The sequence below is a fragment of the Roseomonas aerilata DSM 19363 genome (assembly GCF_000711725.1).
Classification (GTDB): domain Bacteria; phylum Pseudomonadota; class Alphaproteobacteria; order Acetobacterales; family Acetobacteraceae; genus Roseomonas; species Roseomonas aerilata.
In genome coordinates this window covers 55,383-169,218 of sequence record NZ_JONP01000012.1, presented here as the reverse complement: position 1 = coordinate 169,218, position 113,836 = coordinate 55,383, and the positions used below count along the sequence as shown (strand labels likewise).

Below are 113,836 nucleotides of genomic sequence, written 5' to 3'. Positions count from 1 at the left end.
GCCCGGCCAGTCCGCGAAATGCGCGTCGCCGCAATAAGGGGTGGCACCGTACTCCACGCAGTCGCCGGAGAAGAGCACCCGCTCCTTCGGCAGCCACACCACCGTATCACCGGCCGTGTGGGAGCGGCCGATATGGATGATCTGCACCTCCCGCTTGCCCATCCAGAGCGTCATGCGCTTCTGAAAGGTCACGTGAGGCCAGGTCAGGCCGGGGATGCTCTCCTTGCCGCGGAACAGGCGGGGGAAGCGGCCGATCTCGCTGTCCATGTCCTGCTGCCCGCGCTCCACGATCAGGTCGCGCGTGACCTCGGAGGCAATGATCTGCGCCCCCTCGTAGCCGGAGGCACCGAGGACGCGCACCGCGTGGTAGTGGGACAGCACCACATGCGTCACCGGCTTGTCTGTCACGGTGCGGATGCGCGCGATCACGTCCGCCGCCATGCGCGGCGTCGCCTGGGCATCGACGACCAGCACGCCCTCGTCCCCGATGACCACGCCCGAATTCGGATCGCCCTCGGCGGTGTAGCCGTAGAGGCCCGGGCCGAGCTCGTCGAAGGAGATCGTCTTGTCGGCGAGATCGGTGGTGCTGGCAAAGCCGGACATGGCAAATCCTCTCCTAGGCGCGGGCGGCAATCGTATTGTCGATGCCATCAGGCTCGATCCCCCGCCGCGCCCGCGCCATGGCCTCGCGCAGCACGGAGAGGTCCCCGATATGGTTGCAGAGCAGCAGGATCAGCCGCGCATCCACCTGCCGACTCCCCTCGGGCGAGAGACCCTGGTGGATGGACAGCAGCGCCTCATAGAAATCATCGGGCGAGGCGATGTTGGGCTCGGTGTTCAGCATCACGCCCTCCCCACCGCACGGTCGAGCGCCGCACGAACCGCCTCGGGGTCGAAGCGCCGCCAGCGGGCGCAGACATGCTGGTCCGGGCGGATGAGGTAGGTGGTGCCGGGCAACGCGTCGTAGCGGCGCGCTGCGAAACCCTCCGTATCCTCCTCGGCGGTCACGTTCACCACGCGCAGCGCCGGCATGGTCTCCGGTGCGGGCGGCAATGCCTCGCCGAAATGCAGCAGCACGAAGCCGCCGCCCAGTCGCCGCAGCAGCCAGTCCGAGGCGCCCCCCCGCATCAGCGGCGCATCCAGAGCCGGCGCGCCCGGCATCATCGCGCCCGCGAAATCGTCCGTGTCCGGAGTGTTGAGCGGCGACGCACGGTAGGTACTCGGCAGCGACAGCCTTCCGCTGTTCACCAGTCGCCGGGCGAAGGCGCAATCCCGTGCCAGGTCCAGCGTCGCGTCCCGGAAGGCGCGGCTCGCCTCGTTCTTCGGCGTGATGAAGTCGGTCGAGCGGGTGGAATTGAGGATGTTCTCATCCGCTGCCGCCACGCGCTCGTCGTCGTAGCTGTCGAGCAGGGTTTCGGGCGCCTCGCCCCTCAGCACCAGCGCCAGCTTCCAGGCGATGTTCTCCGCGTCCTGCACGCCGCTATTCGCGCCTCGCGCGCCAAAGGGCGAGACACCGTGCGCCGCATCCCCCGCGAAGATCACCCGGCCGTGCCGGAATCGTGCCATCCGGAGGCAGGAGAAGGTGTAGACGCTCACCCATTCGAGCTCGAACTCGGCATTCTCGCCCAGCAGGGCCCGCACGCGGGGGATCACCCGTTCGGGCGCGCGCTCCGCCTCCGGGTCCGCGTCCCAGCCGAGCTGAAAGTCGATGCGCCACACGCCATCTGGCTGGCTGTGCAGCAGCACGGACTGGTTTGGATGGAAGGGCGGATCGAACCAAAACCAGCGCTCCGCCGGGAAGTCGGCCTTCATGCGGACATCGGCGATGAGGAAGCGGTCGCGGAAGGTGCGGCCCTTGCTCTCCAGACCCAGTGCCCGCCGGATCGGGGAGCGCGCGCCGTCCGCGGCAATCAGGTAATCGGCGAGGATCCGGTACTCGCCCTCCGGCGTCTCTACCAGGAGGCCAAGGCCCTCCTCACCCGACTCGACCGCGGTGACCTTGTTGCGCCAGCGAATCTCGATGCCCGGCAGCGCCCGGGCGCGGTCCAGCAGGAAGCCCTCCACATAGTATTGCTGCAGGTTGACGAAGGCTGGCCGCTCGTGCCCGCCCTCGGGCAGCAAGTCGAAGTTGTAGACGGGGTGGTCGCGGTGGAAGACCCTCCCGCGGTTCCAGGTGACGCCCTTCTCCACCATTGCGTCGCCGCAACCCAGCCGGTCGAAAATCTCGAGCGTGCGCTTGGCGAAACAGATCGCGCGGGAGCCGTTGGAGAGGCTGCTGTCATCATCCAGCAGCAGCACACGCAGGCCGGATTGCGCGAGGTCGATCGCGGTCGCCAACCCCACGGGCCCCGCGCCCACCACCACAACGGCGTGCCGCGCGACCTGCGGCGAGGATTGGTCGGGGGAGCGCCGGTACTCGAAGCGGAGCGACTGGTAGTCGACGTGCATGGTCCGCAACCCTCCCCTTCTTCCCGGCCTTGGCGGCCCTCCTGAAAGGGGCAAATATCATCTCATTTGAGACGATACAAGGATTCCACGGTGCCGCGCTCCCCTCCCCCTGACCCGGCTCCGCTGCGGCTCGCGGAGTTCCTGCCCTACCGGCTCTCGGTCGTGGGGGAGACGGTCAGCCGCGCCTTCGCCGACCGTTACGAGGCCGAGTTCGGCCTTTCCATTCCCGAGTGGCGCGTCATGGCCATCCTGGGCGAAGGCGAGCCGCTCTCCACGCAGGAGGTGATCGTCCGCAGCGGGATGGACCGCGTGAAGGTCAGCCGCGCGGCCATCCGCCTCGCCACCAAGTCGCTCGTCGCCCGGACCCCGCGCCCGGGGGACCAGCGCGCCCATATCCTGCGGCTGGCGCCGAAGGGTCTCGCGCTCTACCGCCTGATCGTTCCCCGCGCCCGCACCCTCCAGGCCGCGCTGGCCGAGGCCCTGACCGTGGAAGAGCAGCGCGCGCTGGACGTTATCCTCGGCAAGCTGCACCGTCGTGCCGCCAGCCTGCGCGGCCGGGAGGATGAGGCGTCAGACCCAGGCCTCGAGTAGCTCCTCTGTCCGCACCGTCTCCACCTGCTGACCGAAGCGCTCGCGGTAGAGGGTCAGCAACGCGTCATGCGTCCGGTCGGAGGATGAGCAGACCGCATCCGTCGGCACCACCACGCGGAAGCCGCGGTCAACCGCGCCGAGCACCGCCGCCAGGACGCAGACATCCGTTTCCGCGCCTGTCACGATCAGCGTGTCGGTGCCCCATTCCTTCAGCAGTGCCTCCAGCTCCGGCTGCAGCCAAGGAGAATAGACCTTCTTGTCCACCACCTGCGCAGGCGGCACCAGCCGCGCCAGGGCGGGCAGCAGTTCCACCGCTTCGGGTGGCAGCGCCTCCAGCGTCACGCTGTCCCATCGCTCATAGTAGCGACGCCAGGTCCCCTCCCCCTCCCCCGGCCGATCCGCGGGGATGAAGCGGGTGAAGACGGTTCGCTCCGGGTGGGCGGCCGCGATCCGCTCCACCACGGGCAACGTCTTGATCATCCAGGGCGCATGCCAATCCGTCCGCTCGGCGAAGAGGCGCTGCATATCCACGCAAAGATGCGCGCAGCGATCTGAAAGGGGTCCATAACGAAACCCGTTTTCCTCCTTCATGACACCTCCCTGTCGTTCTCTTGAATGGAACGGCCCCAGCCAGCCGGGGATGCAGCACGATCGCCAGGCACGGCCCTGTGATCACGTCCCCGTAGGCCCGACACGGCGCATGAACCAAGCGCCCTCCGTCCCGTTGCCCCTGCTCGATACCCCGCGGACGTGCGCGAGCTGGCCGGATGACCGGCCGGCGCCCCGTCCCCTGCTACGAACGGAGCCGCCTTTGTCAGAGGTCATCAAGTCCCGCATCAAGGAGGGCACGCCGAACGCCCTGGGCGCCAGCTGGGACGGCAAGGGCACTAATTTCGCGCTCTTCACCGCCAACGCAACGAAGGTCGAGGTTTGCCTCTTCGACAGCACCGGCGGCAAGGAGATCGATCGCGTCGAGTTGCCGGAATACACGAACCAGATCTTCCACGGCTACCTGCCGGACGTGGCGCCCGGCACCTTCTACGGCTACCGCGTCCACGGTCCCTATGAGCCCGAGGCCGGCCATCGCTTCAACCCCAACAAGCTGCTCCTGGACCCCTATGCCCGCGCCCATGCCGGCGAGCTGACCTGGGATCCCTCCGTCTTCGGCTACAAGATGGAAACCGGCGACGATCTGACCTTCGACGAGCGCGACAGCGCCGCCTTCATGCCGAAATGCGTGGTGGTGGACCCGAACTTCGACTGGCAGGGCGAGCCCGGGCGGCAGTCGGTGCCTTGGGACCACACCATCACTTACGAAACCCATGTGAAGGGCTTCACCCGCCTGCACCCGAAGGTTCGCCAGGACCTGCGCGGCACCTATGCCGGCCTCGGGCAGAAGCCGGTAGTGGACTACATCAAGTCGCTCGGCGTGACCTCGGTGGAGCTGCTGCCGATCCACACCTTCATCAACGACGACTTCCTGCTCAACCGCAACCTGGTGAACTACTGGGGCTACAACACCATCGGCTTCTTCGCGCCCGACCCGCGCTACGCCGCGGACGTGCCGAACTCGCTGCGCGAGTTCAAGGAGATGGTCTCCCGCTTCCATGACGCCGGCCTCGAGGTGATCCTGGACGTGGTGTACAACCACACCGCCGAGGGCAACGAGAAGGGCGCGACGCTCTCCTTCAAGGGCATCGACAACGCCAGCTACTACCGCCTGCTGCCGGACCAGAAGCGCTACTACATCAACGACACCGGCACCGGGAATACGGTGAACCTCTCGCACCCCCGCGTCATCCAGATGGTGGCGGACAGCCTGCGCTACTGGGTGCAGGAGATGCATATCGACGGCTTCCGCTTCGACCTCGGCACCATCCTCGCGCGCGAGCCGCACGGCTTCGACGAGCAGAGCGGCTTCCTCAAGGTCTGCGGCCAGGATCCGGTGCTACAGCAGGTGAAGCTCATCGCCGAGCCCTGGGATTGCGGCCCTGGCGGCTACCAGGTCGGCGGCTTCCCCGCGGGCTGGGCCGAGTGGAATGACACCTTCCGCGACACCGTGCGCGACTTCTGGCGCGGCGAGGCCCCGGCCACCGCCCTTGCCCCGCGCCTCTGCGCCTCCGGCGACAAGTTCAACCACAGCGGGCGCCGCGCCTGGGCCTCGGTGAACTTCATCACCGCGCATGACGGCTTCACGCTCAACGACACCGTCACCTACAACGAGAAGCACAACGAGGCGAACGGCGAGGACAACAAGGACGGCCACTCCGACAACCGCTCCTGGAACTGCGGCGTCGAGGGGGAGACGGAGGACGAGGCGATCAACGAGCTTCGCGCCCGCCAGATCCGCAACATGCTCTCGACGCTCATCCTCTCCCAGGGCACGCCCATGATCCTGGCGGGGGACGAGTTTGGCCGCACGCAGGAGGGCAACAACAACGCCTACTGCCAGGACAGCGAGATCAGCTGGCTGAACTGGGACATCCAGGAGAAGGGCCAGTCCCTCATCCGCTTTACGCAGAAGCTGACGGGGCTGCGCCACAAGTACCCCATTCTCCGCCGCACCCGATTCCTCACCGGCGAGTACAACGAGGAGCTGGGCGTCAAGGACGTCACCTGGATCAACGCCAACGGGTCCGAGATGCAGCAGGGCGACTGGGAGGATGCCAGCATGAAGTGCTTCGGTATGCTCATGGACGGCCGGGCCCAGGTCACGGGCATCCGCAAGCGCGGCCAGGACGCGACGCTGCTGATGGTCATCAACGGCCACCACGACGTCGTGGACTTCACGCTGCCGGAGTCGCCGGGCGGCAAGTGCTGGTCCCTGCTGGTGGACAGCAACCTTCCGGACGAGGCGGAGGAGCCGAGCTTCGACGTCGGGCACGCCTATCAGACCACCGCCCGCTCCGTGCTGCTCTTCCTCTTGATGCCGGAGGAGGCGCCCGCCAGCGCCTGATCAACCCGCCGTCGCGGTGGCAATCCCACCGCGACGGAACTTCAGCCGCCTCAGGACCGGATAGACAAAGGAAGAAAAGCCGTCGTCAGTCCGCCCCGCCGCCCCTTGCCGCTGCCTCTGCAGACCGTCCCTCGGGTGCCGCGTCCCGCTGGAAGGCCCAGCGCAGCGTCCGCGCGATCCCGAGTGTTCCCGCCCGCACCAGCGGCCGGCTCAGCGCCGGGCCGGGGAGCCCGTGCATACGCCGCGCCCATGGCGGCAACAGGTCCACCCCGGCCTGGAGAGTTAATTGCTGCAACGGCTCGGCCATCCGATTCGGCGCGGGCTGGCTGAGAACGAGCCGGGCAACCTCCCGCGTCCGGAAGTCGCTCCGCAGGACAGGCCGGGTTGCCGTGATTAGCGCCATCGCCTCGGCACGGCTCTGCGGCACCGGATCGGCTCCCAGCGCCCGGCCTATCAGCGCCATCTCCTTGAAGTAGTTGTCCTGGTCCTCCGCCGGCATGGCCGGGTCGGCGTAGCGAATCCAGGCGTCGAGGAAACTGACCGCTTCCGTGACATGCACCCAGGCCAGCAGCGCCGGATCATTCGCCTCATAGGGCGTACCGTCCGGCAGGGTTCCCCGGATGTGGCCGTGAATGCCCCTCACCCTGGCAATAGCCGCCTCCGCCTCCGCCTGGGCGCCATAGGTGGTTACGGCAATGAACCGCGCCGTGCGACGCAGCCGCCCGTGCATGTCCGCCCGGAAGTTGGAGTGGTCCCAAACCCCCGCCAGCACCGCTGGGTGCAGCATCTGAAGAAGGAGCGAGGCCACCCCGCCCACCATCATGGACGTGACGTCTCCATGCACCCGCCACGCAACCGAGGCCGGACCGAAGAGCCCGTCTGGCTGCCGGATGACCGGCTTCTCGCCGCGCTTCCGGTCATTGAACAGCGCTGCCACCTGCGCGGCGATCGCCCCTTTGAGCGGCCTCGCGACGAGGGTACCGAAGGAATCGGCAGGCATCAGCAGCGCCCCCAGGCGGCCGGCAGGAAACCGAACGGCGCCGGGCAGCGGTTAGCCGGGGGAGAAAGCATCATCCAGGTCCAACGGAGAAGGGGCAACGGCGTTGCCGCACTCACCGCCCCTGCCCTTCGCTGACCGTGCTCCAGGCGCGCCAGGACTCACGAAGCCGGCACTATTGTGATGAGTTAACAGTGTGCTTTCAGGGCACGTCGCACTGTGACGTAACATGATCAACCGATCAGTTCTAGGATTTTTTTCCTTCTCTTCACGGAATTGAGAGGATGCGATCAGCAATTCATCGTCCGAGCAGGAACCGTTTTGGTTTCATGCCTGTGTGCTGCCCGGCCCCTTTGATAGCGCTTCGCTCAGCCGCACGCCGTTCGGAGCGCTCACTCAGCGACGCGACGTGCCGGACAGCAACAACGGGAAAGAAGAGCAGCAATGAGCACCCTCTCGGTCGGCGCAGGCCAGCAGTTCTCGACCATCGCATCCGCCATCGCGGCCTCGCGCGACGGCGACGTCGTTGCCGTCCAGGCTGGCACCTATACGAACGACTTCGCTTCCGTGAACACGAAGATCACCATCGAAGGGGTCGGCGGACTGGCACACCTCAACGCCAGCGGGAACATCCCGAACGGGAAGGGCATTCTGATCACCAACACCGACGTGACGATCAAGGACCTTGCTTTCTCGGGCGCCACGGTCGCGGATGGCAACGGCGCCGGTATCCGCTACCAGGGCGGGAACCTGACGATCGAGGACTCGCTCTTCGAGAATAACCAGAACGGCCTACTCGCCAACCCGGTGTCGGACGGCACGATTACGATCAGGAGCAGCGAGTTCAACCACAACGGCGTCGGTGACGGCCGCACCCACAACCTCTATGTCGGTGAGATCGCCAAGCTCACCATCGACAACAGCTACTTCCACGACGCGGTCATCGGTCACGAGATCAAGAGCCGCGCGCACGAGACGACCGTCACCAACAGCCGAATCGCCGAGGGCACCGATGGTACGGGCAGCTACTCCATCGACGTGCCGGATGGCGGCAAGGTGGTCGTCGCCAACAACGTCATCCAGCAGGGCGCGCGTTCCGACAATCCGGGCATGATCCACTTCGGCGGCGAGAACGGCCCCTATGCGGGCTCCAGCATCTCCGTCACCGACAACACCGTCATCAACCACTTCGTCTCGCCCAGCGCCTCGCTGCTGCTGAACGATACGGGCGCCCCGGCGTATGTCTCCGGCAATTCGGTCTTCGGCCTTCCAAACCAGGTGGTCTCCGGCGTCGGGGATGTCCTCAACACGATCAAGCTGGCGGTGGCGCCCCTGCTGGACCTGTCGCACCCCTATAGCGGCCAGGCCACGCCTGCGCCGGTCGCGACACCTGCCCCCGCGCCGGTCGTCACGCCCGATCCTGTGCCCGCGGCCGACACGGACCATCCCGCCCCCGTGACGACGCCCGCGCCGGTGCTCGCACCCGCCCCGGTGCCTGTCGCCGACACGAACACGCCCGCCCCCGTGACGGCGCCGCCCCCGGTCGTGGCGCAGCCGGTGGCCGGCCCGGGCGACCTCGTCCTCCACGTTTCGGAGGATGCCTGGCAGGGCGACGCGCAGTTCATCGTGACGATCGACGGCCAGCAGTCCGGTGGTATCCGCACTGCCACCGCCTCCCACGCCGCGGGCCAGCACAATGACGTGGTGATCTCCGGCCTTGCCGAAGGCCAGCACACGGTGGGGATCACCTTCCTGAACGATGCCTGGGGAGGCACGGACTCCACTGACCGCAACCTGTATCTCGACAGCATCAGCTACGCCGGGAAGGAAACCGCGGTGAACGCCGCCCTCAACAGCGCGGGCACCGCAACGGCTACGGTTGGCGACGCGCCCGCCCCGGCCGGCAACGCGCCTGCCCAGGCCGGCCACAGCTTCACCCTGCACCTCTCGGAGGATGCCTGGCAGGGCGACGCGCAGTTCGTCGCGATCGCCGATGGGAGGCAGGTGGGCAGCGGTGCGGTAACCGCCTCCCACGCCGCGGGGGCGACGCAGGACTTCACCTTCAACGTCGCGAACGCGCCCTCGAACATCACTGTCGCCTTCATAAACGACGCCTATGGCGGCACCGCGGCGACCGACCGCAACCTCTACGTGGACGGCATCAGCGTGGACGGGCACGACGTGGCCAGTGCGAACGCGGCGCTCCACAGCTCCTCGATCGTGAACTTCCACGTCGATCCCTGGGGCTGACAGCAAGGGGGGCGCCAATCGGCGCCCTCACAAGCCATCCCGGAGGGGTGGCGGCCCGGCGTCAGGCGCGCCCGGGCCGCTCCTCCGCATCCTCGGTGCCTTCCCCGGCCGGCCCGGCGGCCTCTTCGGCCGCAGCCGCCTTCTCCAGCTTCTTCTGCGCCTTCGCCTGCGCCTTCAGTTCCTTCGCCTTCTCGCGCTGGCTACGCTCGAAATCGTAGTTCGGCTTCCGCATGCACCACCTCATCCTTCCTGGGTCGCGATCACGCGGCCAGCGCAAGCTTAGCGTGCATGGCGCCCGCCCCTCAACGCCCCTGCCCCACCGCCGCTCCGCGGCGACGGTCCCGCAGCGGAGATTGGCCCTCGCCGCCCGCCCCCCGGCATCCTGCCGCCCGGCCAGCCCGGAAAGAGGGACGAGATGCGGACCAGCCACACCCACCCGCTTCAGATCGCAACCCCCCCCGCCCCGGCGGCGGTCTGGTCGGCCTCACCTTCTGCCCCGGAAAGTGGCAGCAAGCGGCCGCGACCGGCGCCTGGGGCCCCGATCTGACGATGGATGTGAAGGCGATCGCCGCCTGGGGCGCGACCCTCGTCCTGACCCTCGTCACAGGGCAGGAGCTGCAGGCCCTCCGCGTGGCCGGGCTCGGGGCGGCCGTCGCGGCGGAGGGCATGGCCTGGCTTCACCTGCCGATCGAGGACTTCTCCGTTCCCACCGCCGAATGGGAAGCCGCCTGGCGGGAGGAGCGCCACGCCGTCCACGCCGCGCTGGTCGGTGGGGAGGCGGTGCTCGTCCATTGCAAAGGCGGCCTCGGCCGCGCGGGCCTCGTGTCCTCCCGCATCCTCGTGGAGCGCGGCATGGCGCCACAGCAGGCCGTCGCCGCCGTGCGCGCCATCCGCCCCGGCGCCGTCGAGGCGCAGGAGCAGGAACACCACGTGCTCAGCCTGCGCTGAGTCCCTCCGGCTACCGGACGAATTCGTCCCTGTACTGCCGCACGACCCCGTCGAAGTCGCGGTCGCGCGTAAAGCCGAGCGCCACCGGCCGCGTGATGTCGAAGTCGCCAGGCCAGGAGCAGACGATATCGGCCACCCGCTTCTCCGGCTCCTGGCTGACCAGCGCGCGCGCGGCGCCGCCGCCCACCCGCTCCAGGCTTTCCAGCATCTCCCCCGCCGTGACGCAGATGCCCGGCAGGTTCAGCGTGCGCCACGGACCGATCCGCGCGCCGTCCACCGCCATGGCGTGCACGAGGTTTGTCACAACGGCGTCCGGCGAGGAAAGCCAGAGCCGCGTGTCCGGCGGCACCGGCAGGTTCGAGGCGACGCCCGCCAACGGCTCCCGGATGATCCCGCTCGCGAAGGAAGAGGCTGCCGAGTTCGGCTTGCCCGGCCGCACGACGATGGTCGGCAGCCGGCACACCCGTCCGTCCACGAACCCCCTGCGGGAGTAGTCGTTGACCAGCAGCTCCCCCATCGCCTTCGCCGCGCCGTAGGAGGAGGCGGGCATCGGCGCCAGACTCTCCGGCACCACGGCCGGCATCTCGCCGCCGAAGACCGCGACGGAGCTGGCGAAGACGAAGCGCGGCGCACGCCCGGTGGCTCGCGCCGCTTCCAGCAGGGCGCGGGTGCCGTCGAGGTTCACGCGCATTCCGACGTCGAACTCCGCCTCCGACTGGCCGCTCAGGACCGCGGCCAGGTGGAAGACGCCGACCGTTTCCGTATCGATCACACGCCTCGCCAGGGCGGGATCGGCGATATCGCCGACCACCGAGGAAACCCGCGCATCCTCCACCGGGCAGGGCGCGAGATCGACCGAAAGCACGCCCTCGAAATCCGGCAGCCCGTCCTTGCTCCCGCGTGCGGCCAGCAGCGCGCGGATGACCCGACTGCCGAGGAAGCCTGCACCACCCGTGACGACGATCCTCATGTCGGCCTCAGCGCGCCTTGTAGGGGGCGAACCAGCCGAGCCCGGCTGTCGTCTCGCCCCGCGGGTTGTACTCGCAGCCGATCCAGCCCTTGTAGCCCACGCGGTCCAGCACGCCGAAGAGGTGCGGGAAGTTGAGCTCCCCCTCGTCGGGCTCGTGGCGGTCGGGCACGGAGGCGACCTGCACATGCGCGAAGCGCCCGGCCAGCTTTTCAATCAGCTTGCTCAGGTCCCCGTCCATGATTTGCGCGTGGTAAAGGTCGAACTGCAGCGAGACGTTCGGCCTCCCCACGCGGTCGATCAGCGCGATGCCGTCCATCTGGTGGTTGACGAAGTAGCCGGGCATGTTGCGCGTGTTGATCGGCTCCACCACGAGCGTGACGCCCTCCGCCGCCGCGGCGTCAGCGGCGAAGCGGATGTTCTCGATGAAGGTCGCCTCGCAGGCCGCCCGGTCACGGTCGCCGGTGATGCCGGACATACAGTGCAGCAAGGGGCAGCCCAAGGCCTTCGCGTAGCGCAGCGCCACGGGAACCGTCTCCCGGAACTCCGCTTCACGCCCGGGGATGGCGGCCATGCCGCGCTCGCCCCCGGCCCAGTCCCCGGGCGGCATGTTGAACAGCACCTGCGACAGACCGGCCGCGCGCAGCTTCTCCGCCACGGCTTCCGGCGCGTGCTCGTAAGGGAAGAGGAACTCCACCGCCTCGAAGCCCGCCGCGGCCGCCGCGGCGAAGCGGTCGAGGAAGGGCAACTCCGTGAACATCATCGAGAGATTGGCGGCGAAGCGCGGCATATTCCTGTTCCTTCTCGGGCCCGACCGACCCAGTCCCGTGCCTCCGCACGGAAGCGCCTCCCCAGGTTACCCGACTTAGGCGCCGGCGGAACCCGCGGCCCGAAGCTCACGCACCATCGTCACCGGGCAGCTTGATTCCGGCGAAGGTCCGGATCACCGCGGCATCGGATTCGCGCCCATGCCCCGCGTTGCTCGCGTTCGCGAACATCCCATAGGCCGTGCTCGCCAGGGGCAGGGGGAAGTTCAGCGCCAGCGCCGTCTCCGTCACCAAGCGCAGGTCCTTCACGAAGATGTCCACGGCGGAGTGGGGCGTGTAGTCGCCTTCCACCACCTGCTTCATGCGGTTCTCGAACATCCAGCTGTTCCCCGCGGCGTGGGTGACCACCTCGTACATCGTGTCGAGCGGGATGCCGGCGCGCGCGGCCAGCGCCATCGCCTCCGCCCCCGCCGCGATGTGAACCCCGGCCAGCAGCTGGTGCACGATCTTCACCGTGGCCCCGAGCCCGATCTCTGCCCCGACCTCGTAGACCTTGCCCGCCACCGCATCGAGCACCGGCCGCAGCCGGTCGAAGGCGGCGCGCGACCCGGCGGCCATCACCGTCATCTCCCCCGCCGCTGCCTTCGCCGCTCCGCCCGAGACCGGCGCGTCGAGCATCAGCAGCCCCATCGCCTCCAGCCGCACCGCGATCTCCCGCGAATCGGCGGCTGAGATAGTGGCGGAAACCATCACCCCCGTTCCCGGCCGCAGCCGCGCGGCCAACCCACCCGGCTCGAACAGCACCGCCCGGCACTGCGCGGCGTTCACGACCAGCAGCAGCACCCCGTCCAGCTCGCCCGCGAAGGCTGCGGCATCGTCCCCGCTGGCCTCCGCCCCCGCCTCCCGCAGCGACGCGCAGGCGGCAGGGTTCACGTCCAGGCCATAGGTCGCCAGCCCGGCGGCAATGCAGGAGCGGGCTGCACCCATGCCCATGGAACCGAGTCCGGCCACGCAGACCCTGTACCGGTTGCCGCTCATGTGGACGTCCTCGGTTGATCTTGCATTTGTGAAACGTAAGCGGGCGACGCAGCGCAGCGGAACGCCCGGTCCGGAGCCGCCGGCAATACAGCCCGCTCCGCCTCGCCCCGCAAGCCATCGCGCAGGGGGTGCCCACCGGGATCCCTGTTGCATTGCCTCGCGCGCCCTGCGTAGGCTTGGGTCAACAAAGCTGGAGGATTGTCCCAATGGTAAATTTGTGGCCGTGCGCCCGCCTCATGTCCTAGCGGACCGCTGATGGCTTCGGTCGAGATACGCGGCGTCCGCAAGAACTTCGGCGCCACACCCATCCTGCACGGCGTGGACCTGAACATCGCGGACGGCGAGTTCTGTGTCCTGGTCGGCCCTTCGGGCTGCGGCAAGTCCACCCTGCTGCGGATGATCGCGGGGCTGGAGAACATCAGCGGCGGCGAGATCGTCATCGGCGGGCGCGTGGTGAACAATGTGCCGCCGAAGGACCGGGACATCGCCATGGTGTTCCAGAACTACGCCCTCTACCCGCATATGACGGTGCGGGAGAACATGGCCTTCTCGCTCCGCCTGGCGAAGGCGCCGAAGGAGGTGATGGAGGCCGAGACGGCGCGCGCCAGCCGCATCCTCGGCCTCGACCCGCTGCTCGACCGCTACCCGCGCCAGCTCTCGGGCGGCCAGCGCCAGCGCGTGGCCATGGGCCGCGCGATCGTGCGCCACCCGCAGGTCTTCCTCTTCGACGAGCCGCTTTCCAACCTCGACGCGAAGCTGCGGGTGCAGATGCGCGGCGAGATCAAGGACCTCCACCAGCGGCTCCGCACCACCACCGTCTACGTCACCCATGACCAGATCGAAGCCATGACCATGGCCGATAAGATCGTGGTGATGCAGGCCGGCCGGGTGGAGCAGATCGGCACGCCGCTCGAGCTCTACGACCGTCCCGCCAACCTCTTCGTCGCGGGCTTCATCGGCAGCCCCGCCATGAACTTCCTCCCCGGCCAAGTCGGCGACGGCGGCTTCCGCCCGGACGGCATCGACGGCGCGACGAGCCTTCCCCTGCCCGCCCGCGCCGAGGCGGGCCAGCCGGTCGTCTACGGCATCCGCCCGGAGCACCTTCGCCTCGACGAGAACGGCATTCCCGTCACCGTCCAGCTCGTGGAGCCCACCGGGTCGGAAACCATGGTCACCGCGCGGCTCGGCGAATCGACGCTCGTCGGCGCCTTCCGCGAGCGCGTCACGGCGCGCGTTGGCGACACGCTCCGCATCATGCCGGATCCCGCGCTCGCGCACCTGTTCAACAAGGGGACCGGCACGCGCCTCGGCGCCTGATCGCTTCCGCAACCAAGAAGAAAAGAGAGGGAGAAACCTAAGGATGAACCGGATCACCCGCCGCGGCACGCTGGCTCTCGGCGCCGGCGCCATGGCCGCCACCACCTTCGGCGCCCGCGCCGCCGTGCCGGTCAAGGACGCGACAGCGCCGCGGCAGCCGATCGAGAATGGCGCCACCCTCCGCGTCCTGCGCCCGACGAAGTTCGTGGACGCGGACGAGACGATCTTCCGCGAGAACACCGCCAAGTTCACCGCCCAGACTGGCGTGCAGGTGCGCGTGGACTTCGCGGGCTGGGAGGACCTCCGCCCGCAGACCGCGGTTGCCGCCAATACCGGTGCCGGCCCCGACGTGGTGGTGGGCTGGGCCGATGATCCGCACATCTACGCCGACAAGCTGCTCGATCTGACGGAGCTGGCCGGCTACCTCGGCCAGAAGTATGGCGGCTGGCTCGCCCTGCCCCAGCGCTTCGGCAAGAAGTGGGGCACGGAGCAGTGGATCTCCCTCCCCATGGGCGGCACGGGCGCGCCCTGCGTCTACCGCATCTCCTGGGCGAAGGAGGCGGGATATGACAGCATCCCGACCGACCACGAGGGCTTCCTCAAGCTCTGCCAGAACATGAAGCGCAACGGCCACCCCGCCGGCTTCGCGCTGGGCAACGCCGTCGGCGACGGCAATGCCTACTGCAACTGGCTGCTCTGGTCCCATGGCGGCATGGTGGTGGACGAGGCCGGCAAGGTCGCCATCAACAGCCCGCAGACCATCGCCGCGCTCCGCTACGCGAAGGAACTCTACCAGACCTTCATTCCCGGCACCCTCTCCTGGGGCGACGTGAACAACAACCGTGCCTATGCGGCGGGCGAGATCGGCGTCACCCAGAACGGCGTGTCGATGTACTTCTCCCTCAAGAACGACCCGCGCACGGCCGCCATCGCCGAGGACACGGGCATGATGCGCATGCCCACGGGACCCGCCGGCAAGATGGCGGAGAACGTGCTGCTGCTGAACGCCATGGTGTTCCGGCACAGCCGCTACCCGAACGCGGCCAAGGAATACCTCCGCTTCATGATGGAGCAGGAGCAGTACGACCCCTGGCTCATCGGCTGCGGCGGCTACTGGTCCCACCCGCTCGCGGCCTATGCCGAGAGCGAGGTGTGGAAGAGCGACCCCAAGCTCGCCGTCTACCGAGACACCAACACGGTGGAGTTCTGGTCCGGCTACAAGGGCCCTATCGGCGTCGCCTCCGGCTCGGTCGCGGCCGATTATGTGGTGGTGCAGATGTTCGCCGCCGCCTCCTCCGGCCAGTCCACGCCCGAGGAAGCCGTGCGCGAGGCCGAACGCCGCACCCGCCGCTACTACCGCTCCTAATCGGGCAGGAGCGCCGCGGGCCCGCCCGCGGCGCCACCCGATCCCACAGGGAGGCCCCAATGGCCGACACAACCGCCGCAGTGCCCTGGAACCCGAGGCGCTCCGCGCCCGGCGCCCTCGCCCGCCTCCTCGACAACAAGGCCTTCCTCGTTTTCCTCTGCCTGCTGCCGGCGGTGGGCCTGCTGCTCGTCTTCCTCACCTACCCGCTCGGCCTCGGCATCTGGCTCGCCTTCACGGACACCCATATTGGCCGCGGCGGGGAATTCGTTGGCCTCGAGAACTTCGAATCCCTCTGGTACGATCAGGTCTTCTGGAACGCCGTCTTCTATACGGTCTTCTACACGCTGGTTGCGACCGTCCTGAAGTTCGGCCTCGGCCTCTGGCTCGCCCTGCTGCTGAACGAGAACGTGCCCTTCAAGTCGCTCATCCGGGCCATCATCCTGATGCCCTGGATCGTACCGACCGTCCTCTCGGCCATCGCCTTCTGGTGGATGTTCGACGCGCAGTTCTCGATCATCTCCTACGTGCTGGTGGACGTGCTGGGCTGGCGCACCAGCTACATCGACTTCCTCGGCACGCCTTGGCACGCACGCTGGTCGCTCGTCTTCGCCAATGTCTGGCGCGGCATTCCCTTCGTCGCGATCTCGCTGCTGGCGGGGTTGCAGACCATCTCGCCCTCTCTCTACGAGGCCGCGCTGCTGGACGGCGCCTCCTCCTGGCAGCGCTTCACGAAGATCACGGCGCCCCTGCTGATGCCCATCCTCTCGGTGGTGCTCACCTTCTCCGTGCTCTTCACCTTTACGGACTTCCAGCTCGTCTATGCCATTACCCGCGGCGGGCCGATCAACTCCACCCACCTCATGGCCACGCTGGCCTTCCAGCGAGGCATTCCCGGCGGCCAGCTCGGCGAGGGGGCGGCCATCGCGGTCTCCATGATCCCCTTCCTCGTCCTGGCAACGCTGTTCAGCTACTTCGCCCTCTCCCGGCGCAAGTGGCAGCAAGGAGGCAACGATGAGTAATTCCACGGAGGAGGGCGCGATCCTCTCCTGGCAGTCGGCCCCGCGCCGGCTGGTCACGCTCTACCTGCCCCTGGCCCTCTTCGTGTTCATCCTCCTCTTTCCCTTCTACTGGATGACGATCACGACTTTCAAACCGAACGCGGAACTCTACGACTACAAGAACTTCAACCCCTTCTGGGTGGTCCATCCGACCCTCGCGAACATCAACAAGCTCCTGTTCGAGACCTCCTACCCGCGCTGGCTGATGACCACCATGCTGGTGGCCATCTGCTCGACCGTGCTCGCGATCTTCGCCTCGGTGCTGGCGGCCTATGCCATCCAGCGGCTGCGCTTCCGGGGCGCCAACGCGGTGGGGCTGGCGATCTACATCGCCTACCTCGTGCCGCCTTCGATCCTCTTTATCCCGCTGGCGACGATGGTCTTCCAGCTCGGCCTCTTCGACAGCCCGCTGGCGCTCATCCTCACCTATCCGACCTTCCTGATTCCGTTCTGCACCTGGCTGCTCATCGGCTACTTCAAGTCCATTCCCTATGAACTCGAGGAATGTGCCCTCATCGACGGCGCCTCCCGGCTTCAGATCCTTCGCCGGATTACGCTGCCACTGGCGGTGCCCGGCCTGATCAGCGCCGGCATCTTCTCCTTCACCCTCTCATGGAACGAGTTCATCTACGCGCTCGCCTTCATCTCTTCCTCGGAGAAGAAGACCGTTCCCGTCGCCATCCTGACGGAGCTCGTGCAGGGCGATGTGTATCAGTGGGGCTCGCTCATGGCGGGCTCCCTGCTCGGCTCGTTGCCGGTCGCGATCTTCTACTCGTTCTTCGTGGACTACTACGTCTCCTCCCTCACCGGTGCGGTGAAGGAGTAGCTAGCCTCCGCGGGAGCCCGCGCCCCGTCGGACGGTGCCGTCGCGCTGCGGCACCTCCACCGGCGAGATCTCCACCGGCGCGACCCCCTCCTCCAGCATGCCCAACTGCTGGGCCGTGCGGGGGCTGACATCGAGGATGCGGCCGCGGACATAGGGGCCGCGGTCCTCCACCTCCACCGTCGCGGTGCGTCCCGTCTCCAGGTTCTTCACCCGTGCCGTCGTACCCAGCGGCAGGGTCCGGCTCGCGGCGGAATTGGAGTTCACCGAGAAGCGCTCCCCGTTCGCCATCCGCCGCCCGTTCAGCCCGCGGTGATAATGCGACGCCCGGCCCCGCTGCACACGGCCAGATGTGTCGTCGCTCGGCCTTGCCCGCTGCTCCTGGGCGCTGGGTTTTGCCGCCTCGGCCGGCGCCGTCGCGGAAAGGGACGCCGCCGAGACGGTCGCCGCAAATGCCAGCAGGGCCAATGTCTTGCCCATGTAGAGCCTCCTGTCCTGATGCTTCGGATGTGACGCGGTGTCCCGCGCGCAGGCGGTGGAAACGCCCCCTCTCCCGGATGGATGCCCCATCGCCCTGATCCTTCCGCTCCCCGTCCAACCGTCTCCGGTGCCCGGCGTTGATTCCACAATAGAAGCCAGGTGAACCGATTTGCGCGCCCTGCTCGTCCTCGCCGCACTCCTTGGCAGCCCCGCCCTCGCTCAGCCCGCCGTACCGGACGCCTCGGGCGGCGCACGGCGCGGCCAGGCCTCGGTCTTCGCCCCCGCGCTCGCCGGCCGCCGGATGGCCGATGGCGGCACGGTGGAACTGAGCTCCGACAGCGCGGCGAGCGACGCGCTTCCCCTCGGCAGCACAGCCCGCGTGCGCAACCTCCGCAACGGCCGCATCGCGATCGTGCGTGTCCGCGATCGCCTGCCCGCGTCGGGGCAGCGCATCATCAGCGTCAGCCCGAAGGTCGCTCAGTTCCTCGGCATGCCCGTCAATGGCGTCGCGCAGGTCGAGGTCGCACCGCTCGCCGTGCCGCAGCGCGACGGCAGCATCAAACTCGGCGCGGGCACCGGCCTCGCAGGCCGCCGCGCGCGTATCGTCGAGGCACCGCGCTGACGCATCGCGATTGACCGCATACTGAAAGAGCGCGACCCTCCTGCTGCAATCGACGCATGGCCGCCCCCTTTACGAAGGGCATCGCCGCGCGTGTCATCGGCAGCGCTCGGAGCACCTCATGCCCAACATCCCGATCACCCTCGCCCTCTCCGAGTATGACCACGTCCGCGACGTGCTCGACGGCACCGTGCCCGTTCCCGGCGCCGACCTCACCGTGCTCCGCATGCCCGTGGAGGAGATCTTCTATCGCTTCACCTTCCACCGGGAGTGGGACGTGTCGGAGATGTCCTTCGCGAAGGTCGTCTCCCTCATGTCGCAAGGCGATGACACGCTTGTTGCTATCCCGGTCTTCGTCTCCCGCATGTTCCGCCACTCCTCCTTCTACGTGAGTGCGGACAGCGAACTCACCGACCCCTCACAGCTCGCGGGCAAGCGCATCGGCGTGCCGGAATGGGCGCAGACCGCCGCCATCTACTCCCGCGGCATCATCGCCCACCGCTACGGCGTGGATCTTTCCAGCATCGAGTGGTTTCAGGCCGGCGTGAACGATCCCGGCCGCGTGGAGAAGGTGAAGCTCGACCTCCGCGGCGGATTGAGGCTCACCCCCGTGAAGGACCGCTCGCTCTCCCAGATGCTGCTCGACGGCGATCTCGACGTCGTCCTCTCCGCCCGTCCGCCCGCGCCCTTCCTAGAGAACCGGGGCATCCGCCGCCTCTTCGCGGACTACCAGGCCGAGGAGGAGCGCTTCCTGCGCGACACCGGCATCTTCCCCATCATGCACGTCGTCGTCATCCGCCGGGAGGTCTACGACCGCCACCGCTGGCTAGCCCTCAACCTGATGAAGGCGCTGGAGACGGCCCGCGACCGCTCCCTCGCCCGCATGGCGGACATCACCCTCTCCTACTTCCCCATCCCCTGGATCGGGGAGCGCGCGCGCGCGGCGCGGGAGATGATCGGCGGAGACGGCTGGCCTTATGGCGTGGAGGACAACCGCGCGACGCTCGACGCCTTCACCACCTGGGCCTACGAGCAGGGCGTCTGCCACCGCAAGCTCGACCCCGCGGAGATCTTCGCGCCGGAGACGCGAAGCCGCTTTAAGGTCTGACGGTGACTACTCGGGCTTGATCCCGATCTCCCGCACGAGGGCGCCATACTTCTCCGTATCGTGGCGGATGAGTTCGGCGAAGCCCGCGGGCGTGGTGATCAGCGGTTCCAGCCCACCCGCCGATTCCAGCCGCCCCCTCACCGCAGGCTCGGCAAGGGAGGCGTTGATCTCCTCCCTCAGCTTCGCGACGACCGGCGCCGGTGTCCCGGCAGGCGCGAAGACGCCGAGCCAGATCAACACCTCGTAGCCCGGGAATATCTCCCCGATCCTCGGCAGGTCGGGAAAGGCAGTGGACCGCTGCGGTCCCGTCACCGCGATGGCCCGCAGCCGCCCCTGCTGGATGAGCGGCGCGGAGGAGGTGCCGGAGAAGACGGCCACCGTATCCCCGGCCACCGTCGCGGTCACGGCCGGCGTCCCCCCGCGGAAGGGCACGTGCAGCATGTCGATCCCCGCCCGCCGCATCAGCATCTCCATCGCCAACTGGTGCTGGCTGCCCGACCCGCCCGAGGCATAGGCGAGCGGCGGGTTGCTGCGCCGCGCCAGGGCAATGAACTCTTCGAAGTTCCGCACCGGCAGGGAAGGATTGACCGAGAGCACGAACTGGTTCGCCGCCACGCTCGCGATCGGGATGAGGTCGGTCGAGACGTTGAAGGGCGCACGCTCGTAGATCGCGGGATTCACCGTGATCACGGTGTCCTGCGCGAAGAGCAGCGTGTAGCCATCGGGGCGGGAGCGCACCGCCGCCTCGGTCGCGATCTGCCCGTTCGAGCCCGCGCGGTTCTCGATCACCACCGGCTGGCCCAGCCTCTCCCCCAACCGCTGGGAGAGGATCCGCGCCGCCACGTCCGGCGCGCCGCCTGGTGGAATGGTCACGAGCATGCGGAGTGGCCGGTCGGGATAGGGTGCCTGGGCTTGCGCCCGCACTACGCTGAGGCCGAGCACGGCCGGGGCCGCAAGCAGGCTGCGTCGTCTCATGGTCCCGGACCCTTCCATCCCTGTTCTTGGCGGTGAGGCTAGGCGCTCGCTGGACCGGTGACTACGGCCCTACGGTGCGCCGCAAGGTCACTGACGCTCGATCCGTGCCTCGTCGATCACCGCACTCCAGCGCCGCGCCTCGGCGGCGAAGAATGCCTTGAACTCCGCCGGTGAGTTCGCGCCGGGGCTCACGCCCAGCTCCTGCAACCGCCCCCGCAGTTCCGGATGGGCCATCACCGCCCCCACCGCGCCGCTCAGTCGCTCGACAATGGCCTGCGGCGTCGCGGCCGGCACGGAGATGCCGTTCCAGGAACGCACGACATAGCCGGGCAGCCCCGCTTCCTCGGCCGTTGGCGCCTCCGGCAACAGCGGGAAGCGCTCCTTCGTCGCGATCGCCAACGCCCGCAGCCGGCCCGCCTGAAGCTGCGGCAGCACGGGCGGAAGGATCTCGGAAGCGATCTGCACATCTCCCGCCACTACCGCGTTCAGCAGGTCCGGCGTGCCGCGATAGGTCACGACCGTCGCCTCGATCCCAAGCATCGCCCGCAGCAGTTCCGCCCCCAGATGCTGTGCATTGCCGACGCTGATGGAGCCTATGTTCAGCCGCCCCGGATTGGCCCGCCCATAGGCGATGGTCTGCCGGAGGTCGCGCGGCTCGAAGCCAGGTGCCACCGCCAGCACGTGGTCGAAGTAGGAGACGGTCGAGATGAAAGCGAGATCGCTCAGCGCGTCATAGGGCAAGCGCTTGTAGAGGGCGACGCCGGTCGCCGTGCTGGAGGTGGTCCAGAGCAGCGTGTGCCCGTCCGGCGCCGAGCGCACCACCGCCTCGGTCGCCACGATCCCGCCCGCGCCCGGCCGGTTGTCCACCAGCACCGTCTGCCCGAGCAGTTCGGACAGCCTCGGCGCCACCAGCCGCGCGACGATATCCGCCACGCCTCCGGGCGCGAAGCCAAGCACCAGCCGGATCGGCTTGTTCGGGTAGCCTTCCTGCGCCCAACCCCTCGACACGAAATGCGGCGCCGCCAGCAGGGCACCACCTACCAGCAGCCCACGCCGCTTGAGACCAGCCATCGACATCCTCTCCCTTCCGCTTCCTCGTCCCGGTGTGGCCGCGACGCGCGCTCTCCGGCGCGTTTGTCGCAGCCGGGCTCAGGCCGCCGCCGCGCGCGTCCCCCGCAACAGGCCGCGGATTTGGGCGGCGATCGCCGCCGGCGTCTCCACCGGCGTCAGGTGCCGCGCGCCCGGCAGCACCGTCAGCGTCGATCCCGGCACCGCCTCGTGGATCGCCCGCGCCATCGCCGGGGTTGTGGCATAGTCCTCCTCCCCCACCACGACCGCGACGGGCATGCACAGCGCCCCGAGACCTGGACGCAGATCCGCGTCGCCGAGCATGGCGCAGGTCGCGGCATAGGCGTCGAGATCGTTGGCGAGGAAGATGGCGGTGGTGGCCTCGACCACCTCCGGCCGCGCCGCACGGAAGGCATCGCCGAACCAGCGCGTCGCCTGGAAGGCCGCGAGCCCCGACAATCCCTCCGCCTGCGCTTTGGCTGCGCGCTCGCGCCACTCCGCGGGGGCCTTCTCGCCGTACCACGCCGTCGTGTCGATCAGCCCAAGCGCGACTGTGCGCGCCGTGTGCCGCGCGCCGAAGGCCTGCGCCACGCAGCCGCCCATCGAGCAGCCCGCGACCGTCGCCGCCGTCCAGCCGAGATGATCGAAGAGCGCTGCCAGGTCGTCCGCGAAAAGCGCCGTCGTATAGGGCCCCGCCGGCCTGCCCGACCGCCCGTGCCCGCGGCAGTCATAGGCAAGGATCTCCGCCTCCCCGCCCAGCTCGGCCACAACCCCATCCCAGAAGCGGCGGTCGAGCGCGAGAGAATGGATCAGCGCCAGCCGCGGCGCCGCCTGCCCTGTTCCGCGGTGAAGCGTGTAGGCGATCTCGCAACCATCCGCCGCGCGCGCCGCGCCCTCCACGCCCGCGCTCATGCCGCCGCCTGCGGCAGGATCGCGCCGGCGGCCGGCTCGTCCAGCGGTGCGTTCCAGGCGTCGTAGCCGTAGAGCCAGCTCGTGTCGTCGTTGCCGCCGCTCATCCAGGTATTGGCGGAGGAGATCGCCTGGATGCGCGAGGTCCGCGGCTTGCGATGGGCCTCGTAGCGCCTGAAGGCGCCCTCGACGCTCCCACCCCGCGCCTCGGCGAGGCAGCGCGCCAGCACCGCCGCATCCTCGATGGAGGTCGCCGCGCCCTGCGCCATGTAGGGCGTCATCGGGTGGCAGGCATCGCCCAGCAGGACCACGCGCCCGCTGCTCCAGCTCGGCAGCGGATCGCGCTCGAGGATTGCCCATTTGTGGCAGTCCGGGCAGGCCTCCAGCACCATGCGGACCTCCTCGTGGAAGCCCTCATAGGCCGCGCGCAGCTCCCGCACGTCGCCCTTGGCCGACCAGGATTCCGGCGTGACCCAGTCCGCCGCCTCGGGCACGCTCGTCACGAAGTAGAGCTCGCTGCGGTCGGCGCGGGTGTAATAGATCACGATGTGCCGGTCCGGCCCCCACCACTTCGTCCGCGACGGCGTGATCGCCTTCGGCATGAGCGAGGCGTCGAACACCGCGCGATAGGCGATGCGCCCGCGATGAATCGGCTTGTCCGGCCCGACGATCAGGCTGCGCACGACGGAGTGCACGCCATCCGCCCCGATCACCGCATCCGCCGTCGCCGTGCTGCCATCCGCGAAGCGCAGCGTCACCGGCCCGCCATCCTGATCCAGCCCGACGAGCTTCTTATTAAGTTCGATCCGCTCCATCGGCACGGCGGAGGCGAGCGCGTCGTGCAGGTCGGCGCGGTGCATGCAGAGGAAGGGCGCACCGTAGAGATCTTCCGGCATCGGCAACTCGCGCTTCACCTCGCCCGTGTCCCAGACGCGGTTGAGGTGAGAGTAGGGCGCGAAGGCCACCTCCCGCAGCCGCTTCTCCACGCCGATACCGCGCAGCACCTTCATCGAGTTTGGCAGCATCTGGATGCCCGCCCCGATGCGCCCGAAGTGCGAGGCCTGCTCGTAGACGCGCACGTCGAAGCCCGCCTGCAGCAGCGTCGCCGCGACGGCCATCCCGCCCATGCCGGCGCCCACGATGGCGATCGACGGATTTGCAGAAGTCATGACGTTCCCTCCGGCCCGTCGGGGCCCTGGCGGCTGGCTTGGCGCCGCCACCGCACGGTTGATCCGTGGCGAAGATTCTAGCCGGCGGACCAGGGATGTAAAATATATCCTTCCTACCAGTTCGGTACCTACGACATATGTAGGAAGGGGAAACGACCGCCGTGGAACTGCGCCACCTCCGCTACTTCGTCGCCGTGGCCGAGGAAGGCAGCGTCACTCGCGCTGCCCAGCGCCTCGGCCTCCAGCAACCACCGCTCAGCCAGCAGCTTCGCGCGCTTGAAAGGGAGATCGGCGTCCCGCTCTTTAACCGCGAGCCGCGCCGCGTCGTGCTCAACGAGGCGGGCCGCCTCTTCCTCCGCAGCGCCCGCGCCATCCTCGGCCAGGCGCAGGAGGGCGTCGAGGAGGTCCGCCGCTTCCACCGCGGCGAGGAAGGCCGGGTCGCCATCGGCTTCACCAGCTCCGCCTCGCTCCACCCCCTCGCCCCGCGCCTCATCCGCGCCTTCCGCGACCGCTACCCCCTCGTCCGCTTCGAGGTGGAGGAGAGCGAGACCTACGCTCTCCTCCTCGCGCTGGAGGAACACCGCATCGACGTCGCCCTGCTCCGCATCCCCGTCGCGCGCATCCCGCACCTGTCCAGCCACACCCTGGCCAGCGACGGGCTGATAGCCGCCCTCCCCCGCGCGCATCCCCTCGCCGCCGAGGAAGCGCCGCTCGACCTCTCCGCCCTCGCCGGCGAGCCCTTCATTCTCTACCGTCGCACCGACGGGCCCGGCATCTACGACGCCCTCCTCGGCGGATTGCAGCGCGCAGGCTTCGTGCCACGCGTGGTGGACGAAGTCTCGCGCATCATCGCCGCCATCAACCTCGTCGCGGCGGGGCGCGGCGTCACCATCGTCCCCGCCTCGATGCGCGTGCTGCACCGCGACGTCGTCGCCTACCGTCCGCTCGCCCCCGGCCCGCTGCCACCCCTGCCGCTGAATCTCGTGCACAACCGGGCCAATCGATCCCCGGCCGTCGCCAACTTCATCGAGGCCGCCCTGGCCGTGGCCGGAGAGGGCTAGCCTGGGCGCCCCCTGTTCATCCCTCGGCATTCCGCCATAGGCTGCGGCAAGACGAAGCGGGAGGAAACAGCATGCCGCGCGATGACCTGGAGACCGGCGGCGCGAAGTCCCGCGCCGAGGCGATGGACCGGCCCGTGCCCGCCACCCCCGCCGACAACCGCGCCTGGGGCAGCGACGCCATCGCCGACGTGCTGCGCGCGCTCGACATCCCCTTCATCGCCCTCAACCCCGGCGCCAGCTACCGCGGCCTGCACGACAGCCTCGTGAACCGCCTCGGCAACACCGCGCCGCAGATGCTCGTCTGCCTGCACGAGGAACACGCGGTCGCCCTCGCCCAGGGCTACTACAAGGCCTCCGGCCGGCCCATCGCGGCCGCGCTGCACAGCAATGTCGGCCTCATGCACGGCACCATGGCCATCTATAACGCCTGGTGCGACCGCGTGCCCGTGCTCGTCCTCGGCGCCACGGGCCCGGTGGACGCCGCCCGCCGCCGTCCCTGGATCGACTGGATCCACACCGCCCAGGACCAGGGCGCGCTGATCCGCCACTACACGAAGTGGGACGCCCAGCCCGCCTCGGTCCCCGCCGCGCGCGAGGCCCTGCTGCGCGCCCACCAGATCATGAACAGCGCGCCGCGCGGCCCGGTCTACGTGAACCTCGACGCCGCCATCCAGGAACAGGCGCTGGATTCCCTGCCCACCCCGCCCGATGTCTCGCGCTACGCCGCCCCCGCGCCCGCGGCCCCCGACCCCGGGCTGCTCGCCCGCGCCGTCGCCCTGCTCTCCGGCGCCGCCAACCCGCTCATCCTCATGGGCCGCACCGGCCGGACCACCGAGGCCTGGGACCAGCGCGTGAGGCTCGCCGAGGCGCTGGGCGCGAAGGTCGCGACCGACCTCAAGCTCCCTGCCACCTTCCCCACCGATCACCCGCTCCACGCGGCCGCCCCCGGCACCTTCGCGGCCCCGGCCCTACAGGCGGCGATGCGGGAGGCCGACGTGATCCTCGCCCTCGACTGGATCGACCTCGGCGGCACCCTCCGCGCCGCCGGCGCCGAGGAAGCCGGTCCTCGCATCATCCAGGTCTCGCCCGACCAGCGCCTGCACAACGGCTGGAGCTTCGACCACGGCGGCCTGCCCCCCGCCGACCTCAACTTCGACAACGAGCCGGACGTGGTCGTCGCCGCCCTCCTCGCCGCCGTCCTCGCCGCCCTGCCCGCGAAGCCGGCCGCAGCGCCGAGGCCCGCCGCCGTCGCCGCCCCGGCGCCGCAGGGTGGCACCCTTACCATCCCCGGCCTCGCCGCCTCTCTCCGCCGCAACACCGAGGGGCGCAAAGTCACCCTCATCCGCATTCCCCTCGGCTGGGATGGCGAGCTCTGGCACTTCGGCCACCCGCTCGACTACCTCGGCCAGGACGGCGGCGGCGGCATCGGCAGCGGCCCCGGCATGTCCGTGGGCGCGGCGCTCGCCCTTCGCGAGTCCGGCCGCCTGCCCGTCGCGGTGCTCGGCGACGGCGACACGATGATGGGTCTCTCCGCCCTCTGGACCGCCGCGCATTACCGCGTGCCGCTGCTCGTCATCGTCTCCAACAACCGCTCCTTCTTCAACGACGAGGTCCATCAGGAGCGCGTCGCGAAGGAGCGTGGCCGTCCTGTCGAGAACAAGTGGGTGGGACAGGCGATCTCCGACCCCGATCCGGACTTCGCGAAGCTGGCGGAGGGCCTCGGCCTCCTCGGCATCGGCCCGGTGGAGGACGAGGCCGCACTCGACGCCGCCATCGCCCGCGCCGTCGCCCATGTGGAGGCCGGCGGCACGGCCCTCGTCGATGCCCGCGTGGCCCCCGGCTACGCCCCCGCCATGGCCTCCGCCCTGACGCGGGAGCCAGGGCGGGACTGACCACGACCCAAGGCCGCCGCCAGAGCGGCCCGGAGAGAAGGAGGAGGCGAATGCCCGAACAGAACTACCCGCGGCCTGGCTGCGCCCCGGCGCTCACCCGCCGCGCGGCGCTGCTTCTCGCTGCCCCCGCCCTCCTGCCGCGGCGCGCCCGGGCACAAGGCGGCACGCCCTGGCCCACGGACAAGCCGGTCCGCATCGTCGTCACCCTCGCCCCCGGCGGCACGGCCGACTTCCTCGCCCGCAGCCTTTCCCAGCGGCTGCAGGAGGTCACCGGCAACAACTTCGTCGTCGAGAACCGGACGGGCGGAAGCGGTGCCGTCGGCTGGCAGGCCGCCGCCCGCGCCACGCCCGACGCGACCACGCTGCTGGTGATCGACAACTCCCTGCCCATCGCCGCCGCCGCGGGCCGGGACATCGGTTTCAACCTCGCGCGCGACCTCGAGCCGGTGCGCCTCCTCGCGCAGTACGCGCCGATCGTGGTGGTGAACCCAAGCCTGCCCGTCGCCGACCTTCCGGCCTTCGTGGAATACGCCAAGGCCCGCCCCGGGAGCCTCTTCTACGGCAGCAACGGCATCGGCAGCGTGACGCACCTGCAGACGGAACTGCTGCAGGCCGCCACCGGCATGCGCCTCAACCACGTCAGCTACCGCGGCATGGCCCAGGCTGCGACCGACCTCGTGGGCGGGCAGGTCCAACTCTTCCTCCCGGTCTTCCCCACCGTCGCCGGCCAGCTCCGCGGCGGCGCGCTGAAGCCGCTGGCCGTCGGCACCGAAGGCCCGCGCGTTCCCGCCCTGCCGAACGTCCCCAGCGCGCGGGAGCAGGGCATCGACTTCGCCGAGCAGACCTGGTTCGGCCTCATGGCCCCGCGCGGCATCCCGCCGGAGGCGATGGCCGCGATGGGGGCCGCCCTCGCCGCCGCCTGCTCCGGCGAGGCCTTCCGCCGCCGCCTGGAGGAGGGCGGCGCGACCGTGCCCGAGAACCCGCCCCCCTTCGGCGAGACCGTCACGCGGGAGGTCGCGCTCTGGACCCGCGTCCTGCGCGAGCGGAACATCGTGCTCGAATAACCCCTCGCCGGCAGGGCGGGTTTTCGGCGTTTTCGTTCCGTTAATTAGAAGCATCCCCCCCTCCCGCGCGTTGTGCCGGCAGTTTCCCCTCCTCCGAGGGGGCTGCCGGAGGATGTCCATGCAAGTTCCCATCAAACGCGCCATCGAACGGGTGCCCGGCGGCATGATGGTGGTGCCCCTCGCCATCGGGGCGCTGATTGCCACCTTCTTCCCGGATACCCCGAAGTTCTTCGGCTCCTTCACCGGCGCCCTCTTCTCGGGGGCACTGACCATCCTCGCGGTCTTTTATGTCTGCATGGGCGCGAGCATCGACTTCAAGGCGACGCCCTATATCCTGAAGAAGGGCGGCACGCTCTTCGGCGTGAAAGTCGGCGTCGCCATCCTCCTCGGCGTCGTCTTTGGCCAAATCCTGGGCGAGGCCCCGGTGGAAGCCGGCATCTTCGCGGGCCTCTCTACCCTGGCCATCGTCGCCGCGATGAACGACACCAATGGCGGCCTCTACATGGCGCTGATGGGACAGTACGGCGAACCCCGCGACGTCGGCGCCTATACCGTGATGACGCTCGAATCCGGGCCCTTCCTCACCATGGTCACCCTGGGCGTCGCCGGCCTCTCGGCCTTCCCCTGGCCCACCCTGGTGGGCTCCATCCTGCCCCTGATCGTCGGCATGATCCTTGGCAACCTCGACCGTGACATGCGCGACTTCCTCAGCCGCGCCATCCCCGTGATGATCCCCTTCTTTGCCTTCGCCCTCGGCAGCGGGCTGGACCTGGCGAAGGTCTGGCAGGCAGGGCTGCTCGGGCTCGGCCTCGGGGTGGCCGTGGTGGTCGTCACCGGCATCCCCCTCTTCCTGGCGGACCGCGCGATCGGCGGCTCCGGCGTGGCCGGGGTGGCGGCGGCTTCCACTGCCGGCAACGCCGCGGCGGTCCCGGCCATTGTGGCGGCGGCCAACCCGGTCTACGCACCGGCTGCCGCCCATGCGACGATCCTCGTGGCCGCAGCGGTCATTGTCACGACGGTGCTGGTGCCCCTGCTCACCGCCTGGACGGCCCGCCGCTTCGGCCCCACGCCACAGCCCGCCCAAGGACCGGTCCCTGCCGAATGACCACGCGCTGGCTGATCCTGGCCGATGACCTGACGGGCGCCGCCGACTGCGCCATCGCCTTCGCGCGGCGGGGCCTCTCGGCCTCCGTCGGCTGGCAGGGCGTCGAGGGCGCCTGGGACGGCGAGGTGCTGGCCATCGACGCGGACAGCCGCCGCCTCCCGCCCGTCGCGGCCGGCGATCGTCACGCCGCCCTCCTCCGTGCCCGGCATCGCCCGGGCACGGGGCTGATCAAGAAGATCGATTCCACCCTGCGCGGCCAGCCCGCCGCGGAACTCGCCGCCACCTGCGCCGCCCTGCGGGAAGCAGGCCGGCCCGCGCTGGCGGTCCTCGCCCCCGCCTTTCCCGCCACGGGCCGCACCACCGAGGGCGGCCGCGTCCACCTGAACGGCGCGCCTCTCGAAAGCACCGCCCTCTGGGCGCGCGACCACTCCTATGCCAGCGCCGTGCTGACCGAGGTTCTCGGCTCCACCGGCCTTTCCGCGCGGCTGCTGCCGCTGGACCTCATCCGTGCCGGCGAGGCCCCCCTGGCCGCGGCCCTGCGCGCCGCGCTGGCGGAGGGGCTAGACGCCGTCGTCTGCGATGCCGCCGCCCCCGGCGACCTCGAGGCGCTCGCCCGCGCCAGCCTGCCGCTGGCCGGAGAGGTCTTCTGGGTCGGCTCGGGCGGCATCGCGGCGGCCCTGGCGGCCGCCCTTCCCGGCAGCGCCGCAGCCGCCACTCCCTCCCTGCCGTCCCTGTCCGGCGGCGTTCTCATCGTCGTCGGCAGCATCGCCGAGGCCTCCCGCATCGCCGCGCGCCTGGTGGCGGAGGACGGGGCCGCCGAGTTCCCGGTCCCGCCCGACCTCCTCCGCGCGGGCCCCACCGATCCCCGCTGGGCCCCGCTCTCGGCCGGCATCGCGCAGTCCCTGGCGGAGGGCCGCGACACCCTGGTGGAGATCGCGGAGGATCCAGCGGCCGACCTGTCGCAGGGCGCGGCCCTGGCCGAGGCCCTCGCGGACCTCCTCACCCCCGCCGCCCGGCGCATGGGCGCACTTTTTGCCACGGGCGGCGAGACCGCCTGCGCCCTGCTCGGCCATCTCGGCGTGAACGGCATCCGCCTGCTGGACGAGGTGGAGCCGGGCGTGCCGCTCGGCCTCACCCAGGGGGCACTCGAAATCCCCGTCATGACGAAGGCCGGTGCCTTCGGCGATGGCGGAACCATCCTGCGCAGCCTCGCCCGGCTGCGCGACCTCACGCGGGAGAGCGCGATATGACCGAGGATACCCGCCCCATCGTCGCCATCACTATGGGCGACGCCTCCGGCATCGGGCCGGAAATCATCATGAAGGCCCTCGCCCGCGAGGACGTGCAGGCCATGTGCCGCCCCATCGTCGTCGGCGATGCGACGCGCCTGCGCGAAGCCGACGCGATCACGAAGACGGGCCTGACGGTGAACGCCATCGCCTCACCCTCCGAGGCCCGCTACGCCCCAGGCACGGTGGAGTGCATCGACCTCGGCATCATCCCGCCCGGCCACCCCTTCGGCCAGCTCTCCCCTCTCTCCGGAGAGGGCGCCTACCGCTACATCGAGCGCGCGACGCGCCTCGTGGAGGCGGGGGAGGCCGATGCCATCTGCACCGCGCCCCTCTCGAAGGAGGCGCTGCACGCCGCCGGCCATAAGTACCCCGGCCACACGGAGCTCCTGGCCCATCTGACCGGCACGCCGGAGGTCTCGATGATGCTGGTCGCGCCGAAGCTGCGCGTGATCCACGTCACCACCCATATCGGCCTCATCGACGCCATCCGGAAGATCGAGCCCGGCCTGGTGGAGCGCGTGATCGCCCGCGGGCACGCGACCCTCGTGAAGTCCGGCATGGCCGACCCGCGCATCGGCGTCTGCGCCATCAACCCCCATGCCGGGGAGAATGGCCTGTTCGGCCAGGGCGAGGAGGAGGAGAAGATCATCCCCGCCATCAAGGCCTGTCAGGCCAAGGGATGGCGCGTCGAGGGCCCGCTGCCGGCGGACACCCTCTTCTTCCGCGCCGCCCGCGGCGACTTCGATCTCGTGGTGGCGATGTATCACGACCAGGGCCATGGACCGGTGAAGGTGATGGGGCTGGAATCAGGTGTGAACATCACAGTCGGCCTGCCGGTGATCCGCACCTCCGTCGATCACGGCACCGCCTTCGACATCGCGGGCAAGGGCATCGCGGACGAGGGATCGCTCGTAGAGGCCCTGAAGCAGGCCGTGGACCTCGCACCGCGACGCGCCGAACGAACGGTTATCGAAACGATGTCAAGCTGAGAAATTAAATCGCGGCACTCACAAAGATCACGCTTGCGTGATGCTCGCGATGGTTGCATACTCCCTCTCACAGCAGCTTGGTCTTCCAAGTCGCTGCTTTCTTGGACGTTTCCTCCTATAAACTCAGGCGGTGCCCCCGGGCACCGCCTTCTTTTTTGCTCGTCGAACGGTGGTCAGTTCACCCGTCCGCCGGAACCCAGGCCCAGCTCTTGCCGGTAACGCTCGAAGCAGGCCGCGCCGCATTCCAGCCGCATCAGCGCCCCCTCGGCGATCGCCGGCGCCAGCGACGGATCCGCCGCGACGAGCGGATGGATCGCCTCCTTGTTCCAGGCCGCGGAGTGCTTCACGTCCAGCACCGCGTGCAGGTCGAAATAGTGCCGGTCGCCCGACGGCACCCCCAGCCGCTTCAGCCCACGCGCCACCATCGCCGCCCGCCCCGGCGCCGTCTGCTCGATCACGCCCAGTGCGCCCACGGATTGGTAAGTGTAGCGCCGATTGGCGGCCAACCCGGCCATGACATTCGCCAGGGCCAGGGATTCCCACACCGTCGTCTCCAGGCGCGGATCGAGGCCGAGCCGCCGCGCCAGGGTTTCGAGCAGCGGCCCGTGCATTCCCTTGGGGTTCCCGCGCCCCATTTCGTCCCAGTAGTTCCGCGCGATTTCGAGCTTCGGTCGCACCGGCAGGCGCACCTGGGTGATTGCCGCCAAGTCCTCGAAGCCGGCCTCACCGGCCACCTCCTGCGTCAGGAACCAGCAGAACTCCTCTCGCGTCGCTGTCTCGGCCAGCCAGGGGAAGAGGGGGTCGCCCTGGCCGGGGCCGTTGTGCTCCAGCGCCTCGAACCAGGCCACGAAGCCATCGGCGTCCCGCGGCGCCTCCGCGGCACGGGACGCGACCGCGGCCCGACGCTCCTCCAGGAACTCGCCCTCCTCCTGCAGCCATTCCGCCGCACGGGCGATGTCGCCTCGCCAGTCATGCTTCGGCAGCGCCGGCCGGAAGCGCTCCTCGTTGAAGGCGGCGAGGCTGCGCTGCAGGCGGTCCTCCCGCGCGAACGCCGCCGTCTCACCCATGTTGAAGCCGCCTTCTGGCATGCGTTACCCCCTGTTGTTCACCGTGAGGACCACGGCGGCGATCCGATCGGCCTCGCGATACGCCTCGGCCTCCAGCTCCTCGCCGAAGACATCCGGGTCCATCTCGCGGTAGCTCCACTCAACCCCGCGCCCGGCAAGTCGCGCCGCCACGGCGGAACGGAAGGGGTCCGCCCCGTTCACGACAGCGGCACCGCTGTACAGAATAAGCGTTCCATCCGCTGAAAGGCGTTCCAGCGCCGCGTCGAGGATCGCAAGCGAAAGCCCGGCCCCGAGATCGCCCCCGCCGTGCCGGTAGGCGCGCCGCGCCGGATCGACGAGGTAGGGCGGGTTCGACACGATGAGGTCGAAGCGCCCTTCCACCCCCGTCAGCAGGTTGCTGTTCACTGCCCGCGCGTTCGTGGCGCCCGCCATGGCGGCGTTCACGCGCGCCAGGCGCAGCGCCGCATCGTTGATGTCGACCATCGCGACCTCGGCCCCGGGATGCGACCGCGCGACCACGATCCCGCCCGGGCCGGCGCCGCAGCCGATATCCACCGCCCGTCTCACCGGACCTGGCCGCCGGTCCAGCTCGGCCGCAATCGCATTCGCGAAGCGGTAGGTATCGGGGCCGAAGAACACCGCCTCTGCCCCCGTCGTCGGATAGGCGGAGTGCAGGAAGAGCATCCCGTCCAGCGATGACACGCGCACGAGGCTGCGGCAGAGGGAGCCCTCCCGCGCCAGCACCCCGCCCTCCTCCATCAGCTTGAGCAACTCGGGCGGGAGCAGCCCTGGCTCGAAGGGACGGCTCCAACCGAAGACATCCCGAAGGCTGCGCGCCTCCTCGTTCCCCGGCCGGCCATTCACCCGCGCATGGGTAAGGGGGGTGGCGGTGATGAAGTGGTAGTCGCGCTCCCTGAGCGCCTCGACCAGGCGCCGGAGCGCCACGTCCGATGAAGGAAGGGGGGTGGAATCGGACATGCGGGCATTACGCAGGCCGCCCCAAACGGTTGCGGCCGCCGGAACGAGGCAGCCGCCCTCTCGCCCGCGCGCCGGACGCTGCGGGCTATGCCTCGCGCTGTTCCGTCACTTCGGCATGCAGGAGAAGTCGGCCACCGCCGTGCCCGAGTTCCAGATCGAGGACATCTGCCCCTCGCCCAGCCGCAGCTCGGCGCGCTCCCCCCGCTCGGCGCAGAAGGACCGCGCCCTGGCCGCCACGGCTCCCTGCCCCCGCGGCTGGGAGACCCGCGTCGCCTGGGTCGCGCGGTACTGGTTCGGCCCGAGGGTCGTCACCTCCGGCGAGGAGCAGCCGGCCAGAAGGACCGCCACAAACAGGATCTCGCGCCGCATTCCAGCCCTCCCGTTCCCACGAACGCCGAGGGCCCGCCCGCGAATCCCTCGGGAGGATCATAGACCGGCCATCACCGCCCAGGAACGGGGCCGGAACTGGGTCGCCCCTGCCCGGCTTCACGGGCTTATGCGCGCCCTGCCCAGTGACCAAGGCCGGTCGTGAGGGCCATCTGCTCGACGGTCGAACCCAGGAGAGAGCCGTTGGAGATCATGCGCGCGGGGTCCCGCCCCTCGGCGAAGGGACCTGGGGACTGGTTCACCGGCACCGTCCGGGTGGATCCGCTCTTCGATGCGCCGGATCCGGCACGGGCCGCCGCCGCCCATGTCACCTTCGAGCCAGGCGCACGCACGGCCTGGCACACGCACCCCCTTGGGCAGATGCTGTTCGTGACCTCCGGCCTCGGCCGCGTGCAGCGGGAGGGCGGCCCGGTCGAGGAGATCCGGCCGGGTGACGTCGTCTGGTTCCCGCCGGGTGAGAAGCACTGGCACGGCGCCGGCCCGACCACGGCCATGAGCCATATCGCCGTTCAGGAGAAGCTGAACGGCTCCCCCGTGACCTGGATGGAGAAGGTCTCGGACGCGGACTACCTGACGCAACCCGCCCCGTGAGCAACGCGCGGCACCGTCCGCAGACCTGAGGACGACGCCCTTCCGGGCTCGAGGACCGGTGAGCCGCCCCCGGCGAGTGGCCTCGGCTGAGGGGCACTCCTCGTGAGCTACAGCGCCAGAAACCCACATTTACGAGTTCCGAACTTTTTGAAGGATTGGAACCCTCAAGCGGGGACGGCCTCGCGAATGGTAGCGAAACTCGGGCAGCTCCACAGCACCCGGCCAAGCGCGACACCGGCTGCAACCACCCCACCGTCCCGCCGTGCCCCAACCCTCCGTCACCGCCTCCTGGTCTTCGCCTTCGCAGCCGCCCTGCCGCTCCTGCTCCTCGCGAGCGGCGCGGTGTGGCGACAGAATCGCGCCGAACGGCTGCGCGCAGAGGAAGTGCTGGTCGCACGAGCCCATGCCGTGACGCTGCTGCTCGATCGCGAGTTCGCCGTGGCGGAACAGATCCTCCGCAGCCGACCGCCGCCCTTCGCCATCGCGGAGTAGGGACCGGACCGCTGCCTTTGGTACTCCTGCCGCGGGCTTCGCTGGCATCCCGCTCGATGCTCCTTCGAGCCAAGGGGCCTCTCGAAACGACCGAGACGCCGCTCCTGGCCCTGCGCCACCGCTTCGGCCAAGCGCCGCACGGGCGGGGATGCGCCAGTGAGGATGAGCGAAGGTGGCGGGCGTGGCCGTAAGGGGAGTGTCCCCAGGAGGACCAGCTTGCCGGGCCCGCCTCCGGACCCGCCCGCCTCGTGCCCCAGGAACGACTCGGCACGTCACCGGGTTGCCGGACCCGCTCGCCTCGGCCTTGAGCCCTGCCTTCAACTCGTGATGTCCAGGGACAGGGTAAGAGAGCCGGCGTCTCTGCTCCCGCCGCCAAGGCCCGTTGCCCTTCCAGGCTGGTCCCGCTCTCTGCCAGCCCCCTCGACGCCGCTTGCTTCGTTGCCTGGCCCGTGCACAGGCTTCCGCATCATCCATGCAGGAATGCATGGCGGGCGGGAGGGCAGGATCGATGACCAATATCCGACGCCGCGGGCTGCTCGGTGCCGCGGGCGCCGTCTTCGTCGGCTGTTCCTGCGGGGCAAATTCCGTCCTGGCGGCGGACGCACCCGCAGAGCCGCGCCGCGTCTCGCTGGGCGGCCGTCGCGTGCAGGTCTGCGACGTTCACGCCCATTGCGCCTTTCCCTCGGTGGGCGAAGTGGTGCGCGGCACACCCTTCGACCGGCCGATCGCGCCGCCCTCTCTCGTCGTCGCGCCGGACCGGATCGCGGCGATGGACGCGCGCGGCATCGACGTCGCGCTGCTCTCGGTGAACATCTACTGGTGGTACGACGCCGAGCGGGAGCTCGCGGCGCGCGTCGTGCGGCTGCACGACGAAGGACTGGCCGAGCTCTGCCGCGCCTATCCCGGCCGCTTCCTCGCGGCCTCCTCCCCGGCGGTGCAGTTCCCCGAACTGGCGGCGGAGCAGCTTGAATACGCGGTGCGCCATCTCGGCGCCCGCGCCGCCTCGGTGGGCGGCCATGTCAAGGGAGAGATCCTCTCCGGCCCACGCTTTGACCCCTTCTGGGCCAAGGTCGTCGAGCTCGGTGTGCCGGTCTTCATGCATCCCGACAACGCGCAGAACCTCGTGCCGCCCGCCCGCTGGGCTGGCCGGGGAGACCTTGCCAATGTCATCGGCAACCCGCTCGAGACCACCATGTTCCTGAGCCGGATGATCTTCGACGGCACCCTCGACCGCTTTCCGGACCTCCGGATCATCGCGGCGCACGGCGCCGGGTACCTGCCCTCCTATCTCGGCCGCGTCGAGGTCGCCTGCGACGTCCGCCCCGGCGCCAACTGCCTCAACCGCCGCCGCCCGGCGGATTACCTGCGGACGCAGATCATGGCGGATTCAATGGTCTTTTCGGAGGAGGGCATTCGCCACCTCGTCGCCGAGATGGGACCCAGCCAGATCGTCTTCGGCTCGGACATGCCCTATGTCTGGCCCGACACCATCGACAACATTCTCCGCACGCCGGGCCTGGGCGACGAGGAGAAGCTTGCGATCCTCAACGGCAACTTCCGCCGCGTGATCAGGATGGACTGAGAGAAGCCCATCCCTCAGCCGAAGGGATTCCGCACGGTGTCGTTGCCCTCGCCCGTCACGACCCGCTGCGGAAGCCTCTCGCCTTCGCCCTCCAAGACCGCGATCGCGGCCTCCAGAAGGGATTGCAGCTTGCGCGCGCTCTCGAGCCCGGCACGGTCGCGGGTGAGGTCCAGGCTGCCGTAGAGAGACACCCGGTCCAACCGGTTCTCCACCGTCATCCCGTCCAGGCGCATCGTCGCTGCCTCGTCGGCATAGGGGATGAACTTCACGGTCCTGTCCTCCTCTACCGACGCCCGAGCACCCGGACGAGGGCGATCACCATCAGCACCGCGAAGGCGCCCGCCAGGATCAGCCCCGGCCGTTCCTCGATCCAGGAGGACGGCTCCGGCGCGGGCTGCGGCGATGGCTCGGCCCTCTGCCTCGGAGGGGGCGCCCCGCGGTCGTTGCTCGCCGCGTCCGGCTGGTTGTCGCAGCTGCCCCGGACATTGCTCGGGCGCGGCTCCGGAAGGGGTTGGGCGCGCGCCTTCATCGCCGCGGGAAGCGCGGGAAAGGCGTCGAGACCGGCGATCCGCTGCAGCTCGTCGAGCGACACGGCCCGCCACGCCAGGCCCGGCTCGTTCGGCGCCAGGTAAGCCCCAGCCACTCCCCGGCTCGGCACGTAGATGGCCTTGTAGAGGGAGGTCGGCACCAGCACCCGTCCGTTCAGCCGCCGCAGGTTCTGGCCCTCGAAGATGGGACCGGTGAGCACCCAGACCTCGCCTTCCTCCATGGCCAGCTCGCGCACGGTGCTCTCCACGCCTTCCCACAGGCAGCGGTTCGAGCCGGGGCTCTGCGGCACCATGTTGGCGAGCGAGAAGCTCTCGGCCTGAGCGGAGGCAGTCGGCATGTCGCCGGAGGGTGCCATGTGGCCGCGGTCAAAGCCGGAGCGGGCGTAATCCGACAGCCGTGCCCTCTCGTCCTCCGGCAGTTCTTCCTCGGCATGGAAGGCGTCGTCGCGCTGCTGCTGCCGTGCCCGCTGGATGCGCCGGCGCGTCAGGTGCTCGGCCGAAGCCAGGGCGGTGCGGGAGACGCCGCTATGCAGCACGGCATAGCCCTCGAAGCACAGCTCGCGCACCCTGGCCGCCAGGGCCGGGCGGGTGATGTCGGGGGCGACACCGCCGGGATAGTGCCGCGGACAATCCGTCGGCGCGGCCTCCGCAGCCGTCATCAGCCCGAACAGGCAGAGAGCGATGAGCAGGGCGCGGGTCGGCAACATGCGGCCCACGATTATGGCCCCTGGTGGGAAAGCAACACGACAACTCTCTTTCAGGCGTCGCAAACGATCTGCGTGGAGAGGGCGGATGCCTCGCTGAACGTCAGCGCGGGCTGCACCGTCCTCCCGCCGGCTACTCCCTCTCGCCGCGAGCGCGCGCCGACAGCGCCCGTCTAAAGCAAAATGCGGCGAAGGGGAGATGCCAAATCGGGATGCTGATCACGCGCGAAACCGCCGCCCGACGGCGCGGCGTCCGGCAGCCGGCCGCGCCGTGACGACCTCAACGTGTATCGGTCATTGCCGCGCGGTCCAGGGGATGCCGTCCTGCACCGTGAAGGACAGCGTCGAGACGTAGCTCGTGCGGTCATAGGCAGCCGCTTCCTGGCCACCCGCGGTGGGATCGACGTGCTGCACCTCGGCAACGTAACGGCCGGCCCAGGGGGTCGGCAGGGTGACGTGCCCCTCGGCATCCGTCCCAAGTTCCTTGCTCCAGCCCGGCGGCCCGATCAGCACCACCTTCGTGCGCCGAAGCGGCTCCCCCCGGAACAGCAGGGTGAAGGCGTCGCCGTCCGACCGGACCGGCACCAGCTCGAGGTCGAGCACGGCGCGCGTGTCGGTCCGCCCTTCGCGCGCGAGGTAGACCGAGCGTGTCCGCCCGCCTCGCGCGCGGTCACTCCAGGGCGCAAGCTGGCCGGTGGCGCGGGTGTCACCGCCCGGCAACGGCCCGAAGGCGACGTGATCGGCCTCGCGCGAGGGGGACGCGGCGCTTCCCACCAGCTGGGGCGCCACGATCGCATCGAGGTGCCCGCCCCTGCGCTCGCGCAGGTTCTCGGCGTACTCGCCGAAGAAGAGCCGCACGGTGTGCTCCCCGCGCTCGAGCCAGACCATGTGGGCGGCCGCGGGCTGGACAAGGCTGCCGGCGATCAGGAGGGCGCCGAGGAGGGATCGGTTCATAGGCATGGTCCTTTGCGAAGGGGCCGCGGGCCGCGGCCAGGATGACGGTGCCCGGGCGACGAGCGTCGCGGCGGATCGCCACGGCGCGTCGCAAGGGGCTCGTTCGTGAGATCGAGCATCAGCCACTCCCCCCTTGCCCGGGTTACACCCTGGTTATATGAGAACGATTCTCATTCACAGAGTAGGTTGGGGTAGCGGCGTATGCAAGATCGGGTTGCGGAAGAGCGTGTGCGCTACTGGCGCCTCCTCGTGCTCGGCGCGATGGCCTCGGCCATCCTGCCGCCGCAAGCCCTGGCGCAGGACGGACGGTCACCCGGCGCCGGCGACCTGGCGGGCGCCTCAACAGTCCAGGTTCCGGAAGTGAATGTTCAGGCCGGGCTCGAGCGCGGCTACAGCCCTGTCGAGGGCTTCGTGGCGGGCGTCAGCGGCACGGGCACCAAGACCGACACGCCGCTGATCGAGACCCCGCAGTCGATCTCGGTCATCACGGCCGACGAGATCGAGGCGCGCGAGGCGCGCACCGTGACGCAGGCCCTTCGCTACTCCGCGGGTGCCATCACCGACACGCGCGGGTCCACCGCCGTGCGGCTGGACGCGCTGACGATCCGAGGCTACTCCCCCGCCGCCTACCTGGACGGCCTGCGGACGGCGGGTGGCCGCGACGCCAACCCGAGCACCGACTTCTACCGCATCGAGCGGCTGGAGGTGCTGCGCGGCCCGGCTTCGGTGCTCTACGGCAGCTCGCCGCCGGGCGGGCTGTTCAACATCGTCACCAAGCGGCCGGCCGAGCAGCGGATCCGCGAGGTGCTGCTCGAGGCCGGCACGCGCGACCGCTACCGCGCGGCCTTCGACCTGAACGGGCGGCTCGACGAGAACGGCCAGTGGCTCGGCCGCGTGATCGGTTCCTATTCCGAAGGCGACGGCGAGTTGGACCGCACGCGGGAGCGCCGCTACTACATCTCGCCCTCGCTCACCTGGCGCCCCGACGCCGACACCACCATCACGCTGCAGGGCCATTACCAGCGTGATCCGGAATCCGGCTCCTACGGCAGCGTGCCGGCCTATGGCTCCGTTCTTCCCAATCCGAACGGCCGCATTCGCCAGCGCTTCTACGATGGCGATCCCAACCTCGAAAGATCAAACCGCGAGCACTACTACATCGGCTACCAGGCCGAGCACCGCGCGACGGACTGGCTGACCCTGCGGCAGAACTTCCGCTACCTGCACACCAAGGGCGAGTACCGCAGCGTCTACAACGCGGGCGTCACGCCTGATTACCGGCAGATGGTGCGCTCGGTCTTCGGCACGGACACGGACATCGACGTGTTCACGATCGACAACCAGGCCCAGGCGCGATTCCGCACGGGCCCGCTTGAACACCTCGCGCTCGGCGGGCTCGACTACTACCGGGTGCTGAGCGACGTCTACCAGGGTTCGGCGCTCTCCACGACGGCGCTCGGGCAACGGCTGTCGCGCCAGGACCTGTTCAACCCGAACTACGACAACCAGAGCACCTTCTTCCCGCCCTTCAACAGCTACACCAGCCAGCGCCAAAACCAGCTCGGCGTCTACTTGCAGGATCAGGTGAAGTTCGACCGGTTGACGCTCCTGTTCGGCGGGCGGCTGGACTGGTCCGACACCTCCACCGAGAACAGCAACCTGACCACGCAGACGGTCTCCTCCCGCTCGCGCTCCACCGCCCACGCCTTCACCGGGCGCGCGGGCGCGGTGTACCGCTTTGACAACGGGATCGCCCCCTATGCCAGCTACAGCGAGAGCTTCGAGCCGCAGGCGGGCGTGGACCGGCTGGGCAGCCCCTTCGAGCCGACGACAGGGCGGCAGTACGAGGTGGGCCTGCGCTACCAGCCGCCGGGCGCCAACCTGCTACTGAGCGTGGCGGCCTTCGACCTGCGGCGCCAGAACGTCCTGTCGACCGATCCCGTGGCGCCCAGCTTCAGCGTGCAGCAGGGCGAGACCTCCTCCCGCGGGATCGAGTTCGAGGCGAAGGCAAGCCTGATGCAGGGGCTGAACCTGACGGCGGCCTACGCCTACCAGGACGTGGAGTTCAGCAAGACGCGGAACACCACCGTCGTCGATCTCGGCTTCTACCCGACGCGCACAGGCGGAACGGTGGCCCTGCAGGGCAAGACCCCCTGGGGCGTGCCGCGGTACTCCGCTTCCGCCTGGCTGGACTACACCTTCCAGGACGGCTCGCCGGCGGCCGGGCTCGGCGTGGCGGGCGGCGTGCGCTACCTCGGTTCCTCGTTCGGCGACGACGCGAACACCTTCAAGGTCGACGCCACGACGCTGTTCGACGCCTCGATCCGCTACGACCTGGGCCGGTTGGGCCAGAGCTTCCAGGGCGCGACGGCCTCGCTGAACATCACCAATGTGGCGGACACGCGCTACGTCAGCAGCTGCTTTGCCTACTCCACCTGCTGGTACGGCACGGGCCGCACGGTGCTGGGCACCGTGCGCTACCGCTTCTGAGATGGCGCGGATCGGCTCCTCCTTCCCGACCGTCGCGTCGCTCCGCGTCCGGCTTCCGCCGGGCACGGAACGGCGCCGGCTGGGAGGGCTGCTGCTGCGCTCCCTCGCCGGGATCGGCGGCGGCTACGCGCTGGCCGCGCTGGCGACGGTCGTGCTGTCGCTCTCCCTGCCGCTGGCACGGTCCGAGGCGGTGCTCGTCGCCACCATGGCGAGCTTCGCCGTTCACGCCGCGGCCATCATCTGGGCCTTCGCGGCGCGCAGCGCCCTGCGGGCCGTCGCCGGCCTGCTCATGGCGGCGGCGTTGCTCACCCTCATCCACCTCGTCATGCAAGGTCAGCTTCCATGAAGGACGGCTTTCGCCAGTCCATGGCGTGGCTCCACCGCTGGGCGGGCCTGCTGGTCGGCTGGGTGCTCTTCGCCGTGTTCCTCACGGGCACGGCGGCCTACCTGCGGCCGGAGATCTCCTACTGGATGCGGCCGGAGCTTGCGCTGTCCCGCCCGGGGCCCGCGGACGCGGAGGTTGCCGTGCAGGCCATGCAGGCCATGGCGCCGAACTCGCCCAGCTGGTTCATCAACCTCCCGGACGAACGGGACACGACGCTTCGCGTGTTCTGGCGCGAGCCCGGCCCGCGCGGCCGCGGCTTCCGCGAGGCGGTGCTGGACCCCGCCACGGGCCACCCGGTGGAAGCGCGCGAGACGCTGGGCGGGGAGTTCTTCTATCGCTTCCACTTCCAGCTGCACTATGTCGGCGTTCTGTGGGGCCGCTGGATCGTCAGCATCTGCGCGATGTTCATGCTGGTGGCGATCGTCAGCGGCATCATCACGCACCGGCGCATCTTCGCGGACTTCTTCACCTTCCGCCCCGGCAAAGGCCAGCGCTCCTGGCTGGACGGGCACAACATCTGCGCCGTGCTCGCGCTGCCCTATCACCTGATGATCACCTACACTGGACTGGTGCTCTTCATGCTGATGGTCATGCCCTGGGGAGTGGACCGGGCCTACCCCGGTGGGCGCGCCGCCTTCAACGCGGAGGCGTTCGGGAGCGCGCCGCCGCGTGCGCGGGCCGGAAGCGCCGCCTCCCTGACGCCGGTTCTCCCCCTCGTGCAGGAAGCGCAGCGGCGCTGGGGAGGCGGGCGCGTCGGGCGGGTGGTCGTGGCGAACCCAGGAGACGCGAACGCCACCATCCAGCTCGTGCGCGCGGACTCCGAACGCATCTCCTACAATCCGCAGAGCCTGACCTTCGACGGACCGACCGGCGCGCTGCTCCAGGACAGCGGCGAAGGCCTCCCCGCCGCCGAGGTGCGGGGATGGATGTACGGCCTGCACATCGGGCGCTTCGCCGGGCCGCTGCTGCGCGCGCTCTTCATCCTCTCCGGATTGGCGGGCACGGCGATGGTCGCCACGGGCTGCGTCCTCTGGGCCACGAAGACGCGGCAGCAGGCCGCCCGGCAGGGGCGGGTGGGCTTCGGCACGCGCTTGGTGGAGCACCTGAACGTGGCGGCCATCGCCGGCCTGCCGCTGGCAATGGCCGCCTTCTTCTGGGCCAACCGGCTGCTGCCCACGGGCATGCCGCAGCGGGCGGACTGGGAGGTGCACGTTTTCTTCGCCGCCTGGGTTCTCTGCCTGCTCCATCCCCTGTTCCGCCGCGGCCGCCAAGCATGGGTCGAGCAGTTCGCCGCCGGCGCCCTCGCCTTTGCGCTGCTTCCGCTACTGAACGCCCTCGTGACGCGGCGCCACCTTCTTACGACCCTGTCGGAAGGGGACCACGTGCGGGCCGCCTTCGACCTGGGGCTGCTCGGCTGCGCGCTCCTGCTGGGCGCCCTGGCGTGGAAGGTCGCGCGGCACAGGCCGACTCCGGCGTCCATCCGCGTGCCTGCCGCAATCCCAAGGCCGGGCCGATCGGCGGAGCCCGCCCGATGATCGGCCTCGGCGCCGCGCTCGCCTATGCTGGCTTCGTCGCGATGTGCCTCGCCATGGAGCGGCATCACGAACAGGTTTTCCGAACACGCGCCATTCCACCCCGACGGCGGCGCCTCCTTGCCGCCCTGGGATGGCTGCTCCTCGCGGCATCGGCGCTGGCGACGGTCGCGGCCAGCGGCTGGGGTCTTGGCTTGGTCCTCTGGGCGGGCGTCCTGACAGCCACGGCCATCCCGCTCTCCATCCTGCTCACCTACGCACCCCGTGTCGCCCTGGTGCTGGCCGCCGCGCCCCTGCCCGCTGGGCTGGCGTTGCTCCTGTCCGTCTCCTGAACGGCCGGCGCAGCGGCCTCGCGGTCACGCCGCGCCTGTCCTGGCCGGGGCGGACGAGAGCCCACCGGTTACTGGAGGAGCAACGGCCAGGGCGCGGACCGGCCTTGCCCCGGCTGGTCCGCACGGGCTCCGCCGTCTTGCGCTATGCTTCGCTGCCCTCACCTGCTCCCAAGGTACGCCGGAAGGTGTTACTGAGCGAAACGGATGCGCAGCGAGAGAGCGTTGGCTGACAAGGCAGGGCACATCGGCCCAATGGAACCCATCCGTGAGCGACAGGACCACAGCGCCACCGGGCGCCGCTCGGTCTGTCCGTGAGGCTTCCCCTTCCCGCCCCCCGCGCACAGGGACGAGCCGATCCAGGACCGAGCCTGGCCTTCCTCGCCGATGGCGGCGAAGCCGGCGCCCTGATGCGAGTCCATGACTGGTCCACCTCGCCGCTCGGCGACCCGGCCGCCTGGCCGCAATCGCTGCGATCAGTCATCGGCCTGCTGCTCGGCTCCAAGTTCCCGATGTTCGTCGCCTGGGGCGAGGAGCTGGGCTTCCTCTACAACGATGCCTATGCCGAGATCCTCGGCGCGAAGCACCCACGCGCCCTCGGCGCCCGTTTCCACGACATCTGGGCCGAGATCTGGCCCGACATCTCCCCGCTGATCGACGCGGCCATGGCCGGCGAGGCGACCTATCGCCAGGACCTGCCGCTCCTGATGAACCGCAAGGGCTTCGACGAGCAGACCTGGTTCACCTTCTCCTACTCCCCCGTGCGGGACGAGGGCGGTCGGGTCGCCGGCATGTTCTGCGCCGTGGCGGAGACGACTGCCCGTGTGCAGATGGAGAGGAAGCAGGCTTTCCTCGTGCGGCTCGGCGATGCCCTCCGGGGCCTCGAAGGCCCGCACGTGCTCCCGACAAGGGCGGCGGAACTGCTCGGGACGGAGCTCGGCGCGGATCGCGCGGGCTACGGCATCGTCGATGCGTCCGGCGAGGCGGTTTCGGTCGAGCGCGACTGGACGGGCGGCGACGTGCCCTCCCTCGCCGGGGAGGCCCGCCTCCTCGACGCCTTCGGTCCGGCCGTGATCGCCGAATTGCGTGCCGGGCGCGCGCTGGTGGTGGAGGACTGCCAGGTGGATCCTCGCACCGCCGACCCGGCCTATCTGCCGACATGGAGAGGCATCGAGACCCGCGCCCTCGTCGTCGCCCCTCTCGTCCGCTCCGGGCGACTGGCCGCCATCCTCTACGTGCACAGCCGTCACCCGCGCCGCTGGACGAGTGCCGAGGTGGAACTCGTGGAGGAGGCCGCCGGGCGCACCTGGGACGCGGTCCAGCGGGCCTGGGCACAGGCGGAACTGCGCGAGAGCGAGGGGCGGCTGCAACTGGCGCTCGACGCCTCCGGGATGGTCGGCCTCTACGACTGGCTCGTCCCCGAAGACCGCCTCTTCGCCGACGCGCGCTTCGCCCGGCTCTTCGGGGTGGAGCCGGAGCGGGCCGCGGCCGGCGCGCCGCTCGCGGACTTCACGCGCGTGATCCACCCGGAGGACGGCCCGCGGGTCGAGGCCGCGATGAACCGCACGGTGGCGACCGGAGAGCCCTACGAGGCGGAGTACCGCCTCGTCCAGGCCGATGGCGAGGTCCGGTGGGTCGCCGCGCGCGGCCGCTGCCTCTACGGCCCCGATGGGGCGCCAACCCGTTTCTCGGGAACCGTGGTGGACATCACGAAGCGCAAGCAGGCCGAGGAGCGGCAGGCGCTCCTGTCGCGCGAGGTGGACCACCGGGCCAAGAACGCCCTCTCGGTCGTGCAGGCGGCCCTGCGGCTGACGCGCGCGCCCGACCTGCCCGCCTATATCCGCGAGATCGAGGGACGAGTGGCCGCCCTGGCCCGCGCGCAGACCCTGCTGGCCGAGGAACAATGGGCCGGCGCGGACCTCCTGACACTCGTGCGCGGCGAGCTGGACGGGTTCCTCGCTCGCGACGGCGGGCGCTCGCAGGTCACGGCGGAAGGTCCCACCGTCGCGCTGCCGGCCGGGGCAGCCCAGCCTTTCGCGATGGCCATGCACGAACTGGCCACGAACGCCGTCAAGTACGGTGCGCTCTCGACACCAACGGGCCGCGTGGCGGTCAGCTGGAGGGTGGAGGGCAGCCGGCCCGGACGGCTGCGCCTGCGCTGGGCGGAGACCGGCGGGCCGCCGATCCAGCGGCCGCCGGAGCGGCGGGGCTTCGGGACGCGCGTGTTGGACGGCACGGTGCGGGCGCAGCTCGGTGGGACGCTGTCGCTCGGCTGGGAGCCTTCGGGGCTTGTCGGCGAGGTGGACGTGCCGCTCAGGCTGGAGCCGGCACCCGCTGACCGCTGGAATGAAAGCGGTGGCGGCTAAGCCCGGGCCCTGCGGCACAGCAGGGCATCGAGGAGACCGGAAGTTCAGCGCCACCCCGAGGAGCGAAAGCACCGCATAAGTCTCTGATCGTCCGTCTGAAGGCTGGCAAACCCCGAACCATCGCAGCGCCGTCACCTGCTCCGCTGGCGAGCACGAGTCGGTCCAGTCTCAACCGACTGGGCCGCTGACGAGCGGCACCAGGCTCACTCGGACCTTTTCCTCCGCGAAGCGGCGCCCGCACCATCGCCGTTCTCGGCATTGAACGCTCCCCCGACGACATGCCGAACCGTTTCATGCCGTCTTCTCAACAACGCGAAGCGGGCCTGCATCTCTTCGCATGACACCCCGGCCGACACGTTCAGCAGGCTCTGGTACTCGGCCGTCTCATCCGCGGTCAGGCCAAGCATGACCCGCTGCCCCTGAGCGTCCGTGATCCAGCCAGGATCGCTCATCTCCTCTCCTTCCTCAGCCGAAGGCCTTGCCATTGCACCATCCAGCCTCGTGATGCCGTTGCCTCACGTCACCCCGGGAGCCGCCCACCATTCGCCACGCAGGCCTCGATGAGCCGCTGCCGCTCATTTCTGCTCCGGGAGAGGGAGCCGGGTGGATGCTTCCGATCCACTTCCTGTCGGCACTGGGTCTCGGCGGTTGAGGGCGACGGTCGCTCCTGAGCCGACGCGCTGGCACATAGGATCGCGACGGCGAGCCAGGATGCATTGACGCTGCAAAGCCTCTTCATGCCACCTCCTCCTTGCGCAGTCGCACCCCTGATCTTCGGCATGAACTTTTCCCTGCCTGCTGTGTCAGAGGTCGACCTCGAGACTGAACAGGGCGCGGTACCTGGGAGAATCCCTGCCGATGCCAGCACCTCCCCCGAAGCCGGCCGTCGCCCGCTCGCTCAGCCGATGCCGAAAGCCAACTTCGACGATGTTGGCATCCCGCTGCCCGAATTCCTGCCGTTCGCGCACGTAGTCCACGATCAACGCCGTGTCTCGACCGAGAAGCTGGCTGTATCCCGCGACCACCCGGTACTGGTTGTGCCTCTCCTCGGCGGAGGGGGCAAAGCGCGTGATCCAGGCCGCATTCAGGTGCAGACGCTTGTTGCCCGCCGGGTCGATGGTCCGCGTCACAACCCCCGTCAGCTGCAGCTGGGTGGCCCTGTCCCCGGGCCCAATGGGCGTACTGGCGTCAATGCCCGCGGTGAAGGCGGGGAGCCAGAGTGTCTCCCGATTAAAGTTATACAGCGCCCCTGCGCTCACCTGGCCCTGATTGGCACGATCGCCCGAGCCAATGATGTAGGGGACGCTCACATTGAGGAGCAGGCCATCGGCGGGGCTGGCCTGGAACTGCGGGAAGATCTGCAGGTCGTCGTGGCCACGACGCCGGTCGAAGCGAAGGCCGGCCTGCAGCTCGCCCTGCTTCGGCTCGCCCGTGAAGGCGTCCTCCAGCGTCGTCGGGAGGAACACGTCGAGGTCATCGACGTCACCTGCCCGGGCCGTGCTCGCTGCGGCAAGAAATCCGAAGCCCAGCAAGAGAGAAAGGCGGCCGATGCTCCGGTGCCAACCGTTCTGACCAGTGCTCATCCGCTTCCTACTCTGCACGCTTCCGCAGCCGTATACCGGCGCCCTGCGCCGTCCCGCCGGTTGTTCTGGATACAACCCAGAACACCTGCGCCAGCCTGCGCTTTCCGCGCGGTAGGCGAGCATCGAGGCAATCGTCCAGCCTGCGATTGTCCGCACATGTTCACTGGGGAGTCTGGTGGTGATTGTTGGGTGCGGGAGTTGGACCGCGCATAAGCCGAACAATTCGACGCCGGCTGGCGTCCCCAAGGGGATTCGAACCCCTGTTACCGCCGTGAGAGGGCGGTGTCCTAGGCCTCTAGACGATGGGGACGTGGCCTGCGGGAGCGGCCTTCTATCCGCGATCCCCGGGGTGATCAACCCGGGTCCGGCATCTTCTGCGCTTTTTTTCCACCCCTTCCTCCGGCGAGCGGATGACGGCCCTCCCGGCAGGCCTCCGAGCAGAAGCGCACCGCTTCCCAGTCCCGCGCCCACTTCCGCCGCCAGGCGAATGGCCGCCCGCAGGCGGCGCAGTCCTTGACCGGCAGGTTCGGCTTGCGGTGCGCCACGCCCTCACTCCCCCAGGCGGACCTCGCCCACCGCCTGACCACTCCGCGTGTCCAGGATCACCACGCGGTCCCCGTCCGGCCGCTGCACCCAGACGGCCACTCGCCCCTCGCCACCGGGTGCGATTCCGCTAATCCGGCTCCCGGCGGGTTGGCCGAGAGTCAGCCCCGCCGGAAGCGGCGCCCCCGCCGGCACGGCCATGACCGCCGGCACGGCCTTGCTTGCACGCTGAATGACCAGCACAACCAGGGTGACGGTGCCGACGACGATCAGCACCCCCATACCCACGACGAGAACCTTGAGCGCGCGCACAGACCCCTCCACCGCACCGGCCGAGCCCCTCTCCTTCACCGCAACCGCTGAGCAGGCGGGCGAGCGGCTGGACCGGGCCTTCGCTGGCATGGGCGGTCTCTCGCGCTCCCGCGTCAAGGCGCTGGTGGAGGCCGGGCACGCCGCGCGCGACGGCACCCCCACCACCGACCCCTCCGAATCGCTCCGCTCCGGCGCCCGCTACACCCTCTCCGTCCCGCCGCCCGAGCCCGCGACGCCACTGCCCCAGGCCATGGACCTGACCATCCTCTACGAGGACCGCGACCTCATCGTGCTCGACAAGCCCGCGGGCCTCGTCGTCCACCCCGCGCCGGGCCACCAGGACGGCACGCTGGTCAACGCCATCCTCGCCCATGCCGGTGAGGACCTCTCGGGCATCGGCGGCGAGAAGCGGCCGGGCATTGTCCACCGCCTCGACAAGGAAACGAGCGGCGTCATGGTCGTGGCCAAGACCGAGGCCGCCCACCAGGCTCTCTCCACCGCTTTCGCCGAGCGCGACCTCGACCGCAGCTACCTTGCACTCGCCTGGGGCACCCCCTCCCCCGTCTCCGGCAGCGTGGAGGCCCCGGTTGGCCGCCACCCGGCGGACCGCAAGCGCATGGCGGTCGTTCCCCGCGGCAAGCACGCCCTGACCCATTACGCGACAGAGCGCGCCTGGGGCGCCGCCTGCTCCCTCCTCCGCTGCCGCCTGGCGACGGGGCGCACCCACCAGATCCGCGTCCACATGGCCCATATCGGCCATCCGCTGGTGGGGGACCCCGTCTACCTCCGCCGCACGCCGGGAAGCGCGAAGCTCCTGCCCCCGGCGGCGCGGGATGCCCTTCTTTCCTTCCCCCGGCAGGCGCTGCACGCCCAGTCCCTGGGCTTCAACCACCCCATCACGGGCCGGCCGCTATCCTTCTCGACGCCCATCCCTCCGGACATGGCTGCCCTGATTACGGCGCTGGACACGCCAGAAAGCCCATGAACAGGGCCTGAACATGGAGGCTGGATCCCGTGTAACCGTACCGTTTCAGTCGGGTTTTCCTTGCCTTTTTCGATGGCCCATATTACAAGCATGACAGCTTTCGCAGTGGGGCGCCTAGAAACCCCCCCTTCCGGAACGACCACCTTCTTCCCTCGCGAATGCGAAAACCTGGGGGATGGCGGGCGTTCTTGATGGGCTCAGGGCCCAGCGCGCGAAGGCATGGCTCGGATGTCCCGAGCCGCTGCTCAGCCGTTCGCGCGCCCGCCACTCCCGGGGGCAAGCCCGGCTGAATCAGGAGGCAGTTGCTTTTATGGCTTCCACTTCGATGATCCCGATTGCCCCCGAGGGCAACCTCTCCCGCTACCTGCAGGAAATCCGCAAGTTCCCGATGCTGGCGCCGGAGGAGGAGCTGAACCTCGCCAAGCGCTGGCGCGACAACCAGGACGAGAACGCCGCCCACAAGCTGGTCACCTCGCATCTTCGCCTCGTGGCGAAGATCGCCATGGGGTATCGCGGCTACGGCCTGCCCGTCGGCGAGCTCATCTCCGAGGGCAACGTCGGCATGATGCAGGCGGTGAAGCGCTTCGACCCCGACCGCGGCTTCCGCCTGGCCACCTACGCCATGTGGTGGATCCGTGCGGCCATCCAGGAATACATCCTGCACTCCTGGTCGCTGGTGAAGATGGGCACGACCGCGGCCCAGAAGAAGCTTTTCTTCAACCTGCGCCGCCTGAAGGGCCAGATGGCCGCGCTGGAGGAGGGCGACCTCAAGCCCGAGCAGGTCGAGAAGATTGCCCGCGTCCTCCAGGTGCCCGAGCAGGACGTCGTCTCGATGAACCGGCGCCTCGCCAGCCCGGACAACAGCCTCAACTCCCCCATCCGCGCGGACAGCGAGGGTGAGTGGCAGGACTGGCTGGTGGACGAGGGCGAGAGCCAGGAGAGCGAGCTGGCCGAGCGCGAGGACATGTCCAACCGCCGCGACCTGCTCAACGGGGCGCTGAGCACCCTGAACGATCGCGAGCGCCACATCCTCATCGAGCGCCGCCTGAAGGACGAGCCGACGACGCTCGAGGAGCTGTCCCAGCAGTACAACATCTCGCGCGAGCGGGTGCGGCAGATCGAGGTTCGCGCCTTCGAGAAGCTGCAGAAGAACATGAAGACCCAGATCGTCGAGCGCCGCCTCGCGGTGACCTGACGTCCTGGACAGCCTGAACGGGGGCGGCGGAGCGATCCGCCGCCCCTTTTCTATGCGTGCCCCCAGCCGCCGCGCAGCAGCAGCGCGATCCCGATGAGGCAGGCGATCCCCCCCGCCAGGAACACCGCCGGGAACCCGCCGACCAGCGCGATCAGCCCCCCGACCGGCCCGGCAAGCCCGATCGCCGCGTCGAAGAAGGCGGAGAAGCTGCCCACCGCCAGCCCGCGGCTGGCCGCGGGCACCCGCCGCACCGCCTCAACCCCCATGGCCGGGAAGATGAGCGACATGCCCGCCCCGCTCAGCGTCGCGCCCACCACCGCCATCACCGGCCCAGGCGCCGTCCAGAGCAGCGCCTGGCCCAGCGCCTCCACCCCCAGCGAGATCAGCGCGACCCGCCGCCCGCCGAGCCGGTCCGGCATCCCGCCAAAGAGCAGCCGCGTGGCCACCACGCCAACGCCGAAGCCCGTCAGCGTCAGCCCCGCCCCTTCCCAGCCGCGGCTGGCGAAGTGCAGCGCGACATAGCCGCTGAGCAGGGCCTGCGGCGCCGCGCTGAGGAAGAGCACCGTCCCCTCCCGCCAGATCAGCCCGAAGACCCCTAAGGCCGAGGTCCTCGCCCCGCGCGCGAGGGGCGCCACCGGCGACAGCGGCAGCACGAGCGCCAGTCCCAGCAGCGCCACCGCGATCATGGCCGCGGAGACGCCCGCGAAGCCGAAGCGGCCCATCAGCCACAGCCCGATCGGTGCCCCGATGCCCAGTGCCCCGAAGATCGCCATCCCCTGCCAGGTCATCACCAGCCCCGTGCGCGCGGCGCCGAGCCGGGTAATTCCCCAGGTCATCGCCCCAACCAGGATAAGGCTCTCCGCCGGCCCCATCAGCAGCCGCGCCACCACGAGCACAGCCAATGCCGGAACCGGGTCCGGCATCAGCGCCGAGAGAAGGGACAGCAGCCCCGACAGCCCGGCCAGCGGCAGGCCCAGCAGCACCGCCCGCCTGGAGCCCGCCCGGTCCGCCAGCCGCCCCGCCCATTGCCGCGTCAGGATCGTGCCGATCGACTGCAGCCCGATCACCAGCCCGGCGGTGAGAAGGCTGAATCCCAGCCCCTCGTTCACGTGCTGGGACAGCACCGGCAGCGGCAGCGCGATGGAGAGGAACCCCACCAGCACGATCAGCGGATAGGGCAGCAGCGCCCGGGCGGGAACGGCGGAAGGGGACATCAGGGGCGCCCGGCTCGGGCCACGGCGGCCCTGTCGTGCGTTGATGGCGCCAACGCCCGCACCAGGCCGAAGGGGCCGGGCACCCCCTTCTCCGCGCCCTCCGCTGCCCGGTCAACCGCGGCCGGCGGTCCCCGCCGGCGGGGCCGCCGCACCGCCCGCCTCACCCGCCCTGCGACGGGTCCGGCCCGCGCGTCGGCCCCGGCGGCCTCGGCATCTCGATCGGCCGCCCCTCCTGGGCGGAGCGGTAGATCGCTGCCATCAACTTCTGGTCCTGCAGCCCTTCCTCTCCGGGCGTGTGCGGCTGGCGGTCCATGCGGATGCATTCGGAGAAGTGGTCGATCTCCGTCGCGAACTGGTTCTTGTGCTCGATCGTCCGCTCCGTCCGTGCGGTCATGCTGCCCGCACGCTGCGACACGTACATCCGCTGCCCGACATAGGAGAAAGCATCGGGCATCTCGACCGTCCCGCGCTCGAAATGCAGCGTCATCGACTTGTCGTTGAACGCATCATACTGCGTCAGGCAGTTCGCGATCACGCCGGACGGGTAACGCAGCATGAACGACACGCTTTCCTCGATCTCCGACCAGCGGGGATCGCCGGGCGGCGAGTAGCTGCGCGCGAAGACATCCATCGGCTCCTCGCCCGTGAGATAGCGCGTGGCGTTGAGGCAGTAGAGCCCGATATCCGGCAGCGCGCCGCCGCCGGCCAGCCGGTGGTTGAAACGCCACTGCGCCACCTGCCCCTGGGACTGCGTGTTCACCGCCTGGATCGACCGCAACTTGCCCAGTTCCCCGCTGCGCACGATGCGGATCGCCTCGCGGTTATAGGGCTCGTACTGGCAGCGATAGGCGATCATCAGCTTCACCCGCGCGCGCTCGCAGGCCGCCACCATCTCCGCTGCTTCCTCGACGGTGGCCGCCATCGGCTTCTCGCAGAGAACGTGCTTGCCGATCGCCGCCGCCCGCACCGTGTATTCGCGGTGCATCGCGTTGGGCAGGCCGATATAGACGGCCTTCACCTCCGGGTTGTCCCGAAGCTTTTCCATCTCCTCGTAGGAATGGACGGCGCTCTCGGGGATGCCGTAACGCCGCGCCACCTCCCGCGCCTTCTCCGGGCTGCCGCTGACGAGCGCGACGGGCTTCGACTGCTTGGCTTCCCCGAAGGCCGGCAGCACCTCCTCCACGCTGATCCGCCCAAGGCCGATGATGGCGTAGCCGACACGCTCGGAGGGCGGCAGCGGGTTGGGCGTCGGCCCCGAGGGCGTGTCCGCCTCCCCCCGCCAGTTCGGGAAGGTGACGCGCCCTTCCGTTACCGCGCCCAGGTCCGTCGGCGTCGGCGTGGGATAGCCGGGCGCGCCGGCCGCCCCGAGAGCCAGGCCCGCCGCCGTCAGCCCCCCGGCCCGCAACAGGCCGCGCCGGCTCGCCCCATCGGTATCCTGGGCCATGTCGTTCTCCACAACGGAAAGGGGAGCCCGAAGAACGCCCGCTCCCCCACGCCGTTGCCGACCACCGCGCGCGGTGCCCGATACGCCCCGTCCATGCCGCCCATTCGGTCAGGCGATTGGACCGCCCGCGCCCGGCGCCCCAGATGAGAGGGTAAAGGAGCTGCCCATGCCCGATACCAACCCTGCCCCCCTCCGCCCGCGCGCCACGGCCCCCGCCGGCCTTTCCATCGGCCACACGCATCTCAAGGTCTCCGACCTCGACCGCGCCCTCGGCTTCTGGCGCGACGTGATCGGGCTGGAGGAGACCGCCCGCTACCCCGGCGCCGTCTTCCTCTCTGCCGGCGGCTACCACCACCACATCGCCCTCAACGTCTGGGAGAGCGCGGGCGGCCCGCCCCCGGCCCCGGGCACGACGGGCCTCTTCCACGTGGCGCTGCTCTATCCGGACCGCGCCTCCCTCGCCCGCGCGCTGCGCACCGTGCTCGCGTCCGGCCTCCGCCTCGACGGCGCCTCCGACCACGGCGTGTCCGAGGCCCTCTACCTCCACGACCCCGACGGGAACGGCGTGGAACTCTACCGCGACCGCCCGCGCGAGGAATGGCCGCGCAACCCCGATGGCTCCCTCCGCATGTTCACCCGCCGCCTGGACCTCGTGAACCTCCTCGCCGAGCCGGAGTAGGCGGCGGAACGCCCTCACCGCCCCCGCAGGTCCAGCACCGCCGCAGCGAATTCCGCCGGGCGCTCCTGCGGCAGGTTGTGCCCGCCCCCGCGCACCATCCGGTGCTCGTGCGGCCCCATGAAGTGCCGCGCGTGCCCGGCCGTGCCGCCGCCCGCCAGAACCCCGTCCGCGTCGCCGTCGAGCGTGATGGCCGGCACCGTGATCGCCGGCCGCGCGGCCAGCCGCCGCTCCACCTCCGCCACCGCCGGATCACCGGCCACCAAGCCGAAGCGGTGGCGGTAGGAGTGGATCACCACCTCCACAAAATCCGCGTTGTCGAAGCTCGCTGCCGTGCGCTCGAACGTCGCGTCGTCGAAACCCCATTCCGGCGACCACAGACGCCATAGCAGCCGGCACAGCCCACGCCGGTCCCGCTCCAGTCCGGCCCGTCCGCGCTCGGTGTGGAACAGGTACTGGTACCAGAGCTTGCGCTCATCCTCGGGCGCAGTCGGCTCCATCGCGCGCGCGATGTCCTGGATGTTGTAGCCGTTCTGGGAAACCAGCCCCGCCACCCGCTCCGGCCAGAGCGCCGCCACGACGCAGGCCGCGCGCCCACCCCAGTCATACCCCGCCAGCACCGCGCGCCCGATTCCGAGCGCGTCCAGCAGATCCAGCAGGTCCTGACCGAGCGCCGCCTGCTCCCCCGAGCGCGGCGTGGCGTCGGCGCGGAACCGCGTCTCGCCATAGCCGCGCAGCCAGGGCACGATCACCCGCGCGCCAGCCGCTGTCAGGTGTGGCACCACCCCATCATAGGCGCGCCCGTCATAGGGAAAGCCGTGCATCAGCAGCACGGGCCAGCCGCCGGGATCGCCGCTCTCCTCATAGGCGACGGAGAGCGCCCCCGCCTCGACGCGCCGCGGCGTCATGCCACGTCCGCCGCGGCCCTGCGCGGCAGCCCCGTCTCAGGCTCGCCCGATGGCACCTTGTCCAGCGGCACCGCCCAGGCATCGTACCCATAGACCCAGTCGCCGTTCCCGCCCGCGCGCAGCCAGTTGTTCCCGCGGGAGCCGATCTGAATCCGCGCCGTGCGCTCCTGCCGCAGCCCCTCGTAGCGGCGCAGCGCCGCCGGCACGTCCGCCCCGCCCGAGAGGCAGCGCGCCAGCACCACCGCATCCTCCACCGCCTGGCCCGCGCCCTGCGCCATGAAGGGCAGCATCGGATGGCAGGCATCGCCGAGCAGCGTCACCCGCCCGCGTGACCAAATCGGCAGCGGGTCCCGCTCGTAGAGGGCCGTCTTCAGCACGCTGTCGCAGGCCGCCAGCAGCGCCCGCGCCTCGGGGTGGTAGTCCGCGTATTCCGCGCGCAGCTCATCCACGCTTCCCGGCAGGGTCCAGCTCTCCTCGCGCCAGCTCTCCTGCGGCGTGGTCGCGAAGATGAACACGTCCCGCCCCGCGCTGATCGGGAAGGTGACGATCTGGCTCGCCGGGTTCGGCCCCCACCACTTGGTGAACTGATCCAGCCCCGGCAGGTCCAACCCCTCCCGCGGCACCACCGCGCGATAGGCGACAACCCCCGTGAAGCGCGGCGTCTCCGCCCCGAACAGCGCCGCCCGCACCGCCGAGTGGATGCCATCCGCCCCCACCAGCGCCGAGACCTCCTCCGCGCTCCCGTCGGAGAAGAGAACGCGCACTCCTTCGCCCACCTCCTCCACCGAGGCCGCCTTCCGCCCCAGGCGCACGCAATCGGCTGGCAGCGCCGCCTCCAGCGCTGTCAGCAGGTCCGCCCGGTGCAGCGTGAGTTGCGGCGCGCCGTATTTCGCCTCCGCCTCGTCCGACATCGGCAGGCGCGAGGTCTCCTCTCCCGTGTCGTAGCTGCGGCTCACCCGCGCGACCGGCCGCGCGCCGTGCTCCCGCAGCGCAGCCCCGATCCCGATACCGTCCAGCGCGCGCACCGCGTTCGGTGTCAGGTTGATGTCGGCCCCCACGCGCCCGAAGCGCGCGGCCTGCTCGAACACCACGACCTCATGCCCCGCCTGACGCAGGGCAATCGCGGCCGTCAATCCCCCGACCCCGCCGCCGACGATCCCAATGCGTTCCATGCTTCAACCCTCCGGTCGGATCATCCTTTGGCGGATCGCGGCGAGAAGGAAGTCCCCGGTCTTCCGCTCCTGCGGTCTCGGAGAGGGCGCCGCCCTCTCCGAACCTCTCCCGCCAAGGGCCTGAGGCCCTTGGATCCCCATCTGGCTGCCGCGGATGCGATGATTAGGGACCGGTTCTTTCCTGCGCCCCTTCCTGCGTGTGCAGTCGCCTCGGGTCTATGACCCGAGGCGCACCGGCCGCAAAGCATTCCGAACTCGAAGAAAAAGATGATGGAGAGAGGTCTGGGGAGAGGAAGAATTCCTTCTTCCTCTCCCCAGAGTCACAAGGTCTGCCCGCTCAGAGCATCCGCACCGCCCGAGGCGGCAGAAACTCGTCCGTATAGGCCATTTCCGGCGTCGGACGGTTCGGCAGCTTGAAGGTCTCCACCGTGGCGTCGATCTGCCGTTTCAGCCGGTCCGCCTCCACGAAGGAGAGCCCGTGCTGCCGCACCTTGTCCGACAGCATCATCTCATCGAAGGAGATCTGCTGCCGCTCGGTCTCGATCGCCACGTCCGTCAGCGGCTCGCGCGCCTTCAGCGCGACGATCGCCTCGTTCGGGTTCTTGTAGGCCCAGATCATCCCCTCGGTCAGCGCACCGACCGCCGCGCGCACCGCCTCCGGCTTCTCCCGCAGGATTGCCCGCGTGGTGACGATGCCCGAGCCGTAGAAGTCGAGCCCGTAGTCCCGGTAGTAGAAGACGCGCTGCTGCGGCCGGTCCATGCCCAACGCCTTCAGCGACATGGCGGTGGAGGTGATGAATCCGGTGATTCCGTCGGCGCGCTTCTGCACGAGCATCGGCTCGCGCAGCTCCGGCGAGACGCTCATCCAGTTGATCGACCCGAGGTCGATCCCGGCCGCGTTCGCGAAGACGGGGAAGATCTGTCGCCCGCCGTCAAATTCCGGCGCCGCCAGCGTCTTACCGTTGAGTTGCTTCGGCTCGCGGATCGGCCCGTCCGCCCGCACCGTCGCCGAGAGCGGGGAGCGGTCGTAGAGCACGCCGACGCAGACCAGCCCGCGGTCCGGGTTCTCCGCCATGAAGCGCAGCTGGGAGGTCAGGTCGCCGAAGCCGATGTCGTAGGTGCCGGCCGCGATATCCACGGGCACGCGCCCCGAGCCGTAGCCGCGATTGATCGGCATCTCGAGGTTGTACTTGCGGAACAGCCCTCCCCGCTCCGCCGCGACGGCGAAGGAGTAGCCGCCGTGGATCACCCAATCGAGGGTGAAGCGCAGCTTGTGCGGCGCCTGCGCCAGGGAAAGCCGCGGCGCCGCCAGCAGCCCGGCGCCAAGGCCCAGCGCCGCGCGCCGGCCGATCGTCTGACTCATGCTCTGCCCCCAGAAAAGCGGGCGGCCAGCCGCCCATTGTTTCTGGAGCAGAACCTGCAAGAACCAAGCCAGGGCCGGGCTGCAACGCCCGCCCCGCCCGGCTCAGGGGAAGGTCACGTTTGCCACGTTGCAGAGGTCCACGGCCCGCCGCTCCTCGGCCGAGCGATCGTCGTATTCCACGCGGATGTCGTAGTTGCACTCGCCGGCCGGCAGGCGGATGGCGAAGGTCCCGCCCGGCGCCACCACCGCGTCGCCCAGCCGGTCGTCGCCCCAGCTGCTCTGCGAACTCGGCGAGGCCCGCAGCACCTGGATCGTCTTGCGCGTCCGGTTCACGAGGTTGAAGGAGGGATTGCCCGTCCGCCCCGCCGCCTGCGCACCTCCCTTGCCGGAACCGCCGGGCGCGCCGGACTGCTGGCCGAAGACCACCTCGTTCAGCGGGCAGGTGTCGACCGCTCGCCGCTCCTCCGACTGCCCGCCGTCATAGACCACGCGGATATCGTTCACGCACTGCCCGCTCGGCAGCCGCACGGGGAAGGAGCGCCCGTTGTCGAGCACGTTCTGACCCAGCAGGTCCTGCCCCCAGGAATTCACCTGCGCTGAGGAGACGTAGAGCTCTTGGATCGTCCGGCCGGAGCGGTTGACCACGTTGAAGCTCGGGTCGCTGTTCTGAGCCTGCACCGGCGGGGCGGCCAGGCCGCCGAGAAGGAGGCCAAGGGCCAGGAGGCCCCGGCGCAGCAAGGCTGACCGCATCGTCTTCATCTCTCCAAGCATAATGGGATCGATGTTGAACCGGCCTTTCGATGCGGAACAGGCCAGGAGCCGTGATAATGGCGTGATCGTGAGTGGGCCGCCGCGCGCGATGCCGGCCCTCATACCCCTGCGCGCATCCGTCCTGGGTTCAGCCGCCCGCCCGGGTCCAGAGCCGCCTTCACCCGTCCGGACAGGGCGGCCAGCGCCGGCACCTCATCGGGGATCACGGGCACCGAGACGCGCATCGGATCGGGTGCGCGGAAGAGGGTGAAGGTGCCGCGCGCCCGCCGCGCCGCCTCCATCACGGCCTCATGCGCCGCCGAGGTCGCCGCGCCGGCCACCCAAACCAGCCCGCCGCCCCAGTCGAGCATCACCCGTGCCCCGATGCCGCGCAGCGCGGCCACCGCTTCGGGCGCGAGGGAGGGTCGGACGGAGAGCCGCCACACCGCCTCCCCCTCCGCTGCCGCCAGCGGCGCCGCGTCCCGCACGGCGCGCCACAGCGCCCGTGACTCGTCGCCCTCCAGAACGCGTCCGCCCGGCAGCGCCGCCCGCAGCCGCTCCATCCTGTACTGCACGGAGGCCTCCACGTCCTCCAGGCGCAGCAGGGCAACGGGCCCCGTTATCCCGTTCGCGGAGGCCCCTTCGGGCAGCATCGCGGCCCCCGTCACACCGAAGGGGCTCGTCAGCCCGGCGGAGAGTGCCGCCACCCCCGCTGCCTCGTCGGCCACCGGCAGCACCAGCGTCGCCGTCCGCTCCGGCGCCGGCCCCACCTTCAGCGTCACCTCCGTGATCACCGCCAGCGTCCCGTGGCTGCCCGAGAGCAGCTTGCAGAGGTCGAGTCCCGTGACGTTCTTGTGCACCCGCCCGCCCGAGCGGAGCACCTCGCCCTCCCCGTTCACGAAGCGCAGGCCCAGCACCAGGTCGCGCATCGCGAAGCCGGCTACGCGCCGCGGGCCCGAGAGGTTGCAGGCCACCATCCCGCCGATGCTGCCCTTCCCGCCCCCGGTCGCGCCCAGCAGCGCGCTCAGGTCGGGCGGCTCCGCCACGATCCTCTGGCGCCGCTCCGCCAGGGCCGCCTCGACCTCCTCCAGCGGCGTCCCGGCGCGCGCGCTGATGACCATCTCCTCGGGCTTGTAGAAGGTAATACCCGAGAGAGCGCGCAGCGAGAGCGTCCGCGCCGCCTGCACCGGCCGCAGCATCGCGGCCTTGGTGCCGCGCCCCTCAACCGCCAGCGGCACCCCTTCGGCATGGGCCGCGGCCACGGCGGCCGAAACCCCGGCCTCGTCGGCCGGCGCGATCCTGGACCCTTCCCCGCTCATCGTATTCCGCCCCTGAACCCCGGCCAGGCCGGACCGGCCCGTCCCCGCCGTGCAGAGGCCTCGCCCATCGCGCCGCCCGGCGCAAGCCGCGCGCGCAACGACAGCCCGCCTCTAATGCGCGGCGGGTGCCAGCGCCCCCTCCAGCGGAAACACCTTCGCCGGGTTCAGCAGCCATTCCGGATCGAAGGCCTCCTTCACCCGCCGCTGCTGCTGCAGCTCCGGCCGGGTGAACTGCACGCCCATCAGGTCGCGCTTCTCCACGCCCACCCCGTGCTCCCCCGTCAGGCAGCCGCCGACCTCCACGCAGAGCTTCAGGATATCCGCCCCGAAGACCTCGGCCTTGGCGAAGCTTTCGGGGTCGTTCGCGTCGAACATGATCAGCGGATGCAGGTTCCCGTCCCCCGCGTGGAAGACATTCGCGACGCCCAGCCCGCAGGCAGCGCTCATCTCCCCGATCCGCCGCAGCACATGCGGCAGCTCACTCGTCGGGATGGTGCCGTCCATGCAGAGATAGTCGGGACTGATCCGCCCCACGGCCCCGAAGGCGCCCTTGCGGCCCTTCCAGATGGCCATCGATTCCTCGGCGCTCGCCGCCACGCGCATGCTGATGGGGTCGAAGCGCTCGCAGATCTCGCGGAGGCGCGCGAGCAGCGCGTCCTGCTCCTCACCGCTGCCCTCCACCTCGATGATCAGCATTGCCTCGGCATCCAGCGGATAGCCGGCATGGGCAAAGGCCTCGCAGGCGTGGATGCAGGGCTTGTCCATGAACTCCAGCGCCACGGGGATCACGCCGGAGGCCATGATCGCGTCCACGGCCGCCCCCGCCACCTCGGTCGAGCGGAAGGCCGCCAGCATCGCCCGCTGTCCCTCTGCCGCCCGCAGGATCCGAACCGTTACCTCGGTCACCAGGCCGAGCTGCCCTTCGCTCCCCGTGATCAGCCCGAGCCAATCGTAGCCGGCGGCGTCGAGATGCCCGCCGCCCACCTCGATCACCTCGCCCTCGATGGTCACGAACTTCACGCCGAGAAGGTTGTTCGCGGTCACGCCGTACTTCAGGCAGTGCGCCCCGCCGGAGTTCATCATGACGTTGCCGCCGATCATGCAGGCGAGCTGGGAGGAGGGATCGGGCGCGTAGAAGAACCCCTCCCCCTCCACGGCCTTGGTGATGCCGAGATTCGTCACCCCCGCCTCCACCACGGCCAGCCGGTCAGGGAAGGAGACGTCGAGGATCCGGTTCATCCGCATCAGCCCGACCACCACGGCATCGGCCAGCGGCAGCGCCCCGCCCGAGAGGCTCGTCCCGGCACCTCGCGGTACCACCCGCACCCCGTTCTCGTGGAGGAAGCGCAGCACGCCCGCGACCTGCTCGGTGGAGGTGGGCAGCACCACTGCCAGAGGCGGTTGCCGATAGGCCGAGAGCCCGTCCGTCTCGTAGGGCCGGAGGCGCAGAGGCTCCGCGATCACCCCATCGCCTGGCACCAGCGCCCTGAGCCCGGCTACGATTTCCTCGCGTCGAGCGAGCACCTCGGCCTTCGGCGGGGGCAGGGCGATCATGGGCGTGCCTCTTCGTTCCGGCTTCGGTGTGGCCGTACCTTCAGCCTAAGTAGGTTGAGCGTCCCGCGCGATCCCGCAAGCACGAAAAACCGCCGGACGTGGCGTCCGGCGGCATCGCAACCCACGAGAATCACCCGCGGCCGAAGCCGCGGCGCCCTTCTCAGCCCTGACGGGCCTTCAGGCGGGGGTTCTTCTTGTTGATCACGTACATGCGGCCGCGGCGGCGGACGAGCACGCAGTTCTTGTCGCGCAGCTTGGCGGTCTTGAGCGAGTTGCGGATCTTCATGGTCTGACCTGATCACACGTCGAGGGGGCGGGGCGACAAGGCCGTCCCCGAGGAAGGCGGCGGTATATGGGCAGGGCGGCCAGGGGTCAACCGCCCCGCCGCGCTTCCGTCCTCGTTCAGCCTTCCGAAACCTGTTCGAAGCAGGATCGTTCCGCCGGAAGGAGACCGCCCGATGCTGGAACGCCTGATCCTTATCCTCCGCCGCCTCCGCTACAAGCCCGAGCGCCGCTACATGCGCGGCGCCCGAACGCGCTAGGCCGCCTCGCGCCCCATCAGCGCCAGCCCCTCCGCCACCGAGACGAACTCGCCGCCGCCGAACACCCGCTCCTCCCCGAAGCGCCGCGCGAAGATGGCCCGCACCGCCGGCACGAGGGAGGTCCCGCCCGTCAGGAACACGCGGTCCACGCCCTCCGCCGGCACCCCCGAGTCGAGCAGCGCCGCCTCCACCGCCGCCTCCATCCGCTTGAGGTCCGGCGCGATCCACGTCTCGAAATCCACCCGCTCGATCGGAGCCTCCACCGCGAAGTCCTCGTGCTGGAAGCGCAGCACGGTTCGTTCCTCCGTTGAAAGCGCCGCCTTGGCCGAGGACACGGCGCGGTAGAGCGAGTAGCCCGCCTCGTCCTCGATCAGGCGGATGAGATGGCCCAGCCGCTCCGGGTGATCCGCCGTCCGCGCCACCTCCGCGATCTCGCGCAGCGTCTTCGGCCCGCGCATCAGCGGCAGCTGGTGCCAGCGCGCGAAGCTCGCGTACCAGCCGGGCGGGATCGGCAGCGGCTTGCCCATCACCCGGTACTCGCCCCCCTTGCCCAGGAGGGGGGAGATCACCCGATCGATGATCCGCATGTCGAAGGCATCGCCCGCCAGCCCCACGCCGGCGTGGCCCAGCGCCGTCACCCGGCGCGAATTGGCGGCCGAGTCCCCGGGCGAGCGCCGTGCGCCGCCGGGCTCGAAGCGCAACACCGAGAAGTCGCTCGTCCCGCCGCCGAAATCCCCGACCAGCACGGTCTCCGCCCGCTCGATCCCGCCGGCGAAGCGCTGCCCCGCCGCCGCCGGCTCAAGCGCCACTTCCAGCCCGGGCAACCCCGCGGCGGCGAAGGCGGCCCGCAGCCGGGCCTCGCCAAAATCGTCGTCGGCGCGGTCGCCCACGAAGCGGACGGGCCGCCCCACCACCACCTGGGCGTCGGTCATCTCCGCCCCGAAGGGCGCCAGCAGTTCCCGCAGAAAGAGGGCGATCAGCGCCTCCAGCGTGAAGCGGCGCCCGAGGATCCGCGTCTCGACGAAGCTCCGCTGCGCCAGATAGCTCTTCATGGACATCACCAGCCGGCTGGCGAGGGGCTCCTCCAGATAGGCCTCGATCGCCCGCGGCCCCGCCGCGTGCCGGGCCGCACCGCCAACCGGGTCGGACCAGAAGCAGAGGACCGAGCGGAACACCTCCCCTGTGTCGTGGCGGAGCGTCACCACCTCCCCATCCGGGCGCAGAGCGGTGACCACGCTGTTGGTGGTCCCGAAATCAATGCCGATGACAGGTCGCAAGGCCGGGCTCCCCGCCAGGAAAAGGGGGCGGGTTCAAGCCTGTCCGGGCGCCGATGGCAAGGCCGGGTTCAGGTCACCAGGGAGTAGATCATCCGCACCGCCGTGATCCCCAGGAACACCGCGAAGGCCCGCTTCAGCGCCAGCGGCGGGATGGTGTGCGCCAGATGCACGCCCCAGGGCGTCGCGAGCATGGAGGTCGGCACGATCAGCAGGCACCCGATGAGGTTCACGTAGCCGAGGCTCGCCGGCGGCAGCATCGGGTTCCCCCAGCCCGCATAGACGAAGCCGATCGCCGCCGGGATGGAGATGACGATGCCGAATGCCGAGGCCGTCGCGACCGCCGAGCGGATCGACGTGCCGAAAAGATTCAGCAGCGGCACCCCCACTGTTCCTCCCCCGATCCCCATCATCGCGGAAACGCCGCCGATGAAGAAGCCGAGCACCTGGCGCAGGATGCCCTTCGGAAAGCTCTCCCGCAGCCGTGAGTCCACCCCCGTGAAGCCCATGTTGATGGCGACCAGCAGCGCGATCGCGGCGAAGACCGCCGTCAGCGTGGAGCCCTTCACCCAGATCGCGACAAGCGTGCCCGCCAGCACGCCCACGACCAGCGAGGGAATCATCGCCTTTAGCAGCGGCACGTCCATCGCCCCCCGGGCATAGTGCTTGCGCGCCGACTGGATGGAGGTCGGGATGATCGTCGCCAGCGAGGTCCCGACCGCCAGCTTCATCTGGATGGCCTCAGGGATCGCGAGGAACGGGAAGACGTTGAACAGCACGGGCACGATCACGATGCCCCCGCCGACCCCCAGCAGCCCCGCCAGCGTGCCGGAGACAAGCCCCGTCGCCGCCATCACCGCCGCCAGCGCGGCAATCCAGACGGGATCCTGCATATGTTCCATGGGGATGTCCTGCTCGTCCGCGGGCAGAACCCGGCGGCGCTGATCCGCGGATCGCGCCGCGTGGCGGAGGCTCTAGGCCCGAACGCCGCCCCTGTCAGGGGGGTGCTTGGCGTGAAGCGCGCGCCGGGCGCATCATCTCCGCGTGCCCCTGCTCACCGATCCCCTGTTCTACGCCCTCGCCATCCCCGGCTTCATCCTCAACGGGATCAGCAAGGGTGGCTTCGCCTCCGGCGCGGGTAATGTCGCCGTCCCCCTCATGGCGCTGGCCGTTCCCGCCCCCCAGGCCATCGGCATCTCCCTGCCGGTCCTCTGCGTGATGGACGTCGCGGGGCTGCGGGCCTGGTGGGGCAAGTGGAGCGCGCGGGAGATGCGGGCCATCCTTCCCGCCGGCCTCCTCGGCCTCGTGCTCGGCATCCTCGCTTTCGGCCTCATCCCCGCGCGGGGAATGAGCCTTCTCCTCGGCGGCATCACCCTCGTCTTCCTCGCCCGCAGCCTCTGGCAGCGTTTCCGCGGCGCCTCGCCCGCGCCCGAGCCGCCCAACCAGGCCAAAGCCTGGTTCTGGGGCACCGCCTCCGGCTTCGCGAGCACCGTCGCCCATACCGGCGGCCCGCCGCTCGCGATCTACCTCTACCCGCTGAAGCTCGACCGCGCGGCGCTGGCCGCCACCACCACCGTCTTTTTCGGGGTGATGAACTACGCGAAGCTGGTGCCCTACTGGGGCCTTGGGCTGCTGGACACGACGAATATCCTCACCAGCCTCGTCCTCATTCCCGCCGCGCCCGTCGGCGTGAACCTTGGCATCTGGCTGCAAAGCCGCATCAGCGACCGCCTCTTCTACAACATCGTCTACGTCCTGCTCGCCATCACTGGCGCGAAGCTCGTCTGGGACGGGCTTTCCTAAGGAGGTCCCCGCATGACCGACCGCATCCTCGGCGTCCTCGGCGGCATGGGCCCACTGGCCAGCGCCGAGTTCATGCGCCAGCTCACCCTCCTCACGCCCGCCGAGCGCGACCAGGACCACATCCCCGCCATCCTCTGGTCCGACCCCCGCGTGCCGGACCGCACCGCTGCCCGCCTGGGGACCGGCCCCGACCCCCTGCCCGCGCTTCTCCGCGGCATCCGGGGCCTGGAGGCCGCCGGCTGCGGTGCCATCGCCATCCCCTGCAACACCGCCCATGGCTGGATCGACGGCATGCGTGCCGCGACCGAGCTGCCCATCCTCCATATCGTGGACGCCGCCGCCGAGGCCCTTCGCCGCCAGGGCATCGGCCCCGGCCCCATCGGCGTCATGGGCACTGCCGCCACCCTGGCCATGAACCTCTTCCAGGACGGCCTGCGCGCCGGCGGCTGGGAGGTGTCGACCCCGACCGAGGCGGAGATGGCTCGCCTCGTCACCCCCGGCATCGCCCTGGTGAAGGCCAACCGCGTGGCCGAATCCCACGCGCCCCTGGCCGAGGCCGCCCAGGCCCTCGCCACTCGCGGTGCCCGGGCCGTGGTCCTCGGCTGCACCGAAATCCCGCTCGGCATCGCCGCGGGGCCGGCCCAAGCTTTTCCGGTGATCGACACGATCGAGGCGCTGGCCCTCGCCTCCATCCGCTGGGTGCGCAGGGAGGACGCCTGAACCTTCGCGCACCCGTCCATTCCGAATAGCCTACGTTCCGGCCACGACGAGGAAGGGATCGAACATGGCAAAGATCGGCTGGCAGGGCGTCTTCCCCGCCGTCACCACCCAGTTCCGCGACGACTTCAGCCTGGATCTGGCCGCCACCCACAAGGTGATCGGCAACCTTGTCCGCGACGGCGTCTCCGGCCTCATCGTCTGCGGCACCGTCGGCGAGAACACCGCGCTCTCCCTCGCCGAGAAGGTGCAGGTGATGGAGGCCGCGAAGGACGCCGCCGCCGGGCGCGTGCCCGTCATCGCGGGGATCGCCGAGTTCACGACCGCTTTCGCGAAAGATACGGCAAGGGAGGCCGCGCGCATCGGCCTCGACGGCATCATGGTGATGCCCGCCCTCGTCTACTCCGCCAAGCCGCACGAGACGGCCGCGCATTTCCGCGGCGTGGCCTCGGCCACCGACCTGCCCGTCATGGTCTACAACAACCCGCCCATCTACAAGAACGACGTCACCCCCGACATCCTGGCGATGCTCGCGGATGTCGAGACGATCGTCTGCTTCAAGGAATCCTCCGGCGACACCCGCCGCTTCACCGATCTCCGTAACCTCGTCGGCGACCGCTTCACCCTTTTCGCGGGCCTCGACGACGTGGTGGTGGAAAGCGTGCTGATGGGCGCCGAGGGCTGGGTCTCCGGCATGTCCAACGCCTTCCCGGTGGAGGGCGAGACCCTTTTCCGCCTGGCGCGCGAAGGGCGCATGGCCGAGCTCATGCCGATCTACGAGTGGTTCATGCCCCTCCTGCACCTCGATGCCCGCCCGGACCTCGTGCAGTGCATCAAGCTTTGCGAGAGCATCATGGGCCGCGGTTCCGCCATCACCCGCCCGCCACGCCTGGCACTTCCGGAAAAGGAGCGCGCCGAGGTGGAGGCGATGATGCGCGCTGCCCTCGCGAAGCGCCCGGCGCTCCCCGATGTCGGCCTCAGGATCGCGGCCTGAAACCAAGGAGCCAAAGGCTCCCAAGAAAAAATCGGCACACGGCATCCCCACAGACGAGGACCACCCGATGAACCCCACCCGCCGCCACCTGCTTGCCGGGGGCGCCGCCCTTGCCCCCGCCCTGGCCGGAATGCCCTACATCGGCCCCGCGCGCGCGCAGTCCGCGGCCCCGCTGCGCTTCATCCCCTCCACGCCGCTGCCCTCGCTGGATCCGATCGTCGCCACGAGCTACGTCATCCGCAACCATGGCTACCTCATCTACGACACGCTCTTCGCGACCGACGAGAACTTCGGGATCAAGCCCCAGATGGTGCAGTCCTGGGAGAGTGCGCCGGACGGCCTGAAATGGACCTTCCACCTCCGCGACGGGCTGATGTTCCACGACAACCAGCCCGTTCGCGCCGAGGACTGCATCGCCTCCATCCGGCGCTGGTCCGCGCGCGACGCCTTCGGCCAGACCTTCGCGACCTTCGTGGAGGGCTATGACGCGGTGGATGCCCGCACCTTCGCCATCCGCCTCAAGCGCCCCTTCCCGCAGATCACGGCGGCGCTCGGCAAGCTCTCCTCCAACGTTCCCTTCATCATGCCCGAGCGGGTCGCGAACACCGATCCCTCCCGCAACATCACCGAGGCCATCGGCTCCGGCCCCTGGCGCTTCCAGGCTGCGCAATGGGTGCCCGGCCAGAACGCCATCTACGAGCGCTTCGCGGCCTACAAGCCGCGCGAGGAAGCGCCCTCCTGGGCCGCCGGCGGCAAGGTCGCACGGATCGACCGCATCGAGTGGCTGGCGCTGACCGAGCCCGCCGCCGCTGTCGGCGCCATGGTCCAGGGCGAGGTGGACTGGTACGAGCAGCCGCCCGTGGACCTGCTGCCCGTCCTCAAGCGCGACCGCAACATCGCCATCCAGAACGTGCCGCTCGGCCTGATCCTGCTGATGCGCTTCAACCACACGCAGCCGCCCTTCAACAACCCGAAGGTGCGCCAGGCTGTGATGGCCGCGATGCGCCAGGACGACTACATGCAGGCCGTCGTCGGCAACCCCGAATACTACACGGAGGCGAAGACCTTCTTCACCGCGGGCTCGCCCATGTCTTCCGGCGCCGGCGGCGCGGAGGCGATGCCCGGCGACCTCAATCGCGCCAAGGCCCTGCTGCGCGAGTCCGGCTACGCCAACGAGAAGGTCGTGCTGCTCGCCGCCGCCGACCAGCCGATTGCCTACAACCAGTGCCTGGTCACGCAGCAGCTCCTGAAGAACCTCGGCATGAACGTGGAGCTCGTCTCGACGGACTGGGCGAGCTTCATCGGGCGCCGTGCCAATCGCGGCGGGGTCGATTCGGGCGGCTGGTCGGTGTTCCACACCCTCTGGTCCGGCGCCGACACGCTGAACCCTGCGCTGCACCCGCTGATCCGCGCGAACGGCGCGAGCGCCTGGTTCGGCTGGCCGACCGACCCGGAACTCGAATCGCTCCGCGACGAGTGGATCGCCAGCGATGACCTAGCCAACCAGAAGACCCTCGCAGCCCGCATCGAGCGCCGCGCGTTCGAGACCGTGCCCTACGCGCCGGCCGGCAAGGTCGAGCAGCCCATGGCCTACCGCAAAAACCTCACGGGCATGGTGCTCTCCCCCGTGCAGTTCTTCTGGAACATGGAGAAGAAGTAGCGCCCCGATGCAGGAAGCGGGGCACGAGGGCCCCGCTTCCCAATCCAGGCGTGCGGCGCGGCCTACTTCGCCATGGCGGGCGCGCCGCGCTCCCCGCAGGCCCAGCCGTGCTCGTGGACGAGCCCGTCGTCGTGGTCCACCGGCTCGCCGCCGATCATCGGCGTCGGGTTGTGCCCGTCATGGAACTGCGCCGCCTCGGTCGAGGTCTTCAGCGCGGTGGTGGAGGACTGCCCGCCGCTCGCGGCCGTCGCCACCGCGTCGAAGTAGCCGACACCCACCTCGCGCTGGTGGCGCGTGGCCGTGTAGCCGTCCGCCTCCGAGGCGAACTCCGCCTGCTGGAGTTCGGAATAGGCGGCCATGCCGCGCTCGCGGTAGCCGCGGGCGAGCGTGAACATCGAGTGGTTCAGGCTGTGGAAGCCGGCCAGCGTGATGAACTGGAACTTGTAGCCCATGGCCGCGATCTCGGCCTGGAACCTCGCGGCCGCCTCCTCGCCCATCTTCCGCTTCCAGTTGAAGCTCGGCGAGCAGTTGTAGGCGAGCAGCTTGCCCGGGAACTCCTTATGGATCGCCTCCGCGAAGCGGCGCGCATCCTCGAGGTCCGGGTCGCTCGTCTCCCACCATAGCAGGTCGGCATAGGGCGCGTAGGCCAGGCCGCGGGCGATCGCGTAGTCCTTGCCGCAACCGGGCCTGATCCGGAAGAAGCCCTCGGGCGTGCGTTCGCCGGTGATGAAGGGCCGGTCGCGCTCATCCACGTCGCTCGTGAGAAGCTGCGCGCTCTCGGCATCCGTGCGGCACAGCAGCACCGTCGGCACGCCCTCCACGTCGGCCGCGAGGCGCGCGGCGTTCAGCGTGCGGATGTGCTGGGAGATCGGCACCAGCACCTTCCCGCCGAGATGCCCGCACTTCTTCTCGGAAGCGAGCTGGTCCTCGAAATGCACGCCCGCAGCGCCCGCCTCGATCATCGCGCGCATCAGCTCATAGGCGTTCAGCGGCCCGCCGAAGCCGGCCTCGGCATCGGCGATGATCGGCGCCATCCAGTGGGTGGTGTCGCCGCCCTCCTGCGTCGCGATCTGGTCGGCCCGGCGGAGCGCGGCGTTGATGCGGCGGATCACCTTCGGCACGGAATCCACGGAATAGAGCGACTGGTCCGGGTACATCTCCCCGTTCGAGTTCGCGTCCGCCGCCACCTGCCAGCCGGAGAGATAGATCGCCTTCAGCCCGGCCTTCACCTGCTGCAGCGCCTGGTTGCCCGTCAGCGCGCCGAGCGTCGGCACGAAGGGCTCGCTGTGCAGCAGCCGCCAGAGCCGCTCGGCACCCATCTCGGCCAGCGTGTGCCTGATCCGGAACGAACCCGAGAGCCGCTCGACATCGGTCGGCGTATAGTCGCGCCGGATCCCGTCGAAACGCCCGGGCGAGGCGCCGTAGCCGCTGCCGGAACCGTCGGGGGAAAAGGTGGGGTTGGTGTGGTTGTGCATTGCATGTCCTCCTGCGGTGAATGATTGACATTGCAACGCGGGAAAGCGAGCGTCCGTAGGGGGTTACACCCTGTAAACCCGTGAATTCCTTCACTGTTCAGGCCCGAAATCAGTAAAGGATGTAAATCATGGCGCGCCCCATGATTGGCCGGGTCGTCCGGCGGCTGAGGCAGGAACGCGGCATCACCCAGGCCGCGCTGGCCGCCCGCCTCGGCATCTCCGCCAGCTACATGAACCTTATCGAGGCCGATCAGCGCGCCATCACCGCCAGCCTCGTCTTCAAGATCGCCGACGCCCTCTCGGTGGACCTCGCCCTCCTCTCCGGCCAAGCGGAGGGGCGGCTGGAGGCCGGACTGCGCGAAGTGTTTCGGGACCCGCTGCTCGGCGCCGAAGCCGTGCCGGAGGAACAGGCCGTCACCCTCGCCTCCGCCGCCCCGGATGCCGCCCGCGCCGTCCTCGCCCTATGGCGCGCCTGGCGCGTGGCGCGGGAGGACTCCGCCGGTCTTTCCCTCCCCTCCGGCCGCCGCCTGCTGCTGCCCGGGGAGGAGGCGCGGGACGCCTTCCACGATGCGGCCAACCACTTCCCCGCCCTGGAGGAAGCCGCCGAGGCCCTCCGCACCTTCCTGGGCGACCCCACGCCCCAGTCCCTGGACCACGCCCTCGCCGAGCGCCTGCGCGCCCATCACGGCCTGACCGTGACGGTCGGCGTTCTGCCCGGCGCCGCGCTGCGCCGCTACGACGCGGTCACGGCCCAGCTGGCGCTGAGCGAAACCCTCCCGCGCGAGAGCCGCAGTTTCCACCTCGCCTTCACCCTTGCGCTGCTCGAGGCACGGGAGGCGGTGGAGCGCGTGATCGCCGCGATCGAGCCGAGCACGGAGGAGGCCGCGGGCATGCTCCGCATCGGCCTGCTGAACTACGTCGCGGCGGCGGTCATGCTGCCCTACGCGCCCTTCCTCGCCGCCGCCCGCGCACTGCGCCACGACGTCGCGGCGCTCTCCGCCCGCTTCGCCGCCTCTTTCGAGCAGACCTGCCATCGCCTCTCCACCCTCCAGCGGGAGGGGGCACGCGGCGTGCCCTTCTTCTTCCTTCGCGTGGACCCCGCGGGGAACGTCTCGAAGCGCTTTTCCGCCGCCGGCTTCCCCTTCGCGCGCGGCGGCGGCTCCTGCCCGCGCTGGATACCCCATGCGGCCTTCGCCACGCCGGGCCGCATTGTCGTCCAGGTGGCCGAACTGCCCGACGGCGCCGAATTCCTCTGCTTCGCCCGCACGGTGGAGCACCCCGCCACCCGCTGGGGCGAGCCCGTGCCCATCCAGGTCGTCGCCATGGGCTGCGCCATCGGCCGCGCGCCGGAGGTCTGCTACGCGGACGGCCTCGATCTCGCCTCCGCCAAGGTCGGCATCGGCCTCTCCTGCCGCCTCTGCGACCGGCCGGATTGCCGCTCCCGCGCCTTCCCGCCGCTGGAGCACCGCCTGTTGCTGGATCCCGCGACCGCCGGGGCGCCTTTCGTCTTCTCGCGGCCGGGGGCGCCGGGCTGAGCCCTCACTCCCCGGAGGAGAGCTTCAGCCCCACCAGCCCGGCCAGGATCAGCCCCGCCGAGGCCAGCCGCAGCGGCGTTGCCGCCTCGCCCAGCACCACGATTCCGACGAGGAAAGCGCCCAGCGCCCCGATGCCTGTCCAAATCGCGTAGGCCGTGCCGAGCGGCAGGTTCCGCATGGCAAGCCCGAGCAAGCCCACGCTCGCGACCATGGCGACGACCGTCAGGGCCGCCCAAGCTGGCCGCGTGAAGCCCTCCGAGGCCTTCATCCCGAAGGCCCAGACGACCTCCAGCAGCCCCGCGAGAATGAGAAGAACCCAGGCCATGGCGCACCCCCGTAAGGCCCGGCAGAAAACCGGCCCTCCGGCGCGATTCGCGCCAAAGCCGGGCCTTATCGTGTCAGTCGCACTCGCAGCCCGGCGTCGGGCCGGGATCGGCGCGCACCACGTGGTGGTCAATCCACTCCGCCACCAGGCGGCGCGCCTCGGTCATGCTCGCCTCGGGATGGTGGATCCGGTAGAGCGAGGTGCAGGCCCCGAAGGCGCTGTAATCGCTCGTTCCGACATCCCGCAACTCGCGATAGGCGGTCACCACGGCACGCTCGCAATTGCGGGCGATGTAGCTGTAGTCCTGCCCCATCCGGTCGAACCCCACTTCCCGTTTGCGCAGTTGTTGAGAATAACTCGCAACCGCTTCACGTGTTATACCGACACCTGTACAAGCGTTCAAGTGTGCGCTGCGCCCATGCACCGATTCGCCGAATACAGCACCCGCGAGGACCGTTACGGCTCCGCACCGCCGTCGGAAAGGTCCCTCAGGTTGCGGCCACCGCCCGGCCCACCGCCGCCAGCGCCGCGTCCCGCGCCTGCAGCGGCGCAGCGGACTCGGTGAGATAGGCGGCCACCAGTATCGGCCGGCCGCCTGGCGGCCAGATCGCCGCCACGTCGTTGCTCGTGCCGAACCCCGCCGCGCCGCTCCTATTCCCGCAGATCCAGCCCTGCGGCAGCCCCGCGCGGATCTTCGTGTCCCCGGTCCGGCACCCGATCATCCAGGCGTTCAGCAAACCCCGCAGCGGCGCGGAGAGCAGGTTGCCCACCAGCAGCCGCTCCATGCTCACCAGCATGAAGTTCGGCGTCGTCGTGTCCCGCGGGTCGCCCGGCCGCCCCTCGCCGAGCGCCGTCTCCCGCCGGTCCAGCCGGAAGCCGGCGTCGCCCCAGTCCCCGGCGCGTTCGGTCAGCCCCTCCGGCCCGCCCACCAGGGGCAGAAGCAGGTTGGCGGCGGCGTTGTCGCTCCAGACCATGACCGCCTCGAGAAGCTCGCCCACCCGCATCCCCTCGGGCCCGACCCGCTTCTCCGTCACCGGCGCGTAATCCACGAGGTCCGAGGCCTCGATCGGCACCCGCCGCTCCAGGTCCTCCCGCCCCTCATCAACCTCTCGCAGCACCGCCCCGGCGAGGACGAGCTTGAAGGTGCTTGCCAGCGGAAACCGCTCCGCGCCGCGCCAGGTGGCCCAGGCGCGCGTCGCGGTATCGAGCACCGCGACGCCAAGCCGCCCCCCGCCCGCGCGCTCCGCCTCGCGGAGTGCCGCGATGAACGCCTCGCCGAAGCGCCCGCCGGGGGAGAAGGCGGCCTCCGGCGCGCCGAACGCCCCGCCTTCGGCCGGCGCCGCCCCCTGGCCCAGCACCGGCCCCGCCATGACCGCCTCGGCCAGCGCCAGCCCGCCCAGCAAGCTCCGCCGGCCCAGCACCAGCCTCAGCACCGGCTTCAGCCCCGGGCCACGGCCTCGGCGAGGGCTTTGCCCACCTCCACCGTGCCCGCATTCCCGCCAAGATCCCGCGTGCGCGGCCCGCCTTCGGCCAGCAGCGCCTCGATCGCCGTCGTGATCGCCCCGGCCGCCTCCGCCTCGCCCAGGTGCTCCAGCATCAGCGCCCCCGACCAGATCTGCGCGATGGGGTTGGCCACGCCCTTCCCCGCGATATCAGGCGCGCTGCCATGCACCGGCTCGAACATCGAGGGATGCGCCCGCTCCGGGTTGATGTTGGCGCTCGGCGCGATCCCGATCGAGCCCGCGACCGCCGGCCCCAGATCCGAGAGAATGTCCCCGAAAAGGTTCGACCCCACCACCACGTCGAACCAGTCCGGGTGCTGCACGAAATGCGCGCAGAGGATGTCGATGTGGAACTGGTCCGTCGCCACCTCCGGGTAGTTCTTCGCCATCTCCGCGAAGCGCTCGTCCCAGAAGGGCATGGTGAAGGTGATGCCGTTCGACTTGGTGGCCGAGGTCAGCTTCCGCCGCGGCCGCTTCATCGCCAGCTCGAAGGCGTACTTCATCACGCGGTCGCAGCCGTGGCGCGTGAAGACACTCTCCTGGCTGACGAACTCGCGCGGCGTCCCCCGGAACATCCGCCCGCCGGAGGAGGAGTACTCGCCCTCCGTGTTCTCGCGCACCACGACGAAGTCGATGTCCTCCGGCGCACGGTTGGCCAACGGCGAGCGCACGCCCGGCATCAGCCGGCAGGGGCGCAGGGAGATGTACTGATCGAAGTCCCGCCGCATCGGGATCAGCAGGCCCCAGAGCGAGACATGGTCCGGCACCCCCGGCCAGCCCACGGCCCCGAGGAAGATGCTGTCCGACCCGCGCAGCTGGTCAAGCCCATCCTCCGGCATCATCCGCCCGGTCTTTTGGTAGAGCTCGCAGGACCAGTCGTAATGCGTCAGCTCCAACTCGAAGCCGAAGCGCCGCCCGGCAGCCTCGAGCACCCGCAGCCCCTCCGGCGTGGTCTCCTTGCCGATCCCATCACCGGGAATGACCGCGATCCTGTGCCTGCGCGCCATGGGGTTCCTCCGTCCTTCGGACCCCTCCTGCCCCCGGAACGGCGCCTGGGCAAGGGCCGGTGCCGGCTCCTGCCGCCGAGGCCCTCCCCTTCCCTGGCCCTCGTCCGTGACGCTGGGGAGGGGAAGAAGGAATTCTTCCTCTCCCCACACCCCTCTCCATCATCTTTTTCTTCGAGTTTGAAAGCCTTTGCGGCCGGTGCGCCTCGGGTCACTGACCCGAGGCGACCGCACGAACAGGAAAGGGTGCCGGGAAGCAGAACCGGCCTCTAATCATCGCATCCGCGACAGCCAGATGCAGGTCCAGGAGCCTCAAGCTCCTGGCGGGAGAGGTTCGGAGAGGGCAGCGCCCGCGGCCACAAGGACCGGCCCTCAACCAAGGAACCGCGCCCGCACCACCTCGGCCACCCGCCCGCTCTCGTCGAGCGGCGCGCGCGGTGGTGCCTCGGGGTAGCGCGCCAGCGGCACCGCCTGGCCCGCCGCCTCCAACGCCGCGATCAACGCCCGATGGCGCGGTGCCCCCGGCGGTGGCCCGGCGACGAAGACCGGCCCCGCCGTCGCCAGCGCCTCGGACAGCATCGAGACCGAGTCCCCCGTCACCACCACCCGGTCCGCATGGGCGAGGAAGCCGGCATAGGGGTTGGGCCCCGCCGCCCCCCAGCGGTGCAGAACCCCTGGCACGCCTGCAAGCCGCGCGGCCAGCGCCGCTCCCGCCGGTTCCCCCGTACGCCGGCTCGTCGTCACCAGCAGGCTGCCCGCGCCGGGCAGCGCGCGCTCGATGATCGCCAGCGCGGCCGAGGGCTCCATTCCCTCCCCCCGGACGGGGCCGCCGAGCAGCACCGCCACGCGCGGCCCAGGCAGCGCGGCCAGCGAGGTCCATTCCTCCCGCGCCGCCGCCAGCACCGCGGGCGAGACGCGGTGCGTGGCCCCGAGGATCGGCAGCAGGTTCGGCGCCGCTTCCGGCGCGTCGTGCCGGCCGATCACCAGAAGATCGAAATCCTCCGCTCCGGCGCCGGGCCGCATGCAGTGCACGGTCCGCGCGCCCTGCCGCCGCAGCCAGCGGGATACGGGCGCCGAGCGTCGCCCCGCCGAGATCACCAGCCGTGGCCAGGGCGGCACGATCGCTGCCCGCGCCTGCGCGGAAAGCCCTATGAGGCCTGGCCACGGGAGCGGCAGCGCGGCCAGCGGCCCCCATTCCATCGGCACGATGCGGAAGGGCACCCCCAGCCGCTCCGCGATGCCCAGCGCCTGCGCCGCCGTCCCCGCCCGCGGGTCCGCCAGCACCCAGACAGCTGCCGAGTCGCCCCCGGTGCCGCTCACCCGCGCCCCGCCTCCCGCCGTGAGGCAGCCCCAGCAAGCATGATGGCAGGTACGAACACCGGCAGCGGCGCGCCCGGGCAGGTCCGACGGCGTGGCGCGGCCCCGCCCCGCGCAGCCGCGCATGGACGCCGCCCCGCCGCCCCGCTAGGGAACGCCCGCTTGACCCCACGCCTCCCGGCCCCCTCGTTCCTGGCCCGGGGGCTGCCGCCGCGAGGGAGAAGATCCATGGCCATCCAGCACGCCTCCGAGTGGGACCGCGACGCGGCGCTCACCACCGCCCGCATCCTGCTCGAGATCAAGGCGGTGAACTTCCGGCCGGAGGAGCCCTACACCTTCACCTCGGGCTGGAAGAGCCCCGTCTATATCGACTGCCGCCGCATCATCTACTTCCCCCGCGCGCGCAAGACGATCTGCGATCTGGCCGCCGAGAAGATCGGCCGCCACATCGGCTACGAGACCATCGAGGCGGTGGTCGGCGGCGAGACCGCCGGCATCCCCTTCGCCGCCTGGATCGCCGACCGGATGATGGCGCCCATGGCCTATGTCCGGAAGAAGCCGAAGGGCTTCGGCCGCAACTCGCAGATCGAGGGCGACGTGCCCGAGGGCAAGCGCACCCTGCTGGTGGAGGACCTGACCACCGACGGCGGCTCCAAGATCCGCTTCGCCCAGGTGCTGCGCGACGCCGGCGCGAAGTGCGACGACACCTTCGTGGTCTTCTTCTACGGCGTCTTCCCCGGCGCCTTCGACACGATGAAGGCGATGAACCTCAACCTGCTGCACCTCTGCACCTGGTGGGACGTGCTCGAGGTCTGCCGCGAGCGCCCCTATTTCGAGGAGCCCGCCCTGCGCGAGGTCCGGCGCTTCCTCGAGAACCCCGTGGAATGGTCCAAGTCCCATGGCGGCATCGGCAGCGCCGAGGAAGCGGCCGCCAAGGGCATCACCGCGGCCTGAGGACAGCCCCCCCGGTAAGGGCCCCGCACCCGGCGGCGGGGCCCCGAACTTCAGCGCGCCGGTCGGGCGGGCGCTGCGCCGCTGGCCGGGGGCGCCGCCCCGCCGGGCGGCTGCGTCGGCATCTGCATCGTCTGGAAGCCATCCGGCACCCGGAAGCGCGTGGCATCCTGCGCGCCGTAGCGCACCTCCGTCGCCTCCAGCCGCGACGTGCCGCTCCCGTCCGGCAGCGGCGAGGCCGCGCGCAGCATCACCCCATCCTCCGTCACGCAGATCGTGCTCGTGCCCTGCGGCACCGCCACGTCCCACTCCTGGCAGGATAGCCCCGCAACCTGCGCCGTGCCCTTGCGGGTGAAGCGCGCGTCCGGCGGCGCGTCCTGCGACATCGCCGCCGCGGCATCGGCCGGCAGCGTGAGCACCATGCGTTGCGGCTCCATCACCATGACCGCGGAATTCGCGCGGCGGTCGATCAGCATCCAGCCCATCCCCCCCGGCGGATCAACGCGCTGCTTGCCCTCGGTGATCGACCAGGACATCCGCATCTCCTGCGGACCCGCGTTCGGCTGCCCCGGCATGCCGCCCAGGCGGTAGGTCACCGCGACGTCGCGCGTCGGCCGAATATTGGCTGGCGCTCCCTGCGCAAACGCAACGCCCGGCAGCGCCAGCACGGCGGCGGCGACGAAGATCCTCAGCATGATGCCCTCCCGGCATGTTCCACCCCCATCTGCCCCCGACCCGCCACCCCGCCCAGCCAGCCCTGCCGCACGATACGGAGAGCGGGTGCCAGAGGAGCTGCTTGCGGGAAGGAAACGGCTCAGGTAACAAGGGGCAAGATATTGAAAAATAACACAATCTATCGACATATCGCGACCTGAACACCTGTTCATTGATCAGTTGTTCGCCGCGAAGAAGGGATACCGATGGCGCGACACATGGGCCGCTTGCCCGAGGCCGTTCCCGGACCGCTGCCCGGGCCGGGGGATGCCACGCCTAGCCTTCCGGAGGTGAACCGCAGCGTCGCCGTGCCCAATGCCGGAAGCTGGCTACGCCGGCTGATGGCCTTCATCGGCCCCGGCTACCTTGTCGCCGTCGGCTACATGGACCCTGGCAACTGGGCCACCGCACTCGCGGGCGGGTCGGCCTTCGGCTACACGCTGCTGACGGTCGCCTTGCTCTCCTCGCTCATGGCGATCCTTCTCCAGGCCCTCTGCGCCCGCATCGGCCTGGCCACGGGCCGCGACCTCGCCCAGCTCTGCCGGGACCGCTTCCCCCGCGTCGTCGCCATCCCCCTCTGGTTCCTGGCCGAGATCGCCATCTGCGCGACCGACCTTGCGGAGCTGATCGGCACTGCCATCGCGCTGCAGCTCCTCTTCGGCATCCCCCTCCTGATCGGCGTGCTACTCACCGCGCTCGACGCCTTCCTCATCCTCTGGCTGCAGAACAAGGGGATGCGCTGGCTCGAAGCCTTTATCATGGGCATGATCGCCCTCATCGCCGGCTGCTTCGTCGCGCAGCTGGTGATGGCGGATCCGAACTGGGGCGAGGTGATCCGCGGCTACCTGCCCTCCGCCTCCATCGTGACGAACCAGACGCAGCTCTACATCGCGCTCGGCATCCTCGGCGCGACGGTGATGCCGCATAACCTCTACCTGCACACCGCCGTTATCCAGTCCCGCGACATCCGCCGCGACGAGGAGGGCAAGAAGGAAGCCATCCGCTTCGCCACCATCGACAGCACCGTGGCGCTCGCGCTCGCGCTGCTGATCAACTCCTCCATCCTCATCCTCGCCGCCGCCGCCTTCCATGCGAGCGGCAACACCGAGGTGGCGGAGATCGGCGACGCGCACGAGCTCCTCGCGCCGCTCCTCGGCACCGCAGCCCCCTATCTCTTCGCCATCGCGCTGCTTGCCTGCGGCCTCAATTCCACTGTCACGGCAACTCTCGCGGGTCAGGTGGTGATGGAGGGCTTCCTCCGCTTCCGCCTCAACCCCGTTTTGCGCCGCCTGCTCACGCGGCTCGTCGCCATCGTCCCCGCCGTCATCGTCACCGCCCTCTACGGCGAGAGCGGCACGGCGCGCATGCTCGTCCTCTCCCAGGTCGTGCTCTCGCTCCAGCTCCCCTTCGCGGTCATCCCGCTGATGCTCTTCGCCGGGGACCGCAGCCGCCTCGGCACGCTCCGCGCCCCCTCCTGGCAACTCGCCCTCGGCTGGGCCTCGGCGGCGCTGATCGTGGTGCTGAACATGAAGCTGCTCTTCGACTTCGTGACGGGCGACTGAGCCGCGAGCAGGCGGGCGGGCCCTACCTTCCCGCCCGCGGGCGCGCCATCATCCCCTCATGCAGATGGCACCCACGCACACGGCCTCCTGGGGCCGCCGCGCCCTCGTCGCCCTCCTGGCCCTCCTCGCCGCCCCGCCCGCCAAGGCCCAGCCGCGCGACACCCTGACGATCGGCATCTCGCAAGCCACGGGCACCTTCCACCCGAACATCGAGAGCATGGCGGCGAAGTCCTACATCCTTGGCTTCGCCCGCCGCCCCCTCACCGGCCACGGCCCCGACTGGCTCCCCCTCTGCCTCGCCTGCGAGACGCTGCCGACCCTCGAGAACGGCGGCGTCGTCCTGGAGACCACGCCCGACGGCAAGCCGGGCATGCGCGTCACCTGGCGGCTGCGCGACGACCTCCGCTGGGGCGACGGCCGCCCCGTCGCGGGCGAGGACATGCGCTTCGCCTGGGAGGCCGGACGCGCCTTCGAGACGGGCTTCGGCGGCGCCGAGTTCTACCGCTCCGCCTACGAGTTCCTCTCCGACAGCCCGCGCGGCTTCACCCTCCGCTTCGACAGGGTGAGCTTCGACGCCGGCTCCGCCGAGAGCTTCGAGCCGCTGCCCGCCCATATCGACCGCCCAATCTGGGAGGCCGACCGTCGCAACTACCGCTCCCGCACCGCCTACGACACGGACACGACCAATCCCGGCCTCTGGAACGGCCCCTACCGCGTCACTGCCGTGCAGCCCGGCGCCGGCGTCACGCTGGAGCGCAACGAGGCCTGGGCCGGCCCCGCCCCCGCCTTCCGCCGGATCAACATCCGCGTGGTCGAGAACTCCGCCGCGCTGGAAGCCCAGCTCCTTGCCGGCCAGATCGACATGGTCGCGGGCGAGCTCGGCTTCTCCCTCGACCAGGCAATCGCGCTGGAGCGCCGCACCCGCAACCGATTCCGCTTCGCCTACCGCCCCGGCCTCGTCTGGGAGCACCTGGACCTGCGCCTCGACAACCCGGTGCTGGCGGATGTCCGCGTCCGTCAGGCGCTGATGCTGGCCATCGACCGCCCGAAGATCACCGCCAGCCTCTTCGACAACCGCCAGCCCGTCGCCGCCACCGCCATCCACCCCGACGACCCCATGCTGGACCGCTCGCTCGCCCCCTGGCCCTTCGACCCCGCCCGCGCTTCCGCCCTGCTGGAGGAAGCCGGCTGGCGCCCGGGCCCGGACGGCGTCCGCCGCAATGCGGAGGGCGCCCGCCTCGTCATCGATCTTCAGACCACCGCCGGCAACCGCTCGCGCGAGACAGTGCTGCAGGTCGTCCAGGGCATGTGGCGCGCGGCGGGGGTGGAGGCGCGCATCGCCAACCAGCCGCCCCGCGTCCTCTTCGGCGAAACCCTCTCCCAGCGCCGCTTCCAGGGGGCCGTCCTCTATGCCTGGATCAGCAGCCCCGAGAACGTGCCCCGCACCACCCTGCACTCCGGCGAGATCCCGACCGCCGAGCGCAACTGGTCGGGCCAGAACTACCCTGGCTACCGCAACCCCGAGATGGACGCGCTCCTCGAAGCCCTGCCGCAGGAGCTGGACGCCGCGAAGCGCCGCCCCCTCTGGGCACGCCTGCAGGCTATGACCCACCGCGATCTGCCCGCGATCCCTCTCTGGCACCGGGCGGAGCCGCATGTCTGGCCGCAATGGCTCGATGGCGTGCGCCCGACCGGCAACATGTCGCCCTCCTCGCTCTGGGTCACGGATTGGCGGGTGCGCTGAGATGCTGCGGATGATCGCGGGCAGGCTGCCGCAGATCGCCATCACCCTCGCGCTGCTCTCGCTCGCCGCCTATCTCGCAATCGGCGCCATGCCCGGTGACCCGATCTCGCTCGCCATGATGGCCGACCCGCGCCTGGGCCCGGCCGATGTCGCGCGGATGCGCGCCTTGCACGGCCTCGACCAACCCCTACTCGCCCGCTGGTGGGCCTGGGCCGCGGGCGTGCTGCGCGGGGAGTTCGGCTATTCCCGCCTCTTCGCCCGCCCCGCCGCCGAGGTGCTGTGGCCCGCCCTCCGCGGCAGCCTCGTCCTGCTCGGCGCCGCCCTCGCGCTGGCCGCCTCGCTCGGCGTCGCCGCCGGGATGCTCGCGGCCCTGCGCCCCCGCTGGCGCGGCGCGGTGGATGCCGTGGCCCTTCTCTCCCAGGCACTGCCGGCCTTCTGGCTCGGCATCCTTCTCATCATCCTCTTCGCCGTTACCCTCGGCTGGCTCCCGGCCGGCGGCTCGCCGGAAGGGGGCGGCTTCGCGGAAGCCGCGCGCTTCCTCATCCTCCCCGTCGCCACCCTCGCCATCGCCCACCTCGCCGCCTATGCCCGCCACACGGCGGCGAGCATGGCGGAGGTGTTGCAATCCCCCTGGATCACCGCCACCCGCGCCCGCGGCAACCCGGAATCCCGCATCGCCATCCGCCACGCGCTGCCCAATGCCGCGGTGCCGCTCCTCTCGATCCTGGCGCTGGATGCCGGCTCCCTCGTCTCCGGCGCGCTCATCACGGAAACCGTCTTCGCGCGCCCCGGCATGGGCAAGCTGCTGACCGACGCGGTCATGGGCAACGACCACAACCTCGCGCTCCTCGCCCTCATGCTCGTCGCCGCGACCACGCTGCTGGCGACGCTCGCAGCCGATCTCGCCCAGCGCGCGCTCGACCCGCGCCTGACAGGGCGCGAATGGGGCCGGATGCCCTGACGAATGACCGCCTTGGGCGATGAGCAGGCCTCGCCAGCGAACGCTTCGGCCGCCTCGCGCCCATGGCGGTCATCACCTCGCCACTGCTGACATGCCGGCAGCGGACGCAGGCCGGTCCCGCACCATCACCATGACGGTGCGGGTCTGCACGATCGACGTTAGGGAATAATCTTCCCCGCGCGGAGGGAAGCGAAGAAGGTGCGGAACATCTCCTCGGTGTCGATGCACTCGGCAAAGCCCGCCTTCCGCGCCTTGATCGTGCTCGACACGTTGTCGTACCCGCTGTTGAAGATGAAGTCGGCGAAGTTCCACGAGACGACCCTCTCATAGGGCGTGTCGAGCAGGCCATGTTTCGCGACGATCCCGCTCCACAGCTCCGCCTTGTCCGTCATGTAGGACGAGAGCGGCATCGGCACCGGATCGGCGGTCTCCATGTCGAACATGCGGGCGATGCGCGGCCACATGTGCTGCCAGCGGAATTGGTCGCCGTTGGTAATGTTGAAGATGTCATCGCGCGCGGCCGGCGAGACACCCGCCCAGACGGTCGCCTCCGCCAGGAGCTCCGCGGAAGTGACCTGATAGAGGGCGCGATAGGCCTCGGGCGAGCCCGGAAAGCGCAGCGGGAGGCGGAGCTCCCTGGAGATGGTCGCGTAGACGGCGATCGCCACGCCAAGGTTCATCGGATTGCCGGTGGCGTAGCCGATGATCGCCTCCGGGCGCAGCGCCGTCCGATGCCAGGCCTTCCCCGCCTGCTGGCGCCGCAGGAAATCCTCCTGGTCGTAGTAGAAGTTCGGCGACATCAGTCGCGGGTCGTCCTCGCGCGCGGGCGTCTTGAAGGGCCCGAGGTCGGAGCCGTAGGCCTTGCCGCCCTGGTAGAAGGCTACGTGGCTCAGAGCCGGCGACGCCGCCTCGACCACCTCGACGAGGTTCCGCAGGATCGCCACGTTGACCGCGGACCGCTCGCCCGCACCTGCCTTTTCGATGTAGGCCGCGAAAACGATGTGCGTCACGCCGCCGAGCCCACCGAGCTTGCGCTCCACATCCTCCCTGTCCAGCAGGTCGACCGTGATGCCTTCCACACCCCCGGGCAGGTCGGCGCTGCGGCGGGAAAGGCCGTAGACCTTCGTGTCGGGCGTGTTGGCCCAGGCGATGGCCGCCGCCCTGCCGGAGACGCCGTGTACGCCCGCGACGAGAACCACGTTCTTCGTGCTCACCTGGAACTCCTTCGCTTGAATGCTCCCGGCACGATGCTCATCGACACGCCGACGTCGGCCGGGCCCGTGTTCATCGGTGCGCGTGAGGTAGTGAGAACCGGCGGCGACGCCTCAAGTTCTCCCCTCGGGGGCGGACGTTCCGCTATCGGCCGCGCCCGGCCCCCCCGGGCAGCCACGCGAGGGACCCCGAGAGGCAGAGAGCGGTCAGCCGCCGTGGCGGCTGGTATGAGGACCCTATGACCCGCCTCCGCCTCGGCCTCGCCATCCTGGCCCTCCTCGCTGCCGCCGCCCTCGCCGCCCCCTGGGTGGCGGACTGGCTCGGCGTGGACCCCGAGGTGCCCGACCTCCTCGCCCGACAGGCCGGTCCCTCCGCCGCCCATCCGCTGGGCACGGACGAGCTCGGCCGGGATATCCTCGTCCGCCTCCTCATCGGCGCGCGTGTCTCCCTCTCGGTGGGGCTCGCAGCCGCCCTGGCCTCGACGGTCATCGGCCTCGCCGCCGGGCTCCTCGCGGCCTGGCGCGGCGGCTGGGTGGACGCCGCCCTCATGCGGCTGGCCGACGGGCTGCTGGCACTCCCGGCCCTGCCGCTTCTCGTGCTGCTGGCGGCGATGGACCCTGCGACGGTTGGTCTGCCGCGCGGCGGGGCGCTGGCCGATATCCTGCGGATCGTCCTCCTCCTCGCGGTCTTCGGCTGGGTCGGCGTCGCCCGCCTCTCCCGCGCGGCCGCCCTCTCCGTGCTCGCGCGCGACCACATCCGTGCCGCCCGTGCGCTGGGCGTCGGCGAGGCGCGGCTGCTGCGCCGACACGTCGCCCCGGCCCTCGCCGCGCCGCTCACCGTCGCGGGCTCGCTCGCCGTCGCCGGCGCCATCCTGGCGGAGAGCACGCTTTCCTTCCTCGGCCTCGGCATCCAGCCGCCCGCCGCCTCCTGGGGGAACATGCTGGCCAATGCCCAGGACCTCGTTTTCAGCGCCCCGATGGCCGCGCTCTGGCCGGGCCTCGCGATCGCCCTCGCGGTGGCCGGCGCCATGCTGGTCGCGGATGGCCTGCGGGAAGGACGCGGCTGAACCCGCCGGGCGGGCTGCCTCAGCCCTCGTGCCGCGGCCCTTCGTGCGTGCGCGGCGGAACCTCGACCCGTTCCCCCACGGCGCGGCGGTTCAGCGCCGCCCTGACCCGGTCCGCCAGATCGGTGCGGCGATAGGGCTTGCCCAGCACGTCCATGGAGGGCGCGCGCGGACCCTCCAGCACCAGGTCCTCGTTGTAGCCGGTGGTCAGCAGCACCCCGATCCCGGGCCGCCGCTCGCGCGCCCTCTCCGCCAGCACGATCCCGTTCATGCCGCCGGGCATGAGGATGTCTGAGAACAGGAGGTCCACCGAGGCGCCCTCCGCCCCTTCAAGGATCTCCAGTGCCTCCTCGGGCCCACGGGCGACGAGCACGCGATAGCCGAGGATCAGGAGGTGCTCCCGCGCGAGGGCCAGCACGTCGTCATTGTCCTCGACGACGAGGATCGTCGCGGCCGAGCCGCGGCGATCCTCTCGCGGCAGGGTCTCGGCCACGGGTTTCGCGGGCACCGCCGGCTCGGCCGCCGTTTCGCTCACGGGGAACAGCATGCGGATCGTCGTGCCCCGCCCCGGCTCGCTCTCGATCTCAAGCTTGCCCAGGGACTGCTGCACAAAGCCCTGCGCCATCGCGAGCCCGAGTCCCGTGCCCTTGCCCGGCCCCTTGGTGGTGAAGAAGGGCTCCGTCGCCCGCTCCACGACATAGGCCGGCATGCCCGTGCCCTCATCCCTGACGGAGAGCGCGACGTAGCGCCCGCCCCCAACGCCATCCCCCTCCCGCGTCACCGCGGAGGTTTCCACCGTCACCGTCCCGCCCTCCGGCATCGCGTCGCGCGCGTTGATGACGACGTTGAGCAACGCCATCTCAAGATGCACCGGGTCGATCATCACCGAAGGCAGCCGTCGGCGAAGGCTGAAATGTAGCTCGGCGCGGCTGCCGACCGTCGTCTCCAGCATCTCGCCGAAATCGTGGATGAGCGAGGTGAGGTCGACCGCCTTCGGTTCCAGCCGCGTCTTCCGCGCGAAGGCGAGGAGCTGCCGCGTCAGCTTCGCACCGCGCTCGGTCGCGTCGCTCGCGCGGTCCACGTAGCGCATCAGCGATTTGTCAGTGAGCTTCCCGCGCAGGAACTCGAGGTTGCCTGAGACGATCAGAAGAAGGTTGTTGAAGTCGTGCGCGAGGCCTGCGGTCAGCTGACCGATCGCCTCCATCTTCTGCGCCTGGCGGTAGGCTTGCTCGGAGGTCCGCCGCCGCGTCACGTCGAGCTGCGAGGCGAAGAAGTAGAGCAGCCGCCCCGACTTCTCGAAGACCGGCGCGATGAAGACCGCGTTCCAGAAGGGCGTGCCGTCCCGCTTGTAGTTGAGCAACTCCACCGAGGCCGCACGGTGCTCCTGGACCGCCGTCCTCAGCTCCGCGACCTTCTCGCGATCGGTCTGCGCACCCTGCAGGAAGCGGCAGTTGCGCCCGACGATCTCCTCCTGCCGATAGCCCGTCAGGTCCTGGAAGGCGCGGTTGGCGAAGACGATCGGGTTATCCGGCAGGTTTGGGTCCGTGAGGATCATCGGCATGCGCGTCATCTCGACGGCCGCGAAGAACACGTTGCCACGGTCGTCCAGGCCCGGCTCCGTGACTGTCGCCTCCTGCCAGTGATGGACGGCGACGTTGCCGGTGGGTGAGTAGGAGCCGGGGTCGTGCTGACCCGCCGCCGGAACGCCGCGGCTCTGCCGGTCACCCTGCCCCTGCACGTCCGTCGCGTCCGGCTTTCCCGTTCCGTCCGCGCCCTTCAAGTCGTCCTCTCGCACGCGCATCCCCGGATCCATTAACGCGGCGTTTTTGGCCGACAAAGGAGAGATTGGGAACATTCCGAAATGCGCCAGAGTGTCGGCCAGCGGCTTTGTGGGCGGGTGGGGCGCTCCGAGCCCATTGATCTGCTCTGCCCTGTGCAACGCCGACCTGATCCCGCAATTCCGTTAACCAACCAGCAAGATTTCTTCGGTCAAGTTCCGTCTCAAAAATGATGAATATAGGACGGAATCATCGAGTGATGAGAGACGATGCGCCGCGCGCCTCGGCAGCCCCGGAGCGACGAAGACGGGCAGGATGAGCGCCGCCCCCGTGCCCGAGGGCCAGGGCGACTGCCAGCCGCCGCAGCGTCTCGACCAGAACGGCCCCAACGGCTATCCCCATTGGGGCCCGAGCTATGCCTATCGCGGCGCGGTCATCCATACGAACCGGCGGGAAACCTACTATCTCTTCGAACTGGAGAGTTTCCCCAATGGCGGCTGGGCTGGCCTCGGCAGCCTCTGGGCCGTCACGCGACTGGTCGATACCTGGCTCGACGAGGGCCGCCTGCCGGCGCACTACCGGCAGCGCGGCCCTGGCGCGGCTCAGCTCCCGACCGCACCACCGTCCTTGCGGACGATCGCGATGATGGAGGGGCGCGGCGGCATCCCCTCGGCATGATCCGGCCAGCGGGTGGAGGGCTTGTCGTAGGTGCTCCCCCTGTCCTCTCCGGGGTGCTGGATCGCCAGGAACACCGTCCGGTCCCCAGGGCCGATCAGCGGCCCGCAGACCTCCGCACCGGTCGGCGCCGCGTAGAAGCGCCGCGTCAGCGCCCGCCCCTCGCCCTCGGTGTCGGCGGCATAGAGCCCATCCGCTACATTCGCCGCGGCCGGGGCGCCATCGGTTGCGATCCAGATCCGGCCCTTGCTGTCGAAGGCGCAGTTGTCGGGGCAGGAGAGCCAGCCTGAATCCGCGCCCACCGCCCGGTGGTAGGAGGCGCCGGGATCGGAGCCCGGCCGTCCCGCCATCAGGAAGGTCTCCCAGCGCGCGGTCGGCGCCGCGTGGTCCACCCCGCGCGGGCCCCGCGGCGGCACAATCTCGATGACGTGGCCATGGATGTTGTTCGCGCGCGGGTTCGCCTCGTCCGTCCGCGCGGCCGTGCGGCTGCCGTTGTTCGTCAGCATGACGTAAACGCGCCCGTTCACCGGGTTCGCCTGCACGTCCTCAGGCCGGTCCATCGGCGTCGCGCCCAGTAGGTCGGCGGCGCGCCGCGCCTCGATCACCACGTCGCCCTGGCTGCGGAAGCCGTTCGCCTCGGTAAGCGGCCCCTCGCCATGCACCAGGGGCAGCCAGGTCACCGTGCCGTCATCCCCGAAGCGCGCGACGGAGAGCGTGCCCTCGTCCAGCAGGTCACGGTTGGCGGCCGCATTCTCACGATCCCAGGGCCGCGCCGTGACAAAGCGGTAGACGTAGTCGAAGCGCTCGTCGTCGCCCATGTAGATCACCACGCGCCCATCGGCCGAAACCGCGTGCGTGCAGCCCTCGTGCTTGAAGCGGCCAAGCGCGGTGCGCTTCACCGGCACGCTCGCGGGATCGTAGGGATCGAACTCCACCACCCAGCCAAAGCGGTTCGGCTCGTTCGGCTCGCTCGCCACGTCGAAGCGCGGCACGTGGCGGCCCCAGGGGAATTGCGCATCCCGCACCAGGCCATAGCGCTTGTAGGACGCGGCCTGCGCCCCCTCCTCCACGCCGGGCCCGCCGAAGTAGTAGTTGAAGTTCTCCTCGGCGATCAGCACCGTGCCCCAGGGCGTGTTGCCGCCGGCGCAGTTGTTCAGCGTACCGCGTACCAACATCCCGGTCGGATCGGCCGAGGTGCGAAGCCGGTCGTGCCCCGCCGCCGGGCCGCTCACCCGGATCGGCGTCTCCGCCGTGATCCGCCGGTTCAGCCGGCTCCCAGCGACCGGCGCCCAACGCCCATTACCGGGCCCGCCCTCGCGTCGGATCTCCACCACGCTCGCCCCGTGCGCCATCATCTCGGTCGCCACCTGCGCGGCGGAGGTGCCCAGCCGCGCTGCGCGGGCATCCCCGAGCCCCGCGAACATCAGCTCCGGGTTCGTGTACTCGTGGTTCACGACGAGCAGGCCGTGCTCGCCCTCCCCGCCCTTCGGCAGGGGGAAAAAGTCCAGGTAGTCATTGTTGTAGCCGAACTGCATCGCCTGCGCCGCGGCGGACTGCGCGGTGGGGTCGAAGGCCGGCGCGCCCGGCAGCACCGGGTCACCCCAGCGGATCACCACCTGCACCTCGTGCCCCTCGGCCACGGCCTCCCCCGGCCCGGTGCCGTGCGGCAGCCCGCGGAAGCCGAGCGTGGAGGCGCCCACCCCCTGCACCCCGGCATCCGCGCCCTGGGCCCGACCCTGCACCGCGACGCCGGCAAAGGTCGCGCCGATCAGCCCGCGCAGCGCCGCGCGCCGCGCCAGCCGCCGGCCGAGCACCTGCCCGATCGGATCCACCGGCGCCGGGTTGCTCCCGATGTCCTCGATGTCGCGCGGCATCGCCGTGTCGACCGTCGACCGCTCATCCGAACCCTGCATTGCACCGCCCCCGTCTCAATGGCGGCCGCTTAGTCCCCGCGGCGCACCGCCGCGTGTCGGTTCGGTGAAGCTTTCGTGACGGCACGGCGCATCTCGGCGCCTCGTCAGTCCCCTACCCTGCCCGGCCGCAGCCGGCTGAGGGTGATCAGGGTGGTGCGCGGCGGCGTATTCCCGTCGAAAGCGGGCCATGTGGTGCCCGGCCGGTCCCAGGAGGCGCCGGGCTCCGCGCCCGGGGTACGCACGATCGCAAACACCGCCGTTCCACCCGGGGCCGGCGTCGCGCCGCCGATCGCGGCCCCGCGCGGCGCGGCGTAGAGCACGCCCGGCAGGCCGCGCTGGGGGCCCGCCACCTCTACCCCCACCAGTAGGTCCGGCGCCGGCCCGAGCCGCCCGCCGCGGTCCGTCCCGATCCAGACCCGGCCCGCACCGTCGGCCGCCACGGTGTCCGGGTGCTCCAGTGCCGCCCGGCCCGGCACCCGCGCAGGACCTCCCCGCAGCAAGACCGAGGCCTGGGCGCTCTCCGCCCCGTGGTCGCGCCCGTCCGGCACGATTTGCACCACCCGGCCCGGAGCGGGAGGCGACACGCCGGGCTGGCCGCGGCAGGCGAGGAACAGCGATCCGTCGCCCCGGTCCAGGTCGAGGCCGGAGGGATAGTCGAACCCTGTCGCCCCCAGCCGCGCCGCAATCGCCACCGTGTCGGTCAGCGCCACCAGCACACGCGGCAGGGCGATCCAATGCAGCCGATCACCCTCCACCCGCGCCACCGCGAGGGTACCGTTGTCGAGCGCGTCCTGTGCCCGTGCGGAACCAACAGACGTGAAGCGGAAGAGGAAGCCGTCCGCCCGCCGATCTGTCATGTAGATCACCGCGCGGCCGTCCGCGGTCATGGCGCTCGCCACGTCGCCATGGGCGAAGCGGCCGAGAGCCGTGCGCTTCACCGGCACGGCGGCGGGCTCCGTCCCGTCGAGTTCCGCCACCCAGCCGAAGCCGCGGGCATCGGCGAATCGCGCATCGACGCCGCGCAGCCGCGTGGACCAGCCGGCTGGGTCGCCCTCCGCCAGGAGAAGGCTGCCCCAGGGTGTCCAGCACCCGCCGGAGACGTTGAGCAGCCCTCGCACCGTTTCTCCGATGCCCGCCGCCGCGGGGCCCGACACGTGGCAGAGGGTATTGGCCGTAAGCCGGCGGGACTGGTAACCCCCATCCGAAACGATCCAGCGCTCGCCCTGCCTCTCAACGTTGAGCAGTGAGGCGCCTTGCATCGCCGCCGCCACTTCCGGCTGGTCCACGCCGCCGGGGAAGGCCATGGCCGGATCGACCGTCGGGTGCGCGACGGCCAGGATGCCCCGCGGCACGCCATCCCCGCCGACGGGCGGCACAAGGAGGCCGAGGAGAAGCCCATCCCAGCCGAACTGCGTCTCCGCCGCCTCCGCCGTCGGGGTGCGTGGATGCCAGGGCTTGGCATCGAAGGTCACGCGGTCACCCCAGCGGGCGAGGACATCGCGGGCGTAACCGGGCGCCACCGTATCGGCCGGCAGCGTGGGAGGTGCGGCGAGCGGCAGGTTTGCCGCCTCCGTCCGGTCCGAACCGAGCGCGGTCAGCGAGAGCGCCGCGCCCGCACGCAAGAGATCGCGCCGGGACGGGGATGCCGTTACGCAGGCCATATTATCACAGATCCTTGAATCACCTTCCCTCGTCAAGCACCACCACCCGCCGCGGCGGTCGGTGCACCGAAACCTCCGGCAAGGCACCCAGCCAGGCCTCGACCTGCACGAGGCAGGATTGTGCGGCGCAGCCCTGCCCGAGCGAGGAAGTGCCGATATCCTGTGTCAGCACGTTCGCGTTGCCGTGCACGCAGAGCAGCCCTGCTTCCGTCTCCCTCGGGTCCCACCAGGCCCCGGTCGACATGGTCACCACGCCCGGCCGCAGCCCCTCCTCCAGCACGAGGCCGGCGAGGGCCGCGCCGCGGTCGTTGAACACCCGCACCACCTGCCCCGTCACGAGCCCGCGCGCGGCGGCGTCAGCGGGGTGCATCCGGATCGGCTCCCGCCCCTGCAGCTTCCCTGCCCGCGCCGCGCGGGCAGGATCGAGCTGTCCGTGCAGCCGCGTCGCCGGCTGGCTGGAGAGAAGGTGCAGCGGGAAGCGCGAGAGGTCGCCGCCCAGCCATTCCCGCGGCGCCTTCCAAACGGCATGGCCCGGCACCTCGGGATCGCCGAAGCCCGCGACCGTCTCCGAGTAGAGCTCCACCTTTCCGGAGGGCGTAGCCAGGGGCGCCGCCACCGGATCGGCCGCGAAATCGGCGAAGCCGACGAAGTCCCGCTCGGGCGGGCTGAACTCGATATGCCCCTCCGCCCAGAAGCGGTCGAACTCCGGCACCCCCGCCCCCATGGCCGCGCAGGCCCGGCGGAAGCGGTCGTAGAGGTGCCGCAGCCAGGCGCCCTCGTCCCGCCCTTCGGTGAAGCGCTCGCGGTAGCCCAGCGCCTCAGCGATATCGGCGAAGGCGTCGTGGTCGTTCCGCGCCTCCCCCTGCGGCGGCACGGCCCGATGCATCGCCCGCAGGAAGCGGTCGCGCGACGAACTCGCGATGTCGTTCCGCTCCAGCGTCGTTGTCGCCGGCAGCACGATATCGGCGTGGCGCGCGATGGAGGTCCACCAGGGCTCCGACACCACGATCGTCTCGGGCCGAGAGAAGGCGCGCGCCAGCCGGTTCAGGTCCTGGTGGTGGTGAAAGGGATTGCCCCCCGCCCAGAACACCATGCGGATATCCGGTAGAAGGATATCGCGCCCGTTGTAGCGCAGCACCTCCCCCGGCCGCTCCAGCAGCTCCGTCACCCGCGCCACGGGGATCGAGACACCCACGGGGTTGCGCGCGGCGGGCAGGTTCACCGTCGGCAGCTCCCGCCGCGCAGTTCCCATGCCGTTGATGCTGCCATAGCCGAAGGCGATCCCCTGGCCGGGCTTGCCGATGCCGCCCAGCACGCTCGCCAGCGCCACCAGCGCCCACCAGGGCTGCTCGCCGTGCTCGGCGCGCTGGATGGACCAGGTGGCCGTGACCATCGTCGGTACCCGCGCTGCCTCCAGCGCCAGGGCGCGTATCGTGGCCGCCGGTACGTCGCAGAGGGCCTCGGCCCATTCCGGCGTCTTCGGAACCCCATCCGCCTCGCCCGACACATAGGCAAGCAGCCGGTCCCAGCCGGTGGTGCAGCGGGAGAGGAAGTCCCGGTCCTCCATCCCGGCCTCGACGATGGCATGGATCATCGCCAGCACCATTGCCGTGTCGCCGCCCGGCCGCATCGGTACCCAATCGGCCTTGAGGAACTCCGCCGTATCGCCCCGCAGTGGGCTGATGTTGACGAAGCGCAGCCCCGCCTCCGCCGCCCGGCGCATCTGCGGCACGTATTCATGCGCCCCGCCCCCGCCCGCGGTCACCAGCCCGTTCTTCAGCGGCAGGCCGCCGAAGCACAGCATCAGCCGCGCGTTGCCGATGATGCTGCGCCAGTCCGTCGCTGGCCCCGTGACAGGATCGTTGGTGCCCAGCACATGCGGCATCAGCGTCATGCCCGCGCCGTAGGAGTAGTTCGTCACCTGGCTGGTAAAGCCGCCGCCCAGCCCCAGGAAGCGGTGCAGCTGGCTCCGCGCGTGATGGAAACGCCCTGCCGAGGCCCAGCCATAGGAGCCCCCGAGGATCGAGGCGTCTCCGTGCTCGGCCCGTACCCGCGCCACCTCCTCGGCGACCAGCCGCGTCGCCCGGTCCCAGGAGACGGGCACGAAGCCGTCCCGACCGCGCGGGGAGCCCCGCCGCGCCCCGCGCAACCAGCCCTCCCGCACATAGGGCCGGTCGATCCGGCACTCGGCATGGACGAGATCCGGCATCCCCTCCACGAGCGGATTGGGCCAGGGATCCCTGGCGAAGGGGCGCGCGCCGGTGACGCGGCCATCCTCCACCACGGCGTCGAAATAGCCCCAGTGGGCAGCATGCGGAACGATGACGGACATGACCGCGGACCTTCCGCCTTCGGGCCGCTTCGATCAACCGCACCGGTCCCACCCTCGAAACTGGGCCCCGGCGGGGGGCGTTCTGTTCCGCGACGCATAACGGCCGTACGGGCCGCGGACCAAGCGACCGCACGGCGCCACCCCCTCCCCCGCATCAGTCCCGCGCCCGCCGCGCGAACCACCGCGCCCACCCAGGAGATCTCCGCATGGACCAGTCGAACGACAGCACGCCCTCGCGCCGCCAGATGATGGGCGGCGTGACCGCTGGTGCCGCCATGGCTGTTGCCTCGAACGCCCTTGCCCAGGGGACGAGCCAGGGCGCGGAGACCACCTCCCCCCTGCCACTCGCGGTGCCGCGTGACCCGCGCGACGAATACCCTCGCCCGCCTTTCCCGCGGCAGACCCAGGCCGCCCCCGGCCTCGCCGGCCAGATGAACCCCCGCCCCGACCATGGCGAGACAAGCTACCGCGGCACCGGCCGCCTCGCCGGCCGCAAGGCACTGATCACCGGCGGCGATTCCGGCATCGGCCGCGCCGCCGCGATCGCCTACGCCCGTGAGGGCGCGGACGTCGCCATTGGCTACCTCCCCCAGGAGCAGGCCGACGCCGACGAGGTGCTGAAAATTATCCGCGAAGCCGGTCGCAAGGCCGTCGCCCTGCCCGGCGACATCCGCGACGAGGCCTTCTGCAACCAGATGGTCGAGACCGCGGTGCGCGAGATGGGCGGCCTCGACATCCTCGTGAACAATGCCGGCAAGCAGCAGGCGCAGAAGTCGATCACCGACATCACGACCGAGCAGTTCGACGCGACCTTCAAGACGAATGTCTACGCGCCGTTCTGGATCACCCGCGCCGCGGTCCCGCACCTCAAGCCCGGCGCCGCCATCATCATCACCGCCTCCGAGCAGGCCTACGACCCCTCGGCTATCCTCTTCGACTACGCCCAGACGAAGGCCTGCAACGTCAGCTTCGCCAAGTCCATGTCGAAGCAGCTCGCCGAGAAAGGCATCCGCGTGAATGCCGTGGCGCCCGGCCCCTACTGGACCGCGCTCCAGCCCTCTGGCGGTGCTCTGCCCGAGGCCCTGGAGCAGTTCGGCGCCAAGACCTCCCTCGGCCGTCCGGGCCAACCGGTGGAAATCGCGCCGGTCTACGTCCTGCTCGCAAGCCAGGAATCAAGCTTCACCACCGGGCAAGTCTTCGGTGCCTCGGGCGGTGGCGGATTTCCCTGATTTCGCCTTGCTGCGCTGGAGAGGGTTCCGCCCTCTCCAGACCTCACGCGCCGAAGGGTTGAGGCCCTTGGGTCCCCGCCTGGGTGGTGCGGACGCGGTGATCCCGGCGGGTCAGCCTATGCGTGCCCTTCCCGTGCGTGCAGTCACCTCGGGTTCATGAGCCGAGGTGCACCGGCCGTGGAGGCCTTTCAAACCAACAGAAAAACCGATGGGGAGAGGGACGGGCAGAGGAAGAATTCCTTCTTCCTCTGCTCGGAGTCACCAACGACTCCAAATCGGGCTCATCGCCTCCCCCAGGCTTGGGCCCTGCTCTTCCGGGCGCTAGAACCCGCCGGAACGCCTGAATCCAGGGCGTGACCAACCACCGGGCGAGAAGTCGCATGGCGTCGCGTGACGAAACCGGGGCCATCGGGCCCTTCCCTCAGCGCCCGGTCCTTTCGGCCCATCCGCGCCTGCGGCTTGGCGGCAGGGACGAGGTGCCCCCCGTCGTGCCGCCGCTTCCGCCGGGGATCCTGCCCGAGAACCGGATCAGCGAGTACGACGACGCCCCCGGCTTCGGCGCCCTGAACCGCGGGCCGCCGCGCGCCTGGTGGTGGAACGCCTCCCTGCCGCTGGCGGTCGCCGCCGCCATCGCCCCCACTGTTACCGTGCTGCAGTTCCGGGCCATAGCGCCGCTGGCAACCATCGCCATGCTGCTCGCGGTTCTTGCCCATCGGCGGGAGCGCGGCCGCTGGCCCTGGCCGCGCGCGCTCGCGGTGCCGGTGCTCGTCCTGCTTGCGGCCTTCGGAGCCGTTTCCGTTCTTTGGTCACCCGAGCCGCGCTGGGCACTCGCCGCCGCGGGAAGTCTTGCGGGTCTCGCCCTGCTGGGTGGCGCCTCGGCCGTGGTGGTGGAGGACGAGACTCTTTCCGGCCGCCGGGCCTTGGGATGGTGCATCCTCGGGGGCCTCGCCGTCGGCCTGTTGCTCGGCGCCTTCGACAATGCCACCGGCCAGTCCGTTCGCGCGGCTGTTCGGGGCCTCGCCGAGACGCGGCCGGGGCTTGAATTTGGCCTCAAGCCCGCGGCCTCCTTCATGGCGCTGCTGTTGCCGCTCGTGCTGAAGGCGCGCTTGCCGGAGGCGCTGCGCTGGGTGCTTCTCGCGCTCGGCGCCGTCCTCGTCTTCCTGATGCCGGGCGAAACCGCGAAGATTGCGGGCCTCGCAGGGCTTGCCGTGGCGGCGCTCGTGCGCGTCGGCGGGCGGGGGGTGTCGAACCTCGTCGCGCTTGTCCTCGCGGGCAGCCTGCTTGCCACGCCCGTCCTCCTGCCGCTGACGCTGCGCCCGGACATCGCGGCGGAGATGCCACGCTCCGCCCTGCATCGCATGCTGATCTGGGATTTCGGCCTCGAGCGCGCGGCCGAGCACCCGCTTCTCGGCTGGGGGATGGAGGCGAGCCGTAACCTGCCGGGCGGGCGCGACAATCCCTCGGACGCCTCGATCGCGCGCCTGGGCGTGAGCCCGACCGGCGCCAATTCCTGGCTGCGCGAGCCGGGCATCGAGCGCATGTCGCTCCACCCGCACAATGGCGGGCTTCAGCTCTGGCTGGAGTTGGGCGCGGTGGGGTTGGTGCTGGGTTCGCTCGCGACCCTTGCCCTGGGCTGGGGTGCCACGCCGATGGCGGCAGGCGTACTCGCCTCGGCCGCGGTGAGCTTCCTTGCGTCCTTTGGAGTCTGGCAGGGCTGGTGGCTCGCAAGCCTCGCCTTCGCTGGCGCCCTCGCGGCGGGGCTCTCGGTGCGGCGAGGCCAGGAACGCTGAAGAACGTGCTTTCGCAAAAAAGCCCGGGGAGAGAGGGAAGAATTCCTTCCCCTTCTCCCCGGAATAGTCGGTGACGTCAGCGGGGGGAGAAGCCGGTCGCTAAACCCCGCGCCCGCGTCCCATGAAGTTCATCAGCAGCATAATCACGAACAGCGCGATGAAGATGTAGAACAGGATCTTCGCGATCCCGACCGCAGCGCCGGCGATGCCGCCGAAGCCGAGCACGCCCGCGATCAGCGCGACGACGAGGGCGATGATCGCCCAGCGCAGCAAACCACCTTCAGCCATATTACCCTCGCTCATGATTGTGACGAGGATCAAACAAGGCCGAGGCTTGTAAGTTTCGGCGGCGCCCTATCACGCCGCCGTTTCGTGCATTGATCAGCCCTGCAGGATACGCCGCGCGCCCTCGGCCAGCACGCGCATGCCTAGCGCCAGGTCCTCTTCCGCGGTGTCCTCTGTCCAGTGGTGGCTGATGCCATTGATGGAAGGTACGAAGAGCATCGCTGCCGGCATCACGCGCGCGAGGTACTGCGCGTCGTGTCCGGCGCCCGACGGCATCCGCTGCCAGCGCTTCGGCGCCAGCGATTCGGCTGCCCCCGCCAGCGCGTCCTGCAGCGCCGGATCGCAGACGGCGGGGGTGGAGAGCGACATCGCCTCCAGCACCGCGGGGCAGCGCTCCCGCCGGTTGCTCTCGGCCACGCAGCGGCGCAGCACCACCTCCAGCCGCCGCAGCACGTCGATGTCCACGTCGCGGTACTGGAACAGGATCTCCGCGCCGCCGGGGATGATCGAGGGCGCGCCGGGCGAGAGCGCGATGCGCCCCGCCGTCCAGACCGTGCGCTCGGCGCAGTGGCGCGGGAACTCCTCGTCGATCATCGCGAGCAGCCGGACGGCCGTGAGGCCGGCATCGCGCCGCTCCGCCATCGTCGTCGTGCCCGCGTGGTTCTGCTGCCCCGCGATCGTGATCCGCCACTGCCAGATGGCGACGATCCCCGTCACGACCCCGACGCCGAGCCCCTGCGTCTCAAGCTGCCGCCCCTGCTCGATATGCATCTCGAGGAAGGCCTTGTAGCGGTCCCGCTCCACCTGGAGGCGCGGCCGGCCCTCCAGCCCCGCCTCGCGCAGCGCCTCGCGCAGCGGCTTGTCGTGGTAGCGGTTGGCGAGGCGGTCGATCTCTGCCTCCTCCAGCAGGCCGGTGAAGGAACGGCTGCCGATGAAGCTGCCGTAATGCCCCTCCTCGTCCGCGAAGACGGCGACATCCACGGGAAGCCCGGCACGCGCCAGGTGCAGCGCGGCCACGCAGCCGAGCGCGCCGTCCAGCCAGCCCGCCTCGTTCTGGCTCTCCAGGTGGCTGCCCGCCAGCAGGTGCGGGCCAGGCTTCGGACTGCGGCCGAGGATATTCCCGATCCCGTCGATCTCCGCCTCCAGCCCCTCCTCCCGGAGCCGGCCGACGAACCAGCGCCGGGCCTCCATGTCCTGGGGGGAGAAGGTCGGGCGGTGCACACCGGTCTTGAACGCGCCGAAGCGCCGCAGCGCGTGCAGGTCCGCCAGGAACCGGTCCGTATCCACCACCATGCGTGCGCATCCCCGCTCTTGCCGCGGGTGGCACCCTAGGCCGGTTCGGCCGCCCGCGAAATTGCCCCGGGGGCCCCGTGGCTCAGGCCAGCCAGCCGTCGGGCGCGCGCAGGCCGTCCACCATGACCTCGAAAGCCTCGAAGCCCGAGACGGAGACGCCGAGCAGCTCGTCCGTCCAGGCCGCGCCCTCCTTCGGCCCGGCCTCGATCCAGTGGGCGAGGGCGGCAGCGGCCTCGCGCACCTCCTGGTTCTCCCAGTACCCCGCGTCGATCGCCAGCCGCAGCGTATCGTGCCCCGCGCCACCGAGGAGGATGTCCGGCATCGTCTCGCGGTTCGCGAAGGCGTGGATCACGAGGTCGTTCCCGTCCCCGCCGAGGATGATGTCCGCCCCCGCCCCGCCGTTCAGCGTGTCGTTCCCTTCTCCGCCGCGCAGCATGTCCCGCCCGGCGCCGCCGAGCAGGAGGTCGTCCCCGGCGGCGCCCAGCAGCGTGTCATCCCCCGCGCCCCCGGAAAGCGTGTCGTTCCGCGCCCCGCCCGCCAACTCGTCGGCACCCGCGCCGCCGACCAGGTCAAGCCCCCCAGGCCCCGCATGGCCCGGCCCGGCCGGCCCACCCTTGCCTGGATCGGGGGGGACAGTGGGATCGCTCTTGCCGGGATCGGAGGGCGGCGTCGGATCGCTCTTGCCGGGATCAGTGGGCGTCTCGGGATGGGAAGGCAGGGTGGGATGATCCTTGCCGGGCTCCGAAGGCGCGGTTGGATCCACCTTGGCCGGAAGGGGGGGCGCTGGATCGGGCGTGGCGGAGCCGCCGGTCGGCTCCTGCTTTCCTCCCGTCGCCGGCGAGGTCGCGCCCGGCTCGGCCGGCGCCGTCGGCACGCTGACGACCGGCGGCAACGGCGGGCCCACGGCCTTGGTTGGCTCGGCGACGATGGGCGTCACCGCTTGGTCCACCACGGCCGGCACGGTCGAGGTGGTGGCCGTCGCCGGTTGGTCGTGCGCCGGGTCGGCGGGTGGCGTCGGGACCACCGTGGGCGCCACCGGCTCGATCACCGGAACCTCCACCGTCGGCAGCGCGGCCCCTGCCGTGGCCGGCACCGTCACGGGCAGCACGGCGACCGAGACCGGCGCCTCCACCGCGGGCACGACCGCTCCCCCTGCGGCAAGCTCGACCGTCGGAAGCACCGGCAACGGAAGCACCGGCAACGGAAGCACCGGCTCCTTCACCGTGGGCGCTACAGGCACGGTTTGCACCACCGGCGGCCAGACCTCCGGGATCGGCGGCGCGGTCACGACCGGCACCGGCGGAGCGGCGGCCGCGGGCGGCGCGACGGCGCTCCCTGGGGTGGCCACGTCCGTCGCGCCCGGCGCGACCACGCCGCTGCCCCGGCCCGTGCCCTCCGCAAAGTTCCGCATGGCCGCCGGCGCCGCCCCGCCATCCGGCACGCTGCCCCCCCATGCCAGGATCGCCTGGAGCGCTGCCTTGTGCAGGCTGCTCACCGCATCGGCGGCGGTATCGGCGGACCAGGTGGCCTCGGGCAGTTCCACGAAACGTTTACCCTTCGTAAAGGATAGGTTTTTGAGACATCCCGCCGAGGGTTACAAGGAAAGACTTGATTAACTATTTTGACCGTCCCGTGATCTGCGGCGCCCGTCCGCACCCCATTGCTTGTCCTGGGCGGAAGGGCTAACCGCCCCCGCCCCCTGAACGGCCCCTTCCCCTGTCCCTGAACACGCCCCCCGCCCCGCCGCGCCCGCTGGCCACCGCCGACTTCGCCTTCGACCTGCCGGAGGCGCTGATCGCTCAGTCCCCGGTCCGCCCGCGCGACTCCGCCCGCCTGCTCCGCGTGGCTGACCAGCCGGAGGATCGGGGCGTGCGCGACCTGCCAGACCTGCTGAACCCCGGCGACCTCATGGTCGTGAACGACACCCGCGTGATCCCGGCCCGCCTCCGCGCCCGGCGCGGCGAGGCCCGCATCGAGATCATGCTCAACCGCGCGGAGGCGGACGGCACCTGGCATGCCCTGGTTCGCAACGCCCGCAAGCTGCGCGTGGGCGACGTGCTGGCCATCGAGGGCGCGCCCGAGCTGGCGCCGCGCGTGGTCGAGCCGCCCGAAGGCGGTGCCGTCCGCCTCGACTTCGGCCCCGACCAGGCGGTGCTGGCCGCCGCGCTGGAGCGCGCGGGCGAAATCCCCCTGCCCCCCTACATTGCCCGCCCCGAGGGCCCCCGCCCGGAGGACCGCGATGACTACCAGCCGATCTTCGCTCGCACCCCCGGCGCCGTCGCCGCGCCGACCGCCAGCCTGCACTTCACGCCCGAACTCCTCGCGGCGCTGGAGGCGCGCGGCGTCGCCCGCACCACCCTTACCCTGCATGTCGGCGCCGGCACCTTCCTGCCGCTGCGGGGCGAGAACCCGCGCGCCGGGCACCTGCACGCCGAATGGGGCGAGGTGACGGAGGAGGCCGCCGGGGCCATCAACGAAACCCGCGCCCGCGGTGGCCGCGTCGTCGCCATCGGCACCACCGCGCTCCGCCTGCTGGAGACCGCGGCGCGCGAGGACGGCACCGTCGCCCCCTTCCGCGGCCTCACCGACATCTTTCTCCTCCCCGGCCACCGTTTCCGCGGCGCCGACCTCCTCCTCACCAACTTCCACCTGCCGCGGAGCACGCTCTTCATGCTCGTCTGCGCCTTCGGCGGAACCAGGCGGATGAAGCGGGCCTATGCCCACGCCATCGCCGCCGGCTACCGCTTCTACTCCTACGGCGACGCCTGCCTCATCGCCCGCGATGACGCAGAGGCTGCGTCAGACGACGCGGAAGCCGCCGCATGAACGGTCCTCTCAACTTCTCGGTGCAAGGCCGCGATGGCGGCGCCCGCGCCGGCACGCTGCACACCGCGCATGGCGACGTGCCCACCCCCGTCTTCATGCCCGTCGGCACTGCCGGCACGGTGAAGGCCATGACGGCGGATGCGGTGCGCTCCACCGGCGCGCGCATGGTGCTCGGCAACACCTACCATCTCATGCTGCGCCCTGGCGCCGAGCGCGTGGGCCGCCTCGGCGGGCTGCATAAACTGATGGACTGGCAAGGCCCCATCCTGACGGATTCCGGCGGCTTCCAGGTCATGTCGCTCGCCGGCCTGCGGAAGATGGACGCGGACGGCGTCACCTTCCAAAGCCATATCGACGGCAGCAAGCACCGCTTAACGCCGGAGCGAAGCATCGAGATCCAGCACCTGCTGGATGCCGACGTCACCATGTGCTTCGACGAGTGCACCCCCTTCCCCGCCACGCATGAGCAGGCGGCGAAGAGCATGCGCCTCTCGATGAAATGGGCCGCCCGCTCGCGCGAGGCCTTCCGCCCGCGCGACGGCTACGGCCTGTTCGGCATCCAGCAGGGCAGCGTCTTCGAGGACCTGCGGGCCGAGAGCGCGCAGGCGCTAACCGATATCGGCTTCGAGGGCTACGCCATCGGCGGCCTCGCGGTCGGCGAGGGCCAGGAGGAGATGTTCCGCACCCTCGACTTCTCCGTGCCCATGCTGCCGGCCGAGAAGCCGCGCTACCTCATGGGCGTCGGCACCCCCGCCGACATCATCGGTGCCGTCGCGCGTGGCGTGGACATGTTCGACTGCGTGATCCCCACGCGCTCCGGCCGCACGGGGCGGGCCTATACGAGCCGCGGCGTCCTCAACATGCGCAACGCCCGCCACGCCGACGATGCGTCCACGCTGGACCCGGAATGCGATTGCGTGGCCTGCACGCGGCATTCCCGCGCCTATATCCAGCACCTCATCCGGGCCGAGGAGATGCTCGGGCCGATGCTGCTGACCTGGCATAACATCCGCTACTACCAGACCCTCACCGCGCGGCTTCGCGCCGCCATCCTCGAAGGCCGCTTCGAGGCCGAGGCCGCCGCGATCGCGGCGAAATGGGAGACCCCCGCCCCGGCCGAGCCGCCATCGAAGGAGGAGACGACCTCATGAACCACGACTCCGGCCTGACGCAGCTCGGCCGATTCACCGCCCAGCCGAACAGCCCCGAGGAAGCGGTGCTGGAGCGCGTGCCCAACCCGCACAAGGGCACGCATTACGTCGCCCGCTTCACCGCGCCCGAGTTCACCTCCCTCTGCCCGATCACCGCGCAGCCCGACTTCGCGCATCTGGTCATCGACTACATCCCCGGCGAATGGCTGGTGGAGAGCAAGAGCCTCAAGCTCTACCTCACCTCCTTCCGCAACCACGGCGCCTTCCACGAGGCCTGCACCCTTGATATCGCCAAGCGCCTGGTGGACCTGCTGCAGCCGGTGTGGCTCCGCATCGGCGGCTACTGGTACCCGCGCGGCGGCATCCCGATCGACGTCTTCTGGCAGACCGGCGCCCCCCCGGCTGGCGCCTGGATCCCCGACCAGGGCGTGCCGCCCTATCGCGGCCGCGGATGAAGGCTGACGCGCGCACGCTGATCCGCGACGAGGCCCTGCGCCTGGGCTTCGACGCGGTCGGCTTCGCGCGCGCCGAACTCGGCCCCGAGGTGCGGGACCGCCTGGCCGATTTCCTGGCCGCCGGCATGCACGGTGAGATGGGCTGGATGGAGGGCCGCGCCGAGCAGCGCGCCCACCCGCAGGCCCTCTGGCCCGAGGCCCTTTCGGTCGTTTCCCTCGGCCTCTCCTACGCCCCCGCCGACGACCCGCTCGCCAATCACGCCCATCCCGACCGCGGCACCATCAGCGTCTATGCCCGCCACCGGGACTACCATGACCTCGTGAAGTCCCGCCTGAAGGCCCTCGCCCGCTGGATGGTCGCGCGTTTCGAAGCCCCCGGCGTGAAGGTCTTCGTGGACACCGCCCCCGTCTCGGAGAAGCCGCTGGCCCAGCAGGCCGGGCTCGGCTGGCAGGGCAAGCACACGAACCTCGTCTCCCGCGCCCACGGCTCCTGGCTCTTCCTCGGCGAGGTCTACACGACTCTCGCCCTGGAGCCCGACGCCCCGCATGCCGACCGCTGCGGAAGCTGCACGCGCTGCCAGGTCGCCTGCCCCACCGACGCCTTCCCCGCGCCCTATCGCCTCGATGCCCGGCGCTGCGTCTCCTACCTCACCATCGAGCACCGTGGCCCGATCCCGGAGGAGCTGCGCCCCCGGCTCGGCAACCGTATCTATGGCTGCGACGACTGCCTGGCCGTCTGCCCCTGGAACCGCTTCGCGACGCCGACTTCCGTCCCGGGCCTTATCGCGCGTGAGGACCTGACGGCGCCGCGCCTGGCCGATCTCGCCGGCCTGGACGATGCCGCCTTCCGCGCGCGTTTCTCGGGCTCTCCCATCAAGCGGGTCGGTCGCGGCCGCTTCGTTCGAAACGTGCTGAACGCGATCGGCAACTCCGCCGACCCGTCGCTCCTCCCCCTCGCGCAGTCCCTGGCAGGGGACGAGGACCCCGTCGTCGCCGACAGTGCCCGCTGGGCGGCCGCCCGCCTCGGCTCAGCGACTCAGGTCAGCTCCACGGCGTAGCGATGCGCGCGGGTGTCGAGCCGCGTCACCCGCATCTCCACCGGGCGCCGCGCGGCGTCGAAGGTCACGCGGTCGATCACCAGCAGCGGCGTGCCCACGGGCAGGCCGAGCACCGTCGCGTCCTCCTCCGTCGCCGCAGCGGCCGAGAGCACCTCCTCGGAGCGGACCACGGTAATGCCGTGCGCGCTCTGGTAGTGCACGTAGATCTCCGTCCCCAGCTGCTCCGGCGCCAGCGGCAGGCTGAGGCCCATAAACAGCGCGGCCGGCAAGGTGATCCGCTCGACGATCCGCGGGGTTCCGTCCAGCCGCCGGCTGCGGTCCACCCGGTGCACTTCGGCCCCCGGCTCCAGCTGCAGCCGCGACGCCTCCTCGGGGGTTGCCGGCCCCGTGGTCACCCGCGTGATCAGCGATTCCGGCTCCGCCGCCCGCCCGTCCGGCGTGCGCACGCGGAAGAACTGCCCCAGCGCCGCGCGGCTGGTGTGCCGCGCCACATAGGTGCCGCGCCCCTGCCGCCGCTCGATCAGGTGCCGCCGCTCCAGCCCCGCCAGCGCGCGCCTCAGCGTGCCCGGGGAGACGCCCAGTTCGTGCGCCAGCTCCGGCTCGGCTGGCAGCGCCTGGCCCGAGGTCCAGGTTCCGGAGACGATCCGCTCGTTCAGGATGGCTTCGACCTGGGCATAGAGGGGTCGCGCGTCCGGCCGGCGCAGGTCGCTCACGTGACGTTTCCACAATTCATGGCTGGCCCCATCCTATCACCCCCACCCGCGCGCAGGCGAGGGCGCGGCCGGAAAGGGAGAAACCGCGCCAGAATGGGCGGTAGTAGCCCCGGTCCGAGGGCATCTCCCAACCGAATCGGTCCTTCATTGGTCTTGTGTCTTATAGAGGACCATGGCACACGTCTTTCGCCGCCGTCTAAGACGGGCCGGGTTTAGGGTAGGAAACAAACGGGGACGACGCGGAGTCCGCCAGTTTGGCACCGGTCAGGCCACTGCCTCCGGACGCCCGGCGATCCGTGTCGTCACCCACAAATCTCCCTGCGCATCTCCCATCCGCCGACACCCTGTGCCACCCGCACGCCCTTCTGCGTGAACGGGCGGCTTTATTGTATTCGCAAGCAGAATCCCGCCCACCGGCGCCTCCGCTCAAGTAATCGCCGATGCGCGAATACTGCCATCTGATCAGCAAGCAGAATGCCTCGGGCCGATGTTGGCGTTCCTGAAGCGATGACCTCCGCTGGACTGGGCTGCGCGGCCGCCCAACTCAACCCGCAACCGAAACCTCTTGCGCGCTTACTCGCCTTCCTGTTAGCGCTTCCGCCATGACGTCCGCGCCCCCTCCGTCGGCTTCCCCCGGCCGGCAGATCAACGCGGCGTTCCCGTGCGCGATGCCGCGGAGCGCCCCTCCGACCCGTGCCGAAAGCCCGAGCCGACGATGCCAGGAGGGCGCCCGGTTCGCGCTCGCCTCGCTCCTCGTGCTCGGCCTCGGCGCTCTTGCCGCCGGCTGCGCCTCGGCGGAGGAAACGGGCGACCAGACGGCCGAGGCCGCCGCGCCCGCCCTTGCGGCCCAGGCGGGTTCTTCCCCCGCGGTTCCCGCCAGGCAGCCCGGCGCCCGTCCCAAGGCCCCCTCTCGCCGCCTCCCGCCCGGCATCACCCTCGCCTCCATGGCGCCCCCGGCCGCCGGCCGCCAGTTCAACAGCCCCCGCGCCGCCTGTCTCGATGCCGCCCGGCAGTCGGAAGCCGCGCACAACATCCCCTCGGGCCTTATGGTTGCGGTCGCCCTGGCCGAATCCGGCCTGCACGCCTTCGCCATGAACATCGGCGGCCGCAGCCACTTCCCTTCGAACACCGAGGAGGCCCGGCGCCTCTACAATGCGGCCGGACCCGCGCAGCACCTTATGGCCGGTTGCGTGCAGGTGAATGCCCGCGTCCACGCCGCCGGCTCCGACTGGCCCCTCGACCCCTGGCGCGCCGCCGACTGGGGCGCTGCCTATCTCCGCTCCCACTACGAGAAGTCCGGCAGCTGGGCCGAGGCGCTGCGCCGCTGGAATGGCGGGGGCGCCGCCGGCAACCACCTCGCCTGCCGCGTGCAGGCGAAGCTCGCCGTGGCAAATCCCGGCAGCACCCTTCTCTCCGGCGTCTCCTGCGGCTCCGACCCGCGGGAGCGCCGCAACGGCCGAGCGCTGCTGGAGATCGCCGAGTCCTCGGATTAGCCAGGCGGTCCCGCTGGACGCCATGGGGGCGGCCGCCTTGCCGCCACCCCCGACCGCAGCCATCTGCTCATCCATGCCCCACCCGGAAAGCTGGATGACGGTCACCCCGCTCGGCCTCTACTGCGAGCCCGGGAATTTCTTCATCGACCCATCCCGCCCCGTCGAGCGCGCCGTCATCAGCCACGGCCATGCCGACCACGCCCGCCCCGGCCACAAGGCCGTGCTCGCTACGCCGGACACCCTCGCCATCATGCGCGCCCGCTTCGGCGAGGACCGGGCCGGCGATGTGCAGGAACCGCTGCGTTACGGGGAAAGCGTCACCCGAAACGGGGTCCGGATCACCCTCCTCCCCGCCGGCCACGTCCTCGGCTCGGCGCAGATCGTTCTTGAGTGGAAGGGCAGCCGGATCGTCGTCTCCGGTGACTACAAGCGCGCGCGCGACCCCACCTGCGCGCCCTTCGAGCCGATGGAGTGCGACGTCTTCGTCACCGAGGCCACCTTCGCCCTCCCCGTTTTCCATCACCCGCCCGCCGAGCACGAGATCCGCCGCCTGCTGGACAGCGTCGCCCTGTTTCCGGAGCGCGCCCACGTCGTCGGTGCCTATGCGCTGGGCAAGACGCAGCGGATCATCGCCCTGCTGCGGGAGGCCGGCTGGGACCGGCCGGTCTATCTTCACGGCGCGGTGGAGAAGCTCTGCACCCTCTACGAATCGCTCGGCGTTCCGCTTGGCGATCTTCGTCCAGTGCCCAAGGGACTCAAGCGCGGCCATCCACCGATCCTGGCGGGCGAGATCGTCATCGCGCCGCCCTCGGCCGAATCCACGCCCTGGGCGCGACGCCTGGCCGACCCCGTAACCGCCGCCGCCTCGGGCTGGATGACGGTGCGCCAGCGCGCGAAGCTCCGCGGCGTCGAGCTTCCCCTCATCGTCTCCGACCACGCCGACTGGGATGAGCTGCTGGCCACGATCGAGGAAGTCCGCGCCCCCGAGGTCTGGGTCACCCACGGCCGCGACGACGCCCTCATCCACGCCCTCTCGCTGCGCGGCGTCCGCGGCCGTGCCCTGCACCTTGTCGGCCGCGAGGACGAGGAGGACGAGGGTGCTCCCGAGGCGCCCGCCGGCACCGAGGTACCGGCCGGAGCCGCCCATTGAGCGTCCAGGCCTTCGCCGACCTTCTCGAACGGCTCGTCTTCACCCCAGGGCGCAACGCCAAGATCGCCCTCATGCGCCGCTGGTTCGCCGAGCAGCCCGACCCCGACCGCGGCGTCGGGCTCGCGGCGCTGACGGGCGAGCTGGCCTTCACCGCCGCCAAGCCCATGGTGATCCGGGAACTCGTGGAGAGCCGGGTGGACAAAGTCCTCCTCGCCCTCTCCCACGACTATGTCGGCGACCTCGCCGAGACGGTCGCCCTCATCTGGCCTCAGCGGGAGGGGGTGAACGCCCCTCCGCCCAGTCTTTCCGAGGTGGTCGAGGGCCTCGAGCTCGCCTCCCGCGCCGAGGTCCCCGCGCTGATGGAGGGCTGGCTCGACACGCTCGATGCCGGCGGCCGCCTGGCGCTGATCAAGCTCGTCACCGGCGGGCTCCGCGTCGGCGCCTCCGCCCGGCTGGCTAAAACGGCGCTCGCCGAATGGTCCGGGCAGGAGGTCGGCGAGATCGAGGAGGTCTGGCACGGCGTCGCGCCCCCCTACATCCCCCTTTTCCGCTGGCTGGAGGGACAGGGGCCCCGCCCCGATGCCGCAGGCGCCCCGGTCTTCCGCCCCCTCATGCTTGCCCACCCGCTGGAGGCCCCTGCCGATGTCGCGGCGGTGGAGGCGAACCCCGGCGACTGGCGCGCCGAGTGGAAATGGGACGGCATCCGCGTCCAGCTCACCGCCGGGCCTGGCGGCCGCCGCATGTGGTCCCGGACCGGCGAGGACATCTCCGGCGCCTTCCCCGAGATCGCCGAGGCCATGGAGTTCCACGCCGTGCTCGACGGCGAGCTGCTGGTGATCAGGGATGGAACGGTCGCCCCCTTCTCCGATCTCCAGCAGCGGCTGAACCGCAAGGTGATCGGCCCGAAGCTCATGCGCGACTACCCCGTGGCCGTCCGCCTCTATGACCTGCTGCTGGACGGTGAGGAGGACCTCCGCGCCCTGCCCTTCGACGCCCGCCGCGCGCGCCTTGAGGCCTGGTACGCCCGCCACGCCCCCGCCCGCATGGACGTGTCGGAGATGATCCCCTTCACCGGCCTCGACCATCTCTCCGGGCTGCGTGACACCGCCCGCGCGGCCTCGATCGAGGGGCTGATGCTCAAGCGCGCGGACAGCCCCTACCTCCCTGGCCGGGTGAAGGGCCTCTGGTGGAAATGGAAGCGCGCGCCGCTGACGGTGGACGCCGTGCTGATGTACGCCCAGCGCGGCCACGGCAAACGCAGCAGCTACTATTCCGACTATACCTTTGGCCTCTGGCGGACGAACGAGGATGGCACGCGGGAGTTGGTGCCCGTCGGCAAGGCCTATTCCGGCTTCACCGACCAGGAGCTGGTGATGCTCGACCGCTGGGTCCGCAACCACACCACCGGCCGCTTCGGCCCCGTGCGGGAGGTGGAGAAGGCCTTCGTGCTGGAGGTGATCTTCGACGCCGCCCAGCTCTCCTCCCGCCACCGCTCGGGCGTCGCGATGCGCTTCCCCCGCATCGCCCGCCTGCGGCCGGACAAGCCGGCGGAGGAGGCGGACGCGCTGGAGACCCTGATGGCCATGGTGGAGAACCGCCCCGCCGGGGCTTGAGGGCAGGCCCGACCTCCCGCAGACTGAACTCGAACCGTGACAGTTTCATCCCACCCCGATAAACGCTTGATCATCACGTCCTGACGCGCGCAACCGCCCTGCACCGAACGGCGGTCATCGCATGCAAGGAAGGGAGAGGCCGGAGCCGTGACGCACCAGATCCTCCCGCTCCCTGAATTGGGGTCCGAGACTTCCGCGGGACCGGTCCCGGTCCGTCGGCACCGTGTTTTCCGTTGGACGGGCTTTGCCGGGCTCAGTGTCCAGGCACGACTCCTGCTGATCATCGCGGCCTGCCTCCTGCCTACCCTCGCCCTCCAGGCGGCGGTCGGCTGGACGCAGCTCGCCGAGCGCCGCGCACAGCTCAGCGACCTCGCGCAGCATCAGGCGGAGCTGCTGGCCGGCACCGTAGACAACGTCGCCAACGGCGCGCGCATCCTTCTTGGCGCCGCTGCGGAGCTGGACCAGGTCCGGAGCGCGGGCCGGGATTGCGGCCCGCGTCTGGCGAGCCTGCGTCGGCACGCGCCAGGTTTCGCCTTTATCGCCCTGGCCGACCACTCGGGCGGCGTCATCTGCGCCTCCGACCCCACCCTCTACGGCGAGCGCGCCCCGGGTTGGGCCGCGGAATGGGGCCAGGGTGCCGCGCCGCCGCAGCGCTTCACCGCCGGGCGCTTCACCCGTACCCCCCTGCGCCCGGGCGGCGTGCTACCCTTCCACTTCCCCCTCCCGGCCTCCGCCGGGGAGGAGGCCCGCATCCTCGTTGCGGCGCTCGATCTCAACTGGCTCTCGGACCAGCTCCGCGCGCTGAAGCGGGACGGCTCACCCTTCCTGGCCGGCGGGGTCCTCACGGTGGCCGACGCGCAAGGCGTTATCCTCGCCCGCGACATCCGCCATGCCGAGTTCGTCGGCCGCAGCTTCCCGCCCGAGGCACTGGCCCTCACACAGGCGACCGAGCCGGGCATTCTGCGGATTCGAAGCATCGACGGGCTCTTGCGCCTCATCGGCTACACGCCGCCGACCCCTGCGAACCACAATCTCTCCGCCGTCGTCGGCTTTTCGGAGCAGGAGTTGATGGCGGACCTCGAGCGCGCGCTGCTGCGCGGGGCACTGCTGATGGTCGGGCTCAGCGCCGTTGTCTTCATCCTCACCCTCCTCGCCGCCCGCCGCTTCATCGCCCGCCCCGCCCGCGCCCTCCTCGCGACCGCCGAGGAGTGGCGGGGCGGCAACTTCGCGGCGCGGGCTCCGGATTGCGGCCCGGGCTCCGAGTTCGGCCAGCTCGCGGCGGCCTGGAACGGCATGGCCGCGGCCCTGCGCCAGCGCGAGGACGAGTTGCGCGAGCACGCAGAGGAACTGGAGCGCCGGGTCGCCGACCGCACGCGGGAACTGGTGGAGGCCAATGACCGCCTCTCGGCCGAGGTGGCCGAGCGCCAGCAGACGCAGGCCGCCCTGCTCCAGGCGCAGAAGGTGCAGGCCGTGGGGCAGCTCGCGGGCGGCATCGCGCACGACTTCAACAACGTGCTCCAGGCCGTGCTCGGCGGCATCTGTCTCGTCCGCCGCCGTGCCGGCGACCCCGAGGCCGTGGGGCGCCTCGCCGGCATGGTGGAGGAGGCGGCGCGGCGCGGTGAATCCGTCACCCGCCGCCTGCTCGCCTTCTCCCGGCGCGAGGAGCTGCGGGCCGATGCACTGGAGGTCGGCGTCCTGCTCGAGGGGCTCCACGAAGTGCTGGCGGCGACCCTCGGCGCGCGCATCCGCGTGGGGGTGGATGTGGCGCCCGACCTGCCGCCGGTCTTCGCCGATCGCGGGCAGCTCGAGACCGTGCTCGTCAACCTCGCCACCAATGCCCGCGACGCGATGCCGCGCGGCGGCACCCTCACCCTCTCGGCCCGGCCTTCCGGCATGGCGGCGCCGGAGGAGGATCTGCCCGCCTGCCTTCCCGCGGGGAGCTATGTGCGCCTCATCGTCGCCGACACGGGCGAGGGCATGGCGCCGGAGGTGCTCGCGCGCGCGTCGGAACCCTTCTTTACCACCAAGCCGCTCGGCCAGGGCACCGGGCTGGGCCTCGCCATGGCCCGCAGCTTCGCCAAGGGCTCGGCCGGCGCGCTGGCCATCGAGAGCGCGCCGCGGCAGGGCACGCGCGTCTCGCTCTGGCTACCGGTGGCGCGCCCCGCTCAGGCGAAGGAAGCGGCGGGTTCGCTCGCGGCGCCCCTGGCCACGGGCGGCGAGACCCAGCCGCGCCCCTCGGCCGACGCGCCCGCGCGCGATGCCGGAGCGCGGGCTGGCTCCGCCGGCAAGCCCCGCGTGCTCCTGGCTGACGACGAGCCGATCGTGCGCGACGTGCTGGCGACGGAGTTGGAGGACGCCGGCTACGCCGTGACGGCGGCGCCGGACGGCAAGCTCGCCCTCGCCCAGCTCACCGCGGCCGGTCCTTTCGACATCCTTGTCACCGACCTCGCGATGCCCGGCCTCGATGGCGTCGCCGTCATCCGCGAGGCCCAGCGGCGCCAGCCGGGCCTGCCCGCCATCCTGCTGACCGGCTATGCGGGGGACGTCGCCTCACTCGCCCTCGGTACCGGCTTCACCCTGATGCGCAAGCCCGTCGTCGGCATTACGCTGGCGGACCAGATCGCGGCGCTGCTGGGAAGGACGGGCGGCGGAGTCAGCCCGGCGCGGTGAGCCCCGGCTGAAGGCGGGAACACGTCCGAGCGAGCGCGTGGCGGAGCAACCCTCCGTCAAGTTTTGTCATGGAGAATGTCCGCTTCCAGAATGGAACAGGGACGACCGCCCCCATGATACGCCGTGTCACAGACTGGTCCATCAGGACCCGGCTGCATCTCTGCACCCTCGTCGCCGCGCTCGGTTTGATGGGCCTCGCCGCCTACGAGGTGGCCGGCCGGACGACGGAGCTGGAGGAGAACCGCATCGCCATGCTGCACGCGGTGGTCGATACGGCCGTCGCGAGTGCCGGCCGGTTCGAGGCGGAGGAGCGCGCCGGACGCCTGGACCGCGCCGCCGCCCAGGCCGCCGCGGCCGCCGCCATCCGTGCCATGCGCTACCAGGGGCAGGAATACCTCTGGATCAACGACACCCAGGTCCGCACGCGGGTCGTCATGCACCCCTTCCGCCCGGACCTGGAGGGACAGGACGTCTCGGAGGTGCGGGACCCGAATGGCCTGCCGCTCTTCGTTGCCTTCGCCGAGAAGGTGCGGGCGGCCGGCGCGGGGACGGTCGGCTATCTCTGGCCCCGTCCGGGCGCGGAGAAGCCGGTCGAGAAGCTCTCCTATGTCGCGGGCTTTGCGCCCTGGGGCTGGGTGATTGGCACCGGGGTTTACGTGGACGACCTTCGCGCGGCACAGGCGAGGGTGGTGCTGCAGGGCGCGCTGACGGCCGGCGCCTCGGCGTTGCTGGTCGTGCTGCTGATCAGCCTTGTCGGGCGCAGCATCACCCGTCCTCTGGCCAGGATCGCGGCGGCCACCACGGCCATGTCGGGCGGCGACCTCGGCACCCCCGTGGGGGATACCGACCGCCGGGACGAGCTCGGTCATCTCGCCCGTGCCCTCGAAGACTTCCGCGAGGGCGGGCTCCGGACGCGGCGGCTGGAGGACGAGGCGCGGGCCGACCGCGCCGCGCGCGACCGCCGCCAGGTGGCGATCGAGCGGCAGACGCAGGATTTCGGTGCCTCGGTCTCCGGCGTGCTGGCGAGCCTCGCGCGCTCGGCCGACGAGATGCGCGGCGCGGCTTCGGAGATGTCGGGCGTGGTGCTGCGCACGCGCGAGGGCGCGGCCGGCACCGCGGCGGAGGCGGAGGAATCCTCGCGCAACCTCTCGGCCGTCGCCGCGGCGACCGAGGAGCTGAGCGCGAGCGTCTCGGAGATCGCGCGGCAGATGGCCCGCAGCACGCAGTCCGCGCAGGCGGCGGTGCAGCGCGCGGGCGAGACAGATTCCGCCGTGCGCGGCCTGAGCGAGGCGGCCGCGCAGATCGGCGAGGTCCTGCACCTCATCGCGGACATCGCCGGGCAGACGAACCTGCTGGCACTGAACGCGACCATCGAGGCGGCGCGAGCCGGCGAGGCTGGCCGGGGTTTCGCCGTGGTCGCCTCGGAGGTGAAGCAGTTGGCCGCTCAGACCGCCGAGGCGACGGGGCGGATCGGCGAGCAGGTGCGCGGCATTCAGTCCGCGACCGAGGAGGCCGTGGTCGCGGTGCGTGACGTGGGCGTGGCGATCGGGGAGGTCGAGGCCATCGCGACCGCCATCGCCGCCGCCGTGGAGGAGCAGGGCGCGGCCACGCGCGAGATCGCGGCGAACGTGCAGACCGTGGCCCACGCGACCGGTTCCGCCACCTCCTCCCTCCGAGGGGTGGTCGATGTGGCCGAAGGGGCCCAGGGAACGAGCCGCACGGTTCTTTCCGCCGCCGACAACCTCGCCCAGGCGGCCACTGAACTGCGCGACGAAGTGGACAGCTTCCTGCGCGCGATGGTGGCGGAGAGCGAGGGGACTGACCGTCGCCAGTACGAGCGGGTCTCCGGCGGGGACATGCCCCTTCGCCTCCTGGCCTCCGACCTTCCCGGCGGCGAGACGCGGGTGACGCTGAGGGATGTCGGCCAGGGTGGCGCTGCCGTCGCCTGCAAGTGGGACGCATCGCCTGGCACGCCGGTGGAGCTTGCAGCGGGGGTGGAGGAACGCATCCCCGGCCGCGTGGTGCGGGCGGACGGCGCCTGCATCGCCATCGCCTTCCGGCAGGACGAGCGGAGCTTGGGCTTGGTGAACGTGTTGCTCACGCGGCTTCCAAAAGAGCGACGGGCAGCCTGACAGCGGGCTGCCCGAGGCGGTGGGCGCCAATGCGCCCACCGTGATCCTGCTTCCAGCCGGGCGCCCTTGACCTTCCCATCATGGGAACCCCCATCTCGAAGGCGATGGGGGATCCTCCGATGAGCCTTGCCGAAGCCACGCGCCTGAGCCTCCCGGTCGAGGGCATGACCTGCGCCTCCTGCGCGTCGCGGGTGGAGCGCGCGCTTGCTGCGGTGCCCGGCGTGACGGCGGCGGCGGTAAACCTCGCGACCCATCGCGCGACGGTGGAGGGCGAGGCGCTGGACCCCGTGGCGCTGCGCCAGGCAGTGGCGCGGGCCGGGTACGACTCGCCGATGGAGGTCACCGAGATCTCGGTGGAGGGCATGAGTTGCGCCTCCTGCACCGGTCGGGTGGAGCGAGCGCTGGCGGCGCTGCCGGGGGTGGAGGGAGCCTCGGTCAACCTCGCCACCCATCGCGCGACCGTCCGCCACGCACCGGGCGCGGTGGAGCGCGAGGCGCTGGAGGCCGCGGTCGCGAGGGCCGGCTACACGCCGCTGCCGGAGCACGGCCCTGGGCACGGCCATGGGCACGCGGCGGCCGGCGGGGCCGATCCCCATGCCGGCCATGCCGGGCCGCCCGGCGCCGGGGAGGAGGCGGGGCTGCGGCGGGACACGCTGGTCGCGATGGCGCTGGCCGCACCATTGTTTCTCATTGAGATGGGCGGGCACCTCGTGCCGGCCGTCCACCACGCGGTAGAGGGCCAGGCCTGGCGCCTGGTCCAACTCGTACTGGCGACGGCGGTGATGTTCGGGCCGGGCTGGCGCTTCCACCGCACGGGCTGGCCGGCGCTCCTGCGGGGCGGGCCGGAGATGAACAGCCTCGTCGCGATCGGCACGCTGGCGGCCTGGGGCTATTCGGTCATGGTGACATTGGCGCCGGCGCTGCTGCCCGAGGGGCAGCGCGGGGTCTATTTCGAGGCCTCCGCGGTGATCGTGGCGCTGGTGCTGCTCGGGCGCTGGCTGGAGGCGCAGTCGCGCGGGCGGGCCTCCTCGGCCATCCGGCAGCTGCTGGACCTCAGGCCGGCGACGGCGCGGGTGGAGCGCGACGGGCGCGAGGAGGAGGTAACGGCGGAGAGCCTGCGCCTCGGCGACGTGATGCGCCTGCGCCCGGGCGAGCGGGTGCCGACCGACGCGGTGGTCACCGAGGGCGAGAGCCACCTCGATGAGTCAATGGTGACAGGAGAATCCCTGCCCGTCCGCCGGGGACCCGGCGATGCGGTGGTGGGCGGCACGGTGAACGGCCGGGGCGCGCTGCGCCTGCGGGCGACAGCCGTGGGCTCGGCGACCGTGCTCGCCCGCATCACGCGACTGGTGGAGGAGGCGCAGGGCGGCAAGCTGCCTGTGCAGGCGATGGCGGACCGCGTGACGCGCTGGTTCGTGCCGGCGGTGATCCTCGTCGCGGCTCTGACCTTCGCCGGTTGGATGGTGGCCGGCGCCGGGGTGTCGGCGGCGCTGGTGGCGGCGGTTTCGGTGCTCATCATCGCTTGCCCCTGCGCCATGGGGCTGGCGACGCCTGTGGCCGTGATGGTCGGCACCGGCCGCGCGGCGGCGCTTGGCGTGCTGTTCCGGCGCGGCGCGGCCCTGCAGGCCCTGCGCGACGTGACGGTGGTGGCGCTGGACAAGACGGGCACGCTGACGGAGGGCAGGCCGGTGCTGACCGACCTGATCCCCGCACCAGGCTTCGAGCGGGAGGCGGTGCTGCGACTGGTTGCGGCCGCCGAGGCGGGCAGCGAGCACCCGCTGGCCGAGGCGCTGCGCGAGGCCGCGGGCGAGATGTTCCTGCCGCGGGCCGAGGCTTTCGAAGCCGTGCCGGGCATGGGCCTGCGCGCGGTGGTCGAGGGCAGGCGCGTGGAGGTGGGGGCGGCGCGCTTCATGGGCTCGCTCGGTCTCGATGTCGCCCCCTTCGCCGAGGTGGCGGCGGCGCTTGCGGCCCAGGGGCGCTCGCCGGTCTTCGCCGCGGTGGATGGGCAGGTCGCGGCGGTGCTGGCGATGGCCGACCGGCTGCGCGACACGGCAGCGCCCGCGCTCTCCGCGCTGAAGGCCATGGGGCTGCGGCTGGCGATGGTGACGGGCGATAGCCGCCGGACGGCAGAGGCGGTCGCGCGCCCCCTCCCCCTCGATTTGGTCGAGGCGGAACTGCGACCCGAGGGCAAGGTGGAGGCGGTGCGGCGGTTGCGCGGCGAGGGGCGCATCGCCTTCGTGGGTGACGGCGTGAACGACGGACCGGCGCTGGCGGCGGCCGACGTGGGCATCGCGATCGGCACGGGCACGGATGTGGCGATCGAGACCGCCGAGGTGGTGCTGATGTCGGGCGATCCGCGGGGCGTCGCGACCGCGATCGGGCTCAGCCGGGCGACGATGCGGAACATCCGGCAGAACCTCTTCTGGGCCTTCGCCTACAATGTCGTGCTGATCCCCGTGGCGGTGGCCGGGCTGCTCTCGCCCGAGCTGGCGGCAGCGGCGATGGGGCTTTCGAGCGTCTTTGTCGTCGGCAATGCGCTGCGGCTGCGGAGGTTCGCGCCATGAGGATCGGGGAAGCCGCCAGC

102 protein-coding genes and 1 tRNA gene (2 of these 103 only partly in view) are annotated in these 113,836 nt (G+C 70.7%); 51 read left to right on the top strand and 52 right to left on the bottom strand.

Annotation, left to right across the window (positions count from 1 at the left end):
* The 3 genes in view from BO39_RS15730 to BO39_RS15720 are tightly spaced (at most 13 nt apart) and all read right to left on the bottom strand, a layout consistent with a single transcriptional unit that may run on beyond the window.
* A protein-coding gene (locus BO39_RS15730) for an MBL fold metallo-hydrolase (RefSeq protein ID WP_043834970.1) crosses the window boundary here: on the bottom strand, positions 1–603 show its 5' portion. 378 nt of this gene lie to the left of the window's left edge; 603 of the gene's 981 nt are visible here — the first part of the coding sequence; it begins with the start codon at positions 601–603; its stop codon lies off the left edge, out of view.
* A gap of 13 nt (positions 604–616) precedes the next feature.
* Positions 617–844 (bottom strand): DUF2783 domain-containing protein, encoded by a 228-nt coding sequence (locus tag BO39_RS15725; RefSeq protein WP_043834967.1) that lies wholly within the window; start codon positions 842–844, stop codon positions 617–619.
* Positions 844–2,448: an FAD-dependent oxidoreductase gene (locus BO39_RS15720; protein ID WP_043835104.1), complete on the bottom strand. Its 1,605-nt coding sequence runs from the start codon at positions 2,446–2,448 to the stop codon at positions 844–846. The genes BO39_RS15725 and BO39_RS15720 overlap by 1 nt, the downstream gene beginning before the upstream one ends.
* A 90-nt stretch (positions 2,449–2,538) precedes the next feature.
* Between BO39_RS15720 and BO39_RS15715 the strand changes: the two genes are divergently transcribed.
* Complete coding sequence (locus BO39_RS15715) at positions 2,539–3,039, top strand: MarR family winged helix-turn-helix transcriptional regulator (protein WP_043834966.1); 501 nt, start codon at positions 2,539–2,541, stop codon at positions 3,037–3,039.
* Here the strand turns inward: BO39_RS15715 and BO39_RS15710 are convergent.
* Positions 3,019–3,570 (bottom strand): cysteine hydrolase family protein, encoded by a 552-nt coding sequence (locus BO39_RS15710; protein WP_281175556.1) that lies wholly within the window; start codon positions 3,568–3,570, stop codon positions 3,019–3,021. The two genes, BO39_RS15715 and BO39_RS15710, sit on opposite strands and share 21 nt — an antisense overlap.
* Positions 3,571–3,850: 280 nt before the next feature.
* Here BO39_RS15710 and glgX point away from each other — a divergent pair, with 280 nt between their 5' ends.
* Complete coding sequence (gene glgX, locus BO39_RS15705; RefSeq protein WP_043834963.1) at positions 3,851–5,995, top strand: glycogen debranching protein GlgX; 2,145 nt, start codon at positions 3,851–3,853, stop codon at positions 5,993–5,995.
* Positions 5,996–6,080: 85 nt separating this feature from the next.
* Here the strand turns inward: glgX and BO39_RS15700 are convergent, their stop codons facing one another.
* Entirely contained in the window at positions 6,081–6,995 is a 915-nt protein-coding gene (locus BO39_RS15700) for an oxygenase MpaB family protein (RefSeq protein ID WP_084698145.1), read from the bottom strand.
* Positions 6,996–7,436: 441 nt separating this feature from the next.
* On the opposite strand from BO39_RS15700, the gene BO39_RS30025 reads away from it, so the two are divergent.
* Positions 7,437–9,242: a carbohydrate-binding domain-containing protein gene (locus BO39_RS30025; RefSeq protein WP_052402160.1), complete on the top strand. Its 1,806-nt coding sequence runs from the start codon at positions 7,437–7,439 to the stop codon at positions 9,240–9,242.
* A gap of 61 nt (positions 9,243–9,303) precedes the next feature.
* Here the strand turns inward: BO39_RS30025 and BO39_RS33650 are convergent, their stop codons facing one another.
* Positions 9,304–9,474 carry a hypothetical protein gene (locus BO39_RS33650; RefSeq protein ID WP_169742772.1) on the bottom strand — a complete coding sequence of 57 codons (171 nt, stop codon included), beginning with the start codon at positions 9,472–9,474 and terminating at the stop codon, positions 9,304–9,306.
* Between the two features lie 317 nt (positions 9,475–9,791).
* Between BO39_RS33650 and BO39_RS15685 the strand changes: the two genes are divergently transcribed.
* Positions 9,792–10,190 (top strand): phosphatase domain-containing protein, encoded by a 399-nt coding sequence (locus tag BO39_RS15685; protein ID WP_211257466.1) that lies wholly within the window; start codon positions 9,792–9,794, stop codon positions 10,188–10,190.
* Between the two features lie 10 nt (positions 10,191–10,200).
* Here BO39_RS15685 and denD read toward each other — a convergent pair whose 3' ends face one another.
* The 3 genes from denD to ltnD all read right to left on the bottom strand — a co-directional run bounded on the left by denD (position 10,201) and on the right by ltnD (position 12,962).
* Positions 10,201–11,160 carry a D-erythronate dehydrogenase gene (gene denD, locus BO39_RS15680; protein WP_043834961.1) on the bottom strand — a complete coding sequence of 320 codons (960 nt, stop codon included), beginning with the start codon at positions 11,158–11,160 and terminating at the stop codon, positions 10,201–10,203.
* A gap of 7 nt (positions 11,161–11,167) precedes the next feature.
* Positions 11,168–11,947, bottom strand: coding sequence for a 2-oxo-tetronate isomerase (gene otnI, locus BO39_RS15675; RefSeq protein ID WP_043834959.1), 780 nt, complete (start codon positions 11,945–11,947; stop codon positions 11,168–11,170).
* Positions 11,948–12,053: 106 nt separating this feature from the next.
* The gene (gene ltnD / locus BO39_RS15670) at positions 12,054–12,962 is read right to left on the bottom strand and encodes an L-threonate dehydrogenase (protein ID WP_043834956.1); all 909 of its coding nucleotides are present in this window, start codon (positions 12,960–12,962) and stop codon (positions 12,054–12,056) included.
* 255 nt (positions 12,963–13,217) lie between these two features.
* Between ltnD and BO39_RS15665 the strand changes: the two genes are divergently transcribed.
* Genes BO39_RS15665 through BO39_RS15650 form a run of 4 tightly spaced genes read left to right on the top strand, consistent with a single transcriptional unit; the run spans position 13,218 to position 17,529 of the window.
* Positions 13,218–14,279 carry an ABC transporter ATP-binding protein gene (locus tag BO39_RS15665; protein ID WP_043834953.1) on the top strand — a complete coding sequence of 354 codons (1,062 nt, stop codon included), beginning with the start codon at positions 13,218–13,220 and terminating at the stop codon, positions 14,277–14,279.
* 43 nt (positions 14,280–14,322) lie between these two features.
* Positions 14,323–15,645: an ABC transporter substrate-binding protein gene (locus BO39_RS15660; RefSeq protein ID WP_043834950.1), complete on the top strand. Its 1,323-nt coding sequence runs from the start codon at positions 14,323–14,325 to the stop codon at positions 15,643–15,645.
* 59 nt (positions 15,646–15,704) lie between these two features.
* Positions 15,705–16,664, top strand: coding sequence for a carbohydrate ABC transporter permease (locus tag BO39_RS15655; protein WP_043834948.1), 960 nt, complete (start codon positions 15,705–15,707; stop codon positions 16,662–16,664).
* A complete protein-coding gene (locus BO39_RS15650; RefSeq protein ID WP_043834946.1) occupies positions 16,657–17,529 on the top strand; it encodes a carbohydrate ABC transporter permease in 873 nt (290 codons plus the stop codon). Before BO39_RS15655 ends, BO39_RS15650 begins: the two co-directional genes overlap by 8 nt.
* Here the strand turns inward: BO39_RS15650 and BO39_RS31130 are convergent, their stop codons facing one another.
* Positions 17,530–18,006 carry a septal ring lytic transglycosylase RlpA family protein gene (locus tag BO39_RS31130; RefSeq protein ID WP_043834944.1) on the bottom strand — a complete coding sequence of 159 codons (477 nt, stop codon included), beginning with the start codon at positions 18,004–18,006 and terminating at the stop codon, positions 17,530–17,532.
* A 169-nt stretch (positions 18,007–18,175) separates the two neighbouring features.
* On the opposite strand from BO39_RS31130, the gene BO39_RS15640 reads away from it, so the two are divergent.
* Together BO39_RS15640 and BO39_RS15635 are read left to right on the top strand one after the other, a co-directional pair.
* Positions 18,176–18,628 (top strand): septal ring lytic transglycosylase RlpA family protein, encoded by a 453-nt coding sequence (locus tag BO39_RS15640; RefSeq protein WP_052402158.1) that lies wholly within the window; start codon positions 18,176–18,178, stop codon positions 18,626–18,628.
* A 118-nt stretch (positions 18,629–18,746) separates the two neighbouring features.
* Complete coding sequence (locus BO39_RS15635) at positions 18,747–19,733, top strand: substrate-binding domain-containing protein (protein ID WP_043834942.1); 987 nt, start codon at positions 18,747–18,749, stop codon at positions 19,731–19,733.
* Positions 19,734–19,739: 6 nt separating this feature from the next.
* Here the strand turns inward: BO39_RS15635 and BO39_RS15630 are convergent, their stop codons facing one another.
* The 4 genes from BO39_RS15630 to BO39_RS15615 all read right to left on the bottom strand — a co-directional run bounded on the left by BO39_RS15630 (position 19,740) and on the right by BO39_RS15615 (position 23,854).
* Positions 19,740–20,708, bottom strand: a complete 969-nt coding sequence (locus BO39_RS15630) for a Bug family tripartite tricarboxylate transporter substrate binding protein (RefSeq protein WP_043835092.1) — start codon at positions 20,706–20,708, stop codon at positions 19,740–19,742.
* Between the two features lie 87 nt (positions 20,709–20,795).
* Positions 20,796–21,779 (bottom strand): Bug family tripartite tricarboxylate transporter substrate binding protein, encoded by a 984-nt coding sequence (locus BO39_RS15625; protein WP_043835090.1) that lies wholly within the window; start codon positions 21,777–21,779, stop codon positions 20,796–20,798.
* A gap of 78 nt (positions 21,780–21,857) precedes the next feature.
* On the bottom strand, positions 21,858–22,688 hold the full coding sequence (locus tag BO39_RS15620) for an alpha/beta fold hydrolase (RefSeq protein WP_052402155.1): 831 nt from the start codon (positions 22,686–22,688) through the stop codon (positions 21,858–21,860).
* On the bottom strand, positions 22,685–23,854 hold the full coding sequence (locus BO39_RS15615; RefSeq protein ID WP_043834940.1) for an FAD-dependent monooxygenase: 1,170 nt from the start codon (positions 23,852–23,854) through the stop codon (positions 22,685–22,687). The genes BO39_RS15620 and BO39_RS15615 overlap by 4 nt, the downstream gene beginning before the upstream one ends.
* 161 nt (positions 23,855–24,015) lie before the next feature.
* Between BO39_RS15615 and BO39_RS15610 the strand changes: the two genes are divergently transcribed.
* The 6 genes from BO39_RS15610 (at position 24,016) to pdxA (ending at position 31,257) form a co-directional block, all read left to right on the top strand.
* Positions 24,016–24,915 carry a LysR substrate-binding domain-containing protein gene (locus BO39_RS15610; RefSeq protein ID WP_043834938.1) on the top strand — a complete coding sequence of 300 codons (900 nt, stop codon included), beginning with the start codon at positions 24,016–24,018 and terminating at the stop codon, positions 24,913–24,915.
* Positions 24,916–24,986: 71 nt separating this feature from the next.
* Complete coding sequence (locus tag BO39_RS15605; protein WP_245615189.1) at positions 24,987–26,807, top strand: thiamine pyrophosphate-binding protein; 1,821 nt, start codon at positions 24,987–24,989, stop codon at positions 26,805–26,807.
* Between the two features lie 50 nt (positions 26,808–26,857).
* Positions 26,858–27,871: a Bug family tripartite tricarboxylate transporter substrate binding protein gene (locus BO39_RS15600; protein ID WP_052402154.1), complete on the top strand. Its 1,014-nt coding sequence runs from the start codon at positions 26,858–26,860 to the stop codon at positions 27,869–27,871.
* A gap of 118 nt (positions 27,872–27,989) precedes the next feature.
* On the top strand, positions 27,990–28,976 hold the full coding sequence (locus BO39_RS15595; RefSeq protein WP_052402153.1) for a 2-keto-3-deoxygluconate permease: 987 nt from the start codon (positions 27,990–27,992) through the stop codon (positions 28,974–28,976).
* A complete protein-coding gene (locus BO39_RS15590; RefSeq protein WP_043834936.1) occupies positions 28,973–30,226 on the top strand; it encodes a four-carbon acid sugar kinase family protein in 1,254 nt (417 codons plus the stop codon). Before BO39_RS15595 ends, BO39_RS15590 begins: the two co-directional genes overlap by 4 nt.
* Positions 30,223–31,257 (top strand): 4-hydroxythreonine-4-phosphate dehydrogenase PdxA, encoded by a 1,035-nt coding sequence (pdxA, locus tag BO39_RS15585; RefSeq protein WP_043834934.1) that lies wholly within the window; start codon positions 30,223–30,225, stop codon positions 31,255–31,257. Before BO39_RS15590 ends, pdxA begins: the two co-directional genes overlap by 4 nt.
* Before the next feature lie 173 nt (positions 31,258–31,430).
* Here pdxA and BO39_RS15580 read toward each other — a convergent pair whose 3' ends face one another.
* The 3 genes from BO39_RS15580 to BO39_RS15570 form a co-directional block, all read right to left on the bottom strand.
* A complete protein-coding gene (locus tag BO39_RS15580; RefSeq protein WP_245615187.1) occupies positions 31,431–32,345 on the bottom strand; it encodes an iron-containing redox enzyme family protein in 915 nt (304 codons plus the stop codon).
* A 3-nt stretch (positions 32,346–32,348) separates the two neighbouring features.
* Positions 32,349–33,302, bottom strand: coding sequence for a methyltransferase (locus BO39_RS15575; protein ID WP_043834932.1), 954 nt, complete (start codon positions 33,300–33,302; stop codon positions 32,349–32,351).
* Positions 33,303–33,407: 105 nt separating this feature from the next.
* The gene (locus BO39_RS15570; protein WP_043834930.1) at positions 33,408–33,671 is read right to left on the bottom strand and encodes a hypothetical protein; all 264 of its coding nucleotides are present in this window, start codon (positions 33,669–33,671) and stop codon (positions 33,408–33,410) included.
* 210 nt (positions 33,672–33,881) lie between these two features.
* Here BO39_RS15570 and BO39_RS15565 point away from each other — a divergent pair, with 210 nt between their 5' ends.
* From BO39_RS15565 to BO39_RS15555, 3 genes are all read left to right on the top strand, one after another.
* Positions 33,882–34,280 (top strand): (R)-mandelonitrile lyase, encoded by a 399-nt coding sequence (locus tag BO39_RS15565; protein ID WP_420493641.1) that lies wholly within the window; start codon positions 33,882–33,884, stop codon positions 34,278–34,280.
* Between the two features lie 186 nt (positions 34,281–34,466).
* Positions 34,467–34,772, top strand: a complete 306-nt coding sequence (locus BO39_RS15560) for a hypothetical protein (protein ID WP_043834926.1) — start codon at positions 34,467–34,469, stop codon at positions 34,770–34,772.
* 508 nt (positions 34,773–35,280) lie between these two features.
* Entirely contained in the window at positions 35,281–36,354 is a 1,074-nt protein-coding gene (locus BO39_RS15555; RefSeq protein ID WP_052402152.1) for an amidohydrolase family protein, read from the top strand.
* 14 nt (positions 36,355–36,368) lie between these two features.
* Here the strand turns inward: BO39_RS15555 and BO39_RS15550 are convergent, their stop codons facing one another.
* The 3 genes from BO39_RS15550 to BO39_RS15540 form a co-directional block, all read right to left on the bottom strand.
* Entirely contained in the window at positions 36,369–36,623 is a 255-nt protein-coding gene (locus BO39_RS15550; RefSeq protein ID WP_043834924.1) for a hypothetical protein, read from the bottom strand.
* Positions 36,624–36,637: 14 nt separating this feature from the next.
* Positions 36,638–37,609 (bottom strand): DNA/RNA non-specific endonuclease, encoded by a 972-nt coding sequence (locus tag BO39_RS15545; protein WP_084698143.1) that lies wholly within the window; start codon positions 37,607–37,609, stop codon positions 36,638–36,640.
* A 291-nt stretch (positions 37,610–37,900) separates the two neighbouring features.
* Positions 37,901–38,560: a hypothetical protein gene (locus tag BO39_RS15540; protein ID WP_052402151.1), complete on the bottom strand. Its 660-nt coding sequence runs from the start codon at positions 38,558–38,560 to the stop codon at positions 37,901–37,903.
* 228 nt (positions 38,561–38,788) lie between these two features.
* Between BO39_RS15540 and BO39_RS15535 the strand changes: the two genes are divergently transcribed.
* From BO39_RS15535 to BO39_RS15515, 5 genes are all read left to right on the top strand, one after another.
* A complete protein-coding gene (locus tag BO39_RS15535) occupies positions 38,789–41,050 on the top strand; it encodes a TonB-dependent siderophore receptor (RefSeq protein WP_245615186.1) in 2,262 nt (753 codons plus the stop codon).
* Position 41,051: 1 nt separating this feature from the next.
* Positions 41,052–41,396, top strand: a complete 345-nt coding sequence (locus tag BO39_RS15530) for a DUF3649 domain-containing protein (RefSeq protein ID WP_245615184.1) — start codon at positions 41,052–41,054, stop codon at positions 41,394–41,396.
* Positions 41,393–42,970, top strand: a complete 1,578-nt coding sequence (locus BO39_RS15525) for a PepSY-associated TM helix domain-containing protein (RefSeq protein WP_043834918.1) — start codon at positions 41,393–41,395, stop codon at positions 42,968–42,970. The genes BO39_RS15530 and BO39_RS15525 overlap by 4 nt, the downstream gene beginning before the upstream one ends.
* The gene (locus tag BO39_RS15520; protein ID WP_043834916.1) at positions 42,967–43,299 is read left to right on the top strand and encodes a DUF3325 domain-containing protein; all 333 of its coding nucleotides are present in this window, start codon (positions 42,967–42,969) and stop codon (positions 43,297–43,299) included. Before BO39_RS15525 ends, BO39_RS15520 begins: the two co-directional genes overlap by 4 nt.
* A gap of 311 nt (positions 43,300–43,610) precedes the next feature.
* Complete coding sequence (locus tag BO39_RS15515) at positions 43,611–45,662, top strand: PAS domain-containing protein (protein WP_052402150.1); 2,052 nt, start codon at positions 43,611–43,613, stop codon at positions 45,660–45,662.
* Between the two features lie 203 nt (positions 45,663–45,865).
* Here the strand turns inward: BO39_RS15515 and BO39_RS15510 are convergent, their stop codons facing one another.
* The 5 genes from BO39_RS15510 to BO39_RS15495 all read right to left on the bottom strand — a co-directional run bounded on the left by BO39_RS15510 (position 45,866) and on the right by BO39_RS15495 (position 48,100).
* Positions 45,866–46,114, bottom strand: a complete 249-nt coding sequence (locus BO39_RS15510; RefSeq protein WP_043834914.1) for a hypothetical protein — start codon at positions 46,112–46,114, stop codon at positions 45,866–45,868.
* 351 nt (positions 46,115–46,465) lie between these two features.
* Positions 46,466–47,245: a hypothetical protein gene (locus BO39_RS15505; protein WP_043834912.1), complete on the bottom strand. Its 780-nt coding sequence runs from the start codon at positions 47,243–47,245 to the stop codon at positions 46,466–46,468.
* Positions 47,246–47,479: 234 nt separating this feature from the next.
* A tRNA-Glu gene (locus BO39_RS15500) sits at positions 47,480–47,555 on the bottom strand.
* 43 nt (positions 47,556–47,598) lie between these two features.
* The gene (locus BO39_RS31125) at positions 47,599–47,790 is read right to left on the bottom strand and encodes a DUF2256 domain-containing protein (RefSeq protein ID WP_084698142.1); all 192 of its coding nucleotides are present in this window, start codon (positions 47,788–47,790) and stop codon (positions 47,599–47,601) included.
* Between the two features lie 4 nt (positions 47,791–47,794).
* Positions 47,795–48,100 carry a DUF6476 family protein gene (locus BO39_RS15495; protein WP_245615182.1) on the bottom strand — a complete coding sequence of 102 codons (306 nt, stop codon included), beginning with the start codon at positions 48,098–48,100 and terminating at the stop codon, positions 47,795–47,797.
* Between BO39_RS15495 and BO39_RS15490 the strand changes: the two genes are divergently transcribed.
* Complete coding sequence (locus tag BO39_RS15490; protein ID WP_043834910.1) at positions 48,087–49,085, top strand: RluA family pseudouridine synthase; 999 nt, start codon at positions 48,087–48,089, stop codon at positions 49,083–49,085. The two genes, BO39_RS15495 and BO39_RS15490, sit on opposite strands and share 14 nt — an antisense overlap.
* A 310-nt stretch (positions 49,086–49,395) precedes the next feature.
* Positions 49,396–50,280 carry an RNA polymerase sigma factor RpoH gene (gene rpoH, locus BO39_RS15485; protein ID WP_211257465.1) on the top strand — a complete coding sequence of 295 codons (885 nt, stop codon included), beginning with the start codon at positions 49,396–49,398 and terminating at the stop codon, positions 50,278–50,280.
* Between the two features lie 50 nt (positions 50,281–50,330).
* On the opposite strand, the gene BO39_RS15480 is transcribed toward rpoH, so the two are convergent.
* Complete coding sequence (locus BO39_RS15480) at positions 50,331–51,494, bottom strand: MFS transporter (protein ID WP_043834908.1); 1,164 nt, start codon at positions 51,492–51,494, stop codon at positions 50,331–50,333.
* A 160-nt stretch (positions 51,495–51,654) separates the two neighbouring features.
* The gene (locus tag BO39_RS15475) at positions 51,655–52,938 is read right to left on the bottom strand and encodes a Gfo/Idh/MocA family protein (RefSeq protein WP_043834905.1); all 1,284 of its coding nucleotides are present in this window, start codon (positions 52,936–52,938) and stop codon (positions 51,655–51,657) included.
* Between the two features lie 166 nt (positions 52,939–53,104).
* On the opposite strand from BO39_RS15475, the gene BO39_RS15470 reads away from it, so the two are divergent.
* Positions 53,105–53,617: a VOC family protein gene (locus BO39_RS15470; RefSeq protein WP_052402149.1), complete on the top strand. Its 513-nt coding sequence runs from the start codon at positions 53,105–53,107 to the stop codon at positions 53,615–53,617.
* Between the two features lie 14 nt (positions 53,618–53,631).
* On the opposite strand, the gene BO39_RS15465 is transcribed toward BO39_RS15470, so the two are convergent.
* The 9 genes from BO39_RS15465 to BO39_RS15425 form a co-directional block, all read right to left on the bottom strand.
* Positions 53,632–54,522, bottom strand: coding sequence for an alpha/beta fold hydrolase (locus tag BO39_RS15465; RefSeq protein WP_043834902.1), 891 nt, complete (start codon positions 54,520–54,522; stop codon positions 53,632–53,634).
* The gene (locus BO39_RS15460; RefSeq protein WP_052402148.1) at positions 54,519–55,694 is read right to left on the bottom strand and encodes an FAD-dependent monooxygenase; all 1,176 of its coding nucleotides are present in this window, start codon (positions 55,692–55,694) and stop codon (positions 54,519–54,521) included. The genes BO39_RS15465 and BO39_RS15460 overlap by 4 nt, the downstream gene beginning before the upstream one ends.
* Positions 55,695–56,031: 337 nt before the next feature.
* Positions 56,032–57,057 carry an ABC transporter substrate-binding protein gene (locus tag BO39_RS15455; RefSeq protein ID WP_043834900.1) on the bottom strand — a complete coding sequence of 342 codons (1,026 nt, stop codon included), beginning with the start codon at positions 57,055–57,057 and terminating at the stop codon, positions 56,032–56,034.
* A gap of 102 nt (positions 57,058–57,159) precedes the next feature.
* On the bottom strand, positions 57,160–57,807 hold the full coding sequence (locus tag BO39_RS15450; protein ID WP_156963699.1) for a hypothetical protein: 648 nt from the start codon (positions 57,805–57,807) through the stop codon (positions 57,160–57,162).
* A gap of 119 nt (positions 57,808–57,926) precedes the next feature.
* Complete coding sequence (locus BO39_RS15445) at positions 57,927–59,126, bottom strand: FAD-binding protein (RefSeq protein WP_043834898.1); 1,200 nt, start codon at positions 59,124–59,126, stop codon at positions 57,927–57,929.
* Positions 59,127–59,237: 111 nt separating this feature from the next.
* Positions 59,238–60,680: an FAD-linked oxidase C-terminal domain-containing protein gene (locus BO39_RS15440; RefSeq protein ID WP_043834895.1), complete on the bottom strand. Its 1,443-nt coding sequence runs from the start codon at positions 60,678–60,680 to the stop codon at positions 59,238–59,240.
* Between the two features lie 160 nt (positions 60,681–60,840).
* Positions 60,841–60,966, bottom strand: a complete 126-nt coding sequence (ykgO, locus tag BO39_RS15435; protein WP_043834892.1) for a type B 50S ribosomal protein L36 — start codon at positions 60,964–60,966, stop codon at positions 60,841–60,843.
* Positions 60,967–61,218: 252 nt separating this feature from the next.
* Positions 61,219–62,499, bottom strand: a complete 1,281-nt coding sequence (locus BO39_RS15430; protein ID WP_245615181.1) for an Hsp70 family protein — start codon at positions 62,497–62,499, stop codon at positions 61,219–61,221.
* A gap of 68 nt (positions 62,500–62,567) precedes the next feature.
* On the bottom strand, positions 62,568–63,398 hold the full coding sequence (locus BO39_RS15425; RefSeq protein ID WP_043834888.1) for a sulfite exporter TauE/SafE family protein: 831 nt from the start codon (positions 63,396–63,398) through the stop codon (positions 62,568–62,570).
* A 142-nt stretch (positions 63,399–63,540) separates the two neighbouring features.
* Here BO39_RS15425 and BO39_RS15420 point away from each other — a divergent pair, with 142 nt between their 5' ends.
* From BO39_RS15420 to BO39_RS15405, 4 genes are all read left to right on the top strand, one after another.
* A complete protein-coding gene (locus BO39_RS15420) occupies positions 63,541–64,299 on the top strand; it encodes a sulfite exporter TauE/SafE family protein (RefSeq protein ID WP_043834886.1) in 759 nt (252 codons plus the stop codon).
* 12 nt (positions 64,300–64,311) lie between these two features.
* Positions 64,312–65,019 (top strand): cysteate racemase, encoded by a 708-nt coding sequence (gene cuyB / locus BO39_RS15415; RefSeq protein ID WP_043834884.1) that lies wholly within the window; start codon positions 64,312–64,314, stop codon positions 65,017–65,019.
* Between the two features lie 64 nt (positions 65,020–65,083).
* Positions 65,084–66,010: a dihydrodipicolinate synthase family protein gene (locus tag BO39_RS15410; RefSeq protein WP_043834882.1), complete on the top strand. Its 927-nt coding sequence runs from the start codon at positions 65,084–65,086 to the stop codon at positions 66,008–66,010.
* A gap of 67 nt (positions 66,011–66,077) precedes the next feature.
* Complete coding sequence (locus BO39_RS15405) at positions 66,078–67,670, top strand: ABC transporter substrate-binding protein (RefSeq protein WP_043834879.1); 1,593 nt, start codon at positions 66,078–66,080, stop codon at positions 67,668–67,670.
* 62 nt (positions 67,671–67,732) lie between these two features.
* On the opposite strand, the gene aceA is transcribed toward BO39_RS15405, so the two are convergent.
* Positions 67,733–69,145 carry an isocitrate lyase gene (gene aceA / locus BO39_RS15400; RefSeq protein WP_052402146.1) on the bottom strand — a complete coding sequence of 471 codons (1,413 nt, stop codon included), beginning with the start codon at positions 69,143–69,145 and terminating at the stop codon, positions 67,733–67,735.
* 128 nt (positions 69,146–69,273) lie between these two features.
* Here aceA and BO39_RS15395 point away from each other — a divergent pair, with 128 nt between their 5' ends.
* On the top strand, positions 69,274–70,680 hold the full coding sequence (locus BO39_RS15395) for a helix-turn-helix domain-containing protein (RefSeq protein ID WP_043834877.1): 1,407 nt from the start codon (positions 69,274–69,276) through the stop codon (positions 70,678–70,680).
* 4 nt (positions 70,681–70,684) lie between these two features.
* On the opposite strand, the gene sugE is transcribed toward BO39_RS15395, so the two are convergent.
* From sugE to BO39_RS15370, 5 genes are all read right to left on the bottom strand, one after another.
* The gene (sugE, locus tag BO39_RS15390) at positions 70,685–71,005 is read right to left on the bottom strand and encodes a quaternary ammonium compound efflux SMR transporter SugE (RefSeq protein WP_043834875.1); all 321 of its coding nucleotides are present in this window, start codon (positions 71,003–71,005) and stop codon (positions 70,685–70,687) included.
* A gap of 73 nt (positions 71,006–71,078) precedes the next feature.
* A complete protein-coding gene (locus tag BO39_RS15385; RefSeq protein ID WP_043834874.1) occupies positions 71,079–71,318 on the bottom strand; it encodes a hypothetical protein in 240 nt (79 codons plus the stop codon).
* 175 nt (positions 71,319–71,493) lie between these two features.
* On the bottom strand, positions 71,494–72,438 hold the full coding sequence (gene bla / locus BO39_RS15380) for a class A beta-lactamase (protein ID WP_052402145.1): 945 nt from the start codon (positions 72,436–72,438) through the stop codon (positions 71,494–71,496).
* 5 nt (positions 72,439–72,443) lie between these two features.
* Positions 72,444–73,514, bottom strand: a complete 1,071-nt coding sequence (locus BO39_RS15375; RefSeq protein WP_043834873.1) for a tartrate dehydrogenase — start codon at positions 73,512–73,514, stop codon at positions 72,444–72,446.
* Between the two features lie 369 nt (positions 73,515–73,883).
* Positions 73,884–74,831, bottom strand: a complete 948-nt coding sequence (locus tag BO39_RS15370) for a mitochondrial fission ELM1 family protein (RefSeq protein WP_043834872.1) — start codon at positions 74,829–74,831, stop codon at positions 73,884–73,886.
* A gap of 225 nt (positions 74,832–75,056) precedes the next feature.
* On the opposite strand from BO39_RS15370, the gene BO39_RS15365 reads away from it, so the two are divergent.
* Positions 75,057–75,782, top strand: coding sequence for an orotate phosphoribosyltransferase (locus BO39_RS15365; protein WP_043834871.1), 726 nt, complete (start codon positions 75,057–75,059; stop codon positions 75,780–75,782).
* Positions 75,783–75,832: 50 nt separating this feature from the next.
* On the opposite strand, the gene BO39_RS15360 is transcribed toward BO39_RS15365, so the two are convergent.
* Positions 75,833–76,474, bottom strand: coding sequence for a DUF4412 domain-containing protein (locus BO39_RS15360; protein ID WP_043834870.1), 642 nt, complete (start codon positions 76,472–76,474; stop codon positions 75,833–75,835).
* A gap of 237 nt (positions 76,475–76,711) precedes the next feature.
* On the opposite strand from BO39_RS15360, the gene BO39_RS15355 reads away from it, so the two are divergent.
* From BO39_RS15355 to BO39_RS15345, 3 genes are read left to right on the top strand one after another with little or no spacing between them, the layout of a single operon-like run.
* Positions 76,712–78,055, top strand: a complete 1,344-nt coding sequence (locus BO39_RS15355) for an Nramp family divalent metal transporter (RefSeq protein WP_043834869.1) — start codon at positions 76,712–76,714, stop codon at positions 78,053–78,055.
* Positions 78,056–78,113: 58 nt separating this feature from the next.
* Positions 78,114–79,799 (top strand): peptide ABC transporter substrate-binding protein, encoded by a 1,686-nt coding sequence (locus BO39_RS15350; RefSeq protein ID WP_245615180.1) that lies wholly within the window; start codon positions 78,114–78,116, stop codon positions 79,797–79,799.
* A gap of 1 nt (position 79,800) precedes the next feature.
* A complete protein-coding gene (locus tag BO39_RS15345; RefSeq protein WP_043834866.1) occupies positions 79,801–80,760 on the top strand; it encodes an ABC transporter permease in 960 nt (319 codons plus the stop codon).
* A gap of 158 nt (positions 80,761–80,918) precedes the next feature.
* Here BO39_RS15345 and BO39_RS15340 read toward each other — a convergent pair whose 3' ends face one another.
* On the bottom strand, positions 80,919–81,974 hold the full coding sequence (locus tag BO39_RS15340; RefSeq protein WP_043834864.1) for an SDR family oxidoreductase: 1,056 nt from the start codon (positions 81,972–81,974) through the stop codon (positions 80,919–80,921).
* Positions 81,975–82,210: 236 nt separating this feature from the next.
* Between BO39_RS15340 and BO39_RS15335 the strand changes: the two genes are divergently transcribed.
* Positions 82,211–83,038, top strand: coding sequence for an ABC transporter permease (locus BO39_RS15335; RefSeq protein ID WP_043834861.1), 828 nt, complete (start codon positions 82,211–82,213; stop codon positions 83,036–83,038).
* A 19-nt stretch (positions 83,039–83,057) separates the two neighbouring features.
* Here BO39_RS15335 and BO39_RS15330 read toward each other — a convergent pair whose 3' ends face one another.
* Entirely contained in the window at positions 83,058–84,836 is a 1,779-nt protein-coding gene (locus BO39_RS15330) for a histidine kinase famiy protein (protein ID WP_052402144.1), read from the bottom strand.
* 292 nt (positions 84,837–85,128) lie between these two features.
* On the opposite strand from BO39_RS15330, the gene BO39_RS15325 reads away from it, so the two are divergent.
* A complete protein-coding gene (locus tag BO39_RS15325; RefSeq protein ID WP_043834859.1) occupies positions 85,129–85,491 on the top strand; it encodes a hypothetical protein in 363 nt (120 codons plus the stop codon).
* On the opposite strand, the gene BO39_RS15320 is transcribed toward BO39_RS15325, so the two are convergent.
* From BO39_RS15320 to BO39_RS15310, 3 genes are all read right to left on the bottom strand, one after another.
* The gene (locus BO39_RS15320) at positions 85,416–87,401 is read right to left on the bottom strand and encodes a PhoX family protein (protein ID WP_169742771.1); all 1,986 of its coding nucleotides are present in this window, start codon (positions 87,399–87,401) and stop codon (positions 85,416–85,418) included. The two genes, BO39_RS15325 and BO39_RS15320, sit on opposite strands and share 76 nt — an antisense overlap.
* A 104-nt stretch (positions 87,402–87,505) precedes the next feature.
* Complete coding sequence (locus BO39_RS15315; RefSeq protein WP_169742770.1) at positions 87,506–89,023, bottom strand: PhoX family protein; 1,518 nt, start codon at positions 89,021–89,023, stop codon at positions 87,506–87,508.
* A gap of 58 nt (positions 89,024–89,081) precedes the next feature.
* Positions 89,082–91,394, bottom strand: coding sequence for a molybdopterin-dependent oxidoreductase (locus BO39_RS15310; protein ID WP_043834855.1), 2,313 nt, complete (start codon positions 91,392–91,394; stop codon positions 89,082–89,084).
* A gap of 206 nt (positions 91,395–91,600) precedes the next feature.
* Between BO39_RS15310 and BO39_RS15305 the strand changes: the two genes are divergently transcribed.
* On the top strand, positions 91,601–92,623 hold the full coding sequence (locus BO39_RS15305; protein WP_043834853.1) for an SDR family oxidoreductase: 1,023 nt from the start codon (positions 91,601–91,603) through the stop codon (positions 92,621–92,623).
* Between the two features lie 380 nt (positions 92,624–93,003).
* A complete protein-coding gene (locus tag BO39_RS15300; RefSeq protein ID WP_043834851.1) occupies positions 93,004–94,413 on the top strand; it encodes an O-antigen ligase family protein in 1,410 nt (469 codons plus the stop codon).
* A 99-nt stretch (positions 94,414–94,512) separates the two neighbouring features.
* On the opposite strand, the gene BO39_RS31120 is transcribed toward BO39_RS15300, so the two are convergent.
* The 3 genes from BO39_RS31120 to BO39_RS34980 form a co-directional block, all read right to left on the bottom strand.
* Positions 94,513–94,734: a DUF1328 domain-containing protein gene (locus tag BO39_RS31120; RefSeq protein ID WP_478212678.1), complete on the bottom strand. Its 222-nt coding sequence runs from the start codon at positions 94,732–94,734 to the stop codon at positions 94,513–94,515.
* 60 nt (positions 94,735–94,794) lie between these two features.
* Positions 94,795–95,991, bottom strand: coding sequence for a Zn-dependent hydrolase (locus BO39_RS15290; protein WP_043834846.1), 1,197 nt, complete (start codon positions 95,989–95,991; stop codon positions 94,795–94,797).
* 82 nt (positions 95,992–96,073) lie between these two features.
* Positions 96,074–97,534 carry a calcium-binding protein gene (locus tag BO39_RS34980; protein WP_052402143.1) on the bottom strand — a complete coding sequence of 487 codons (1,461 nt, stop codon included), beginning with the start codon at positions 97,532–97,534 and terminating at the stop codon, positions 96,074–96,076.
* 209 nt (positions 97,535–97,743) lie between these two features.
* Here BO39_RS34980 and queA point away from each other — a divergent pair, with 209 nt between their 5' ends.
* From queA to queG, 4 genes are read left to right on the top strand one after another with little or no spacing between them, the layout of a single operon-like run.
* Positions 97,744–98,817, top strand: a complete 1,074-nt coding sequence (gene queA / locus BO39_RS15280; protein WP_052402142.1) for a tRNA preQ1(34) S-adenosylmethionine ribosyltransferase-isomerase QueA — start codon at positions 97,744–97,746, stop codon at positions 98,815–98,817.
* Complete coding sequence (tgt, locus tag BO39_RS15275) at positions 98,814–99,968, top strand: tRNA guanosine(34) transglycosylase Tgt (protein ID WP_052402141.1); 1,155 nt, start codon at positions 98,814–98,816, stop codon at positions 99,966–99,968. The genes queA and tgt overlap by 4 nt, the downstream gene beginning before the upstream one ends.
* A complete protein-coding gene (queF, locus tag BO39_RS15270) occupies positions 99,965–100,423 on the top strand; it encodes a preQ(1) synthase (protein WP_043834844.1) in 459 nt (152 codons plus the stop codon). The genes tgt and queF overlap by 4 nt, the downstream gene beginning before the upstream one ends.
* Positions 100,420–101,481 carry a tRNA epoxyqueuosine(34) reductase QueG gene (gene queG / locus BO39_RS15265; RefSeq protein ID WP_043834842.1) on the top strand — a complete coding sequence of 354 codons (1,062 nt, stop codon included), beginning with the start codon at positions 100,420–100,422 and terminating at the stop codon, positions 101,479–101,481. The genes queF and queG overlap by 4 nt, the downstream gene beginning before the upstream one ends.
* On the opposite strand, the gene BO39_RS15260 is transcribed toward queG, so the two are convergent.
* On the bottom strand, positions 101,460–102,194 hold the full coding sequence (locus BO39_RS15260; RefSeq protein ID WP_043834840.1) for a GntR family transcriptional regulator: 735 nt from the start codon (positions 102,192–102,194) through the stop codon (positions 101,460–101,462). The two genes, queG and BO39_RS15260, sit on opposite strands and share 22 nt — an antisense overlap.
* A 668-nt stretch (positions 102,195–102,862) precedes the next feature.
* On the opposite strand from BO39_RS15260, the gene BO39_RS15255 reads away from it, so the two are divergent.
* The 7 genes from BO39_RS15255 to cueR form a co-directional block, all read left to right on the top strand.
* Positions 102,863–103,687, top strand: coding sequence for a transglycosylase SLT domain-containing protein (locus tag BO39_RS15255; RefSeq protein ID WP_245615179.1), 825 nt, complete (start codon positions 102,863–102,865; stop codon positions 103,685–103,687).
* Between the two features lie 94 nt (positions 103,688–103,781).
* On the top strand, positions 103,782–104,837 hold the full coding sequence (locus BO39_RS15250; RefSeq protein WP_084698137.1) for a ligase-associated DNA damage response exonuclease: 1,056 nt from the start codon (positions 103,782–103,784) through the stop codon (positions 104,835–104,837).
* Complete coding sequence (locus tag BO39_RS15245) at positions 104,834–106,450, top strand: cisplatin damage response ATP-dependent DNA ligase (RefSeq protein ID WP_043834837.1); 1,617 nt, start codon at positions 104,834–104,836, stop codon at positions 106,448–106,450. Before BO39_RS15250 ends, BO39_RS15245 begins: the two co-directional genes overlap by 4 nt.
* Positions 106,451–106,597: 147 nt before the next feature.
* Entirely contained in the window at positions 106,598–109,120 is a 2,523-nt protein-coding gene (locus BO39_RS30010) for a hybrid sensor histidine kinase/response regulator (protein WP_052402139.1), read from the top strand.
* 113 nt (positions 109,121–109,233) lie between these two features.
* Positions 109,234–111,252, top strand: coding sequence for a cache domain-containing protein (locus tag BO39_RS15235; protein ID WP_169742769.1), 2,019 nt, complete (start codon positions 109,234–109,236; stop codon positions 111,250–111,252).
* 119 nt (positions 111,253–111,371) lie between these two features.
* A complete protein-coding gene (locus BO39_RS15230) occupies positions 111,372–113,816 on the top strand; it encodes a heavy metal translocating P-type ATPase (RefSeq protein ID WP_211257462.1) in 2,445 nt (814 codons plus the stop codon).
* On the top strand, positions 113,813–113,836 hold the 5' end (the start) of the coding sequence (gene cueR / locus BO39_RS15225; protein WP_052402137.1) for a Cu(I)-responsive transcriptional regulator. It continues 402 nt past the right edge of the window; the window shows 24 of its 426 coding nt (coding positions 1–24); the start codon lies at positions 113,813–113,815; its stop codon lies beyond the right edge, outside the window. The genes BO39_RS15230 and cueR overlap by 4 nt, the downstream gene beginning before the upstream one ends.

Coding starts and splice junctions, on each gene's coding strand:
- BO39_RS15405 (WP_043834879.1), top strand. CDS start 66,078: ATGAACCCCACCCGCCGCCACCTGCTTGCCGGGGGCGCCGCCCTTGCC.
- queF (WP_043834844.1), top strand. CDS start 99,965: ATGAACCACGACTCCGGCCTGACGCAGCTCGGCCGATTCACCGCCCAG.
- BO39_RS15350 (WP_245615180.1), top strand. CDS start 78,114: ATGCAGATGGCACCCACGCACACGGCCTCCTGGGGCCGCCGCGCCCTC.
- BO39_RS15235 (WP_169742769.1), top strand. CDS start 109,234: ATGATACGCCGTGTCACAGACTGGTCCATCAGGACCCGGCTGCATCTC.
- BO39_RS15475 (WP_043834905.1), bottom strand. CDS start 52,938: ATGGCCCAGGATACCGATGGGGCGAGCCGGCGCGGCCTGTTGCGGGCC.
- BO39_RS15410 (WP_043834882.1), top strand. CDS start 65,084: ATGGCAAAGATCGGCTGGCAGGGCGTCTTCCCCGCCGTCACCACCCAG.
- BO39_RS15605 (WP_245615189.1), top strand. CDS start 24,987: ATGCCGCGCGATGACCTGGAGACCGGCGGCGCGAAGTCCCGCGCCGAG.
- BO39_RS15360 (WP_043834870.1), bottom strand. CDS start 76,474: ATGCTGAGGATCTTCGTCGCCGCCGCCGTGCTGGCGCTGCCGGGCGTT.
- BO39_RS15335 (WP_043834861.1), top strand. CDS start 82,211: ATGACCCGCCTCCGCCTCGGCCTCGCCATCCTGGCCCTCCTCGCTGCC.
- BO39_RS15505 (WP_043834912.1), bottom strand. CDS start 47,245: ATGAGCACTGGTCAGAACGGTTGGCACCGGAGCATCGGCCGCCTTTCT.
- BO39_RS15720 (WP_043835104.1), bottom strand. CDS start 2,448: ATGCACGTCGACTACCAGTCGCTCCGCTTCGAGTACCGGCGCTCCCCC.
- BO39_RS15655 (WP_043834948.1), top strand. CDS start 15,705: ATGGCCGACACAACCGCCGCAGTGCCCTGGAACCCGAGGCGCTCCGCG.
- BO39_RS15300 (WP_043834851.1), top strand. CDS start 93,004: ATGGCGTCGCGTGACGAAACCGGGGCCATCGGGCCCTTCCCTCAGCGC.
- BO39_RS15525 (WP_043834918.1), top strand. CDS start 41,393: ATGAAGGACGGCTTTCGCCAGTCCATGGCGTGGCTCCACCGCTGGGCG.
- BO39_RS15365 (WP_043834871.1), top strand. CDS start 75,057: ATGGCCATCCAGCACGCCTCCGAGTGGGACCGCGACGCGGCGCTCACC.
- BO39_RS15445 (WP_043834898.1), bottom strand. CDS start 59,126: ATGAGCGGGGAAGGGTCCAGGATCGCGCCGGCCGACGAGGCCGGGGTT.
- tgt (WP_052402141.1), top strand. CDS start 98,814: ATGAACGGTCCTCTCAACTTCTCGGTGCAAGGCCGCGATGGCGGCGCC.
- BO39_RS15630 (WP_043835092.1), bottom strand. CDS start 20,708: ATGAGACGACGCAGCCTGCTTGCGGCCCCGGCCGTGCTCGGCCTCAGC.
- BO39_RS15520 (WP_043834916.1), top strand. CDS start 42,967: ATGATCGGCCTCGGCGCCGCGCTCGCCTATGCTGGCTTCGTCGCGATG.
- BO39_RS15660 (WP_043834950.1), top strand. CDS start 14,323: ATGAACCGGATCACCCGCCGCGGCACGCTGGCTCTCGGCGCCGGCGCC.
- BO39_RS15620 (WP_052402155.1), bottom strand. CDS start 22,688: ATGAGCGCGGGCGTGGAGGGCGCGGCGCGCGCGGCGGATGGTTGCGAG.
- BO39_RS15650 (WP_043834946.1), top strand. CDS start 16,657: ATGAGTAATTCCACGGAGGAGGGCGCGATCCTCTCCTGGCAGTCGGCC.
- BO39_RS15580 (WP_245615187.1), bottom strand. CDS start 32,345: ATGCCAGAAGGCGGCTTCAACATGGGTGAGACGGCGGCGTTCGCGCGG.
- BO39_RS15330 (WP_052402144.1), bottom strand. CDS start 84,836: ATGCGCGTGCGAGAGGACGACTTGAAGGGCGCGGACGGAACGGGAAAG.
- BO39_RS15325 (WP_043834859.1), top strand. CDS start 85,129: ATGAGCGCCGCCCCCGTGCCCGAGGGCCAGGGCGACTGCCAGCCGCCG.
- BO39_RS15575 (WP_043834932.1), bottom strand. CDS start 33,302: ATGTCCGATTCCACCCCCCTTCCTTCATCGGACGTGGCGCTCCGGCGC.
- BO39_RS15395 (WP_043834877.1), top strand. CDS start 69,274: ATGGCGCGCCCCATGATTGGCCGGGTCGTCCGGCGGCTGAGGCAGGAA.
- BO39_RS15615 (WP_043834940.1), bottom strand. CDS start 23,854: ATGACTTCTGCAAATCCGTCGATCGCCATCGTGGGCGCCGGCATGGGC.
- pdxA (WP_043834934.1), top strand. CDS start 30,223: ATGACCGAGGATACCCGCCCCATCGTCGCCATCACTATGGGCGACGCC.
- BO39_RS15385 (WP_043834874.1), bottom strand. CDS start 71,318: ATGGGGCAGGACTACAGCTACATCGCCCGCAATTGCGAGCGTGCCGTG.
- BO39_RS15725 (WP_043834967.1), bottom strand. CDS start 844: ATGCTGAACACCGAGCCCAACATCGCCTCGCCCGATGATTTCTATGAG.
- BO39_RS15510 (WP_043834914.1), bottom strand. CDS start 46,114: ATGAGCGATCCTGGCTGGATCACGGACGCTCAGGGGCAGCGGGTCATG.
- BO39_RS15455 (WP_043834900.1), bottom strand. CDS start 57,057: ATGAGTCAGACGATCGGCCGGCGCGCGGCGCTGGGCCTTGGCGCCGGG.
- BO39_RS15625 (WP_043835090.1), bottom strand. CDS start 21,779: ATGGCTGGTCTCAAGCGGCGTGGGCTGCTGGTAGGTGGTGCCCTGCTG.
- BO39_RS33650 (WP_169742772.1), bottom strand. CDS start 9,474: ATGCGGAAGCCGAACTACGATTTCGAGCGTAGCCAGCGCGAGAAGGCG.
- BO39_RS15700 (WP_084698145.1), bottom strand. CDS start 6,995: ATGCCTGCCGATTCCTTCGGTACCCTCGTCGCGAGGCCGCTCAAAGGG.
- BO39_RS15560 (WP_043834926.1), top strand. CDS start 34,467: ATGGTAGCGAAACTCGGGCAGCTCCACAGCACCCGGCCAAGCGCGACA.
- BO39_RS15290 (WP_043834846.1), bottom strand. CDS start 95,991: ATGGTGGTGGATACGGACCGGTTCCTGGCGGACCTGCACGCGCTGCGG.
- BO39_RS15470 (WP_052402149.1), top strand. CDS start 53,105: ATGCCCGATACCAACCCTGCCCCCCTCCGCCCGCGCGCCACGGCCCCC.
- aceA (WP_052402146.1), bottom strand. CDS start 69,145: ATGCACAACCACACCAACCCCACCTTTTCCCCCGACGGTTCCGGCAGC.
- BO39_RS31130 (WP_043834944.1), bottom strand. CDS start 18,006: ATGGGCAAGACATTGGCCCTGCTGGCATTTGCGGCGACCGTCTCGGCG.
- BO39_RS30025 (WP_052402160.1), top strand. CDS start 7,437: ATGAGCACCCTCTCGGTCGGCGCAGGCCAGCAGTTCTCGACCATCGCA.
- BO39_RS15555 (WP_052402152.1), top strand. CDS start 35,281: ATGACCAATATCCGACGCCGCGGGCTGCTCGGTGCCGCGGGCGCCGTC.
- denD (WP_043834961.1), bottom strand. CDS start 11,160: ATGAGGATCGTCGTCACGGGTGGTGCAGGCTTCCTCGGCAGTCGGGTC.
- BO39_RS15460 (WP_052402148.1), bottom strand. CDS start 55,694: ATGGAACGCATTGGGATCGTCGGCGGCGGGGTCGGGGGATTGACGGCC.
- BO39_RS15355 (WP_043834869.1), top strand. CDS start 76,712: ATGGGCCGCTTGCCCGAGGCCGTTCCCGGACCGCTGCCCGGGCCGGGG.
- otnI (WP_043834959.1), bottom strand. CDS start 11,947: ATGCCGCGCTTCGCCGCCAATCTCTCGATGATGTTCACGGAGTTGCCC.
- BO39_RS15425 (WP_043834888.1), bottom strand. CDS start 63,398: ATGGAACATATGCAGGATCCCGTCTGGATTGCCGCGCTGGCGGCGGTG.
- BO39_RS15545 (WP_084698143.1), bottom strand. CDS start 37,609: ATGTTGCCGACCCGCGCCCTGCTCATCGCTCTCTGCCTGTTCGGGCTG.
- BO39_RS15685 (WP_211257466.1), top strand. CDS start 9,792: ATGGATGTGAAGGCGATCGCCGCCTGGGGCGCGACCCTCGTCCTGACC.
- BO39_RS15565 (WP_420493641.1), top strand. CDS start 33,882: ATGCGCGCGGGGTCCCGCCCCTCGGCGAAGGGACCTGGGGACTGGTTC.
- BO39_RS15230 (WP_211257462.1), top strand. CDS start 111,372: ATGAGCCTTGCCGAAGCCACGCGCCTGAGCCTCCCGGTCGAGGGCATG.
- BO39_RS15450 (WP_156963699.1), bottom strand. CDS start 57,807: ATGCGGTCAGCCTTGCTGCGCCGGGGCCTCCTGGCCCTTGGCCTCCTT.
- BO39_RS15635 (WP_043834942.1), top strand. CDS start 18,747: ATGCCCAACATCCCGATCACCCTCGCCCTCTCCGAGTATGACCACGTC.
- BO39_RS15465 (WP_043834902.1), bottom strand. CDS start 54,522: ATGACGCCGCGGCGCGTCGAGGCGGGGGCGCTCTCCGTCGCCTATGAG.
- ltnD (WP_043834956.1), bottom strand. CDS start 12,962: ATGAGCGGCAACCGGTACAGGGTCTGCGTGGCCGGACTCGGTTCCATG.
- BO39_RS15250 (WP_084698137.1), top strand. CDS start 103,782: ATGACGGTCACCCCGCTCGGCCTCTACTGCGAGCCCGGGAATTTCTTC.
- BO39_RS15540 (WP_052402151.1), bottom strand. CDS start 38,560: ATGAACCGATCCCTCCTCGGCGCCCTCCTGATCGCCGGCAGCCTTGTC.
- BO39_RS15345 (WP_043834866.1), top strand. CDS start 79,801: ATGCTGCGGATGATCGCGGGCAGGCTGCCGCAGATCGCCATCACCCTC.
- rpoH (WP_211257465.1), top strand. CDS start 49,396: ATGGCTTCCACTTCGATGATCCCGATTGCCCCCGAGGGCAACCTCTCC.
- BO39_RS15255 (WP_245615179.1), top strand. CDS start 102,863: ATGCCGCGGAGCGCCCCTCCGACCCGTGCCGAAAGCCCGAGCCGACGA.
- BO39_RS15595 (WP_052402153.1), top strand. CDS start 27,990: ATGCAAGTTCCCATCAAACGCGCCATCGAACGGGTGCCCGGCGGCATG.
- ykgO (WP_043834892.1), bottom strand. CDS start 60,966: ATGAAGATCCGCAACTCGCTCAAGACCGCCAAGCTGCGCGACAAGAAC.
- BO39_RS15570 (WP_043834930.1), bottom strand. CDS start 33,671: ATGCGGCGCGAGATCCTGTTTGTGGCGGTCCTTCTGGCCGGCTGCTCC.
- BO39_RS15320 (WP_169742771.1), bottom strand. CDS start 87,401: ATGCAGGGTTCGGATGAGCGGTCGACGGTCGACACGGCGATGCCGCGC.
- BO39_RS15665 (WP_043834953.1), top strand. CDS start 13,218: ATGGCTTCGGTCGAGATACGCGGCGTCCGCAAGAACTTCGGCGCCACA.
- sugE (WP_043834875.1), bottom strand. CDS start 71,005: ATGGCCTGGGTTCTTCTCATTCTCGCGGGGCTGCTGGAGGTCGTCTGG.
- BO39_RS15440 (WP_043834895.1), bottom strand. CDS start 60,680: ATGATCGCCCTGCCCCCGCCGAAGGCCGAGGTGCTCGCTCGACGCGAG.
- queG (WP_043834842.1), top strand. CDS start 100,420: ATGAAGGCTGACGCGCGCACGCTGATCCGCGACGAGGCCCTGCGCCTG.
- BO39_RS15530 (WP_245615184.1), top strand. CDS start 41,052: ATGGCGCGGATCGGCTCCTCCTTCCCGACCGTCGCGTCGCTCCGCGTC.
- cuyB (WP_043834884.1), top strand. CDS start 64,312: ATGACCGACCGCATCCTCGGCGTCCTCGGCGGCATGGGCCCACTGGCC.
- BO39_RS15590 (WP_043834936.1), top strand. CDS start 28,973: ATGACCACGCGCTGGCTGATCCTGGCCGATGACCTGACGGGCGCCGCC.
- BO39_RS15600 (WP_052402154.1), top strand. CDS start 26,858: ATGCCCGAACAGAACTACCCGCGGCCTGGCTGCGCCCCGGCGCTCACC.
- BO39_RS15305 (WP_043834853.1), top strand. CDS start 91,601: ATGGACCAGTCGAACGACAGCACGCCCTCGCGCCGCCAGATGATGGGC.
- BO39_RS15310 (WP_043834855.1), bottom strand. CDS start 91,394: ATGTCCGTCATCGTTCCGCATGCTGCCCACTGGGGCTATTTCGACGCC.
- BO39_RS15480 (WP_043834908.1), bottom strand. CDS start 51,494: ATGTCCCCTTCCGCCGTTCCCGCCCGGGCGCTGCTGCCCTATCCGCTG.
- BO39_RS15375 (WP_043834873.1), bottom strand. CDS start 73,514: ATGGCGCGCAGGCACAGGATCGCGGTCATTCCCGGTGATGGGATCGGC.